Here is a 115,343-nt window from a genome sequence, read left to right on the forward strand (position 1 = left end):
TTAAAACAAATAATCAACCTATTGATTTAGAAGTTTCAAACTACTTAGTTATTCCTTCTGATTTAGAAGTTGATAATAACTATTTAGAAAAGATAAAAAGCACAGAAGTTGGGACACTATATTTAGCGAAAAAATCTGGAATATCTTCCATTTATTCAACAAGTGGTGAAACCAGTTGCTTTGTGAGAATCCAACCACAGAACTATATTGGTTTTGCGGAATATAGACATTTAGAAAACTAATAAAATGAATATACCAGTACTAATAGAAGAGAATAATTTATCGAAAGCATGGTGTAAAGTGTTACAACATATAATCGATAACTCGGGTAATGAAATTACACCATTAGTTTTGACTTTATCTGATTTTGACGAGGATAACACTATAAAAAACGAATTGAACAAAGATTTGGCAGAACACCAACTAGATTCAATTGATATTGTTTCTGAAACAATATTTCCACAATCTTTATATCTGTTTAACAAAAGTAACCGGCAAGAGTTGTTTAGATTGTATTTAGAAAACGTTTTACCAAGACTAAAGAAAATTGATAAGCGAAACAGTGCAGGAACTTATTTTGAACGCCTTATAGCATTTGGAGACAGTAAAAAGAATCAATTAGAAATAATAATTGATTCTTTAAGTGAAGACTCTAAAATAAAACGTCGCTCGAAATCACAAGCTGCTATTTTTGACCCATTAAAAGACCATAAAAATGGCGTATTCCAGAGTTTTCCTTGTTTACAACATGTTTCATTCTATAAATCAGAAAATGGAGGATTAATAATAAATAGCTTTTATGCTATGCAGTATTTGTATCAGAGAGCTTATGGAAACTGGTTAGGGTTAATCAATCTTGGAAAGTTTGTAGCACAGCAAGCTGGATTAGAATTGGAACGATTTAATTGTTTTGTTGGAGTTGAAAAATTAGACCATTTAACAAAAGCTCAAGCAAAAGGATTAATAATTAAAATGAAGGTAGAAAACTAATGAGTACAATAGCTAAAAAGCAGAACACTTTTACAATATATAAGCCATTATTACCTGCTAAAACAACAGAGGTATTTGATAGCTATTGGAGGTTTGCGGTATTACGACAAGATGTTTTTTTTAGTCGAATACAAGGGGATAAATATCCTTGGACAAACGACCCCATTTTATCTAAACATAAATTTACAAATGCTTACAGGGCTTCGGATAGAGTAAGTCAGTATTTAATTAAGGAAGTTATTTACAATGATGATTATTCTAACTCACCCGATGAAGTTCTTTTTAGAATACTGTTGTTCAAATTGTTTAACAAAATTGACACATGGGAATTGCTAAAAAAAAATATTGGAGACTTAAATTATGAAGAATTTGATTTTAAAAGGTATGATAAAGTTCTAAGTAAGGCTTTCGCAGAAAAGAAGACAATCTATTCAGCAGCATATATAATGCCTTCTGTAAGGCAATTTGGCTACGAGCGAAAACACTCAAATCATTTAAAATTGATAGATTATATCTTGAAAAAAGACACTTCTATACAACTTATGGATTGTAACAAAATGCAACAAGCATTTGACATTGTTAAAAGTTTTCCGGGATTAGGCGATTTTTTAGCGTATCAAATTTTAATTGACATTAATTACTCTAATATAATTGATTTTTCAGAATCAGAATTTGTAGTACCTGGCCCTGGAGCTTTAGGTGGAATAAGTAAATGCTTTGCTAATACAGGAGGGTTAAGCAATGTTGAAATCATTAAACTAATGACCGATAGGCAGGAAATGGAATTTGAAAGATTACAGTTAGATTTCAAAACACTTTGGGGAAGGCGATTACAACTGATAGATTGTCAAAATTTATTTTGTGAAGTAGATAAGTATGCAAGAGTAAAACATCCTGATATAAAAGGCAATAGTGATAGAGTAAGGATTAAGCAAGTGTACAAACTTAACTCTAAACCTATTGACTATTGGTTTCCTCCAAAATGGGGAATTAACGAAAACATTATTTCTGATTTAAAGAATAAAATACTATGATAAAACAAATTAAGAAAAAGTTTTTTGACGACAACTATATATCTGGGGAGCAAATCCCTAGATATTTTAACGTGTCATTTAAAGAAGTAGGAAATGACCAAAAGAACGAAGTAAGAGTAATTTTTAATGGAACTGAACAACTTGGAGATGTTATTAATGACAACTCTTATAAAAATGATTACTATCGTTATCATGATATATTTCATTATTCGTTTGCCGCTCTATTGGGATGGTCTCCATGTACAAGAGCCATGATGAAAAGAAAACGAAAAAGTAACACTTTGGTTGATGAAATAGAAGACGGTGCAAGAGCCACAATTACGGAGGAAGCAATTTCTATGATTATATTTAATGAAGCAAAAAGAAAGAATTTTTTTAAAGGAAAATCAAAAGTATCAAAAACTACTTTGAGAATAATTAAAGAAATGACAGAGAATTTTGAAGTAAGCGTTCGTACCTCTGAAGAATGGGAATATGCCATATTACAATCTTATGCTGCTTTTAGATTTCTGATATCAAATCAGGGCGGTCTTATAGAATTTGATACAGCAAATAGAAAATTAAAACATATTTCATTTTAGTAATGATTATTTCAATTGGCTGTGATATAGTAGAACATACTGTTTCACGAAAGTTAGATTGGGAAAATAATAGAGCTATACAATCTAGAATCTTTTCTAATAGGGAGTTAGACCTCTGTCCAGCAAAAGGAACACTACAATTTCTTTCGGGTAGATTTGCGGCAAAGGAGGCTATTCTAAAATGCTTGTTTACAGGTATGGAAGACGGAATTGCTTTAACCGATATTGAAATATTAAAAGAAGATGCAGGAAGACCAAATATAATCTTATCAGGTACTCCACTACACCTATCTATATCTTTAGGGATTAAGAACTGGCATGTTAGTATAAGCCATTCTTCTTCTTTCTCTCAGGCTTTTGTTATTGCTGAAGGATAAAAATCCTTACACAAACTCCCCAATGTCAAAATCATTCAAATCACTTTTCCGCAAAGTGGAAGAACTGGCATCCGTTTCAGAAATGATTGTGCTATCCAAAAGCTCGGCAATTTTTCTGGATGCACCGTCTATGGAATTTTCCAGTAGACTGAATAATTCGGTTCCCTGTATTTTCTGAACTATAGCTATCGCTGTTTCCTTTTGGGCTGTTTCCAACTTTTCTTTTTGGAGCAATACCCCCACGGAGCTTAGTTCTTCAAAAGTAACCCCTTGGGCTAAACCATTATTGCCACCGGATATTCCATACCTTTTCCATTCTTCTTCCTCTTCCTCAAAATCAGGCGTATTACTAAAAACCTTATCCAGCTCTTCCTGCGGAATTTGAATACCTAAGTTTTCATTCTCGTCGTATTCTATGTCTAAATTATCAGGATTAAAATTTGGTTCCTCCACTTGGCGATCAGTGGCGGTGTTTGGCACTAATTGGCTTCTTATAGATTTCGGTTGTCCCATTATATCTGGATGATTAGGATTGACTTTTTCCTGTTTCGGCTTTTGCTCCGACCTCTTTTTGATAACAATCTTATCATGCAACAATAGCCCAATGACTATCAGCAGGCATATTACAATTAATGTTTCCATAACTATTAAATCGGTTTATACTTTTCGTTATAGCTCTTGGTAATCTGTTCGGCAAATTCCTGAAAATGATAATCCAGTAAGTTGTCCAAATAAGCATAAATAGTAATCTTATCTTCGCCAATCACCTGTATGATGCGTGTCAATTTTTCATGAAATTCTGGTCTGATATAAACTGTTTTTCCGTCACGGGCATTGGTGTCTGATTTCTTAAAAAATGTACTTTCGTAATCTACTTCAGAATTTCTCTTACTACGGATCTTATCCCTGACAGCCTGTTTCTCCTGTGATAGTTCCTTTGGCTTAACGACCTCCGTTTCGGTTATTTTTGGTTCAGGTTCCGGTGGAAGCTGTAACCCTTCTTTCTTTACACCGTCAACCATCAGATTCATCATTAACTCCTCGTCAATATCAGGAGTAATTTTTTTCTTATTATCTTTTTCCATAGGGATTATAATTGAATGATTTTTAAAAATTCGTTCATAAAAAGGTCTAGTTGGCAGGCGTTCATCAACCTTTCGTCCGGAGGCATCAGCGTTGAGCGAAAAATAGCTTTGCTGCTCACTTCGCTTTCTTTGCGAAAGCGTGTGCTGTTTTTGACTTGGCTTTGCATCAGACTAAATCCCAAATCATTGATAAGGTTGTTATACACATCGTATAAAGGTGTGCTCTCCCTGCCATCAACCTGGTTCCAGAACAGGTTGATCGTTTTTATGGAAGTTTCACCTTTTTTCATAATCACATCTTGCAAGAGCTGTGTGAAAACGAGCGTGCTTTCCATTACTACACGATCTGCCGTGATTGGCGTAAAAATGTGGTGCATTCCCGCCAATGCTTTCAGAATACCCGGCGTGTTTACCGTTCCCGGAAGGTCAAAAAATACAGCATCAATTGAAACCGGAGAAGCCTCAACAAATTCGTTGGCTGCTTCCAGTACGCTATCCGCTCTGTGTTGAATAATCTCGTACGCCTTTTTGTTTATAGTGGTAAACTGTTTGTACGCCAACTTTTTCAAAGCCTCGTTTTCCATTACCATTTTCAAATCACGCTCTTTCATTTTCAACAGGCTATGCTGTGGAAAATCTGCATCAAATACAGCTACATTGTAACCCAAACGATAATGCAGGATGCTTGCCGCAAGTGTTGTGAACGTACTCTTACCTACACCGCCTTTTTGAGAAGAAAAGGCGATAAAAACTGTTTTGTGTTTTGCATTCATCTTTTTAACTTTTTTTAAATTATTTATATACTCATTTACGTAGGTGCCTATGTTTGCAGTCTGCTACATATTTATCTCTGCATATAGGTATGTTTCTCAATACAGATATATTTAGACAGGCATTTATGCACCTAAACACATACCTCTGTAGGTGTGCAGGTAAGTAAGTTTGTATCGAAAAACCTACTTACTGATATGCCTGCATCTCTACAGATAGAATTACACAGATAGGTATCTGAAGATGTACTTTCCTATGTACTTGTTTTTTTATCTATCTACCTCGATAGTTATATACTTAGCTTGTTACGTGCATAACTATTTATGCAGGTCGGTACAAATAAAAAGAGATAAATAAGCAGTTCCTTCAATGTGGCAGTTTTTGGCGTTCAAAGGCAGTTTTTGGCACTGTGTCACAGTACAATGCTTTCAAAAACAAGCCTTTACTTTGTGTAATGATTTTTATTAACGGATTTATGCAAAAGTCTTTTGACATATCAGGTGGCAACGGGAACGGCAACAAGCCGTTTTTCCCTGTTACATTCAATCCGACCCGTAGGGCGGATTATTGTGTTCATCAGAACACGGCAAGTTGTGTTTTAAGGCACTCGAAACCGAGTTAGTGCCTAAAACAACTTGCCCTGCCGGGAGCTAAAAAACACTCTCCGAAGTCGAGGTTTTGTGTAGATTAAAAATGGATTAGTGATGAACGACAACAGTAACAAAAAACAGAATAAGGGCGGACGGATACCTAAGACCGACCCAAGCATCCACCGCCACGTTTTCCGTCTTACAGACGAAGAAAATGCCAAACTTTTATCGCTTTTTGAAGCATCGGGAATGTCCAATAAAGCAAAGTTTATCATTTCCCTGCTGTTCAGTAAGGAAATGAAATCGGTCAAAATTGACAAAGGAACGGTTGATTTTTATATGCGACTTACTTCTTTTCACAGCCAATTCCGTTCTGTGGGTGTGAACTATAATCAGATTGTGAAGCTGTTGTACCGTCATTTTTCCGAGAAAAAGGCGGCGGCATTTCTCTATAAATTGGAAAAACAGACGGCTGAAATGGCGGTGTTATGCCAAAAAATCATTCAGATAAGTGAGGAATTTGAAGCAAAATATCTGAAAAAACAGCCTTAGAAATGATAGCAAAGATTGGTAGAAGTAGAAATTTATACGGTGCATTGGCTTACAATCAGCTCAAAGTGGAGAATGAAAACGGACTGATTTTGTTCGCCAATAAGATAATTGAAACCGCTAACGGTCATTATTCCGTTGCACAATTAGCCCAATCTTTTGCTCCTTACCTTATAGCCAACCGCAATACAGAAAAGCATACGGTGCATATTTCGCTCAATCCGAACCCGAAAGACAAGGTTAGTGATGACAAGTTTAGGGAAATGGCAGAGGAATATATGAGGGAAATGGGTTACGGCGAACAGCCTTTTGTTGTGTTTAAACATACCGATATTGACCGCAGCCATATCCATATCGTATCGGTTTGCGTGGACGAAGAGGGCAAAAAGATTTCGGATAAGTTCGAGAAAATGCGGTCTATGAATGTATGCCGTGAACTTGAAAGGAAATACAGATTGATACCAGCAACAGACAAAGAACATAAACAAAATGATAAGGTATTCCGTCCAGTGGATTATCGGGCTGGCGATGTGAAAAGTCAGATAGCTTCGGTAGTACGACACCTGCCTAACTATTATCAATATCAAACTTTGGGAGAATACAATGCTTTGCTTTCCCTGTTCAATGTTACGACCGAAAAAGTGGAAGGCGAATTGCAGGGAAAACCACAGCAAGGTTTATTATACATTCCGTTAAATAAAAAAGGCGAAAGAACTGGACACCCGTTTAAGGCTTCGTTGTTTGGAAAAAATGCAGGATTTCCAGCTTTGGAATTACATTTTGCGAAATGCAAAACGGCTTTGAAAGGCAATCCAATCCAAAAGACTTTACAATCCGCAGTTACCATTGCCCTGAAATCAACAAGCGATGAGCAGGCTTTTAAAAAGCAATTAGCTGAACAGGGCATTAACGTAGTGGTGCGTAGAAATGATGCTGGGCGTATTTACGGAATGACTTTCATAGACCATAATTCTAAAACGGTTTGGAACGGTTCACGTTTGGGCAAGGAACTTTCTGCCAATGTCTTTAATAATTATTGGAACAATAACATCAAACCAGAAATTAAAGAACCTGTTTTACAGCAACCCAAGCTACCCACATCAAATGATACGGATATTCCTGCGGAAGAACCACACCATTTGTTTGACTTTTTAACTACGGAAAAACACGAAGACGGTTTGATTGAAGCATTAGGCGGTTTATTGCCCGAAGCCCAGAGCGAAGATTACGAAGAACAGGACTTTGCTAACAAGATGAGAAAGAAAAGGAGAAAATAAAAAAAATAGCATACTTTTTATTTCTTGACAATTAATAGCTCTTTACCCCAATCATTCAGTTTCCAAAGTACATCTACTAATTTTTCCCCAAGTGGTGTAAGTGAATACTCAACACGAGGTGGAAGTTCATTAAATATTTTCTTGGTTAAAATTCCGTCTTGTTCCAGTTCCTTTAAATGCTGATTTAAAACACGCCTGTCCACTTTTGCAATACCTCTTAACATTTCACTTGGACGTTTTTCGCCTTCATTTATTCGCCATACGATAGGGATTTTCCATTTTCCGCTGATAGCATTTACAGCAAATTCCAATGGACAAATTTTTTCTTCTATCGCTCGTTCCTTTGTTTTCATAAAATTGACTTTTTTATCCCATAGGGACAATTATATGCGGTATTGTAGTTATGAATTTACTTTCAAAACTTTGCAAAAATATAAAATAAGATATGAAAAATTTAGAACAACAGATTAACGAACTAAATGAAAATTTAGCAAAACAACTTCCGACAGAAGTTTTAGAGGTATTCGGTAAATCTATTCAGGATTTGAAAGCTAAAAATATGGAAGATAGCAGTATCAGCGTAGGCGATAAGTTTCCAGATTTTAGTCTGCCAAATACGAGCGATAAGACCGTAGCGTTAAAAGAGCTTTTACAAAACGGAAAAGTGATAATAGCTTTTTTTCGTGGCAGTTGGTGTCCTTATTGCAATCTTGAACTGAAAGCATTGCAGGATAATTTGAAACAGATTACAGGTAAAAATGTAACGCTCATTGCTGTTTCCCCTCAAACGTCCGATTATAGCGAAGAACTCAAAATCAATCACCATTTAGAATTTGAATTATTGACAGATAAAAACAATGCTTTGGCTAAACAGCTTGGTATTACGTTTGAACTTCAAAACTATGTAATTCCGACTTATAGCAGTTTGGGTATAGAGCTGTCAGAATACAACGAGAATAATAATAACGAATTGCCTGTTCCTGCCGTTTTTGTGATAGATACAAATAGTAGCATTGTCTATAAATTTGTTGATACCAACTATATGAACAGGATAAATATACAAGAACTGATAGAGCAATTATGAACGAAGTAAAACGAAAAGGAGCAAGAAGCACAAAGGATATTCCGGCAGAAATATTGGCACAGCTTAATTCTGGAGAAATCGAAACAGCTAACCTCGTAGAGTGGTTAGCTGTTGATCAGCGTCTGTTACTAAAAAATTTGCTTACAGAAAATCAACGAACAGATTATCTGAAACCAATTCTGAACAAAATCGACCAACTGAAAAAGCAAACTGTAAATACAATAAACGAAGCTATCGGAACAGGAATTTTTGAGCAAACAATACAGCATAATGATAGTGATTTCTTAACCGTATTATCTCACCACAAAGCCGATTTAGTTCGCTGTTGGGCAACTTACACCATTGGCAAAAATGAAAAGTTGAACATTGCAGAAACACTCAAACAAATTCAACCTTTTTCAGCAGATAAACATTTTGGAGTAAGGGAAATAGCTTGGTTAGCTGTACGAGCTAAAATTTCTCAAAACCTTACCCAAAGCATTCAAATTCTTTCGGAGTGGACATCAAACGAAGATGAAAAGATCAGAAGATTTACTACCGAAGCAACAAGACCATGTGGAGTATGGTGCGAACACATCGAAGAATTAAAGCAAAATCCCGATTTGGGACTGCCAATATTAGAAGCCTTAAAATCCGACAAATCAAAATACGTGCAAGATAGTGTAGGTAATTGGCTCAATGACGCAAGTAAAACCCACCCCGATTTTGTAAAGGCACTTTGCAAGCGGTGGGAAAAAGAAAGTGAAACAAAGGAAACGATTTACATTCTAAAAAAAGCATTGCGGACTATCAATAAGCCGTAAATATTATTAATTTGGTTCAGCCAAACACCGCCACGCACCGCCATAGAATGCCAGATTCTAATAACCACTCGGCACAGCCCTTAAATTCACGCCCGAACATTAAAACTCAAAATAATGCAAGGAGAAGACGATTTAAGAGGGCTTGCCAAGATAATGGCTTTTATGCGAGCAGTAAGCATCATTATAGTATTGATGCATTTGTATTGGTTTTGCTACGGTTTCTTTATAGAACGTGGCTGTACGTTAGAAGTCATCAACGAAATATTAAGCAATTTTCAGCGAACGGTAGGGCTGTTTTCGAATACCTTATATACCAAAGTATTTGCTTTGGTTTTGTTGTCTTTAAGCTGTTTGGGTACTAAGGGCGTTAAAAACGAAAAGATAACCTGGACTAAAATCTATGTGGCTTTAGCTATCGGTTTTATCCTTTTCTTCCTGAACTTTCCATTATTAAAGCTACCACTGAACACTGCTACATTTCTGTATATCCTTACCACAAGTTTAGGTTATATCGGCTTAATGGTAGCCGGAGTATGGATGAGCCGTTTGCTTCGCACCAATTTAATGGAAGATGTTTTCAATAATGAAAATGAGAGTTTTCAGCAGGAAACAAAGTTGATGGAAAATGAGTATTCTGTCAATCTACCCACCAAGTTTTATTACAAAAATAAATGGAATAACGGTTGGATAAATATCGTAAACCCGTTTAGGGCAACGATTGTGTTGGGGACACCGGGTTCGGGTAAATCGTATGCTATTGTAAACAATTACATTAAACAGCAGATTGAGAAAGGCTTCTCCATGTACATTTACGATTTCAAGTTTGACGATCTTTCTACCATTGCCTATAATCATTTGCTGAAGCATCGAGACAAGTATAAAATTCAGCCGAAATTCTACGTGATAAATTTCGACGACCCACGTAAGAGTCACCGTTGCAATCCACTCAATCCCGACTTTATGACGGACATTTCAGATGCTTATGAAGCAGCTTACACGATAATGCTGAATCTTAACAGATCGTGGATCCAGAAGCAAGGGGATTTCTTCGTGGAAAGTCCGATTATCTTACTAGCTGCCATTATCTGGTATCTAAAAATATATGAGGATGGCAAGTATTGCACTTTTCCCCACGCCATAGAATTGCTGAATAAAAAGTATTCGGATGTATTCACAATTCTTACCTCATATCCTGATTTAGAAAATTACTTATCACCCTTTATGGATGCGTGGCAAGGTGGAGCACAAGACCAATTACAAGGGCAGATCGCATCGGCAAAAATCCCTTTGTCAAGAATGATCAGTCCACAACTATATTGGGTAATGACTGGCGATGATTTTTCACTGGATATCAACAATCCGAAAGAACCAAAGATTTTATGTGTTGGGAACAATCCTGACCGTCAAAATATTTACTCCGCAGCATTGGGTTTATATAATTCAAGAATTGTAAAACTCATCAATAAAAAAGGACAATTGAAAAGTTCAGTTATCATAGACGAGCTGCCTACCATTTATTTCAGAGGGTTGGATAATTTGATTGCAACAGCTCGTAGTAATAAGGTAGCAGTTTGCCTAGGATTTCAGGATTTCTCACAATTAATACGTGATTATGGAGATAAGGAAGCTAAAGTGATTCAAAACACAGTCGGCAATATTTTTAGCGGACAAGTTGTAGGAGAAACGGCAAAAAGTCTTTCGGAACGTTTCGGGAAGGTTCTACAAAAAAGGCAGAGTTTAACCATCAACAGAAATGATAAATCTACTTCTATTTCAACTCAGTTAGATAGTTTAATACCGGCATCTAAAATATCGACGCTAACACAAGGGATGTTTGTAGGAGCAATTTCAGACAATTTTGATGAACGTATTGAACAGAAAATATTTCACTGTGAAATCGTAGTAGATAATGACAAAGTAGCTTCCGAAACTAAAGCCTATCAAAAAATACCGCAGATTTTATCTTTCACAGATAAGAACGGTACAAATAATATGAAACAAGAGATTGAAAAAAACTATCGGCAGATAAAATCAGACGTAGTTCATATAATTGAAAGTGAATTGGAGCGAATTAAAAACGATCCAGATTTGCAGTATTTGGTGCAAGAGTGATAAAATAAAAGGAAGATGTTAGATCTCCCTTTTATTTTGCCCGTATACTATGTTACTAAAATATACTACGAGGTATATGAATACCTTTTGTCCGTATAATGCCTTCCTGAAATTTTGGAGTTTCTTTCTGCTTTTCCACTTGCTCCAGAGCATCTGCTTTTTTATCTGGCGAAAGGGATAATTGTATCTTCCGGTCAATACCTGCTAATTCGGTTTTGAGTTCGCTTAGTCGTTTTTCCTTTGCCCAGGTTCCGTTTACTACTTGCTGAAGTATAGGTATATCTTTTTGGAACTCTATGATATTCTCTTGCTCTTTTTTTATGTAAGTTGGCAGTTTTTCCAATGCCCTCAGAAAGTTCAGCGAAGCTGTTTCAGGTTCTTTAGCCATTACACCACTGTTGAAGGTATATTTGATATTTCCCTCGCCCTGAATAAAGAAACGGTTATGTTTTTCTACAAGACTGCTACTATCTTTTTGTGTGGCTTCGGTTTTAACCAAAAGCTGAAAACCGTAAAGATTTCCGATTTCTTCATAATCTCCACCTGTACGAGCTTTGTCCGCAAGCTCATTGAGTTTAGTTCCAATCTGTTTTGGGTTTGCATTAGCTGGTAGGTCGGCTAACTGAACAGCATTAATAATCGTACCGTCCTGCTTTTTCTGAATACGTCCTTGAAGGTTAGTCCAATCAAGGCTCATCCTGTCAAAGCGGGATTGAGCTTTACCCAGTTCTGCCGTAAAATCTTCCAGCTTGTATTTCGCACTTGATTTGGAACGGTTAAACGCCTGTTTTTCGCTTTCCAATCCAGCAATCTGTTTTTCTACTTTGGCTTTATCCAACAGGTCAGTATTTCCCGAAAGAATTGCTACATATTCTGAGAAATTCATTCCCGATTTTTCGTCCATACTGCCCTCATCAATAGTACGTTTACCGAGATTATTGGATTTTAATTGGTCGATAAATAACTGTTTATTGAACAACAGATTAAACTTATAACTATCTAGTGATTTTTCAACGGCATAGATAACTACATCTACTTTATTATCGGCAAAGAACTTGGCAATCTCATTGCCTTTGCGGATTGCTCGACCATCACGTTGGGCAAGGTCACTTGGTCGCCAAGGTGTGTCCAGATGATGAATGGCAACAGCTCTTTTCTGTGCATTGACACCTGTACCGAGCATACTTGTTGAGCCGAATAACACACGGATTTTGCCCTCATTCATTCCTTTAATCAGTTCCTTACGTTGGTTGTCCGTTTTTGCTTCCTGTATAAAGCGTACTTCGTTTGCAGGTATACCGTGGTCTTCCACGAGTTTGCGTCTAATTTCGGAATACACATTCCATTCATTAGGCTTATACGTTCCCAAATCCGAGAACACGAACTGCGTTCCTTTCTGTGCGTTGAATTTGTTGTAATATTTGGCAATATTACCTGCACAATGTGAAGCCTTGCTATCGGGATGGTCTTTGTAAGCTCCGCTTACCATTTGCATATCTAATGACATCTTACGGGCATAGTCCGTAGCAATCAGCATCTTTGCTTTTTCTTCTGTTGGAGATAAGGGCGGTCTTCCCAACAAGACTGCATTTCCTGTTTTGGCAAATTCCATCAGTTTTTTAATAAATACATCCTGGTCGGGAGTTGGTGGAATGTTATACAGGATTTCATTTTTTACAGGTCGGTCGATACCAATATCCTTTGCAGTACGATAATCTGTAATTTCCGAATAGAACTGTGCAAGCTCTGGTACTTTGATAAAGTAGCGGAAACGTTCTTTTGCCACGATATTATTGGCAACCGAAAACTCATAGTCAGTCGTTTTTCGGGCATAGATTGCAGCCCAAGCATCAAAACAGTTAATGCCTTGTTTTTCCAATGCTCGTGGTCGCAGGTATTTGAACAGGAGGTACAATTCCGTTAATGAATTGCTGATAGTCGTTCCCGAAAGAAAGGTTGCCCCCATATCCGCATCGGTACGATCCTGTATGGTTCGGATAGCAAACAATAGGTTCAGAGCTTTTTGGCTACCGTCCGCGTTACCCAATCCCGCTACACGACTGTGACGGGTGTTGAACATCAGGTTTTTAAACTGATGGCTCTCGTCGATAAATAAATGGTCTATGCCCATCATTTTAAAATCGACAATATCATCTTTGCGATTTTCAATATCGTGCTGTAAAGTCTTTAGCTTTACTTCGAGGTTTTCTTTCCGTTTAATGGACCCGGCAAGCATACCTCTTGTTACTTCAGCTCCCTGCGACTGCATCGCATCGAGGTTTCGCTCCACATTATCCAATTCTATTTCGAGGATTTCCTTTTGAATTTCTGGCGATTGCGGTATCATACCGAATTGGTCGTGTGTTAAAATCACACAGTCCCAATCGTTGTTTTTAATATCTCCGAAAATTCGCAGGCGTTTTTGCGGTGTAAAATCTTCTTTGCCCGGAAAGAGGATTTTAGCGTGCGGATAGGCAGTGCGATAGGCTTCGGCGATTTCGTGCACATTACTTTTCAGCCCGATTATCATTGGTTTATGAGCAAGTCCCAAACGCTTCATTTCCTGTGCTGCCGTACACATTATCAATGTTTTTCCTGTACCTACTTCGTGATCGCAGATAGCACCGTTATTGAGTTTAATCATCAATACGGCATCTTTTTGACTTCCGTACAGGTCTTCAATGCCCAATGCTTTACGGTCTAATCCCGGAAACTCCTGATGGCTTCCATCATAGTTTGGGCGAACAAAACAATTAAACTTATCATTGTATTGGTCGGTTAGCCTTTTTTTAAACTCATTGCTCTGTGCGTGTAACCAATCGGTAAAAGCGGTACGTATTTCGTCAATCTTAGTGTTTGCCATCTGTATGGCTTCCATATCCTTTACTTTGACTTCCTTGCCGTCTATTTCGACTTTTTTGGTGATATCGGGCGTCGTATTGACAAGAGCGTGTTTGAGCAGAGCAACGCCATCAAACGTCCTGCTTTCAGCCTTTACCGCATATTTTACCCATATATTTTGATTGCCCCGATTACAGATTACGGAAAAATCATCGGAACTGTCGGAATAATGGATATTCACTTCCGCATCGAACAGGTGTGAAGCAAATTTGGCATAAATACCTGTGGGTATCCAGCGTTCACCAAGGTTAAAGTCCAGTTCCTCAAATTCGATACGTCTTGGTCGGGCTTCTTCCAATACCATAAGGCTGTGCTTTGCTTCGGTATCTTCGGGATTGCTTTCTACATATTCTATTATTTCCTGTGCTTTTTCTACCACGTTACCGGCTATCCAGCGTTCGGAAATTTCGTATTCACTTTGCAGGGGATTATAAAAAATACGACCGTGCAGAGCATCTTTCAAGGCATCTGCAGACATACTGCTGATTTCGGACATATAGTCCAAATCAACACTTCCGTATTTATTCAATGAGGATGCTAATGCTTCTTCGGGATTATCGGTTGCTAATGTTGTCGTGGAAAAACTTACAGGATGGCTGAAAATATCCGCTTTATGGATAACACTCCCTTTTACACGCTCCAAATAAGGGATTTCTTTTCCGGCACTATCCGTCTTAATCAGCTTGATATTATCGGCACTGTTCAGACTACCGTACCTTTTTACAAAAGCATCGTACAGTTGGTTTAAATTTTCTCTTTCTGCCTTATGTTCGGTTTGTAGTTCCGCTTCTTTATTGTAAAGCTGTTGGTAAATATCACGTACTCCGATATACGCTTCGGCTCTTGCTTTCTGTAAAGAAGGTAATTGCAATGGGTAGAACATTGCAGTTTTATCCACTTTATCTACTTCCTGTAAATGACCTACCCAACCATTATCAACCACAAGGCAATCGTTACGATGGAACGATTGCAATTCGCCACTATACGGAGCAGGCTTAGGAATGGCTGCAAGAACAGGTACGGAAATAGCTGGTTTATCAGCCTGGTCATTTCCGTTAGACTGCGAAAATAAATCGCGAATAATTTCCTGTTTTGTTCCGTTGGGTGGAACGATTCTATTGACCGAGCCATTGGAAACTGAAGGCGTATAAGGTTGCTGCATTGCTGAACTGAACAGGTCGATTTGGCGACCAATGTTAGCCCGTTGTTTTTTGGTAGTTTGCTTTTTAGATTTCGTTGCTTTCTTTGGTGGAGTTAAAACCGCTATGTTTTCATCATCATTTTCAAACAGGTCGAAAATGCTTAACTGTTTTAATTCCTGCGGACTTTCCAGTATGATGGCTGATTGTGTTAAACGATGTTGTTCCGGCTGAATGATTTCACGCTCTTGAATTTCACGTTCAATAACTGGAGGTGTAACAATGGGCTGTGTCGGAATTTGAACAATAGGTTCATCATTCCGTTTTTCTTTGTACAAAGACAAGTTTAAATGCTTTCCAAAATCATCGGAAAGCATCTGTTCAAGGCTATTTGCAATGCCCTCAACACCCTTGTTGTGTGTATAGATTAAAGCAGGTTGCCCGTAAGGGTCGGTAGCTACTTTCCAATGTGTATGTACAATTTGTCCACTTTTATCTAACAAAGCATTGCTTGGCGTACCGTAGCCTGTTTTCGTACTTTGGCAAAATAAATCTTCTCTTTCGGTCAGACCTTGTTTTGCTGTGTTCCTTTGCAGGATAATCAAATCGCTTCCTACTTCTGTACCTGCATATTCTGTAAACAGATTGTTGGGCAGACGGATAGCTGCAACCAGGTTATTATCCTGCATCAACGCCCTGCGTATGGGTTCGTTCTTTGGGCTGTTAAGTATGCCTTGCGAAGTGATATAAGCCAATATACCGCCATCACGGAGCATATCAGCACCTTTCAGAAAAAAGTAATTGTGTATGCTTCGGGCAGCCTGAACCTTTGCACTGTCCTTACTTCGGGAATAGGAAAGGTCGAATACAGAAGTATCGCCGAACGGGATGTTACTGGCAATTACATCATAGCTGTTTTGCTCCCTTTCAGGTATTTCCTCGAACCCGCTTATACGGATATTGCTTTCGGGGTAAAACTGTTTTAAAATCTTACCTGTAAGCAAATCCTTTTCATAAGCGGTAACACTCGCTTTTTGGTTTTCATAAAAGGACTGTATAAATGAGCCAATACCTGCGGAGGGTTCGAGAAATTTCTGAATGTTCAGACCGCTATCACGCAAGGTTGTGGAAATAGCATCTATAACCTGTGGCGGTGTATAAAAAGCCGTTAGTACAGAACTTTTCATACTATCCACATACCTGCGATATTGCTTATCGTCTTGGGAATTTTCTTTGAGTAGTTGGTGGAGTTCCTGCGTAGGCAGGAAAAGGTCGTGTTCCGTTTTTCTCCAATTATTGATGTCTATTTCGTTCTCTACGGGGTTCAGAACGAATTTAAGACCGCCAAATCCGCTGTATTGCATCATTAGCAGTCTTTCGCCTACGGTGGCTTGACGGTTCTCCTTTTCCAGTTTAAAAGCAATTCGCAGGGCATCAATGTTCTGTTGGAGATGTTGGCGTTTACTGAAGCCCATTTTCCTCTATCCATATTGCGATGGTTCCGGTCAGTTCGGTATAGAGCAGGTCAAACTCTGTGTCATATGTGAAATCATCGGTTAGCTCATATCTTTCGAAAACAGGCTCACACACAGGAAACATTTTCAGGGCGAACGGTCGCAGTTCCTCGTCTGCCATTATGGTATCAAACTCATTGCACACGACTTGAAACACGGTATCAAACTTGGAAAAATGCAGGTTTTCAAACAGGATATAATTCGCTATTTCGCTGCACTGCTCAATAGTATTTCCCGAACTGAAAGCACCCTCATAGGCATTTGCTGCCCACGATGCACGTTGCTCGATAAATTTTTTATCATTCGCCTTTTCGGGGAAGCTATTGTTTAATAATTCTTGCAGTCGTAATCTGAAATACGAGAGGTCTTTTTGCTGTATATTCATACTATAATTTTTATTTAGAATTTTGCTCAATGCCTAAAATTATAGTAGCAGATAAGTTCCTTTGCAGAAGTGGTAGGCTTTGGCTTTGAGAGGCGGGATTTGGCGTGACCTCGTAAAATACCAGAGGAATTAATTTGTATTTTTGAACTGAGAATCTGAATATATATCAGAGGAAATGCTTATAACCGAACAACATAACGATCATGTTTGAAATTAGTCATAGAACAGAAGTGGTAAAATGTCCAAATCCTTCCTGTCCAAGAAATATCCAATTGTCAATTGGTAAAGTACCGGGCGGTGTTAACGATAGTGGAGGGTGGATATTGCAGTGTGATAACTGTGGTACAAAGTTTCCTTATAAGGTAAAGAATCCGGACGATTATTCTTCAGTCAAATCTGGAGCAAAGATTTTAGATTCTTGGGATAATGATGTTCCAGAGTCAAAAATAATGACGTTAAAAAAACATGACTTAGATAGTTTCCCTGAAGATTTTAGTTTCGACAACTTACTATTTGTTCAAACGGGAGAATATGAAAAACCTACTTTTAGCGATATTGAAGAAAATATCTTTTTCTGTCCGGGATGCAAAACACACCTTGAACCAATCCTATATGCTCAACTTTCTGATAAGTTACCCTCGATAAACAAGTCAATAAATTCATACTTAAACTATTACCTCAAAGGAAGAGCTGGAAACCCGGACAGTATCATTGTTGTAGTAGATTATCAATGCTCTTGCGGATTTAACACGAAAGGAGTTTTATATAAGGACTTTATAGAAAGGGAATTGCCTATAGAGGAAGAGCATCAACTGATACTGATAGATGTGATAGGTGCAGATTTGGAGTTCACAATAGATGGCGTTTACGATAGGGATGATTGCTTGTCAATTCTTCAGAAGCTATTAATAAGATGGCAGGTTTACTACAATAAAGTTTTTTTAGCAGTTCCCTTTATTGGTTTTGACTTTAAGAATAGCGAAGCACAACGTGTTGAGCTTTGGAATTGGATACTAAAAAACACAATTCCGCATAAAACAACCTTGCTAACGAGAAAAGCGACCCTTACATCTTTCCTTGAAGGTTCGGCTAATACAGGTATGGACATTAATGTTCTTAAAGATTACGGACTTTTAAATCCAACTGTAGATGAACTAACTGATAAGAAGGCTTTGTTCAAACGTGATTTTCATGCAAAATTCTATGCGGGTTTTGATAGAAAAAACGCTGAGGTCTTAGTAGGTTCCTTTAATATCCACGAGGGAACTTATGTGGAAAACATTCACTTTAAGTCGTATGATTTTGGTGACTTTTTCAAAAAGTATATTCTCAAAATGAATATTATTTTCGATCCTAGAATTATAGACGAGGAAGGTGAATTTCTATTGATTAGCGAACATGAGGACCGGAAAGAATTTATTGCGAAAGTCGAAAACTATACAACTTCGAGGCGTGAAAAGATTTACGAATTGATTAATCCAAAGTGAATTATACTGATAGAAAATAGTAAGAAAAACTAACCAAATAAATCGAGAAACTATGTATGGAATTACCCATAAGATAAATGATCCAGGTTTATATCTACTTAGTGATATAGTCGAGGAACAGTTGAACACACATGAAAAAACATTAGCCGCTACACCAGCGGAGAATAAAGAAATAATCGCTCAATTGGAATATGCGATTTCAATATACCGGGGTGAGCTGGAAAAATTCAAACAGGAAATTGAGGATCAGAAAAAGGAAAGATTTCAATTCTCTGTTGAAGAGATTTATGCCATGTATGGTCAATACGAACGAAAATTCATCAGTATTGAGTTCCACAAATACAGCGAATCAGCGCAAAAATATGGACGTAACATTTCGGGTATTATATTGTATGGAAAGGCAGAACGTGAAGCACTGGAGCAAGTCATTAAATCCGGGAATGTGCCCCGAACAAATGGCCTTGTAAAATTTGACTCCACAGATGAGCATTTATCAAAGGAACAGCAAGAACAACTAAAGAATGAAGGATTCATTAGCGGTGATATTTATGAAGTTTTAGCTACGAATCTTCCTGCCCCAAAAGCCTTCGGACAAGTCGGCAAGAAAGAAATACCAAACACAATTGAAATAAAAATGGACCCCACAGGATTTGATGTGAACCGATCAAATCATTGGCTGTTAGGACAAAAGATTAAAAGTGGATATCCGCTAACTGATGATGAATGGGCTAAGTTTTGCGGTCTATCATTTTACTTAGAACCTGAATCAGCGAACTTGGATATTATAAAGAATAAAGGATTTTCAGAAGATGGAAATAAAACCTATTTATCTCGTTTTTTTGAGTTGGAAGCTAAATTATACGCCAAAGATATTTCTGCGGAAGAAATACTGGAGTTTAATGAGTTTTTGAAGGAGCGTAAAGCTGTGCGTATTGAAGCTGTCGTCAAAGAAATTAAGCGTTCTACCAATAAGACTTTAGAAAAGTTCAAAGAAGAATACCCGGAAATTTACAAGGCTCTTGAAATTTCCAGGATTGAGTTTGACAATGAAACTTTGGCTTATCATAACGTTGTTAAGCCTATCTATTGGGATTACGAAGGGTTTCTTCACATCTATCTGCGTCATTGTGATGAATTAGCCATCGAAGGCCACTTTGAGAATAAAACGAAATTTCAGTATTCTTATAAGGACATAAGGCGTATTCTAAAAATCGCCATTGAGAACCTCTTACCACAAATAAACGACAGGCTATCGCAAGGCAAGGATTTCAGAATTTTCGGGGACAAATCGCTATACTTTAACGGCAATCACTATTCCTTGCATGTTTTGGGAAGTGGCAGGATTGCAGCTTTTCATCCTTTGGAGAATCCCCAAGAGGAGGCTAAGTAAACTAATTTATAAACCGTTCAGAAATTGTAACATATTAGCGACCTCAATATCCATTCTTGAAAAGGCAAACCATTTTTTGCCCAGATCTTTAAGTGATGCTCCGATATGGTAAAGCTCCGTATTGTCAATAATCAAAAATCGGTCGTGTGCATCAGAGAAAATCTCAACTTCAATTGGAGGATATTGGTTGTTATACCGTTGTAAATCCAATTGGAGCTGATTGTTGATGCTTTTGGTATAGATTTTTACCGTTACAGTATCCTTGCGTTTGCTCAACAAGGTCAGTACCGTATCGTCCACATAATTATCAAGCAGGATAATGGAGCTTTCAGCACTTCGGATAATATCAGAAACAAAGGTATAGGCATCGAAAATTTGTCCGTTGTAAAAGATACCTTTTTCGCTGTGGAGCTTGTCGTTTTCCAAAGCCTTAAAGATTTCCTCAAATTTTTGATCGGCTTGTAATTGCTTCAATTCAATCTTATCCAAACGATGAAATAAAGAGGCGTTACTGATTAGCATTCTTCTCATTTCTACGAAAGCTTCCATAATTTCAACGCTCACTTTAATAGCAATATGTGAACGGAGTATAGCAGATGCCATGCAATACCTTGTTCGGTAAAAGCATAAGGTAGATAACGTCTTCCACCATAGTTTAAACTTGAGGTTCCAATTTGGAACCTCAAGTTTTCAAATTCCTCATCTGTCAATTGAAAGCAAAATGAAATAGGAAACCTTTCCATATTTCTTTTTACCGCTTTGTTGAGGTTCTTTGTTTCCACTTGGTATAAGGAAGCGAGGTCTCTATCCAGCATCACTTGCTTTCCACGTATGGAATAAATCAGGCTCTTGATTTCCGTTGTGCTAATGGTAGGTTTGTTTTCCATTACTTTTTGTAACTTTTGTTTTTTTCAAATTCAAAAGAGGTTTTGTATTCTTCATCCAATATGATAAAGGCATCGAATTTCTTTCCTGACTTGCTTTTCATTCCTTTGATGAGAGAAGTTTTGCCTTTACTGATAAGGCTTTCAATATCAGTTATGCCGATTTGTACGCCACACACATTACGGAACTGTATCCAATTACAAACTTCATCAGGACACTTTACAATTTTATCCCGTATGATGAGTTGCTGGCTTTTACATTTCGGGCAATTCAGTTTAGGCAGGTTGTTTTGAGCAATGGAAGTTTGCAGGAGTTCGTCTGTTATGGACTTCGCATAGATTTCCATTTCTCTCAAAAACACTCTTGCATCAACTTCGTTGTTTTCAATTTTCTGTAAAGCCAATTCCCATTCGGCAGTCATTATTACATCTGCAATTTTACGTTCTTTAACCAATTCGTAAACCTGTAATCCTTTCTCCGTTGGGATCAAGGATTTCTTTTCTCTTTCAATATAATTACGGGTAAACAGGGTTTCAATTATTGCCGCCCTTGTAGCAGGCGTACCGATACCGATATTTTGCAGGGCTTTCCTTTCTTCTTCATTTTCGATTTCCTTTCCTGCATTTTCCATTGCCGACAATAGCCCGGCTTCTGTATAAAGTACGGGCGGTTTGGTTTTCTTTTCCAAGCAAACAACTTCTTTAATTTTCAGCTCATTGCCTTTTTTCAGTTCGGGCAAGTTTTGTATTGGTTCGGCATCATCGTCCGAGAAATTACCTTTTATGGAACGCCATCCTGCCTCTAATATCTTACAGCCTTTCAGTATAAAATCGTAATGTGATGCTTCCAGTACTATATCCGTAACTTCTTTTATACAGGCTTGTGAAATGGCTTCGAGCAATCGAAAGGCAATCATATTGTACACCTTTGTTTCATAGGCACTAAGGGCAGATGGAATTTTGTCAGTTATCAGTAACCCGTGATGGTCTGTTACACGCAAATCGTTTACGATACGTTTATTAAACCGACCCCATTTTAATTTTGATACCGCTTGCTTAAATTGTTCATTATCCTGTAATGCTCTTACAAGGTTGGGAATTTCAGTCCACATATCTTCAGGAATGTATTTACTTCCGGTACGGGGATAGGTAATAAATTTTTGCTCGTAAAGGCTTTGGGCAATATTGAGCGTTTGCTCGGCAGACAGGTTAAGTTTTTTATTAGCTTCTTTCTGCAAACCTGTAAGGTCAAATAATAAGGGTGATTGCTCCGTTACGTTCTTGCTTTCCGCCGACACAACAATTGCAGTTCTCTGTCTTTGGATCAACTTCAAAGCATCTTCGGCAAACTTTTGTTCGTCCCATTTCTTTTTAGAGATACTTTTGAAATCAATACTGTCTTTGTTGTGTGATAGCTGAATTTGCCAATATTTCTTAACAGAGAAATTTTTGTTTTCCAGATAGCGTTTGCAAATCAAGGCCAATGTAGGTGTTTGCACTCTGCCCAGCGAATAAATACCATTGCCTGCCGAGATACTTAGTGCCTGTGTAGCATTGATGCCCACCAGCCAGTCAGCACGGCTTCTGCCTTGTGCTGCCTGAAACAATCCGTCAAATGCTACACCATCTTTTAGGTTGTCAAAACCCTGTTTAATGGCTTTTTCAGTTAATGAACTAATCCAAAGCCGTTCAAATGGTTTCTTGCATTTCAGGTGTTCATAAATATAGCGAAAGATGAGTTCGCCCTCACGTCCTGCATCGGTAGCAACGATAATACTATCGCTTTTTTTGAACAGTTCTTTAATTATATTCAGTTGCTTTAATGCTCCTGTATCGACCTCGTAGCCTTTGTCTTTTTTGACCCTGCGAACGGTTAAAACAAACGGGTTCGGGAGAATGGGCAATGAAGCCTTGTCAAATCCTGAAATCCCGTAATCTTCGGGCATTCCTAAGCCAATTAAATGACCGAATGCCCAGGTAACAAAATAGCCATTACCTGTTAGGTAACCGTCTTTTTTATCAGATGCTCCCAATAAGCTGGCTATTTCTCTTGCTACGCTTGGTTTTTCTGCGATAACTGTTTTCATAACTAACTTACTTTTTTACCTTTTGATTTTGCTGGAGCTTGGGGTTTTTCCTGTTGCTTTTCATTTTTTGGTCTTTGCTGTCCTTTTTGCAAAGGTTCTTTCACATTTTTGGTTGCTTCGTTGGTTTTTCCTTCAGAATTAACCGCAGTTTGTGTTTTGTGAGCTTCGGTAGGTTTTACACGTTCCTTATATTGATTTGGGAACTCAAAATTGGTTTTTCCATCTTGCTTATTGAAAGTGATGTAACCCTGGTAGGGCTGGTCCTTTTTGTCTTTCAACTCAATATATACGGTTTGTCCGTCTTTGAATTTGTTGTACTGCTCATCAGTCAGTTCCTTACCTCTGAAAGTTCTCGGAGCTTCGTGCGATTGCTTTTGTTGACTGGTTTGCTTATTACTTTGTTGCTTATTTTGGGATTGCTGGTTATTGTTGTTTCTGTCAAACAAAAACTCAACAAATCTTTTGTCAGCATTATACTGAACATTTGCATCAAAGGTGGTTCCCTTTGTAGAAATCATTCCCTCGATAAACAGAGGTTTCCCCTCCATTAAGGTTTGTTTTTGCACATCGTTCAGTTTTATCCCCTTTAATTCATCAGGGATTTTGATAAATTCTGTTTTTAAAGCAATCAGCTCATTGGTAAGCCTGTCCACACTGATAATGGACGGCATCATTTCTTCTGTTTTGGGATTTTTCAAATTTACCACACGCCCCATATTACCCGTATCGAGCAAGTTCTTTTTGTCTTCTTCGTTAAACTTGTGTCCAAAGAACTCAAAGTTTAAGTTGGGTTCACGTCTGATACCGTGTACTGCCGCCACGATACTTCCATCCGGTGTAGGCTGTAACGATAAACGGGCATCTGTGCGAACTACCGCACCGCCAAGATTAACGCTAATGGGTACAAGCTCATTGGTCTTGTAACCTTTCAATAATGGTTCAAGGAGGTTCTTTTTTTCAAGGTATTCCTTACTTAATCCGAGATTGTTCATTGTTTCCCAATCAATCTGTTCTGGCTTGAAACGGTATTCGTTTGTTTCCGGTGTTGTCTGTGTTGTTGCCATATCATTTTTATTTTCTTGTTTTTGTTCTTTTTCGGGTTCATTTTTCACCTCGTGTTTTTCCATTTCTTTTTTACCCTCCGGTGTAGGGTTATCTACCTGTTTTTGAAATTTTTTTGCCTTTTCTACAGCTTCTCCTGCCGGCACTTTAAAGAATGTGAAATTGGTAGGATCTTTTAGCTGTCTCCAAAAATTGGATAGGAAATTGGAAACGAAATCGCCGTGTTTGTCCACACGCATAAAATCAGATTGGTTCTTTTTAGTAGGGTCAACGGTTTCCATTTTGCCGTTTTCGTCAATGCTCTTTACGGCTTGGATTTTCATTTTTTCCTTATCCAATATTAACAGTATGTCCGACAGTTGTTCTGGTGCGTTCTGAACAGATTGCTCGGAGGTTTCCTGTTTCTTTGTTTCTTCGCTCATAATCTGAAAATTTTAAAGTTTTTATGCCGAAAGTAAAGGAAGTGCTTCCTGCTTAGCCTAAAGTGGCAGTCAATGGAAATGTTTGGCTTTCATTGGCGTTCTGTTCTATTTATTAAAGCTCTCTCTGATAAACTGATGTACATCTGATAATTTATAATACAATTTCCCGCTAATCGTGTAATATGGGAGCTTCCCAATAGAGCGATAACGTTGCAGAGAACGATTACTGACTTTCAGCATTTGCAAAATATCCTGATTGTCGAGTAGTTCCTCTCCATCAATGGTATTTCGTTTCTTTTTTAAATCGTCAATATTGTCGCCCAACATATCAAATCTGTCCATGATGCGTTCCATCCACGATATAAATTCCATTCTATCAATATTCATAGCACATGTTTTTAAGGATTTATTTTTTTGTCTGTTTTCAGCTTTCTGCCTTTTGCCATAAGTCATCTTAGCTTGTATCATTCAGCCTTTGTAGATAATCAGTAATAGTATTTATCCAGTTATTAAGCTGTATCCCTGCTGCTGCTTCAATAGTTATAATTTTCATCGCATTGCTCTTTAATGTTTACAATGCAAAATTGAGAAAGGTGGCAGTGTTTGTCTGCCAAGCCTTGCCAATTGGTTTAGCGGTTTTTTGAAAATTTTACAATTTGACGGAAAGCCTTATTTAATAAGGCTTTCGTTAGATTTTCCGATTTGAGCCATGGTAAAACAAGCCTATATATGCCAATTGGCATATATGGGCAAGTGTAAACACAAAAAAGCAATACGGGATGCGTATCGCTTTTAAACTCTTTATTGATGGGGTGTTTATAAGTCCTTATCCATATATTCTTCCAATGCCTGTTTCAACTGGTCTAAAAACAAGGTGCGAGAGCCTGCACGGGTTTTCATACGGTGGAATGCGTGATGCACATCGGTCAGTGGTATTCGAAACAACACTTGTGAAATAGCAGTGAGCTTCCGGATGCCTAACTTACCGTCCGAAATAGCACCAGATGCGTATAGGGCATACGTTAGCTCAATCAAAGCATTCTTGCTGTCCGTCCAAGATAGCTCTTTAATTTCGCTGGTGCTGCTGAAAAATGTATCAGAGTTTTCTTCGGGACTGATTTTGGTTAAGAGGTAGGCATATAACAGGTCGTTGGAGAGAATACGAGCTAATTTGTAATCGTAATAGGTTGAGAAAAGCGGGTCGATTTCAAACACATAACTATTAAGCCCTTCGAGGTAATTTATCTGCCCCCGTTTAAAATATTCTTGGTCTTTATCTATTCTGCCTGAACGGTAGTATCGGTAAAAGTGGGAATTGCAGATATGTTCCCTGAACTCAATCTTCAGCTCTGTTAAATGTTTCGAGAAATAGTTGCGGTAGATTTTTCCATTATTGACCGGGCACGAGGTTTCTATCCGGTACAGTTTATTATAGTAAATTAGCTTTCCGAGGATTTGGGGCTTAGTCATTTTAAAGAATTCAATCTCTTTTGCCTCGTTCTCAAATCCCGAACTTAACACATATTCTTTTGCCGAAACCAATAGCTCCTGAAGAAAGACCGTCATTTGAAAAGCTTCTTCAATTAGTCCCGAGCACGTGACTGAGAGTTTCCGTTCTTGCTCCTGAATTTCGCTAACAATATTGTTTATTGACTTTCTCATAAAGGAAGATTTTATTATCAATATCGGTATCACACAAATTTTACCAATAAATAGTAATTTAATAACCAATGTGTCCCTACAATGGGAAAGATTTTAATCGTTTTTCATCGGCGGTTTATCACTTAACCACCCATAAACGATAAATACTAAATTATTAATCATAAATTTGTATTTGTGTATTTATGTAAATTAAAAACTGACTTTGTGATATATGGGGACATTGTTTATAAAAAATATGGTCTGCAACCGTTGTATTCTCGTTGTTCAGAACGAACTCGATAAGCTCGGTTTAGAGGCTAGTAATATAAAATTGGGAGAAGTTTCTCTCGTGAAAGATCTGACTACAAAAGAACGAGAAGCAATAGAAAGTGCGTTAGATCCCTTAGGTTTTCAGGTCATTGATGACAAGAAAAGTCGCATGATTGAGAAGATAAAAAACGTTATCATTGAATTGGTACATCATCAGGACAATGACGTAAAAACAAATCTTTCCGATGTTTTAAGTGATGCATTACATAATGATTATAATTATCTTTCTAATTTGTTTTCTGATATTGAGGGTACAACTATTGAAAAATATTTTATAGCTCAAAAAGTAGAAAAAGTGAAAGAACTTTTAGTTTATGATGAGTTATCATTAAGTGAAATTGCCGATCGCATGAACTATTCAAGTGTGGCTTATCTAAGTAATCAGTTCAAGAAGGTAACAGGTCTTACACCTAGCCATTTTAAACAAATTCGAGAAGACAAACGTAAGCCTTTAGACGAGGTTTAAGTAAATCTTACAAATCAAACCCATAATTTCACAATAAATATCTATCTATTTATTGTCAATTTTGTATTGTAAAATAAAGCAATCGAAATATGGCAACAAATAAAGAAATAATTTACATACCTCTAGAGGATGTAGAAAGCGAACACTGTGCATTGATAGTCGAAAAAGGACTAGCGCAAGTAAAAGGCGTTGAAAGTCAAAAAGTTGAAATCAATAATCGCAGAGCTGCTATTACGGTTAAGGAAGAAGAAGTAGTCGCTGATGCTGTAAATGCCATAAGAGATTTAGGTTATGGTGTACCAACAGTAAAAGCTAGTTTTCCGGTTTTGGGAATGACTTGTGCTTCATGTGCAGGTAGTGCAGAAAGTGTGGTGCGTTATGTACCTGGTGTTGTTAATTCTTCTGTAAACTTTGCTACTGGAAATCTGTCTGTTGAATATTTTCCAAATATGACAGATGCCAATGCTATTCGAAAAGCTGTTCAAGCTGGAGGCTATGACTTGTTGATTGAAGATGAATCTAAACAACAAGAAACATTAGAAGCCATCCACGAAAAGAAATTCAAACAGTTAAAAAATAAAACCACTTGGGCGATCATTCTATCATTACCTGTAGTTGTTATAGGAATGTTCTTTATGGATATGCCTTATGCCAATGAAATTATGTTGGTATTTTCTACTCCGGTAGTGTTATGGATTGGTCGTGATTTTTTTATCAATGCCTGGAAGCAAACCAAAAACAAATCTGCTAATATGGATACTTTAGTAGCGTTGAGCACTGGTATCGCCTATCTGTTCAGTGTTTTCAATATGGTATTTATGGATTTCTGGATGGCAAGAGGCATTCACCCCCACGTGTATTTTGAAGCTGCAGCGGTTATTATAGCCTTCATTCTTTTAGGTAAGTTATTAGAAGAAAAAGCAAAAGGAAATACTTCGACTGCTATCAAAAAATTGATGGGATTACAGCCTAAAACCGTTATCGTCATTCAAAAAGATGGTACAGAAAAACAAACGGCTATTGAAGATGTAAATGCTGGCGATATTATTTTAGTAAAGCCAGGTGAGAAAATTGCTGTGGACGGAATGGTGATATCTGGTAACTCTTATGTAGATGAAAGTATGTTGAGTGGCGAACCCGTTCCTGTATTGAAAAAAGAGAAAGAAAAAGTATTTGCCGGAACCATCAATCAAAAAGGAAGCTTCCAATTTGAAGCCGTGAAAGTGGGTAAAGAAACTATGCTTGCACAAATCATCAGAATGGTGCAAGATGCGCAAGGTAGTAAAGCTCCAGTGCAAAAATTAGTTGATAAAATTGCAGGTATTTTCGTTCCTGTAGTAATTGGTATCGCCATTTTGACTTTCGTTTTATGGTTGATTTTAGGCGGGGACAATGGAGTTGTACAAGGTCTGTTAGCCGCCGTTACGGTATTGGTTATTGCCTGTCCTTGTGCTTTAGGATTAGCTACTCCAACTGCGATAATGGTAGGCGTTGGTAAAGGTGCAGAGAAAGGTATCTTGATTAAAGATGCTGAAAGTTTGGAATTGGCTAAAAAAGTGCAAGCTATCATTTTAGATAAAACAGGAACCATTACCGAAGGTAAGCCAGAAGTAACCGGTATTACGTGGTTGAATAATGATGATACTACTAAGAATATTTTGTTGAGTATTGAAAAACAATCAGAGCATCCATTAGCGGAAGCGGTAGTAAAAAACTTAGAAGGTACATCAACCGTAAGTTTGAGTGGATTTGACAGTATTACAGGTAAAGGTGCAAAAGCCGACTACAATAACGAAACTTACTATGTTGGAAACAAAAAGTTATTGTTTGAAAATAACATTAGTATTCCTACTCAGTTACAATCTCAAGCTGATGAATGGGGTAAAGAATCTAAAACGGTAATTTGGTTTGCCAATAGTAAAGAAGCACTTTCTGTAGTGGCTATTTCTGATAAAATTAAAGAAACTTCAGTAGCCGCAATTAAAGAATTGCAAGGTATGGGTATTGATTTATACATGCTTACAGGCGATAATGAAGCAACAGCAAAAGCTATTGCTGAGCAGACTGGAATTGGTCATTATAAAGCAGAAGTATTACCACATCAGAAAGCAGAATTTGTAAAAGAACTACAGGCCCAAGGCAAAGTAGTTGCAATGGTCGGTGACGGTATCAACGATAGTACAGCTTTGGCAACAGCCGATGTAAGTATCGCAATGGGTAAAGGTTCCGATATTGCGATGGACGTAGCAAAAATGACCATCATCTCTTCCGATTTGACTAAGATTCCACAAGCGATCAGATTGTCAAAACAAACAGTAGCTACCATCAAACAAAACTTGTTCTGGGCTTTTATTTACAACCTTATAGGTATTCCAATTGCAGCAGGTATATTGTATCCAATTAATGGTTTCTTATTGAATCCGATGATTGCAGGAGCTGCAATGGCTTTAAGTAGTGTAAGTGTGGTGAGTAACAGCTTGCGCTTGAAGTGGAAGAAGTAAATCTTACAAATCAAACAAAAAATATCGAAATAGTTTAAAACGTTTTGCTGCTGATATTTGCAGTAGCAAAACAATAATTATAAAAATATGGGACAAGAGCATAACCACTCGCATACCGCGAATAAACGGACATTAACCATCAGCTTGGTGATCATTACAGTCTATATGATTGTAGAGGTTGTTGGTGGATTGATTACGAATAGTCTTGCACTATTGGCAGATGCCGGACATATGTTGAGCGATGCTATATCTTTGTTCATTGCATTAATGGCTTTTAAATTCAGTAGCAAAATAGCCGATTATGCTAAAACCTATGGATATAAACGCTTTGAAATATTGGCAGCCGTTATCAACGGTGCAACACTAATATTGATTTCTGGATATATTATCTATGAGGCTATTGAACGTTTTCAGAGTCCGCCAGAAATCCAGTCTAGTGGGATGTTGATTGTAGCATTTATAGGATTACTGGTTAATATCTTGGTGGCCTGGATCATGATGCGTGGAGCGGATGTAAAAGAAAACCTCAATATGCGTGGTGCCTATCTGCATGTTATCAGTGATATGCTAGGATCTGTAGGTGCAATTATCGCAGCCTTACTTATTATGTTTTTCGGATGGGGTTGGGCAGATCCTTTAGCAAGTATTATCGTCTCTATCTTGGTTTTAAGAAGTGGATATCTGGTTACCAAATCATCTGTCCATGTATTAATGGAAGGAACACCTGATAATATCGAAATTGAGAAGGTAGCAGACGAAATTTTAAAAACCGATGGTGTCCAAGCTATCCACGATTTGCATATTTGGACAATTACAAGTGGGTTAAATGCGCTTACTTGTCACGCTGTGGTAGATGAACAAATGACAATTGGTCAAAGTGAGCTACTTCTTCGAAAAATAGAACATGAATTGGAACATTTAGGTATTAATCACGTAACTATTCAATTAGAGACACCCCAACATCAACATGATAATTCAATATTATGTAGTGTAAAAGCTGTTCCTTCAGCACATGACCATCAGCATTAAACTTAAAAATCATTCAATAGTACTTAAATAAGATTTAATCTTTAAAAAATAAATAAAATGAAAATGAACAAATTAATGATATCGGCTTTAGCCTCTTTAGCCATTCTCTTTACTGCTTGTGGAGGTGATACAAAAGCAGGAAAAGACGGACACGCACATACAGAAGGCGATGGACATAACCACGCTACAGAACAACAAGTTGAGAAGTCTGCCGATAAAATTGCGGCTAAAGACAGAAATGAAAAAGGTGAATTGATCGATGCCCACGGACACTTGATAACCGGTTGTCCTGGACATAAGGAAATGGTAGGATCTGAAGGCGATATGTGTCCAAAATGTGAGTATATGACGATGATTCCTATCACTTGGGATATTGCTGGGGTAGATACGGTAAGGGTAACTTCTTTACCTGATTATAATCCACCTGCAGACAAGTTGAAAAAGTAATCATTATAAGCTTTATTGTTATTACGTTTGCTAAAACGGTGGTTTCTGAAAGAGGAATTGCCGTTTTGTTTTTATTTTAATGATAATTATAAATGTAATAAACTGAAGTAATTATTTAAATGCAATTGTTTTTACATTTAATAGTGAGGTTGTGTTTTAAATTTTAATAACATTTTCTAATTCAAAAAAACAGTTAAGCAAACTGATTTTTGAGATATAACCATAAGCATTTGGTCTGTATAAAAGTTTGATTTATTGTTAATTATTTTTTTTAATTTTAACTTAAATCCGTAAATCTTACAAAAATTATAAAAAATGTTACAACTGTATTTTCATAAAGTAACAGTAATTTAGAATTTCATCTAAAAAGTTTATTATGATACAGACAAAATTCCAATCGTGTATAGAAGCCTGCCTTGACTGTGTGGCGATCTGTAACCAGTGTGCTATTGCTTGCTTAAATGAGAAAGAAGTAGCTCATCTAAAAAAATGAGAATGTGTTGCAATTTGTCAGGCAGCAGCCAATATTCTAAGTCTTGACGGTAAATTTAGTAAAGACATTTGCAAACTTTGTATGGAAATTTGCAACGCTTGTGCTGAAGAATGTGAAAAACATGTTGCTATGGGAATGGAGCATTGTAGAGAATGTGCCGAAGCTTGTAGAAAATGTGCTCAAGCTTGTGAAGAAATGATGGCAGCATAATCTAATAAGTATTTTTCGAAAAAAAAAGAGGGTATTACATCCTCTTTTTTTTATGTCTTGTACAATCAGTAAATATCATAAAACTAATAAAGAAAAGTATAATGGAAAGCTTGGTTGCAATACCGAAATTTGCAGTATAGAAGTTATAATTAAAGTAAAAACAAAATGTTGAACATTATTAATAGAATTATTTTTGGATTAACTCACTACCACAGTGAGAAATCTGATTGTTGTTGTCACTGTTGAGGACTATATTCAAACCCGATAATACACTTTACTTTTTCTGGGTTTGGCAAATACCAATCCAACTCAAATTGATAAACAATTTTTTAATTCTTACAAATATTAATAATGAAACAAAATATTCAAGAGAGTGCCCTTGAGACAGGTTTGTCCAATCACTCTAAAACTAAAATAAAAAAATCCCCAGCCATTGTTATTGCATTAGCATTTATCGTCTTAGTATTTGATGGCTATGATTTAGTAGTATACGGAACAATAGTAAAATCTATTCTAGCTTATGAAGCATGGGGGTTAACTACCGCTGAAACAGGCTCTATAAATAGTCTGGCTCTTGTGGGAATGGCAATAGGGTCACTTACTGTTGGCTACCTTACAGATTTAATTGGACGTAGAAAAGTTTTAATTGGAGCAGTCACATTTTTTTCTCTCTTTATGATTGCGACGGCGTTGGCTCCTACACCGTTTCTGTTCGGGCTTTTTCGCTTTATTTCTGGTTTAGGTCTCGGTGGTGTAATCCCTACAGCAGTAGCTACAACAGTAGAGTTTTCAAGAGCAGGGCGTAAAAATTTCAATAACGCTTTAATGTTTTCCGGTTATTCTATGGGAGGTATTTTCGCCGCATTGTTGGCTATCGGTTTAGTAGAAACAATTGGTTTCCGTGGAATGTTAGGGATCGGTGCATTGCCATTAATTACCGTTGTACCACTATTACTCTATTATCTCCCTGAAAGTCCGGTATATTTAAGATCAAAAGGTCGCATTAGAGAAGCAGATACAATTATAGCAGAATACGGCTTAACACCCATAGAACCAACTTCGCCAATTAAAAAAGAAGTTCGGCAAGTCGAAAAAAAACGCAATCCTTTATTGGCAATCTTTACAGGTCGCTGGGCATTGATTACAATTGTGTTTTTGCTCGCAGCTATTTCTGGTCAGATTTTAATCTATGGACTTAATACGTGGTTGCCTACGTTATTAACTATTGCAGGTTATTCGGCTACTTCAGCATTAACGTTCTTGTTGGTCACGAATGCTGGAGCAGTAGCAGGTTCGCTAATTGCTTCCCCATTGGCAGACAAGTTCGGAGCAAAAAGAGTTGTTTCAGCGGCATTTGCGATGGCAGGCATTGCATTATTCCTAATGGCTCTTGGCTTTAGTACAGGAGACGGTAATGGATGGTCTATGAGCCTTACTTACCTGCTTGTAGCCGTAGTTGGTTTCGGCTCCATAGGTGCACAAATTTTGTTGAATGGCTTTATCGCTACCTATTATCCCGATGCCACTCGTGGTACAGCTTTAGGTACTATCCTTGCAGTAGGTCGTATAGGTGCAGCAGTTGCAATCATTCTTGGCGGTATTCTTATCGCATCAGAACTGTCCAACTTTGCTAATTTTGCCGTGTGGGCAATACCTGCAATTCTTGGTACTATTATCGTATTGAGCATTCCAAATAGTCAAAAGTAACCTTATAAAATTAGAGGAACAGACACCCGTTGTAATAATTACAACGGGTGTTTTGCATTGCATCAACAATACAATTTTGCAATTCAGTAAATATCATAAATCTAAAAAGGAATTGCATAATATTTAGGATAACAATTGTGCTGAAATTTGCAGTATCAGATAACAATTTTAAAATTACATAGAAAATGAAAAAGTTAGTTTTAGGCTTGTCAGTAATCATATTTACTGCCTGTAACAACAATAAGAAAACAGAACAAAGTGTACAGGAAAACAATCAGCCTGTATTAGAACAAACAACTGTCCCGACAGAACAAGCAAACGAAGTTGAGTTGACCATCAGTGGCGGTGATGATATGAAATTTGATAAAACCGAACTTAAAGTAAAAGAAGGACAAACTGTAAAGCTGATTCTTAAGCATACCGGAAAAGCTCCGATTGATGGATATACTGGAGCAAGCTGACCCCTCAAAATTGAATTAGTTTTAGAAGGTCATATTTCGTTTAACGCTGATATTCCAATGCCATACTGGCGGATGTTGACCCCCTAATTTCTTTTTTCAGTTCATTGCGCTGGAGCATGCTGACCCCTTGCGAGTAGTTTTTGTTACTTAGTGATCAAACAATTTGGATCACTGATGGCTGGAAAACCAAAACGAATGAGTCAGATAAAACAATTAATCAGATTGTACCAGAGCGGCAGCGGAATAAAAACAATCGCCCGCATTCTGGGAATGAGTAAGAATACGGTGAGGTCCTATCTCAAAAAGATGGCCGAAGGCGGTTTCAATACCGAAGAGCTTCTTAAACAGGAAGATCCTTTATTGGAAAAATCGTTTCATGCCGGTAATCCTGCGTATAAAGCAGATAAGTTTGAATACCTAAAAAGCCGTCTGGATTATTACGAAAAAGAACTTAAGCGCACCGGAGTCACCAAACAATTGCTCTGGCAAGAGTATATCGAGAGTGATCCCACGGGTTACAGCTATCCCCAGTTTACCTATCATTTAAGACAGCAGCTTGTCTCCCGAAAAGGCAGCATGGTGATGGAGCACATTGCCGGAGACAAATTATATATTGACTTTTCCGGCAAAAAGCTCCATTATATCGACCGCTCAACAGGAGAACTGGTCGCCTGTGAGGTATTTGTAGCCTGTCTGCCTTTTTCAGACTATGCATTTGCCATAGCTGTATCCTCTCAGCAGACTCCAGACTTTTTGTACGCCCTGAGTTGTTGCCTGGAGGCTATGGGCGGTGTACCCAAAGCTATTGTTCCCGACAATCTGAAAGCAGCAGTGATCAAAGCAGATAAATACGAGCCGATCTTAAACCAGTCTATGGAAGACTTCGCCAACCATTACGGTACAGTTGTAGTTCCGGCCCGTGCAGGACGGCCTAAAGACAAATCACTGGTAGAGAATCAGGTAAAAATGATATACACCCGTGTTTTTGCGCCATTAAGAGACCGACAGTTCTTCGATATCCATTCGCTCAATGAAGCTATAAAGACCTGTATGCTAAAGCACAACCAGACGCGGATGCAGCAAAAGGCATACTGTCGTGAGGAGCGGTTCTTAAGTGCCGAAAAATCTACATTGGGTGAACTTCCCAGAGAACGGTTTGAGTTAAAATACTACGCTGAGCTCAAAGTTGGGGAAAATGGACACATCTACCTACAGCGCAACAAACATTATTACAGCGTACCGTTCGCCTATATCGGTACAAGGGTAAAGATCATTTACACACGTAGTATGGTATGGATCTACTGTCAGGGCAAACAGGTTGCTGCACATATACGTAGCTATCAGGACAATGCGTATACAACTGTTGCAGAACACTTGAAATCCGAGCATCAGGCCTATAAAAGCCGATCCCATGAGACATACTTAACAAGAGCAAAAGCGCATTCCGCGGAGTTCGCTGAACTACTGGAGGCTCTCTTTGAGCGCGCACGCTATCCCGAACAGTTATTCCGTACCTGTGACGGGCTGTTCAGGTTAAAGCGGGACTTCCCAAGAGAAGAGTTCGATAGGGCATGTAAGTACGTTCTTAAAAACAAGCTATATACCTACTACTACTTTAGGAATGTGCTTGAAAACGGCACGGCTAACAATCAGGAAGAGAGTTCTGTAAAAAGCTCTTTACCGGAGCATGCGAATATCAGAGGCAGAGCATATTACGCAAGTAGCCAGCCCACACTCTTTAATCAGCCAAAGAACGTGCTGTGAATATAATAACCAGGTAAAATCTGAACAGAATAACAAAAACTAGAATAAAATGAATATTGAAACACAAATGAGAGCGTTACGCTTACATGGTATGGAGCGCAATTGGAAAGCACTGAATGAAACACGACGTAGTACTGAACTCACCCTTTCAGAAGGGCTATCGCTATTGCTACAGGCAGAAGCAGATGAACGGGATGAAAAGCGGTTTGACCGTCTTAAGCAGAATGCGGGGTTCCGCTATCAGGCTTCAATAGAAGAGATAAACATGGTAGCTTCCAGAGGTCTGGACAAGGGAATGATCACTACGCTGGCTACGGGCGAGTACATCAAAAAAGGAGACCCGATACTCATCAGCGGTGCTACAGGTTGTGGAAAGAGCTTTCTCTCTTCGGCTTTAGGCCATCATGCTTGTGCCCAAGGGTATAAAGTTCTGTACTTCAACCTGCAAAAACTACTTCTGAAGACGAAAATGGCCCGACTTGAAGGCACATTACATAAGTTAATGGATAGAATATCCAAAGCAGATCTGCTGATTGTAGATGACTTCGGACTGGTAAATCTAGATCAGCAGCAGCGACTGGATCTGATGGAAATAATAGAAGATAGGCACGCTAAGGTATCGACCATAATTGCCAGTCAGTTGCCTGTGGCCAGCTGGTATGATGTCATTGGTGAGGATACTATTGCAGATGCAATACTCGATAGACTGATTCACAGCTCATATAGAATCGAGCTTAAAGGCGAAAGTCTAAGAAAAAAGAAGTAATATTGTCAGGTCATCAGTTGGACTGAATTACTAACTCGCTAGAGGGGTCAGTATGTCCAGCAGAGGGGTCAATATCACCATTATATCCAATTGAAGCAATGGGACATAATGTTGTTATTCTTGCACAAGGTACAGACTTCAATGCTTTCGCTAATGCAGCAATCAACGCTAAAGATAATGGCTATATTCCAAAAGAAATGGAAAAAGCCGTTATTACCAAAACAGATATGATTGGTGGTGGACAAACTGCCGAAATTACTTTTACTGCTCCTGCAAAAGGTTCTTATGATTTTTTATGCTCTTTCCCAGGCCACTACATCTATATGAAGGGTAAGTTCATTGTAGAATAAAATCATAATTTTAAAATCAGTAAAAGTCACAAATCTTACAAGGAATACCATAATAATAAGTATCAAATTAAGACGGAAATTTGTTAAACATTAAAAATAAGATAAAATGAAAAATTTGGAATTAAGCATACCAGACATGCAAAGTGCTCACTGCCAATCAAGAGTAAATGGAGCAATCAAAGATATTAATGGCGTTACTATTGAAAAATTAGAAGCAGGGAAACTTGCTGTTTCAATAGAGAATGATAGTGTGAAACAAGAGTTGGTCCAGGCTATTGAGAAAGCTGGCTACAAAGTAGATGGCGGAGATAGCGAAAAAACGTCAAGCTGCTCTTGCTGCGTGTAAGTTCAATATTGCTCGGGGATTTGCTGAATATATCCCTGGGCTTTTCTCCATTTACTCTTAGGGTACCAAAACAGTGTTTCCCAATCTCTAACATAAAAAGTTATGTTACATCAATTAAAATTAGGTGACTGTTCGGATGTAATAACGAAAGTACACCGGGTAGCAGATCAGATTATTCAGACCCAATTGGATACAGGTTCATCTGCTCCGTTTGCGATTCAGATAACAAGCGAACTCAATACGGATTATCAAGAACTGAACAATCTGTTTCTTTTAAAATGTGATGTCAGCCTTGAAATTATATTTACAAAGCGAATAATTGAAAAGGTAAAAGAATTGCTGGTATATACCGAGCAAACTATCACGCAAATTGCAAAATCGTTAGGTTATAAAAAAGCTTCGGAGCTTACCGAGCAATTAAAGACCTATACAGGATTAACGTCTGCCCATTTCAAACAGATAAGAAAAAACAAGCTGGCAATTATCAGAAGACAGCAAGAAAAGTAAAACGAAATTTAATTATCAAATATCATGTTTTGATGAACCTCTCTTTGTGAACAACAAGTAGAGGTTTCCTTTTAAAGATAACAAAGCAGATAGAAATTATTTAAAATGAAGAAATTTACGTGGCGAACCCATAAAACTGTGAAGGAAACACAGGATACTCTGACCATATACTTTGAAACAGATCAACAACAATTTTCCTACTTGCCTGGTCAGTATCTAAACATCAGATGCAACATAGATGGAGAGATGGTAATTCGCTCGTATTCATTTAGTTCCAAACCCTCAGATCCTAATCCAGCTATTACTGTAAAAAGAGTAACTGGAGGAAAAATGAGTAACTATATTTTTGAAAATGCAGACCAAATAGAAATATGGGAAATTGAAGCACCGTTTGGGAATTTTGTTTTGGAAGATACAATAGCTGGACAATCCAAAATAGTTCTTTTGGCCGGTGGTAGCGGTATCGCACCTTTATTCTCTATGCTCAATAGTATTGATAGTAGTCGTCAAATTCCCTTACTGATATACAGTAATAAAACGCCAAGTGAAACTATTTTTTATAATGAACTGGAAACTTTAGAGATAAATGAAAGTCTCGAAATATGCTATTCCTTTACTTCCCCCGAATTTATCTCTACTAAAATCAATCATATTGCAGGACGATTCTCTCTATTGGTACTTCGTTCCATAATCAAACGACTTGTTCCTGAAATAAACGATGCCCATTACTACATTTGTGGACCTACCGGCTTAATGGATTTATATAAAAATGCCTTAACAGGACTGAATATTCCAGAAGAAAATATTCATTTGGAATATTTCGACCCAGTTCCAGTTGATGTGGGAGATTTGGAAACTGACGGTGTTGTAAAAGATGTGATTGTAAATTACTATGAGGACTACTACGAGAATGATGAAAAGCAGACCTATGAATGCACATCACTCATTGAGGTGCAGCCGAAGCAATCTCTTTTGGATGCAATGAAAGAGCATCATATCAAAGTAGCGAGTTCCTGCAAAAACGGAACCTGTGGGGCTTGTTGGGCAGTAAAAACAGATGGCGAAGTACGGATGCTCCATAATGGGGCTCTGACAGAACAGGATATTGCCGAGGGAATAATTTTATTGTGCCAAAGCTATCCGACAAATGCGGATGTATGTGTAACTGTATCGTGAATAAGAAAAACGATATTGATTAAATAATATGCTGTTAAGCCTTTAATTTGATATTAAAATACTGACGACATATCGAAATAGCTAGAGATGTGCAACTTACTCTTTTGTAACTACTTTAATTCCGTTCATAAGCAATTCTAATGTTCGCTCAATGGCAGATTGACCAGACATCTGAACATATGCAACTGCGCCACCTACCATTGATATTAATATCAGTAAATCTTTTTCACAACAAAAGTCATCTCGTAATAAGTTGCTATTTTTTGCGAGTTGAATTGGTTTTTCGAAAATCTCAAACAATCTGGAAGAAGTCAAGGTTTGTTCCTGTCCGTTGATATAAGGTAAAAAGTTATGATATTCCACCCGTTGTATCAATACCTTTTTTAACAACAGATAGAATCCATTTTTGTTTTCTTGCAATGCTTTAGCGTATAAATCAAGTTGATCTAGATTGTAATGAAATACTGCCGACACAAGAGCTTCCCGATCCGGAAAATGACGATAAAAAGTCATTCTGGAAACATCAGATTCTTTGGCAATTTCAGTCAATGGAATATCTATTCCTTTCTCCATGAATAGATTCAAAGCAGTTTTTACAATTTTTACTTTATTTTGAACAGAATCGGATCTAGCTTTCAAATTCATATAATGATTTTAATTGGTGCAAAATTAATAATTTTTTAAATGTTACACTATGTAACATTTATTTGTTATTTGTTTATCTTTGATAAGAAACAATAACTTCAATATCCTATGAATGCAATTAATCCTGATAAAGTATTTTCACCCACAAAACTAGGACCTATTATTCTTCCGAATCGGGTTATAAAAGCGGCAACTAGTGAAGGTAGAAGCCCTGACGGAAAAGTTACACAAGCATTAATAGACTTCCATGTGGGCTTTATACAAGGAGGGGTTGGTATGACAACTATTGCCTACTGCGCTATTTCCGCAGAAGGTTTTGCAGCACCGGGAGAAATTTTGATGATTCGTGAAAATATTTCAGGCCTCAAACAATTTACGCAGGCGATGCATAAGGCTGGCGGAAAAGCCTCCGCACAGTTAGGGCATGCCGGTCCCGTGGCCACCAAACAAATCACAGGTGTACAACCAATCGCTCCGTCAAGGTTTAGAAGTCCTTCTAGTTTTCAGGTTTGTCGTGAAATCGGCCGAGAGGAAATGAAAACCATTATCAGGCAATTTGCGGATGCCGCAGAAGTTGCTGCCGATGCCAATTTTGATGCGATCGAACTTCATTTTGGGCATTTGTATCTGGTATCTTCTTTTTTCAGTCCTTGGATCAACAAAAGAAAAGATGAATATGGCGGTTCTATTGAAAATCGTACACGTTTTGCAAAAGAAATCCTTCTTGCCGTAAAAGAAAGGGTGAAAGACCGTTTGGCAATTATTGTTAAAATGTCTATGGATGATGGTATTAAAAACTCAATCTGGTTAGATGAGTCCACACAAACAGCAAGAATTCTGGACGAAACAGGCGCTGTTGATGCGTTTGAGTTAACGATGGGATCTTCGGTAAAAAATCAAATGTATCTGTTCAGAGGTGAAACTGATTTAGAGGGCATGTCAAAAACACAGAAAGGAATTTTCAGATTGGGGGTAAAATGGTTTGGAAAATTAGTGTTAGGTGAATACCCGTACGAACATCTTTATATGCTTAAATCGGCTCGGCAATTCCAGACAGTAGTGAAAAAAGCTCAACTGATTTTGTTGGGAGGAATTAATGATTATGTGCATTTGCAAACGGCTATGCAGGAAGGTTTTGACTTTGTTGCGATGGGAAGGGCATTACTTCGCGAGCCCGATATCATCAATAAATTAAAAGATAATCCGTTGGGAAGAGGAAGATGTATTCAATGCAATAAATGTATGTCTACTGTTTTTCAGACAACCAACTGTGTTTTTATACCCAAATACGCCACTTCTTCTAAACTACCTGTATAAATTATAATTAAAAAAGACTGAATATGAGCAAGAAAGAAATAATCCCGGGGCCAACAGCCACAGATATTACCGTAGATTTGGTAGTTGTAGGTTCGGGAACCGGTATGGCAGCTGCACTAGCAGCCCATGAATTAGGATTAAAAGTATTAGTTATCGAAAAAACAGCTTTGGTTGGTGGCTCTACTGCACGCTCCGGTGGTGCATTTTGGATACCGGCAAATCCTGTTTTGAAACAAGATGGTTCCGATGATACATTGAAAGATGGAGAAACATATTTAACGAATTTAGTTGGAGATAATGCTCCTAAATCCCGTTGGGAAAACTTCTTGCAAAATGGTTCAGCAGCAGTAGAAATGTTGGAGAGAACCACGCCTATGAAATTCTTTTGGGCAAAAGGATATTCAGATTATTTTCCAGAAGTTGTAGGTGGTAAAGTCTTAGGAAGAACCTGCGAATGTCGTCCTTTCAATATGAACTTATTAGGAAAAGACACAGCAAGGTTTCGCCCCGGTCAACTTGAGGCACCTGTACCAGTTCCAGTGACAGGTTACGATTACAAATGGCTCAACTTAATGACAAAAACACCATTTAAGTCTATACCGATTATGCTGAAAAGAGGAATTCAGGGAATTGGCGGATTGTTGATTGGAAAACGATTAGTTGGTGGTGGTCAGGCACTGGCTTCAGGGATGTTTGCTGGTTTGCTTCGGTCAGGTGTACCGGTTTGGACCAATACTTCAATTACAGAATTATTGTTTGATGGTGATAAAGTAACTGGAATAAAAGCGGTTCAAAACGGAAAATTGGTTCAGATAAATGCGACGAAAGGTGTGGTTTTGGCAGGAGGCGGATTTGATCATAATATGCTAATGCGCCACCAATACCAATCTCCCTCTTTAAAAAATGTAAGTTTAGGTAGCGAAGGCAATACAGGTGATACCATTCTGTTAGGAGAAAAGATTGGAGCAGAAATTACCAATATGACTTCAACATGGTGGTTTCCTGCTATAGCTCCATTAACAGAAGAAGGCGAACCACAAGTATTATTGGCAGAGCGTTCGCTTCCGGGATCATTTTTGGTAAACTATACGGGAAAAAGGTTTATAAACGAAGCGGTGGATTATATGAGTTTTGGACAAATCGTTTTAGAACAGGAAAAGTATGGAACGCCTATAAAAGATATGTGGTTGATTTTTGATCAGAACTACAGAAATAGTTATCTGCTTGCCGGCACACTTTTTCCGGGAATGAAAATTCCACAAGAGTGGTTTGATGCAAAAATTGCTTTTACGGCTGAAAATGCATCTGAACTGGCTCAAAAAGTGGGATTACCTGTCGAAGCGTTTACGGAAACATTTGGCAGGTTCAACACCATTGCAGCTACAGGAAAAGATACCGATTTTGGAAAAGGCAACAGCGCTTACGACCGTTATTATGGAGATCCAACACAAATGCCTAATAATTGTCTTCGACCGCTTTCTGGAAAATTATATGCGGTAAAAATCGTTTTATCAGACTTGGGAACATGCGGTGGAATGATGACAAACGAACATGGACAAGTATTGAAAACCAATCAGGCCGCTTTCCAGGGCTTGTACGCTTTGGGAAATAATGCCTCAAATATTTTTGGAAATAAATATCCCGGAGCTGGCGGAACCATCGGGCAGGGATTGGTATTTGGTTATATTATAGCACATCACGCAGCAAAAAAATAATAAGATATATGAGACTAAATAATAAGGTAGCAATAATAACTGGGGCAGCTTCCGGAATGGGGGAAGCTATGGCTTATTCTTTTGCCAAAGAAGGAGCAAAAGTAGTAGCGACCGATATTCAAAAAGATAAATTAGAAACTATTGTACAAAAAATCAAATCAGATGGTGGTGATGCCATTGCTCTAGTACATAACGTATCAAAACGGGAAGACTGGTTTGAAAAAGTACTTCCAGAAACAATCAGCGTTTTTGGAAAACTGGATATTTTAATCAATAATGCTGGGATTTCAGTGGCAGTTCCTTTTGAAGATCAAACCGAAGACACCTGGAAAAAAGCATATGACATCAACATAAACAGCGTGATGCTGGGAATGCAGGCCGCACTACCACACCTGAAAGAAAGAGGCGGGAGTATCGTGAACATTTCGTCTATTGCCGCTTTAACCGGAATGTCAGGTCCCGGAGTTTATACGGCTTCCAAAGGTGGGGTTTCAGCAATTACCAGAGCAGCCGCCGTGGATTTCGGACCTTTTGGAATTAGAGTAAATGCCATTAATCCGGGCTATATCTTAACACCTATGAGCGAGGCATTTTTGAATAGTCCAGACTATCAAGCCTATTTTTTAGGAATTATTCCGATGAAAAAATTGGGAATGGCTGAAGATATTTCGAATGCTGCATTATTCTTGGCATCAGAGGAAGCAAAATACATTACAGGAGTAAATTTACCAGTAGATGGTGGAACAACAATCAAATAATGTATCCCTATATTAATATTCAAAAGCCAGGTTACAACAATTTAACCTGGCTTTTTTATCTTCTCATTTATCAAAAAGTTATGTTAATAGTATTGTTTATTAAACAAGAACATAATTTTTTCTAATAACTTTCTATTAGGTCCTTAAATCAAATTGAAAATACAATTTCTACTCATTTTTAAGGGATAATTTCCTAAGCATCGCAGCACTCATTCCATCTGTATAAGCACCGTAAGCAGTGACCAAAATTCCCTTTAAGCCATCTTTTGAGGCTATTCCATAAACAGTAGATTCATCACTGGGGTTGCTATCTCCCTCATATCGGTAGACTTGCTCAATTTCAAAGTCATCAATAGTATATTTATTGTTGCCACAAATTAAGCAGTTGTCTTCAAGATTAAAATCTACATCGTAACCTTCCTTGCGAAGATTTTCAATCGCTACCAACACTGTGGCATATTTGTACATTACATTTGTCATATCATAATATTATTAAGTTACTATTATCCTATCGCTGTACTTTTAGAAATCCTCCTGCAACAAATCTTTTAATTTTCGGTGTTGTACGGACAAGTCAGCATACATTATTTTTAATCGGCTATTTTCTTCGTTTAAATTTACCAATTCTAAAAGGATATCGGATCTTAAATCCTTATATTTTGATTTCAATTCAAAAATATTTGTACCATATATACCATATTTCTCAAAAAGTTCCAGACCGGTTTTACCTGCGTTATAATCTTTCAATATATCTAAAACTGGATGTTCGTTTATTTCTTTACTATTCATTTTAATGGATATTGTCTATTACAAAATTCGTTATGATTAATGGTACTGGATATATACTTTTCCTTGATTAGTTTATGATATTTAATGTTGTTGAATATACTTTCTTAAAATATCACAAAAGAAAACCGAAATATCATAAAGTCTTATTTTTAGTAAATGCTGAATTTTGTTTTTTAAATATAATATAGAGCTTATGACACTGTTAATAAAAGGAATGGTGTGCAATAGATGTATGTATGTTCTTGAAAAAGAGTTAACTATTTTGGGTTTTGAAGTAGTGGATGTAAAACTAGGAGAAGCGATAATAAAAGATACAGTAGCTTTTTCGCAAAAACTGGGAGCAATCGAAGCGATGCTGAAAAGTAATGGCTTTGAATTAATGTATAATAAAAACCAAAAAGCAATAAACAATATTAAAGAGTTGGTTGATAATGGTATTAATATGCAATTGGAAAGTGGAATACCTACAAAATTTACAGCTCTTATAAGTAATAAGTTAAACAAGAATTACGATACACTGAGTGCATTGTTTTCTTCAGAAGAAGGAATAACACTTGAAAAGTACATTATTCACTGTAAGATTGAAAAAGTAAAAGAACTTTTGATGAATACAGAAATGTCTTTGACCGAGATTGCTAATGTATTAGGTTATAGTAGTCAGGCATACCTTTCCAATCAATTGAAAAAGCATACAGGCTTTACATCAAGCTATTTTAAACAGCTAAAGGATAGGGATAATCAAACTTTGATTCTTTAAATCAAAAGACTGAATTATTCACGTCCTGTTATTTAAGTTAAATGTAACTGTGAAGAGCTACTGATCATTCAGTAGCTCTTCGTTTTATGTCAATTATTACACCTTATGAAAAGTAAATTTCACAACTTTTAGCGGTCATTTCGTATAGCTGTTTGTATGTTGTAAACCGACCTTTGTCCCTGAAATCTAAAGTTAAAATAAACGTAACAAAATAAATGTAAAGATGAAAACAGGTAAAATAGGTTTACTATTCCTTTTCCTAATAGGGATAGGTTTGATACAGAGTTGTAAACAAAAAGAAGAAAAACAATTAAAAGATGAGCCTCCGGTTGTAACAGTAGGTACGATCCAAAGTTCAGAAACAGAAGAATCTGTTGTTTATTCAGGTTCCATCGTTCCAGATAATATGACCACCGTGAGCTTCGCTGTTCCCGGAACAATCAATAATGTGAGTGTCAATGAAGGTCAAAAAGTTAGTAAAGGACAGTTTTTAGCAAGTATAGATGCTACAGAATATGAAGCGGCCTTGCAAATAGCCAATGCTACATTAGAACAGAGCGAGGATGCATTCAGAAGGTTTGATGAATTGTATAAAAAAGGAAGTTTTCCTGAAAAAGATTACATCGATATCAAAACTAAAGTTGCACAGGCACAGGCAAATAAAAAAATTAATAAAAAGCGTATTGCCGACAGCCGTTTAATGTCGCCTACTAATGGAATAATTACAGTTAAATCAGCTGAAATCGGAGGTATGGCAGCACCAGGAGTACCGGCTTTTACAATTGTTAAAACAGATCTTGTATACGCTCAATTCTCAGTACCTGAAAGCGAAATAGGAAACTTCAAACAAGGTATGCAGGTAGAAGTAAACATACCTACACTGCAACAAAATTTCACCGGTAAAATTACAATTATCAATCCTGTGGCTGATGAAATTTCCAAAGCATATACTTTAAAAGTACGTCTTGACAATTCAAAAGGTGTTTTAATGCCTGGGATGATTAGCGAAATATTTGCAGGTATTCCGGCTAAAGTTAAACAAGTGCGTGTACCACTTACAGCTATCATAAACAATGTTGATAAAATCCCTCACGTGTATGTGATAGACAAAAATAGCAATGCAAAACTGACAAGGGTTACTGTTGGTAAAATTGCAGGCGATGAGGTTATAATAACCAACGGACTTGATGAAAATCAAACTATTATCCTTGCCGGGCAAAATAATGTAAAGGACGGACAAAAAGTAAAAACCGAAACAGCTTCAGTAAATACAACTGCTTCAAAAACAGAATAATTTATGAAAAAAAAGATAAACCTCGTTGAGGCGGCAATGAAATATCCACAGGTACCGATAGCGATTACCGTTATCATGGTGCTTGCAGGTTTGATTTCATTATTGACAATGCCAAGGAGTGAAGACCCGCGTATAACAGTTAGACAAGGGCTTGTCGTTGCTTTTTATCCAGGAAGTGACGAAGAACAGATGGAGAAAGAAGTAACGGATAAACTGGAACAATATCTGTTCGGTTTTGAAGAAATAAAGAAGGAAAAAACACATTCAGAAAGTAAACCTGGACAGGTTGTAATCACAGTTGAATTACAGGACTATGTCAAGGATACTAAAAAATTCTGGAATACTTTACAGCACGGTTTAGATGCCAATATGCCTTTGATACTTCCGCGAGGCGTACAAGGGCCGTATGTGAACAGTGATTTTGGTGACGTGGTGGTTCAGATGATTGCTGTGTCTGCACCAGGACGTACATATGCCGAATTGGAAAATTATCTGGATGAATTGGAAGACGGTATTAAAACGATTCCTCAAGTTTCAAAAATAAAACGTTACGGAGGTCAGAAGCAACAGATATATGTCACACTTCGTGAAGATGTATTAAAACAATATGGTTTTGGCATCAATGAAATTGCTTCCACATTGAGCCAGCAGAATGTTACGATCCCAAGTGGAGATATTGAAATTGACAAAAATCGCTTATTGATTTTTACAGATGCTCAGTACCAAAATGAAAATGAAATCGGCAATCTGATTGTATATAGTTCTCCTCAAGGTGGTAATATCCGTTTGCAAGATATTGCCAAAATAGAACGAAGATATGAAGACCTAAAAAGTAAAATTACTGTAGCTGGTAATGATGTAATGATGCTTACTGTAGAGATGCAACCTGGTCAGAATATTGTTGACTTAGGTAAAGCATTGACCCAAAAAGTAACAGAAGTAAAAGAAGTTTTACCTGCAGATGTACAGGTCAATACCATTGTAGATCAGCCTGCTGTAGTAGATATGAACTTAGGGCATTTCTTTATTGAGTTTGCAATTGCCATTGGAGCCGTTATTCTGGTGGTAATGATTTTGCTTCCGTTTAGAGTAGCTACTATTTCTGCTATTGCGGCACCTGTAACCATTTTGGCAACATTTGCCATTCTGAATATGATAGGTGTAGAAATGCACCAGGTTAGTTTAGCTGCATTGATTATTGTACTTGGAATGGTCGTCGATGATGCCATAATTGTCGTAGACAACTATATAGAGAAAGTAGATGAAAAAGTACCATCATGGACTGCTGCCTGGCAAAGTGCAACACAGCTTATGGTTCCGATATTCACTGCGACACTTACTATTGTTCTATCATTCTTACCATTAGCATTTACACTAACAGGAATGACACGAGAGTTCGTACAATGGATACCAATTACGGTTAGTATAGCCTTGGCAGTTTCATTCTTAGTCGCGTTGTTTCTTACACCATATATGTGTTATCATTTCCTTAAAAAAGGATTGAAAAACCATGATGCACAAAAACCTAAAAAACGGAATTTCTTAGATAGAATGCAGGATGGTTTTGACAGAGCTATAGAGTTCTGTATGAAATATCAGAAAACGACTTTGTTTGCAGGTCTGGCGATTTTCTTCCTTTCATTTGTGGTAGGAAGCCAAGTGAAAACCGAGTTTTTCCCAATTGTGGAAAGAAATCAATTTAATCTTGAATTGTGGATGGACAACGGTACAAATATTCACGAAACAGAAGCAGCGGTTAAAAAGATTGAAAAGGAAATCGCAGGAGACAAGCGTATTGTTACCACAGCAAGTTTTATTGGTACAAGTTCACCACGATTTTATTCAACATATTCACCGGAAAACCCGCGAGAAAATTTTGCGCAAATATTTATCAATACAGAAAGTAATGATGCTACAAATGAAATGATAGATGAATATGTTCAAAAATTCAATAATTTCCTGCCAAATGGATATGTCCGCGTTAGACAGTTAAGTAAAAAACAACAGCCTGCTCCGATTGAGATCCGTGTGATTGGTAAAGATATTACGCAACAGAAAAAAGTAGCCAAAGAAGTAGCGACAATACTAGAAAACACAAAAGGAGCAAATTGGGTACGTACAGATTATCAGGATGATTATGTAGGCCTTAAGGCTGTGGTAAAAGAAGATATCGCGTTGCGATTAGGTGTTACCAAAGCACAGATTGCACAGGCTTTAGGTGCTAAAATAAAAGGTTTTCCTATATCACAAATGTGGGAAGGTAACAAAGCCATAGATATACTATTGCGTACGGACGAAGCTGACAGGCAAGATCTGGATGCTTTGGGAAATATGTACATCACCTCATCATTTGGAGCTAAAGTACCTTTAAAACAAGTAGTGGATTTACAACCTTCATGGCATACGGGAGCTATTGTACACCGTAACGGATTGCGAACATTAACTGTTTCTTCTGAAGCACAATTGGGTAGAAAACCTGCTGAAGTGTTCGCCGAGGCACAACCGAAAATCGATAGCTTAGAACTACCAAAAGGAGTTAAAATTGCCTATGGAGGAGAGTATGAAGATGGTCTGGAAAGCGGTCCTAAAATGGGAAAAGCTTTTATGATAAGTTTCGTGTTGATATTCTTAGTTCTGCTATTCCAATTCAAACGAGTGGGCAAAGTGTTCATCGTACTGGCATCATTCCCATTGAGTTTACTTGGAGCGATGCTGGGATTATTTCTTACAGGTTATGAATTTGGTTTTATGGCAATTATCGGTATTACAGCCTTATTGGGTATTGTAGTTCGAAACGGAATTATCCTTGTAGACTACGCTGATGAATTGGTGCGTGATCATGGACATACGATTAAAGAGGCAGCTCTATTAGCGGCTAAGCGAAGAATGAGACCCATTTTTCTTACTTCTATGGCAGCAGCTATTGGATTGATCCCGCTAATGTCGAGTGGTTCTCCCGAATGGGGGCCGATCTCGAGTACAATATCAATAGGTATTTTAGTCTCTATGGTTACTACCTTATTTATAGTTCCGGTATTGTATAGCAGATTCGTAAAACCGTCAAAGAAATCCTTGAATAAAGGTATACACGAGAAATATGATTTTCATCACGAAAGTTAATTGACAAAAAAATAAATCATGTTACAAAGAAAATATAAAATATTCGTAAAAGCTTTTGTATTTGCTCTTGCTGTTTTACAGGGAACAGATAACCTGTTTGCCCAACAGCAATTGAGCCTTGCAGAAAGTAAAGAGCTTGCATTGAAAAACAATCACAGGATTGGTAAAGCCAGAGAAGACGTAACTGCTTCCAGATCAGAGAAACAAATAGCAGACGTAACGGCAAAACCCAAAATAGATGCTTCTGCAACTGCATTTTACTTTGGTGAGCCTTTAAATACAATGCTTCCTGAGTACGGTTTCGCCCCAATGGTAAGTGTTACTCAGCCTATTTATACAGGAGGAAAGATTAAGTACGGTAAACAAATGGCGGAAACCAATATAGAGATGAGCAATGCTCAGCAGAGATTGGTCGAAGACGATGTGTTGTTAGCTACCGAAACTGCCTATTGGATTGTAGTACAGGCTAAAGAAGAAATAAAAATGGAGAAACAAGTTAAAAGACAGTTAGCTTCCCATTATACTTTTTTAAATAATCAATTCCAGGCAGGTATTATTTATAAAAATGATGTGCTTCGGGCAAAAGTACTTCAAAATGAAAATGAAGCTCGATTACAGGCGGCTGAGAACAAACTAATATTAGCCAAAAAAAGATTAATCCAGTTAACTGGAATAGAAGAACAAACGGATATTGATGTAGTTGGTTCATTGAGTGATGATGAATTTAGAAACTATGAGATGTTACAAAGCGTACAAGTAAATCGTCCTGAAGTAGACTTAGCCACAAGTGCCATAAAAATGAGTGAACTTACAAAGAATATGCTCAGAGCCGATCTAAAACCGACAGTTGGCTTATCACTTAACGGAATGGCTGCCTTTGGAAAAGAAGGTATTAATTTTGGAGATCCAACCAAAAACAGTATGCTTACTTATTTCGGAATGTTAAGCGTAAAGATTCCCGTATTCGATTGGGGAAGTAAGCGAGAGAAAGTAAAGCAACAGGAAGCTAACATACGTTCGGCAGAATATGGATTGAGAGAACTTCAAAGCCAGATTAATGTGGAGATAGAACAAGCAACACTTAACCTTCAACTGCAGGCAAACAATATAGATTTAATGCAGGCTTCACTAATTGAAGCTGATGAAAATCTAAAATTAAGTAATGATCGTTTTCAAGCAGGAACTATCACTGGAGAAGATGTATTAATAGCAGAAACACTTTGGCAGCGTGCGTATAGCAGTATGCTTGATGCAAAAGTAAGATACAAAATTGCTGAAGCTGTTTATCACAAAGCCATCGGACAAATAAAACAGTAGTCATTAACAATATAATGTAGAGGCTCAATATGCCTCTACATTTTTAAAATTGAAATTATGATAAAATGATACAAGAACAGCATACTGATAACCCAAAAGGTGTATTGATGATACCGGATATTTCAGGCTTTACAGATTTTGTTGTCAAGTCGAATATGTTTGTTGGAAAATATATAACAGAAAATCTCCTGAAAGTAATAATGGATAGTAATATTCTGTGTTTTGAAATTTCTGAAATTGAAGGCGATGCAATACTTTTCTATAAGTACCAAAACTTACCGACGTTTGAAGAGAGTTTAATGCAGATAGAGCTTATCTACGGTAATTTTCAAAAGGAATTACAGCGCTTATCTCAACAGTTAGCAATAGAAATACCTCTTTCTTTAAAGACAATAGTCCATTACGGTGAATTTACCCAGTACAAAATCGGAAAATTTGAAAAGCTTTATGGTGCACCTGTAGTAGAAGCACATAAAATGCTTAAAAACCATATTGCAGAATATCCGCCCTATGCTTTGTTTTCAAATGCTTTTTTACAGGCCAATTTTGAGCAACCTGAAAAAACAACTTTGGAATACGATAATTGTGATGACTGTAAATATTTGCCCGAAATAGGCTACATTCACTATTTATAAGACAGTAACCAGTAAATCTCGTAAATCTATCAAAGAATATTACAAGATGGAATAAAATCGACTTCTATACTTTTACATTTGATTTATTTGGTGATTTAAACCGTACAAGCAAGATGAAAAGTTTAGAAGAGAGATTGCAAAAAAGAAGCATAAAACCAACAGCGGTTAGATTATTAATTTTTCAGATAATGTCTGAATTTAAAAGAGCATTTAGCCTGACTGATCTGGAAACGGAATTAGAAACGGTAAATAAATCTACTATTTTTAGGACATTGACCCTTTTTCATGACAACTTACTCATTCATACGATTGATGACGGTTCCGGCTCCATGAAATATTCAATTTGTAGTGATACATGTATGTGTAATGTAGGTGACCTACATGTACATTTCAACTGTAACCGCTGTAAGAATACTTTTTGTCTTGAAAGTATTGCTATTCCTCCTATTCAGCTGCCAGATAGTTTCTTATTGCAAAGTATCAATTTTGTAATGAAGGGAATGTGTAACGAATGTTCGAGGTTTTTCAAAAAGTAAGTAACTCAGAATAAAACCTCATTTTAAAAAAACAGCCATATGTAAATATGGCTGTTTTTTATTTGCAACCAGGTTCCCGAATGCTACAGTTAATTTGGTGCTCATTAATTTTTTGTATAATGATGAGTTTTTCTAGATTTATTTATGTTGTATTATTGTTTGTTTTTCCGCTATTTGTGTGTGCTCAGGAAAAAGAAAATTCCACTGTTTTAAAAATGCTTATGAAAAAAAATATTTTGACCAAAGCTGAAGTCGATTCATTAATGGAAGTCCAAAGGATGAATGACAGCATTATTGAAAATGAAATAAAATATATTCCAATATCTAAAAGAGGAATCTTAAATAAGTACAATATGCAAGTTGGAGTATCTGCTTTTTCAACATTAAGTTTTGATAACCTGAATAGTAGTAAATCAGATGCAACTGTTCGAGGGTTATTTATACATGTAAAAGGACAATTGCATAAAAATTTCCATTATTTTGCAATGGCTGATATAAAATCTGCAAAATTGATCGATTATTATTTTGGTTGGTCACCCAACAAAAAAGTGAGTATTCAATTTGGACAACAAAAAATACCGATTTCGATCGAAAACCAGCGCTCCCCCTCCAATCTTGAATTTATTTACAACACGCGTTCTGTTGTATCCCTTATAGGAATGGGGGCAGATGTAATCTCTCTTCAAAATGGACAAAATAACTTCGGAAGAGATATGGGGCTGAAAATTTCAGGAAAATTATTTAGCAAAAAAGAGTATGATTTGGTTGAATACGGAGTAGGATTATTTCAAGGATCCGGAATAAATACCAGTATCGATAGAAGTAACAAAGACTTCACGGGAAATATTTTTATTCTACCAATAAAAAATTTGCGCCTGGGAGGCGGGTTATATTTTGGTGAAGCCGTTTATAAAGATGGAGGCGAACAAGACCAAACATTACATATAAGAAACCGCTGGGTTTTGAATGGGGAATATACGTCAAAAAAAATCTATGCAAGAGCAGAATATATTAGAGGGAAAGATGGGAATATTAATAAAAAAGGTATTTACGGTATGATGCAATGGAGTCTCAACGAAAAATGGCATATCGTAAACGGTGTTGACCATTATAGTAATAATATTTCTAAAAATAGTGAAGCAACAGATTACAAAACAGGGCTCAATTATATTTTTTATGAAAATTGCAGAGCACAGATTAATTATTTGTATTCCGATTATTCGAAAGCATGGAAAACAGCAGATAATCATAGCATCGCAATACAACTACAAGTCGTTTTTTAAATTGATTCTTTGCCCATTTTGCTTCTTCGCTACCTCGATATTTTACAAACTTCAAGTGGTATAGAATCTATTGTAAAAATATGGATCTGTATGTTAAGTTTCTCTGATACTATCTTTCGCACCTACTCTACTTTTCCAAACAATAGTTTTCTTCAGTCATTATATTGCCTTCAGCTTATCATATTATCAAATCCGATTGCAATCGGATTTGATAATAATTTTACATGCAATTTTGAAAACAAATGGTTTTCAATGTAAATACAGAAACACTCGGAAGTAAGGCTGAATGATAGTACTTCTACACGGGAGAACTTTGGCGCAATTCCATATCTTGTATAATTGACTTTCTCACTTATCTGATAACTAACAATATCTTTTATGATCTTAAATAACTTGTTAAAATTTGTTTGATGTTGTGCGTGTTGGGTGAGTTTGTTTGATCAATCACTTTGATCACTTCATAATATCTTTTTGTTCTCTATTTACAAAAATCAACTCCACCAACAGGTTAAGTTACAACCTCTGAATGCCTGTTTGTCGAGTTGAATGGAACTCTAATTTGCAACCAGGTTCCCCAAAATGACAATTAACTTTGTTATATAATTAAAAAATATTATTATGGCAATCAAAAAACATATATCAGAAATTGCGGATAGTGCATATAAAAGCGATCTCTCGTTTGATGTAATAACCTTTGAATGTGCTGTTCCCGACAAAAAAAACGTAACAGCTTTTACGGCAGCATTGCAATCCCATTCAACGCATCCAATAGCAAGCAGCGTGCTCAAGTTTCTTTCGCCAATTATTTTATCCGATTACAAGGTGGAAAAATTTGAAGAGATACCGGGCCATGGCATCAAAGGGTTTGTGAACGGACACGAGGTCATCATAGGGAATTTATCACTAATTAACCTCTACGATTTTTACTACGATGAAAGTTTGGATGAATTGCAGGAGCCTGTAATCATCGTAATGATAGATGATAGATATACAGGCTGCTTTATAATGAAAGAGGTGTTAAATGACTAAATTTATTTTAAATAAATTGCTAATTACATAATCTTTTATAGATTTCATTCATGAGAAAAATAACTTATTTGTTAAGTTGAGTGCTATTATATTTTTTGTAAGTTTGTACCGACTTATTGGATGGATTATCAATCAATTAAAGTTTAAAATTAGAGAGGTGAAAATATTTGTATTTATATTCAGTGTTTATATGTTAGGGATGTCAATACTTCCCTGCACAGACGCTTTGTATGAATGTACAGCAAATAACAACCAGTTAGTAGAAATTGGACTATCACATGAAGATAATCATAAAACGGAACACAAAGATTTTTGTAGTCCTTTTTGTTCTTGCCAATGTTGTGGAACCATTACTGTAGCTATTTCGGATTTCAACATAACCGAAGTAGTATCCCCAAAACTTAAATTGAACGCTAAACAAAAGGTTTCTCTTAGAAATGTAAATCTCTATTCCCAATACTCCGGGAGCATATGGAAACCGCCAAAGATTAATGTTTAAAAAGTAATTACTAGTCTTTTCTCTTGCGCTTGTGAAGAATATTTCTTCGTGTGCGTCAGTAAAAATTATTGTACTATCATTTTAAATGATAGAAATCGTATATACTTTAAATATTAATACTAATCAAAAATGTTAGATAACATAATTAAATTCAGTATCAAGAATAAGCTCATTATTGGAGTAATGACTTTGCTGCTGATAATATGGGGCGTATGGAGTGCTACAAAACTTCCTATAGATGCCCAGCCTGATATTACAAATAATCAGGTACAAGTTATAACTCTATGTCCTACTCTAGCGGGGCAGGAAGTTGAACAATTAGTTACATTTCCAGTAGAGCAAAGTATTGTCAATCTTCCTGATGTGGAAGAGATACGAAGTATTTCCCGTTTTGGACTTTCAGTCGTTACCGTTGTTTTTAAGGATGAAGTAGACATCTACTTTGCTAGACAACTAGTTAATGAGAAATTGAAAGAAGCTGAGGAGCAAATTCCTGAGGGTGTAGGCACACCGGAACTATCCCCTGTTAGCTCTGGCTTAGGTGAAGTGTATCAGTATATACTACATCCTAAAAAAGGTAGCGAAGACAAATATACCGCTATGGATCTGAGAACAATGCAAGATTGGATTGTTGCTCGTCAACTATATGGAACACCAGGAATTGCTGAAATCAATAGCTTTGGAGGGCTGCTGAAGCAATATGAAGTTTCTGTCAATCCAGATCGTTTAAGAGCTATGGATGTGAGTATTTCCGAAATATTTTCTGCATTGGAAACTAATAACCAAAATACAGGAGGTGCATATATTGACAAGAAACCCAATGCATATTTTATTAGAGGTGTAGGTTTGGTAAACACACTTGAAGATGTAGGGAATATTGTTGTAAAGAATATTTCAGGAGTTCCTATACTGGTAAAAGATGTAGCAGAAGTACGTTTTGGTAATGCCATTCGTTACGGTGCGCTCACCTACAACGGAGAGGTAGATGCTGTGGGAGGAATCGTCATGATGCTCAAAGGAGAAAACAGTGCCAAAGTGGTAGAACGTATTAAGGAGAAAATTCCGACAATACAACAATCTCTACCAGACGATATCGTTATCGAACCTTATCTCGACAGAACAGACCTTGTTGGACGTGCCATAGATACGGTTGAGAAAAATCTTATAGAGGGAGCTTTAATTGTAATTTTTGTCTTAATTCTGTTTCTAGGTAATTTAAGAGCTGGTTTAATTGTCGCTTCTGCTATTCCTTTGTCAATGCTATTTGCATTAGGTATGATGAGATTGTTTGGAGTGAGTGCCAATCTGATGAGTTTAGGAGCTATAGACTTTGGTTTGATTGTGGATGGTTCTTTGATTGTAGTGGAAGCAACAATGCATCATCTAGGGCTTAGAAAATCAAATAAGAGACTTACACAGGGAGAAATGGATGAAGAAGTGTTCGATTCTGCAAGAAAAATACGTACAAGTGCGGCTTTCGGAGAAATCATCATTCTTATTGTATACATCCCAATATTAACATTAGTAGGGATCGAAGGAAAAATGTTTACACCAATGGCTCAAACAGTCAGTTTTGCAATTATTGGAGCTTTAATTCTTTCATTCACCTATATCCCTATGATGAGTGCACTGTTCTTGTCAAAGAAACCTATCACAAAAAAGAACCTGTCAGATAAAATGATGGATTTCTTAAACAAAGTGTATCAGCCCCTTTTAGAAAAAGCTATTAGATTAAAATATGTAGTGATAGGATCAGCGGTAGGTTTATTTGCAATCAGCTTATTCTTATTTTCCCGAATGGGTGGTGAATTCTTACCGAAACTAGGTGAAGGAGATTTTGCAATGCATTGTATTCTACCTCAAGGGACTTCTTTAAGTCAAAGTTTGGAGACATCTATGCAAGCGTCTCGAATTCTGAAAGAATTTGACGAAGTTAAAATGGTGGTAGGAAAAACAGGTGCCGGTGAGATACCTACTGATCCGATGCCTCCGGAGGCTACAGATTTAATGGTCATTCTTAAGCCACAAAAAGAATGGAAAGAAAAAAAATCTTATGATGAGCTTTCAAACGAAATGATGGAAAAACTAGAAAGTATCCCAGGGGTTTTCTTTGAAGCTAATCAGCCTATTCAGATGAGATTCAATGAATTAATGACGGGGATTCGTCAGGATGTGGCAGTGAAAATTTTTGGAGAAAATCTGGATTCTCTATTGGTGTATGCTAATAAAGTTAATACTATAGTACAGACAATTCCGGGAGCGACTGCGCCACAAGTAGAAAGAGTGGATGGACTCCCTCAAATCAACATTGATTATGATCGGGCGAGAATTGCCAACTATGGTTTAAAAATTCAAGATATTAATGACATTGTGAGTACTGCCTTTGCAGGAAAAGCAGCAGGTGTAGTATATGAAAATGAGCGAAAATTTGATCTGGTAGTTCGTCTGGACAATGAGCACAGAACCTCTATAGAAGATGTAAGTAATCTATTCATACCAACGCCTAGTGGAGAACAAATTCCGCTTTCTCAAGTAGCTGATGTCAACTATAAATTAGGTCCAGCACAAATAAGCCGTGAAGACGGAAAACGTCGTATATATGTTGGCTTTAACGTTCAGGGAAGAGATGTTGCAAGTGTGGTGAAAGATATTCAAGACAAACTCGCTCAAGAAGTGAAACTTCCGAGCGGCTACTATGTAACGTATGGTGGTCAATTTGAAAATTTACAAAAAGCAAGCGATCGTTTACTCATCGCAGTGCCGATCTCACTTCTTCTAATATTTGTACTTCTTTACTTTACATTCCGTTCACTTAAAGAAGCGGCACTTGTATATGCTGCAATACCTATGAGTGCCATAGGTGGAGTATTTGCATTGTTGTTGAGAGATATGCCATTTAGTATTTCAGCCGGAGTTGGTTTTATTGCTTTGTTCGGTGTGGCGGTACTAAACGGAATCGTACTTATAGCAACATTCAATAGGTTAGAAAAAGAAGGTTGGGATGACATAGTTGCACGGGTAATTGAAGGAACCAAAACAAGGTTACGTCCTGTTCTAATGACGGCATCTGTTGCCAGTTTAGGTTTTCTTCCTATGGCTTTAAGTACCAGTGCGGGAGCTGAAGTACAAAAACCTCTTGCTACCGTAGTAATTGGCGGGCTGATTTCAGCTACAGCATTAACACTCTTTGTTCTTCCGCTACTGTATTTGGTATTTATGAAAACAAATAAAGCAATGAATAATAATAAAATTAAATCGATAACTCCAATAATATTATTGGGCATATTTTTAGGTCTCTCACAAAATATTCAAGCACAAGATATTTCCGCAGATAAAGCTGTCCGAATTGCATTAGAAAATAATTCAGGAATTAAATCTAAAGATTTAGACGTAAGGGCAGCTGAAAGTCTGAAACGAACAGCTTATGAATTACCGAAAACCGAACTAAATATTCAATACGGAAATAACGATGGATTTGAATATAATGATGGAGTTATGATTTCTCAAAACATTCCTTTTCCCACACTATTTGGAGCAAAAAAGGATCTTATTAAAGAAGAAATTAAAAGCAAAGAATGGGCAAAGGCTCTTTCAGAAAATGAATTAAAGAAGCAAGTACGTACCTATTATTATCAGTTGGAGTATCTTGAAAATAATGCTAAAAAACTTCAATACCTTGATAGCATTTATCTTGATTTTATAAGAGTAGCTAACTTGCGATATAAGACTGGTGATATTGGTAAAATTGATGTAAGTACAGCAAACACTAAACGAGGTGAAATCAACCTTCTTGCTCAACAAAATGAGGTATTAAGAAAAAATGCATACCTGAATTTAAAAAATCTAATGCAGATTGAGGAGGATTTCACCATCGAAAAAGCACTAGAATATAAGCCTGTATTTATAAGTGACATAATAGATAATGATGCTGTTAGGAATCATCCAAGTATTCAATCTCTGTATCAAGAAGCACTTGTTGCTGAAAAAAGTAAAAAGGTAGAAAGAGCGAATGGATTGCCAGACTTTACTTTAGGTTACAGCAATATCTCATTGATTGGTGAACATAGCAAAAATGGTGTAGAAAAGTTTTATGGAAGAGGTCAAAGATTTGGATTTGTCGATGTAGGAATTTCTATTCCAATTTTTACAACCACAAGATCAAGGGTTCGTTCGTTGGAAATTCAAAAAGAATCTGCAGAAATGAATGCGCAATGGCAGGAAAATGTTTTGAAAACAGAAATGAAAAATGCCATGACTCAATATGAGCAAAATGTGAGTCAGTTTAATTATTTTATTGAACAGGCAATTCCGAATGCAGAAGAAATTATAAATGCTTCACGTTTGGGATATAGCACAGGAGACCTTTCTTATGTAGAATATCTGTATGCCGTTCAAACAGCTACTGATACCTATTTAAACTATCTTAAAAGTATACAGCAAATAAATGAATCTGTGATTGTTATCTATTCATTAACAAATAAATAAACAAAATGAAAGTCAATATAATAAAAGTAACATCGGTGTTAAGTATTATTCTAGCATCCTTATTTTTGATATCATGTGGAGGTAAAGAGCATAAAGAAGGAGATGGACATGACCACTCTACTTCCCAAGAATCATCAAAAGAAAGTCACTCAGAAGAGGCTGAAAATATAGCAACGTTAACTGAAGACCAGATAAAGACGGCAGGAATTGAATTAGGAAGTATTGAGCAAAAGTCTCTAACGGCATCTTTAAAAGCCATCGGTAAACTTCGGGTTCCGAATAAGAGCAAAGCTAATGCAACTTCCTTGTTTGGTGGAGTTATTAAAACCTTAACTGTTGAACTTGGTGATTATGTAAGAAAAGGTCAGGTGATTGCAACTATCTCTAACCCTCAGTTTGTTCAGTTACAAGAAGAATACTCTTCCATCCAAAGCAGAATAACGTTTGCAGAACAAGAGTTAGAGCGTCAGAGAGAGTTGAACGAAGGAAATGCAGGAGCTAAAAAGAACTTACAAAATGCTACTGCAGAATTAAGTACTCTAAAAGCTAGAAAAGCTTCATTACAGCAACAAATTCAGATGATGGGAATTAACCCCAACAATATTGCTAATAATAATTTTCGTTCAAGTCTAACGGTAACAAGTCCAATTGATGGTACCATCAGTGATGTATTTGCAAAAATTGGAAGTTATGTGGACGTTTCCTCGCCTATTGTTGAAATTATTAATAATAGCTCTATTCATTTAGATTTACAGGTTTTTGAAAAAGATCTTCCATTAATCAAGGTAGGACAGAAAATTAACTTCACTATTACTAATAATCCGCAAAAAAGCTATGCCGCTAAAGTAACTACTATAGGATCATCTTTTAGTGGAGAAAGTAAATCAATTGCTGTTCATAGTGAAATTATTGGAGACAAATCAGGTTTAATAGATGGAATGAATATCACTGGGCTCGTAAGTCTTGATGATGTGTTGACTTCTGCTGTTCCAAATGAGGCAATTGTGGAAGCGGATGGTAAATACTACATATTTATTAAGACAGATAAGGAACCGGAAGAACATAATGAGGGAGGTCATGACGATCATGGTCATGGTCATGATGAAGGAGAAGCAACACATGGGCATAAAAATGAAAAAGAAGCTTCTGAGCATGCTACCCAAGCAGCACAGAAATTGAATTTTGAAAAAATTGAAGTAGCAAAGGGTACTTCAAACATGGGATATACAGCTATTACTCCGGTTAAAGAGATTCCACAAAATGCTCAGATTGTAACTAAAGGTGCTTTTTTTATTAATGCTAAGCTTAGTAATACAGGTGGTCATAGCCATTAACATAATTTAAAAAAAATCATGAAAAATAATTTTGATGTAATCATTATCGGATCTGGACCAGGTGGCTATGTAACCGCAATCCGTTGTGCTCAATTAGGCTTAAAAACAGCTATTATCGAAAAATATGCAGTACTTGGAGGAACTTGTCTAAATGTAGGATGTATTCCTTCAAAAGCAATGTTAGACAGTTCTGAGCGGTACCATGAAATCAAGGATAACGTAAATGTTCATGGGATCTCTGTTGATAATTTGCAAGTTGATTTGGAAAAAATGATTGCCAGAAAAGCAGATGTTGTTTCTAAAATAAACGGCGGTGTAAGTTATCTGATGAAGAAGAATAAGGTTGAAGTATTTCAGGCAACGGGATCTTTTGTGGATAAAAACACCATTCTTCTGAAATCCGAAAACGAAGAAAAAACAATTACCGGTAAAAATATCATTATAGCGACGGGCTCTAAGCCCGCTTCGCTTCCGGGAATTGACATTGATAAAAAAAGAATCATCAGTTCTACCGAAGCGTTGGTTTTAAAAGAAATTCCGAAACATCTTATTGTAGTTGGTGGTGGTGTAATCGGAATGGAATTAGGTTCGGTTTACGCAAGATTAGGAAGCAAAGTAACCGTACTTGAATATACAGGAGGAATACTTCCGAGTATGGACAAAAAAATGGGAGTCGAACTTCAAAAATCTTTAAAAAAGAATTTAGGTTTTGAATTTTTGCTAAATCATAAAGTTACCGGAGCAACCAATAATGGTGATAATGTAACCGTTACTGCCGAAGATAAAAACGGTAATACCGTAGCAATTGAAGGGGATTATTGTCTAATGGCAATAGGTAGAAAACCTTATACAACAGGTTTAGGTTTGGAAAATGTTGGAGTTGAATTGACTCCACGCGGACAGGTTGCCACCGATAGCAATCTTGAAACCAATGTAAAAGGAATCTATGCCATCGGTGATGTTGTTGTAGGACCTATGCTTGCTCACAAAGCGTCTGAAGAAGGTGTTTATGTGGCAGAAATCATCGCTGGGCAAAAACCTCACATTGATTATAATTTAATTCCTGGAATTGTTTATACCAGTCCTGAAGTTTCAAGTGTAGGGAAAACCGAAGAAGAGCTGAAAACTGAAGGGAAAAATTACAAAGTAGGACAATTTCCTTTTTCTGCATCAGGAAGAGCTATCACAAGTGGTAAAACAGAGGGTATTGCAAAAGTCTTGACAGATGCGGAAACGGATGAAATTTTAGGTTTTCACATTATTGGTGAAAGAGCCTCTGATTTAATAGGTGAACCGACTGTAGCAATGGCATTCAGAGCTTCAGCAGAAGATATTGCACGCATTTCGCACGGGCATCCAACGTATTATGAAAACTTGCGTGAAGCTTGCCTTGATGTTGATAAGATAGCTATTCATATTTAAATGAAAATTCTACAAGCCTTAATGTTTTTTTAGTAGCAAATTAAGGCTTGTATCAGTTTTTCGGGGAGTCTGAAAAGCAGTTTTGTATTTGCAACCAGGTTCCCAAATTTAGATTATAATTTTGCTGTACAAATAGGAATTAGTTAAAAACGACTACTAATACAGTTTACTAAAAAAATAATAATTATGTCAAAAATATGTTGCAGCACCGATGATGGTGGCCTGGATCTTACGGGTAAAAAACCGCACAAACATAAATATGATACTCAAGGTAATCAGTTGTGTTGTGTGAAAACAGAAAAAATTTATAAAAATGCCGGTGCGGCAGATTTGTTGAAAGATGTCAATCACGACGATCACGACCATAGTGGACACGATCATGGCGATGGTGATGGACACGATCACGGTAGCCACGACGATCATGACCACAGCGGACACAATCACGACCACCACGGGCACAGCCACGGTGATGACCACGACCACAGTCACGACATAGAGGGTAAAACCACCTTTCAGTTATTTATGCCTGCGGGTATATCTTTAGCTTTATTACTTGTTGCTATTGGTTTTGATAATTACTTTCCCCAAACCTGGTTCACGGGTTGGGTTAGAATTGCCTGGTACGTTATCGCTTATTTGCCTGTTGGGTTGCCAGTAATCAAAGAAGCTGTTGAAAGTATCAGATACAAAGATTTCTTTTCAGAATTTTTCTTAATGGCTATTGCAACAATCGGTGCATTTGCACTTGGCGAATATCCTGAAGCAGTAGCTGTAATGCTGTTCTACTCCGTAGGCGAAGTCTTTCAGACTATTGCAGTATCAAGAGCAAAAGGTAATATTAAAGCCCTGTTAGACCAACGCCCTGATGAGGTAACGGTTATCAGAGCAGGTAAGCCTATTGTTGTAAAAGCTGAAGATGCCTACATAGGTGATGTTATTCAATTAAAGCCGGGCGAAAAATTAGGATTGGACGGGGAGTTAATTTCAGAAACCGCCTCTTTCAATACAGCAGCCCTTACAGGAGAAAGCAAACCTGATACAAAAAGTAAAGGTGAAACTGTATTGGCAGGTATGATTAACCTCAACACCGTAAGCCAAATAAAGGTAACAACCGATTATTCGGATAGTAAGTTGAGCAGAATTTTGGAACTGGTTCAGGATGCTACATCACAAAAAGCACCAACGGAGTTGTTTATCCGTAAATTTTCCAAAATTTATACGCCGATAGTCGTATATCTGTCTATTGCTATTACCTTACTTCCCGCACTTTTCGTAGATAATTATGTATTCAGTGAATGGTTGTATAGAGCATTGGTATTCCTTGTTATCTCTTGTCCTTGCGCTTTGGTAATCTCCATCCCTCTGGGTTATTTTGGTGGTATTGGGGCCGCAAGTCGAAATGGTATTCTGCTTAAAGGGTCTAATTTCCTTGATATTCTTGCCAAAGTAGAAAATGTAGTGATGGATAAAACGGGAACCCTCACCGAAGGTGTTTTCAAAGTACAGGAAGTCTTTATCAAACCAGAATTCAATAAAGACGAAATTCTCAACCTCGTCAACGTATTGGAAAGTCAAAGTACACACCCTGTTGCAACGGCAATCCACAATTATTGGGGAGAGGTAGATGCCGACGTAAATTTAGCAAATGTTGAAGAAATAGCAGGACACGGATTAAAAGCCACCGTTAACGGTAAAGAGCTTTTAGTAGGTAATTTCAAATTGCTCGATAAATTCAACATCAGCCATGATGCAGATACCGCAAACATCGTTTACACGGTAATAGCTGTTGCTTATGATAGAAAGTTTGTAGGATATTTAACCATTTCGGACAGCATTAAGGTAGATGCAAAAGCAGCAATTGAAAAGCTGCGTAAAATGGGTGTAAAAACCACAATGTTGAGTGGTGATAAAAATACCGTTGTTCAGTTTGTTTCGGGACAGTTGGGCATTGACAGTGCCTACGGAGATTTATTACCTGAAGACAAGGTTAATAGAGTAAAGGAAATCAAATCCCGTAATGGCAGCGTGGCGTTTGTTGGAGACGGTGTAAATGATGCGCCTGTTATTGCGTTGAGTGATGCTGGGATTGCAATGGGAGGATTAGGTAGTGATGCCGCTATTGAAACTGCTGATGTTGTCATTCAGGATGATATGCCGTCTAGAATTCCAATGGCTATTAACATCGGTAAGCAGACCAAGAAAATTGTTTGGCAGAATATTATTTTAGCCTTCGGGGTTAAAGCAGTTGTTCTTATTCTTGGTGCAGGCGGGCTGGCTACCATGTGGGAAGCCGTATTTGCAGATGTAGGTGTAGCTTTATTAGCTATTCTAAATGCGGTTCGAATTCAAAAGATGAAGTTCTAACTAAGAAGCTAGACTGCCGCAAGAAATCTTGCGGCAGTTTTTTTATCCTAAAAATATTTGTGAAATGGCTAAAAAACAATCACAATCTTCATTAAGCGAAGTACATAATTCTGTAGACACGACTGTTCCTGGTCAATCTCGCTGGCGAAGAGTTTTGGCTTTTTTTGGACCGGCTTATCTTGTCAGTGTTGGATATATGGATCCGGGCAACTGGGCAACAGGCTTGGCCGGTGGTAGCCAATTTGGCTACTCATTACTCTGGGTTTTAGTAATGAGTAGTATTATGGGCTTGTTGCTACAAAGCTTGTCTGCAAGGTTAGGGATCGTTCGAAATAGAGATTTGGCTCAAGCAAACCGGGAAACTTATCCTAAGAAGGTCAATTTTGTATTATATATACTTGCTGAAGTCGCTATTGTTGCGACAGACCTTGCAGAAATATTGGGGATGGCAATTGGTTTACAGTTGCTCACGGGAATGCCTTTGATTTGGGGTGTTGCTATTACAGCCTTGGATACATTACTGTTGATGACTTTGCAAAAATGGGGAATGCGCAAGCTCGAAGCCTTTATCATCGGTTTGATATTCGTTATAGGAATGTCGTTTCTTGTACAAATATGGGTAGCTGACCCTAATGTAGATGAAATTGCAACAGGACTGATACCACATATACAGAATGATACTGCATTGTACATTGCTATCGGTATTATCGGTGCAACGGTAATGCCACATAATTTATACCTACACTCTGCACTGGTGCAGACACGTAAATTTAATCGTGATGATGCCAGTATCAAAAAAGCAATTAAGCTCAATTTTTGGGATAGTGCCATTGCTCTAAATATGGCATTGCTTGTAAATGCAGCTATATTAATTCTTGCCGCTACAGTTTTTTATAAAACCGGACGTTCCGACGTGGCAGAGCTAAAGCAGGCTTATGAATTACTGCCACAGCACCTCGGAAGCGATTTTACAGCAAAACTATTTGCTGTAGCTTTGATTGCTGCCGGACAAAGCAGTACCATTACGGGTACGCTTGCCGGACAAATAGTAATGGAAGGTTATCTACGCTTTCGAATGAACCCTTTGTTGCGAAGACTTATCACAAGGTTACTTGCCATAGTTCCAGCGGCTTTGGTAATTCTCATTAATGGTGAAGGTAATGTCGATAGCCTGCTTATCTTCAGCCAGGTAGTGTTAAGTATGCAATTAGGTTTTGCGGTCATTCCTCTTATCCATTTTGTGAGCGATAAAAAGACAATGGGCAAATTTGCCATCAAGCCCGTAATAAAAATAGCGGCTTGGATTATAACCATCGTACTGGTATATCTCAACTCCAAACTATTGGTAGAAGAGGCTATCACTTTCTTTGCTACTTCAGGTAATATAGTCTGGAAAGGATTAATCATTTTGGGTGGGATTGGTTTTATGATCTTGTTGGTATATACCACATTATATCCTTTGTTTAGCAGAAAAGCGTTTTGTGAAATAACACCGCATGATAAACCTGAACCTTTGCAATTAAAATTTTATGCTTCATTTAATAAAATTGCCATTACTGTCGATTTCAAACAACTTGACCAAAAGGTTATCAACTATGCTATTACACAAGGTGGAAAAGATTGTACCTATACACTTATACACGTTGTAGAAAGTGTTGCCTCTGCCTCCCATCTTCAAGATAGTACAGATGAAGAAACGGTAAAAGATCGCGAATTTTTGGACGAATATGTAAAACAACTACAACAACAAGGCTATCATGCAGAAGCAAAGCTTGGTTTTGGAAAAACAGCCGACAGCATTGGAGAGATTGTAAATAAATCCGGGGCAGAGCTTATTGTAATGGGTGCACATGGGCATAAAGGATTAAAAGATCTATTGTATGGTGCAACGATAAATCAAGTACGCCATTTAGTAAAAATCCCAGTACTGGTTATTCCAGCAATAAAAGACAATTAGAAAGATCAGAAATCAGTAAAAATCATAAATTAAACAAAAAATCGTACAATAATCGTAAATGTTATTTTAAATAGCTTTAAAGAAAGATTTAATAAGGTTTAACCGTAAAAAGTAATGCTATGACATATGATGTAATTATTTTAGGAAGTGGTCCAGGAGGCTATGTAGCAGCTATTAGAGCTTCACAATTGGGGCTTAAAACAGCCATTGTAGAAAGGGAAAGCCTAGGAGGAATTTGCTTAAACTGGGGGTGTATTCCTGCAAAGGCTTTAATGAAATCCGCAGAAGTATTTGAATATCTTGCTCATGCAGAAAACTATGGAGCAAAGGTAGATGGGTATTCTGCAGATTTTGCTGCCATTATAAAACGAAGCCGCGGTGTTGCTGACAAAATGAGTAAAGGCGTTCAGTTTCTGATGAGAAAGAATAAAATTGATGTCATTAGCGGTGTTGGTAAAGTTATCTCCAAAAATGAAATAACTGTTAAAGTATCAGACGGAAAAACAGCAACTTATCAGGCAAAATACATCGTTCTTGCTACAGGTGCACGAGCTAGAGAATTGCCAAATCTTCCAATAGATGGCAAAAAAATCATTGGCTATCGTGAGGCAATGGTATTACCTGAACAACCCAAATCCATTATCATTGTGGGAAGTGGAGCGATAGGTGTAGAATTTGCCTATTTCTATAACAGTATAGGTACTAAAGTGACTGTAGTGGAATACTTGCCTCGTATTGTTCCTGTGGAAGATGAAGATATTTCGAAAGAATTGGAAAAATCATTTAAGAAAAAAGGAATTGAAATAATTACCAATGCTTCTGTAGAAAAAGCAGATGTTTCAGCTACGGGAGTAAAAGCTACAATTAAAAAGACGGATGGTAGTGGCGAACAGGTATTGGAAGCGGATATACTGTTAAGTGCTGTAGGCATTGTAACAAATCTTGAAAATATTGGTATTGAAGAGTTAGGGATTAAAACAGAGCGTGGAAAAGTGCTGGTAGATGAAGGGTGTAAAACCAATATAGATAATATATATGCAATCGGCGATATTATTCCTGGCCCTGCATTGGCTCACAAAGCGATGAAAGAAGCTGTAATTTGTGCCGAAGCTATAGCTTTTAAAGAAAGTAAATACGACCATCAACCAACGCCTTTAGATTACGGAAATATGCCAGCATGTACCTACACCGGACCTGAAATTGCTTCAGTTGGTCTTACCGAAAAGCAGGCACGTGAGGCGGGAATGGATATTAAAGTAGGCAAATTTCCATTGATGGCAAGTGGTAAAGCGAGTGCAGTAGGTGCTACTGATGGTTTTGTAAAAGTGATTTTTGATGCCAAGTATGGAGAATGGATTGGTACGCATATGATTGGCTATAATGTAACGGAGTTGATAGCTCAAACCACAACTGCGCGTAAATTGGAAACAACATGGCACGAGCAATTGGATACTATCTTTCCACATCCAACTATGAGTGAAGCCATAAAAGATGCTATTGAAGATGCCTTAGGTGAGGCAATACATCTATAAATACAAAATACTATTTTACATTTATCTTTAAATTGATTGATTATGAAAAACAGACTAAACTGTTGGAAGTGCGTACTGTTACTGTCTTCACTTCTCGGATTGTTGATAAAGATCTAAAATTCAGATTTGGTAATTTTTAAGAAGGCAGATATTTTCATCTGCCTTTCTTCTATCTATTAATTCAATTATTAAAAAAGTCACGGAATATAAAACGTGACTTTTTTAATAAGAATAAACGAAATTAGTCTTAATTTAGTGTAGCTACTAGTGAAACTTCTAATTTATAAGCTTTTCCTACCGGACACATAGCTTTTGCTTGTTCTGCATAGTTTAAAAATTCTTCTTCATTTAAACCTGATATTTTTGCATTTAGCACCAAATCAGAGTTCGTAATATCGAAGCTGGTTGCTGTTATTGTACAAGATGTTTCTAAAGATTCTGCCTCAATCCCTTTGCTTGTAAGTATATAGTTTAACGTCATTGTATAACATGCAGCGTGTGCTGCGGCCATCAATTCTTCTGGATTTGTAGCGGTATTTTCTCCTTCAGATTTATTGTGTTTAAAAACACTGCTTCCAATGGCTGAATGTGCTGCATCGAAATTACCGCTTCCATTTTTAAAATTACCTTGCCACTTAGCTGTTACTTTTGCTTTCATTTTTAAATTTGTTTTAAATTACTTGACAAAAGTACTATCTAAAAAACGTGTCATCAATGCATATACTTCATTCTTAATAGGACTTTTTTCCTTTAACGAACACTTTAAATAGCGTTTCGGAAAGAAAGAGGTGGCAGACCCGTTTGAGATTTGAAAAATCGCACAAAATAGGAGTAGTCTTCATACCCGAGATAATCAGCAATTTCTTTAATGCTTAAGGTTGTATTGGCAAGTAACCTTTTAGCCTGAAGAATAATTCTTTGCTTAATAATGATGCTTGGTGCTACCTGTTTTTCAGATACAATTTTTTTATTGAGGTTTTTAGGTGTGATGTTCAGCATATTTGCATAGTCAGAGACATTATGGTTCTTTCGATAATGAAGCTCTACCAATTGGCTGAATTTTCTGGCTAACTCCTTATCATATGAAATGATTTGACTGTCATTATTTGATTTTATTAAAGTTCTGGTTGCTGAAATGATTATTTGTTTGATGTATGTTTTTATCATTTCTTCAGCCCAAAAATCTTTTTGATTAATTTCTCTTTTTATAGACGAGATTAGTTTTAAGAAAAGTATGTCCAGATTCGTCGACAAATTTAGATAAGGCATCTCGAATACATTATCAAAAAGGAGCCCGTCACAGGCAAGCTCTTTATCATGGAAAGCTATGCAATAAAAATCAGGATTGAAATAAATTAGATTTCCTCTAGATTCCTTGGATATTTGAAAATGCTGACCAATACTGAAGAAAAGCAAGGCGTTTTCTGTAAAGCTGTACTCTACGAAATCTACGGTAATGCTACCGTTTTTCTCCATATAAATGATTTTATAGTGGTCTTCCAGCAGCGTATTGCTATTTATCTTATTTTCAGATTTATTATCAAAATCCAGATATCCTATCGATTGTCTTTTATTTAATCCGGCATCCATTTTTTCTCTATCTATGAATATTTGTTCCAACCTTTGTCCCAATAACAAAGCCCTATTTTTTTTAGGGCTTTGTATATATTAAACTAAAATTACACATTATACATTACAAGGTACCTCTGCGTTCCTGTTCTCTTTCAATTGATTCAAAAAGAGCTTTGAAGTTTCCAGCACCAAAACCTCTAGCTCCCATTCTTTGAATAATTTCGAAAAAGAATGTAGGTCTATCCTGAATAGGTTTTGTAAATATTTGTAACAAATAACCTTCTTCGTCAGCATCTATCAGAATTCCCAGTTTTTGCAATTCATTTAAATCTTCTTTGAAATTTTCGGCATGAGCTTTGATGCGATCAGGGATGGCATCATAATATGCCTGTGGCGGAACGGACAGGAACTCGACACCTCTTTTTTTCATTTCTTCTACCGTTTTAATAATATCATCGGTAGCCAAAGCTAAATGCTGTACTCCGGCGTCTTCATAAAAATCCAAGTACTCTTCTATTTGAGAACGCTTTTTACCTTCAGCTGGCTCGTTGATAGGGAACTTAATTCTTCCATTACCATTTGCCATAACCTTTGACATCAGGGCAGAATATTCAGTAGAAACCTGTTTATCGTCAAAAGATAAGAAATTAACAAATCCCATTACATCTTCAAACCATTTTACCCATGTATCCATTTCGTTCCATCCTACATTTCCAACCATATGATCAATAAATTTCAGACCAACAGGTTCCGGATTATAGTCTGATTCCCATTTCGTAAATCCAGGTAAAAAGATTCCTTTGTAATTTTTACGTTCTGTAAACATAAAAACCGTTTCACCATATACAAAAACACCCGCTTGTATTGCTTCTCCATTTTCATCTTTAGTAACGGTAGGCTCCATAAATGGCTTAGCTCCACGTTTGGTAGTTTCTTCAAATGCACTTTTGGCATCCTCCACCCATAAAGCAACTACTTTTATTCCGTCTCCATGTTTTTTCACGTGTTCCCCGATTGGAGAAGAAGAGTTAAGTGCAGTGGTCAATACAATACGGATCTTGTCTTGTTTTACCACATAGGATACCTTGTCTTTTACTCCGGTCTCTAATCCTGCATAAGCTTCAGATTGGAATCCATAAGCCGTTTTGTAATAATGCGCTGCCTGAAGAGCATTACCTACATAAAATTCTACATAATCAGTTCCTAATAGTGGAAGAAAGTCTTGTGCTCCTTCAAATATTTTTTCTAAACCGTATTCAACGCTTTTTAATTTATTTGTCATTGTTTTTTATTTTTATAATATGATTTTGATACATGATTTGTGTACACTGGATGAAGTGTAGTTGTATTTAGAACTTGTATCCCAGCTATAACATAGCACGATGCAAAACCGAAAGAAAGGTTTTGATAGACATTTTATAATTAGTTAGTGTTATTCTTTGGTAAATGTATTTCACTTATTTATAACAAACATTATAATCAGTAAAAGTCATAAAACAAACCAGAAATATTACAAGTGGAACTATTTTTGGTAAATAATCAGTAAATGTCATAAATCAAACAAAGAATATCACAACCAATATTACCTGTTATCTTATGAACTTTGTACTCAAGAAATACAATTAAAAAGTTCAAAACAATGGAAAGCAAAAACCTTCAATTCAAGACAAACCTTAACTGTGGTAACTGTGTTGCTAAAGTACAGGGTGATTTAGATAGCGCTAATGGTATCAGCGAATGGAATGTAGATACTGCAAATAGTGATAAAATCCTTACGGTAAAATCAGAAGGAATTAGCGAAGACGAAATCGTTACAATTATTAAGAAAAAAGGGTTTAAAGCCGAACCTATTTCACAATAATATAATAAGCAATTCATTAATCATAAAAAAGAGATAAAAAATGAAAAAGTTAATAATAGCAATAACCGTAATGTTGTTTGGATTTTCTGCTTTTGCACAAAACACAAGCAATCTGTTAAACAGTTACATCAGTGTAAAAAACGCTTTAGTAAGTAGTGATAGCAAAGCAGCGAGCACCGCAATTTCGGTTTTCAACGATGCAGTAAAAGGTGAAGATAATTTTTCACAGAAAACCGATCTGTTAAAAGCTACAGAAAAATTAAACAAGGCTGGAAACAATATTGAAAAGCAAAGAGCAGCTTTTAACGATGTTTCTACTATAATGTGGAAACTGGTAAAGTCGTCCGATAAAGTAAGTCAACCTGTTTATTATCAGTATTGTCCTATGAAAAAAGCATATTGGTTGAGCAAAGAGAAAGATATTAAAAATCCTTATTATGGTTCATCAATGCTTACTTGTGGTAAAGTTGCAGAAACTAAATAATAAAAACCTTTAAGGCATTGCTCAGTGAACAATGCCTTTTAATCTTTGTATAACCAATGCGATTTTTAAAATGAATAATAAAAAATTTCTTCACAAAAAGTTGTTGCTGCTAACTCTGTTAGCGCTCTTCATATCACAGGTCGGTATAGCCCAAAAAGTAGTACGTTACGATTTGTATGTAAAAGATACCATCGTAAACTATGCAGGCAAAGAAAAAAGAGCAATCGCTGTAAATGGGCAAATACCAATGCCAACACTTGAATTTACTGAAGGCGATACGGCAGAAATAGTGTTACATAATCAACTTAAAGAAAGTACCTCATTGCATTGGCACGGATTATTTCTGCCCAATAAAGAAGATGGCGTTCCTTTTTTAACGCAAATGCCCATTGAACCTGGTGAAACCTTTACGTATCGTTTCCCTATTATTCAAACGGGAACGCATTGGTATCATTCTCATTCAGGATTGCAAGAGCAGATTGGTATGTATGGGAGCTTTATCATGCATAAGAAAGCTGATGATAAAACATTTAGAAAAGGGATTGACGATTTGCCAGAAGTACCAATAATGTTAAGCGAATGGACAAATCTAAAGCCAGAAAACGTTCATCGCATGTTACATAATGCAAGCGACTGGTTTGCTATACAAAAAGGAGCTACTCAAAGTTATGCAGAAGCCATTAGAAGCGGCAATTTCAAAACGAAATTGAAAAATGAATGGAAACGTATGATGGCAATGGATGTAAGTGATGTGTATTATGATAAAGTATTGATGAATGGAAACCATTTGACAGATTTGAAGTCGATAGATGGCAAACCTCTGAAAGCAGGTGATAAAGTACGTTTGCGTATTTCTAATGGTGGTGCATCGTCTTACTTTTGGTTGCGATATGCAGGTGGAAAAATGACTGTAGTAGCAAGTGATGGTAACGATGTAGAACCTGTAGATGTAGACCGATTAATTATTGCTGTATCAGAAACATATGATGTAGTCGTTACAATTCCTGAAGATGGCAAAGCCTTTGAATTTATGGCTACTACTGAAGATAGAACGCAATCTACCAGTTATTTCATTGGTAATGGAGAAAGAGAAAAGGTGGGAGAAATGCCACGTCTCAAGTATTTTGAAGGAATGAAGATGATGAATGATATGATGAAGATGAATGGCGACCTTGATGATATGGGTATGAATATGAGTTGGAATCAAATGGATATGAATGTAGTAATGTATCCAGAGATTACAGGTGCAGAAAAGAAGAAAGGAAAGAAAATGGACGAAGCTATGGATCATAGCAAAATGGATCATGGAACTATGAACATGAAGCAAAGTGCTGAAAAAACCGATCATAGTAAAATGAACCATGGTGAGATGGGTATGGATGAAGATCCAAATCGCTATAATGCGAATGCATTAAGCGAGATTGTTACGCTTAATTACGCCATGCTGAAATCCCCAAATAATACTGAATTGCCCAAAAATGCACCAGTAAAAGAATTGAAGTTTACATTGACTGGAAATATGAACCGTTATGTATGGAGCATGGATGATAAAGTACTATCTGAGAGCGATAAAATACCTGTAAAGAAAGGAGAAGTATTGCGCATTACACTCTATAATAATTCAATGATGCGACATCCCATTCACTTACACGGATTCGATTTTAGATTACTAAACGATAAAGGAGAAAACGCTCCGATGAAAAACATCATTGACATTATGCCGATGGAAACCGATACCATTGAATTCCTCGCAAATGAAGAAGGTGATTGGTTTTTTCATTGTCATATATTGTATCACATGATGGCAGGTATGAACAAAGTTTTTGCTGTGGGTGATTATGAAAACCCTTATCTACCCAATAAGGATAAAGCCTATAAAATGTTACAGCGTGAAAGTAATATGATCCATTTTATGGCTCAGAATGATTTTGCGACCAATGGTAATGACGGTGAAATGATGTTTATGAATGCTCGATATAGTTTGGGTACAGAATGGAGATTAGGTTACAATGATATGCACGGTTACGAAGTGGAAACTCATTTTGGTCGTTATATAGGAAAAATGCAATGGTTGATGCCTTTTATTGGTTTCGACTGGCGTTATCGTAAAATGGGGATGGATGAGCATGAAAAAAATCTTTTTGGACAAGTAAATAAAAAAGATAAACGAGGAGCATTTAGTCTTGGTGTTATGTATACCTTACCTATGTTGGTTAATGTACAAGCGGAGGTATATCACGATGGTATTTTTCGTGTTTCGCTAATGCGAGAGGATATACCTCTTTCCAAAAGATTGCGAGCAGGGTTTATGGTAAATACGGATATGGAATATATGGCAGATTTGCGATATATCCTTACAAGACATATCGGTGTGAGAACACATTATGATAGCGATATGGGCTTTGGAGTAGGTTTGTCAGTTAATTATTAATATTAACAACAAATGGAAATAAAAACGGTTATTACATTACGTCATAACCGTTTTTTATTTTACACAAGTACGGAATAATCAGTAAACCTCATAAATCAAACAAGAAATATCACAACAAGAAGATTAAACTAATTTGACAATTTTGTATTGTAAATTTTTAAGATTATGACAGCTAAAATAAAATGGAATAATGTATATCTCTTGTTTTTATCACAAGCATTATTTCAGACCGCATCGATATTAGTCATTACACTTTCAGGAATTGTAGGAATGGTTATGGCTTCTGATAAAAACATGTCAACCATTCCAGTTGCGATGATTACAGTTGGCGCAGCAGCTATGATGATTCCAGCGTCAATAATTATTAAAAATTTAGGTCAAAGGAAAGCCTTTATGATTGGAACATTGATAGGCGTTCTTGCTGGCTTAGTTTCTTGGTATGGAATTGTTCAGAATTCGTTCTGGATTTTTGCTATTGGAAATATGTTGATTGGCGCTTATCAAGGGTTTTCACAGTATTATCGTTTTGCGGCTGCAGATTCTGTGCCGGATAATGCAAAGAGTAAAGCCATTTCTTTTGTGATTGCCGGAGGTGTCGTTGCAGCATTTGCGGGACCTAATTTGGCAAGATTTACACAGCATTTGGGAAGCGTGCCTTATGCATATTCTTTTTTTTCTATTGTACTTTTAAGTGTCTTGGCATTTGGAGTAGTTTCGTTACTTAAATTTCAAGCAAAGCCGGTAGCTCGAAATAATGAATCTTTAAAAAAAGGTCGTTCATTAAAAGAAATTTTCAAAAGTAAAGATGCCGTTTTAGCTGTGCTTTCATCAGCTACAGCTTTTGCGGTGATGGGAATGTCTATGACGGTTACGCCTATTGCAATGCATGGTTTCGGTCATAGTTCTGATGATTCGGCAACTGTAATTCAATGGCATGTGTTAGGTATGTTTTTGCCCTCATTTTTTACAGGCATCCTCATTCAGAAATTTGGAGTTTATAGAATCATTACAACTGGATTGTCGATTTTGTTTCTCTATATTTTCATTGCTCTTTCTGGTACCGATTTTACACATTTCGTATCGGCATTATTTATTGTTGGTTTAGGTTGGAACTTCTTGTTTATTGGTGGATCCGCATTATTAACACAAGTATATAGACCTGAAGAGAAAGAAAAAACACAAGCATTTCATGACTTCACGGTTTTTGCAGTAATCAGTATTGCCAGTTTTTTTGCAGGAAGTTTATTTAATAATTGGGGCTGGAATGGCATTAATATTGTTTTAATTCCAATGCTTCTTATTACATTAATTGCGGTAATTAAAATTACAATGACAAATAAGAGCGCGCACGAGAATCAGTAAAAATCACAATTATCTTCCAAAAAATCGTAACTAATAAAAACGAAATAATAAGGAACTTTGTAATTAGAAAAGAATCAAGTTATAATATCAAAATAATTAACGTTTTAAAAAAAAATATTATGAATACACAACATCAATCCAGCAGCGAAAATATATTTATTTGCCCTATGCACCCAGAAGTCAAAGGGAATAAAGGTGATAAATGTTCAAAATGTGGAATGAATTTAGTTCCAGAAAATAAAGGAACAGCAAAACATTTTGATGTGATTATATCTTCTGAACCTGAAGTTATTGAAGCAGGGAAATCGACGCAGTTTAAAATCATTGTAAAGAACGAAGATAAAGTTGTGTCATTAGAAGAAGTACATGAAATGAAAATGCATCTTCTAGTTGTGAATGAAGAACTAACTTGGTTTGACCATATCCATCCCATTGAACAAGAAGACGGTTCTTATCTTATTGATGAAATATTTCCAACTGCTGGGGACTACTTATTTTTTGTAGATTATAAGCCTGAGAACGAGGAAGGGAATGTTTACAAACATTCGTTAAATGTAGTAGGAAATACTACAGAAATAGCACAGTTAGATACAAATGCAAAATTTGAATCGGAATCAGATGGTTATACTGCCAAATTATTGAATGGTGCAGATTTGAAAACAAATACAAGCCAGCCATTGCAATTTGAGATTCTAAAAAATGGTAACAAGATTAATGACGCTGAATTGCAAAACTATTTAGGAGCAAAAGCTCATATTGTAATGATAAGCAAAGCTGAAAAAGAATTTTTGCATATTCACCCAATGTCTAATGAAAGTTATCAGATTTATGCAGAAACACTGATCAAGAAACCAGGTTTATATAGAATGTGGATGCAATTTAAGATTAGTAATAAAGTGCACACTGTAGATTTTACGGTACATGTTGCTGAGGGTAACAAAACGAGCGAAGGTCATAATCATCATCACAAACACTAAAAAAAATCAGTAAAAATCGTAAATCAAACAAGGAATATCATAATAAAAAAAATAAGAAAATACAGAATTTTGTAGTATAAATATACATTATAAATAAATTAAAAAATGGAAAATAAAGAATTTCAATTCAAGACAAACCTTAATTGTGGAGGATGTGTATCAAAAGTAAAAGCAGATTTTGACAGTGCGGAAGGTATCTGTGAATGGAATGTAGATACAGCTAATAATGATAAAATCTTAACTGTAAAATCAGAAGGAATTACAGAAGATGAGATCATCGCTATCGTTAAGAGAAAAGGATTTAAAGCAGAACCTTTAGCAGAGTAATTTATCACTCTATATTTTATCCTGAGAGTGATAATGGATAGTATTCTTTTAAATAATTGTACTATCGCAATTTAAAATGAGGTAATTTATTGTAGGATGCCTGCAATTATTACCTCATTTTATTTTTTATGCCAGTTTTTAAATTTAAAATCCTTGTTTTAATGATAGATTATTGCCATTCTTTGATGAATGAATTGGATGATAGAATAACTGAACTGACTTACGAGCATAGCAATAACTCGTTAGAGTTGTATGAAAATGCTATTGTATTAGTTTTACAAAGGCTTGATTCGGCAAAGGAATATGTCAAGAAAAAAGGATTCAAAGATGAAGATGAAGAAATATTCTTTTTCAAACAACTTAAACCTCAGTTAGTTTCAAAATTGATATATTTAAATTCTATATATAAAATTGAAACAAAACGGCCCAGAGGAGGTGATAAAATTATTAAACAATATCTCAATCTTGAGCTTAGTAAGATCAAGCGTTTTTTTGATGCTAATTTGGAATTTTATAAATACTACAGAACTAATAGCACCCATTTAGATAAAAAATACTTTATCAGAGGAAATCATGATATAAAATTAAGCTTAGATACTTATTATTTTGAAGCAGATCATAAATTTGCAACCTCACACGATTATAAAGTAGCTAAAATTATTGCCAACGATTTAATACAGGTATATCTTGAAGACCAATTGAATAACAATAATAAAAAACATATATCAAAAAATTTAAGTTTAAATTGGACTGGTAGTAAAACAGCTTTGGTTGAGTTAATCTATTCTCTACATTCCAATGGTTCAATTGAAAATGGTAATATTGATATTAAGGTTATAGCAAAAACATTTGAGAATATGTTTAATATTGATTTAGGAGACTTCTATCATTCTTATTTAGAATTAAAAGGAAGGAAGATAAATCGAACCAAATTTCTCGATAGTCTTCGCGATGCACTTATCAAAAGAATGGATGAGCAGGACGAAAAATGAAAACAGAGTTTAAATGTGTGACATTTCATACACTAAATGAAGTTATGTATGTATAGTTATATAAAAATTAAATGCTGTAAATACAATTTACTAAATTATTACCAATAACATTTTTAGCGTTTATAGAACTCATATTATTTGCAAATACTGATTAAATTAATCTTTTATGCTTTAAAATTGTCTTATAATTTTAATTAAAGTATTGGCATAGAGTTTTTTATAAATTATTTCGAAATTTTCGCAACGAAATTGTTGCTTTGTATTACTATAAATGCATATTTTTGCACCGTTAATAAAAAAAGATAAAGTTCATTTACTTGAATTTTCTATGATATTAAAAGTCAATATCGGACAACAACAGTTTTAAATCATTAACAAAATGGTTCGAAAATTGTCCCGACAGGACGACAAAATTTTCATCCGAAAAGATTTTTTATCGTAAAAAGAAGACCGAATCGGGGTGTAGCGTAGCCCGGTCATCGCGCCTGCTTTGGGAGCAGGAGGTCGCAGGTTCGAATCCTGCCACCCCGACAAAATTCATTGAATTTTTGGATCGGTCCAGTAGCTCAGCTGGATAGAGCAACTGCCTTCTAAGCAGTAGGTCTCAGGTTCGAATCCTGACTGGATCACACGTTTTATTAAAACTAGGAGAGGTGCCAGAGCGGTAATGGAGCAGATTGCTAATCTGTCATCGGGAAACCGATGCCAGGGTTCGAGTCCCTGTCTCTCCGCACTTTTTTAATGACCGAATCGGGGTGTAGCGTAGCCCGGTCATCGCGCCTGCTTTGGGAGCAGGAGGTCGCAGGTTCGAATCCTGCCACCCCGACAAAAAAACCTTTGTAATTTTTACAAAGGTTTTTTTATACTTATATTTTGTGGAATCTAAATTATTCAGATCTTAAACAAGAAGTTATTTTTAGCAATATTTTTCTCCGTTTTTTTGCAATTTCAAATCACTAACATAAGTTTTGATAAAGCGCACATTGCTTCGAGGACAAATTAATAATCCTTTTTCCGAATTGATGACAACATAGTCTTCTAATCCATCAATAATAATAGCTTTGTCTTGTGTAGAATAGATAAAATTATTTGATGCATTATAACCTGAAAAATGTTTACATAATAATGTATTATGGTTTTCGTCTTGGTCTTCTCCTGTGTATTTATATTTTTCGTTGACAGCTGACCAAGTTCCAATATCACTCCAACCGAAAGTTGTTGGGATAACATAGACGTTATCTGCTTGTTCTAAAATCCCTTTGTTGATAGAAGTAACATTTAGCGTTGTATAAATAGGTTTTAAAGTCTCAGCATTTTGCAAGGATTTATCCAATAAAAAATATTTTTCTAAAGTTTCTTTCATGGAAGGTAAATGTTGTTGAAACGCTTTGATAATACTTTCTACAGACCAAATTAGTATTCCTGTATTCCAAATAAATTCCCCATTCATAATAAAAGATTGAGCAAATTCTAAATCAGGTTTATCGATATATGATTTTACTTTTTTTATAGGTGTTGAGTTTTCAATGAATTGGATGTAACTATAATTAACATCTGGTCGAGTTGGGGCAACTCCTAAAGTAATTAATCGATCATTGTCAGCATCTTCAAAAGCAAGATTTACTTTTTCTACGAATTCGTTTTCATCAAAAATAAAATGATCTGAAGGAGAAATAATCAATTTTGCATTTGGATTAATTTGTTGAATAAACATTGCTGCAAGCAAATTGCAAGCTGCTGTATTCATCATTCGAGGTTCTGTAATGAAATTTTCATCATTAAATTCAGGTAATTGTTCTTTTATAATTTCTTTATAATCCTGAATGGTTACAATAAAAATATTTTCCTCTCTAACGACTTTTTTTAATCGATTATAAGTTAATTGAATAAATGTTTTCCCAATACCAAGTAAATCATGGAATTGTTTAGGTTTTTTAATCGTACTCAAAGGCCATAATCTCACTCCAGTACCACTAGTAAGTATGACAGCGTAATTATTTTTATTATGCATGATTGTTTCTTATAGTTTGTTTACAGTTGCAGTTGCGCTAATCAAATATTTTTTCTTGGTTTTCAACTCTAAACAAAGATACCTTAATTTTCGTTTAGATTCTTTTTTAAAGATTCTTTTTCCAATCGAAAATATCGTACCATCCTCCAAATCTTCTAAATAAATTTGCGCAGGATTTTTATCATCAATAATAAATTTTGAGATATTAATATCGGCTCCTAAACTAGCTTTGGGATGCTTGGCATGATGTAAAATGTAAGGTTGAAGCTCTTTTGGATAAATATGGATTGATTCTAATAACAGATGTCCAAAAATAGTTTTCCATTCTTTTCCATGCGGATTTATTTTTCGAGCATCAAATTGAACAAAAGTTTTGAGATGTGCGACTTCGTGTGTAAAAACGAAAAAAAAAGCATAGGGATTTAAGTCGCCATTAATTGTAATTTGATGACGATTATTTTCGACTAATTTGCGATAATCTCCTAACTTAGTTTCTCTTCTTTTTGTAATTTTAAGTGTAATATAATGATTTTCCAACCACTTTTTCACATACAACTCTGCATGAGTAGGGAGATAAGAAATTAAATGTTCTAAATTCACATTGTGCAAGATAAATAAAATGCCTTTCCAATAAAAATATTAATTTTGTCGTAATGAAATTAATTGAAAATATAGGGTCATACTTTATGCTTATGGGTAAAGTATTTAGTAAACCTCAAAAAATTGGAGTTTTCTGGAAACTGACTGTTAGAGAAATATATGATTTAGGTGTAAATTCCTTAGGGATTGTTACCTTTATTTCAACCTTTATGGGAGCTGTAGTTGCTATACAAATGGCACAAAACTTTCAAGGTGCTGCTATTCCTGTGCCAGATACTTATATCGGTTATGCCACAAAAGTGGTTTTAGTCTTAGAATTTGCACCAACTATTATGTCATTAATTTTAGTAGGAAAAGTAGGTTCTTATATCGCTTCGAGTATTGGAACAATGCGTGTTACAGAACAAATAGATGCCCTCGATGTAATGGGAATTAATTCTGCTAACTTTTTAATTTTACCAAAAATTATAGCATGTGTATTCTTTAATCCATTATTAGTCATGATTTCCATTGGATTTGGATTATTAGGAGGATATTACATTGGTGTGTTTACAAAAATGTGGTCTGCTGCCGACTTTATTACAGGTTTGCAAATGAATATGGCAACAAAATTATTTGTGTATACATTTGTTAAAACCATGGTTTTCGCCTTTGTTATTGCTACAATTCCAGCTTATTATGGTTATAAAGTAAAAGGAGGATCGTTAGAAGTTGGTCGTTCTGCAACAACAGCAGTTGTTTGGACATCTGTAGCGATTATTGTAATCAATTTAATTTTAACACAAACAATTTTAAGCTAATGATTGAAGTAAAAGAAATCAGAAAATCATTTGACGCAGTTGAAGTACTGAAAGGTTTTTCTGTGACTTTCGAGAAAGGAAAAGTTAGTTTGATTATTGGTCAAAGTGGTTCTGGTAAAACAGTTTTTCTTAAAAACTTGATTGGATTATTAACGCCAACTTCAGGTGAAATTTTGTATGAAGGAGCAAATATGATTGATTTTGACTACAAAGAAAAGCAACGTTTACGTTCAGAGATTGGAGTAGTTTTTCAAGGATCAGCATTATATGATACGATGAATATCGTGGAAAACGTGAAATTTCCTTTGGAAATGTTTTCAGACATGTCAAACGCAGATGCCGATAAACGAGCGAGAGAAGTATTAGATCGTGTAGAAATAGCACGTACAGCTCTTAAAAAATATCCGTCAGAAATATCAGGAGGAATGCAAAAGCGTGTTGCGATTGCGCGTGCAATTGTAAACAATCCAAAATATTTATTTGCAGATGAGCCAAACTCAGGATTAGATCCAAAAACAGCTTTGGTTATCGACCAATTAATTTATGATATCACAAAAGAATATAATACAACAACGGTTGTTAATACGCATGACATGAATTCCGTTATGGAAATTGGAGATCATATTGTTTTTCTAAAAAATGGTTACTTGGAATGGGAAGGAACAAAAGAAGAGATTTTGGTAGCAGATAACCCAAATGTTATTGATTTCGTATATTCGTCAAATCTTTTCAAAAAATTGAGAGAAGCATTATTAAAAGAAAAAAAATAAATCAATAAAAATTCTATGAAAAAATTAATTTTAACTGCAATTATAGGTTTAGCTGCAAATTTTGCAATGGCACAAAATATCAATTTTGGACTTAAAGGAGGAGCAGTTTTCAATACAGATAAAGGAAAAGTTTGGCGTGATGCTGGAAATATTTTCAAAAGAGATGGAAAAGCTTCAGCAGGATTTCAAGCTGGTGCTTTAGCTCGTGTTTCTTTAGCAGGAATTTACATTCAACCAGAATTATTGTACACACAATTCAAAAATGAATATAATGTTGATGGACAAAATCTTGATGTAACTAAAAAACGTTTGGATATTCCTGTAAATGTTGGGAAAAGATTCTTAGGAATTGGGCATGTTCAAGCAGGTCCTGTTTTCTCTTATTATTTTGATGATAAACTTTCTGTAAAAGATTTTTCAACTGCAAAACAAGACGAATTCAATGTAGGAATGCAAATAGGTGCAGGTGTAGAAGTTTCTAAATTATTATTCGATTTACGTTACGAATTCGGTTTAGGAAAAGTTGGATCTGACATTTTAAATGGAAATAACGGACAATACAAAACAGAAAATCGTCCACAAATGTTGAACTTAACAGTAGCATATTTATTCTAAAAGGTTGTTTGTAAATAAATTTATTGGATATATTTGTTCCAAATTGTATTTTTGCAACCTTGTAAATTATTAAAATGGCAAAAAATAATAAAAAAGAAGAATTCGCTACAGAGCAATTCGTAGAAAAATTAGATAGAACAGCTTTCAACGTAGAGTTTTTTGTTGAAAAATATGCTAAAGCAATTGGTATTGGTTTAGGAGTAATTATTGTAGCTGTTTTAGGTTATTTTGCTTACTTAAAATTAGTCGTAGAACCGAAGTCGGAAGATGCTTTCAAAGAAATGGTTCAAGCCGAACGTCTTTTCGATCAAGATTCTATTAACGTTGCTCTTAATGGTAGCGCAGGAAGTTTCCAAGGTTTACAACAAATTGTTGATGAATATGGAAATACAGATGCAGGTAATTTAGCACGTTTCAAAGCGGCTAGCGCTTATTACAAATTAGGAGATTACGCATCTGCAGTAAAGTTATTAGAAGATTTTAAAACAGATGATAATGTAATGTTAGCGCAAAAATATGGTATGTTAGGAAATGCATTAGTAGCTTCTAACAAATTAGAAGAAGGTTTACCTTACTATGTAAAAGCAGCTGAAGCAACGGAAGTTGAAACGTTACAATCTACATATTATACAAAAGCAGGTGAAATTGCAATGGAATTAGGTAAAAATGCAGATGCATTAAAATATTTCCAAGCTTTAGAAGATAAATATCCAAATGCAAACAGTGGTGAAACATCGAAATTTATTGAACGTTTAAAATACGCTTCTGAATCATCGAAATAATTTACTTCAAAAAAATATTTTCAAGCCGAACAAATTGTTCGGCTTTTTTTATTGATTCAAATCAAAGTTTATCCTAAATCATTTTTGTATTTTTACCAATCAAATTTTAAACAAAATGGCAACAGAAAATAAAAATTTATCACAATATAATAAAGCAGAATTACCAAATGTAGCGGGGTCTAAATTTGCAATCATCACATCTGAATGGAATAATCATATTACATTTAATTTGCGAGATGGAGCAAAAGATACATTAATCGATTTGGGAGCAAGCCCAGAAGACGTTACATTGTACGAAGTACCTGGTAGTTTCGAATTAATTTATGGAGCAGACAAAGTAGCACAAACTCATCCAGAATTAGACGGAATTATCGTTGTAGGATGTGTGATTCGTGGGGCAACTGCGCATTTCGATTATGTTTGTGAAGGTGTAACACAAGGAATTAAAGATTTAAATATTAAACATAATATTCCAGTTATCTTTTGTGTTTTAACAGATGAAAATGAACAACAATCAATAGATCGTTCTGGAGGAAAACATGGAAACAAAGGAGTTGAAGCAGGAGTTGCAGCTGTAATGATGGCTGATATGAAAAAGAAATTAGGAATATAATTTAACCTGATTATAATTCAAAATTTAACCAATGCCTATAGCCGAAGATTTTAAATCCATTTATACCAAACAATGGGAGATATTTTTCTCTCAATGCGATCCAACTGGAAAAATGAAATTGTCAGAAATGGCAAATCTTTTTCAATTAACAGCTTCGGAGCATGCAATAAAAGCAGGATTAGGATTTTTTGATTTACAAGAATTCAATCAATCTTGGGTAATGAATCGACTTCGAATAGAAATTGAAGAATTACCTTCTTGGACAGATTTTGTAGATGTAAAAACGTGGATAGAAGTATTGAAAGTTGCAAAATCTATTCGTGATTTTACAATCGAAAAAAATGGAAAGAAATTAATTGGAGCATCTAGTTTATGGGCTGTTTTTAATACAGAAAAACGTCGTCCAGATATTCTTCAAATCGATTCATCCCACATTGAACGTTTTCCTGATTTGAAACCAACGAAAGTCGAAAATTCTGTTCTAAACATAGATTTTGAACCAACAGAAATTATTCCATATAAAGTACAATTTTCTGATTTGGATATTGTAAAACATGCAAATAATACCAAATATTTAGATTGGTGTTTGAATACAATTAATCCAGAAATAATGTTAGAACATCGTGTAAAAACAATTGATATGAATTTCTTGAAGGAATTGAGTTTACATGACGAAATTGAAATTCAGAAATTAGAAACGGAGAATTTAATTCAGTTTAAAATTGTGAATCAAGATAAAGTAAACTTTGTTTGTCGATTAGAATTGAAATAGAATAAAACAAGAAAAAAGGTTTCAGAGATGAAACCTTTTTTTATTCTTCTTTCTTTAATTCAAACTTTGTCGAATCAGCCGTTTCTATTTTCTTTTGATTTTTATCTAATTGAATAATCTTTCCTTCTTCAACTAAAAATGCATTTGGCACATTTGCTATTTCTGGAAAAACAATCGTATTTCCATCTTCTTTAAACTGAAAAGTTCCAGTTGTCATGATTGCATTTTTGTCTAATCCTAAACGTTTTGTAGAATAAACATATCCTTTATTTGATAATAATTTAATTTCCATTTCAACATCTTTACAATCATCTTTGTAACAAGGCAAAACACCTTTGTAAACTCCCTCATATTGAATTGAATTTTCAGCTGTTTTTGCTTCAACTTTTACTGAATCATTTACATTTTCAACTTCGTTTTTTACAGGTTCTGTTTCGCTTTTACAACTTGACACAACAAAAGCTGCGATTGTAAATGTGGCTAAAATTATTTTTTTCATTTTTTAGAATTTGATTTAAAGGTAAGTAAATTTTGAGCCAAAAAAAATCCTTCTGAATATTTTCAGAAGGATTTGTATGATGTTTTATAATCTTATTTGATTAGAAAATTTCTTTCGCAGCAAAGTGGAAAGCAGCTTCAATAGCAGCATTTTCATCAGAATCAGAACCATGAACAGCATTTGCATCAATAGATTCAGCATATTTTGCACGGATAGTCCCTTCTGCAGCTTCAGCTGGGTTAGTAGAACCGATTAAAGTACGGAAATCTGCAACTGCGTTATCTTTCTCTAAAACTGCAGCAACGATTGGTCCAGAAGTCATAAATTCTACTAAATCTTTGAAGAAAGGACGTTCTGCGTGGATAGCGTAAAATGCTTCAGCATCTTGTTTTGCTAATTGAGTCATTTTAGCCGCTTTAATTTTGAAACCAGCGTCTGTAATATCTTTTAAAATATCTCCTATATGTCCTTTTGCAACTGCATCAGGCTTAATCATTGTGAATGTAATGTTTGCCATTTTATTGAATTCTATTTATTACTTATTTTTCGAGGTGTAAAACTACAAAAATGATTCGAATCTTTAAATTTTATAATTAAAATTTCTTGTTATAAAAATGTGAAGAATAAGATTGTTTTTCTTAACTGATTCAATTCAATAATTTTCTTTATTTTAATTGAAATGATAAAGATGATTCGATTTGGGTAAACTCTTTTAATCAACGTTATTTCGGAATTTTCAGAAGATATAATTTGAAACAATGGATAAAATTAATCCAATTAAAAAGCGAGAATTAATCTCGCTTTTAGTTTTTAATATCTATCGATAGGATTGTTTCCTATTTCATTGATTGAATCATCAGCTTCCTTAGGATTTGGTCCCCATTGATTAGATCCTACTTGACTATCTGTTAAAAGCGCAATAAGTAATAGAATCCCTCCTACAAGAGGAATTAACCCAATCAAATAGTACCAACCGCTTTTTCCTGTATCGTGTAATCGTCTTACAACAACAGCTAATGAAGGAATAAACATAGCTAATGAATAAATCATTATAATTATATAAATTAAGTAGATGAATAGCCCACTACCCTCTGAATTATCGCTTAGCCCTGCAGCTAAAATAATAAGAACATATAATACTAATGTAATAAGAAAATTACATAACATAAAATACCAATATTCACTTCTACGAGCTCTTCCCGAGAAATTAGCGTAGTTTTCGAAAACGACTTTTTTGTACCAGTCAATCATAAATTATATAGTTTAGTTTCGCTAAAACTAATAAGATTAATTGTATTGCACAACTCTTAGTTCTCTTTTAATTGTTTAGTTTTAAACATTTCGGGTTTATAATTAGTTATAAAAACACCGAGAATAATAAGAATTGTTGCTGCAATAAATTTTGATGTAATTTGCTCATCAAGAATCAACCAGCCTAAGAAAATGGCAATTATTGTATTGAAATAAGATAAAATAGAAACTTGTATGGGCGAAATCTTAGTTAATGCATAATGAAAAGAGAAAAATGCAATAACAGAACCAAAAATAGCTAAATAAATCATCGCAGAAATACTTTTTGTGCTCCAATTCTCAAAATTATAATTGTTTGTAAATGTGAATGCAAAAATAATTTGAACAATTCCAGCAAACATAAATTGATAGAAAAGATTGAGGGAGATATTTTTAGATTGAATATTCATTTTCTTTGTAAAAATAGTTCCGCCCGCCCAACCTGTAATGGCACAGAAAAGGAGAATAATTCCAGTACGATATTCCGGATTTACTAATTCTTGTAAACCGTCCCAAAAAATGAATAGAATCCCACTAAAACACATTATAATTCCTATTAATCCTCTGATGCTAAATTTTTGTAAACCTATTGCAACACTACCAATAAAAACTAAAATTGGTGAAGTCGCATTAATTAATGAGGCTAAACCACTTGATACATTTTCTTCCGCAACAGTTGTTAAACCATTTGCAATGATTAGCATCAAACTTGAAAAAATAAGTTGATAAGATAGATTTTGCCATCCAATCCATTTTAATTTTTGTTTAGAGAGCAAAATAATTAGCATAATTATTCCAGCTAAAAATTGACGAATTCCAGCAACAAACCAACCAGGAATTGTTTCTACAGCAACCCGAATTCCGAGAAAAGTAGTTCCCCAAACAATTGCAACTAGTATTATAGAAATCAATAATTTGATGTCTTTCATGATTGAACATTTAAAAGTGTTAATTCTAAAAAGTAGAGTTATAAAAATAAAAAAGCATCTTGAATTCAAGATGCTTTTTTAAAAGTTTATTTTTTATTAATTATTTCACAAAATCTTCAGCTTGTTTTAGTGCAGCATCCAATCCAGAAACTTCTTTACCTCCAGCAGTAGCTAAGAAAGGTTGACCTCCACCGCCACCATTAATGTGTTTAGCGATTTCTTTTACAATTTGTCCAGCATTATAACCTTTTTCATCAACAAGGTTTTTAGCAATAGAAATTGTAATCGATGGTTTTACAGCATCATTTGTTCCTACAACAATAAAAGCATTTTCGATTTCTTTTGTTAAATCAATTGCATTTTGTTTAGCAGCATTAGTATCTAAATTTGTTTTTACAGCTAAGAAATTAACACCGCTAATATCTTTAATTGCAGCTTTCCAAGTTGCTTTTTCTGAAGAAGCTTGTTGTGCAACAAAAGATTCTAATTGCTTTTTCAGTTCAGCATTTTCATCTAACAAATTCTGAACAGCTTTTACAGCATCATTCTTCGTTTTAAGTGCAGCTAAAACATCATTGTAGTTTTTCTCAGCATCTTTGTATGCTTCGATTGCTTTGTTTGATGTAATTGCTTCGATACGACGAATACCTGCAGCAGTTGATGATTCAGATAAAATTCTGAACAAACGAATATCAGCTGTATTTTTCACATGCGTACCTCCACATAATTCGATAGAAGATCCAAAACGAATTACACGAACTTTATCACCATATTTTTCTCCAAATAATGCCATTGCTCCATCAGCGATTGCTTCGTTGATATCACAATCTCTTTTTTCGATTAATGGTAAAGCTTCTGCAATTTTATCGTTTACTTTTTGTTCTACAATTGCAAGTTCTTCATCTGTCATTTTAGCAAAATGAGAAAAGTCAAAACGTAAATAATCATCTCCAACATAAGAACCTTTTTGTTCTACGTGTGTTCCTAAAACTTCGCGCAATGCTTCGTGCATTAAGTGAGTTGCAGAGTGATTTTTTGTTGTTTCGTTACGTTTTTCAACATTTACTTTTGCATTAAATGTAGCGTTTACGTTTTCTGGTAAAGTTTCAACAAAATGAATAACTAAGTTGTTTTCTTTTTTTGTGTCAACAATATCTATAGTTTCATTCAAAGTAGAAATAGATCCTGTATCTCCAATTTGTCCTCCAGATTCTGCATAGAATGGAGTTTGGTCGAATACTAACTGGAAAAATTCTCCTTTTTTATTTTTTACTTTTCTGTAACGTGTAATTTTTACTTCGGCTTCTGTATTATCATAAGCGATCGAAGATTCGTTTCCTTTATCATCTAAGATAACCCAATCATCAGTTACCAAAGCTGTTGCTTTTTTCGAACGTTCTTTTTGTTTCGCCATTTCAGCTTCAAAACCAGCTTCATCAATCGTGAAACCTTGATCTTCAGCTACAATACGAGATAAATCTGCAGGGAAGCCGAATGTATCATATAACTCGAAAACAACATCTCCAGGAATAATTTTAGATTCTCCTAATTGCTCGATAATTTGATTTAATCGATTTAATCCTTGTTCAATTGTACGCAAGAAAGAAGCTTCTTCTTCACGAATAACACCTGTAACAATTGTTTCTTGTTTTACTAATTCTGGGAAGAAATCGCCCATTTCCGCTTTCAAGATTGGATATAATTTATAGATAAAAGGTTCTTTAAGCCCTAAGAAACGATATCCATAAGAAATTGCACGACGTAAAATACGACGAATAACATATCCAGCTCCTGTGTTAGAAGGTAATTGTCCATCTGCTATTGCAAAAGAAACTGCTCGTAAATGATCTACAATAACACGAATTGCGATATCTGTTTTTTCTGCTGCTCCGTATTTTACACCAGAAATCTCTTCTAATTTTTGAATTGTTGGTTGAAAAACATCTGTATCATAATTAGATGTTTTTCCTTGTAAAACCATTGCCAAACGCTCAAATCCCATTCCTGTATCAATGTGTCGAGCTGGCAAAGATTCTAAAGAACCATCTGCTTTACGTTGATATTGCATGAATACCAAGTTCCAAATTTCAATAACTTGTGGATGGTCCATATTTACCAATGTTTTTCCATCAACAGCTAAACGTTCTGCTTCTGGACGAATATCTACATGGATTTCAGAACATGGTCCACATGGTCCAATATCACCCATTTCCCAGAAATTATCTTTTTTGTTTCCGTAAAGGATACGATCTTCTGCAATATGTTGTTTCCAAAGTTCTAATGCTTCTTCATCTAATGATGTTCCATCTTCTTTATCACCTTCAAAAACAGTTACATAAATTTGATCTTTAGAGATTCCGTATTTTTCTGTTAGTAATTCCCAAGCCCAAGCAATTGCTTCTTTTTTGAAGTAATCACCAAAAGACCAGTTTCCTAACATTTCGAACATCGTGTGGTGGTAAGTATCTTTTCCTACATCATCCAAATCATTATGTTTACCAGAAACACGAAGACATTTTTGTGTATCCGCGATACGATTACTTTTTGGAGTTCCATTTCCTAAAAAGAATTCTTTGAATTGTGCCATCCCCGAATTATTAAACATTAATGTCGGATCGTCTTTCAAAACAATTGGTGCAGATTTTACAATTAAGTGCCCTTTTGTCTCAAAAAAATGCAGAAATTCTTTTCTTATATCTTTGGATTTCATTTAATTAAAATATTTTTATCATTTGATTAACAAGTTTACTCGTACAATATTCGTTACTTTGCAAACGTTTTACAAAGATAATAAAAGCTTGGTTAAGTAATGGAAAATAAAAACTATAAGTATAATTCTGCAAAATTTTTGATGAGTTGGACAAAGAAAAGAATCCAAAAAACTCCTAAAACAGCTTTATACATATTACTATTTTTATGTCTATCGACAATATCTGCTGGGATGATTGGTTATCATTTTAATGATTCTGAATATGCATCGAAAGCAGGAAAATTCAAAAACAACGAAAGCAAATTATTAGCTGAGTTAGAGAGAATGGAAAATGAAAATCAACAATTACATAAAAAATTCAAAGAAGTTGAAGAAGCTTTAACAGAAATCGAAGAAAAAGATCGCAATATTTATCGTACTATTTATGATATGCGTGTCAATGAAAATATAGATTCTGTCAATAAAGAAATTGATAATTACACTGCAGAAGATATCGAAAAATTAATCGATAAAATTGAAGTTGAATCAAAATCTTTGGACGAAGTTTTTCGTTCTGCTGGAGTTAAAGATGCAAATTTATCTTCAATGCCAGTTTTAAAACCAGTGGCAGATAAATATGTCAATCGTTTAGCTTCAGGATTTGGAACTCGTTTTCATCCTATTTTGAAAGTAAATAAAATGCACAAAGGTTTAGATTTTGCTGCTTCTAGTGGAACTCCTATTTATGCAACTGGAGATGGTTCTGTAAAAGTTTCAGAATTTAATTCTGGTTACGGAAATATGGTGGTGTTGAAACATGGAAATGGATATGAAAGTTTATATGCACATATGTCTCGTGCAAAAGTTCGTAATGGACAAAAAGTGAAAAGAGGTGATGTGATAGGTTATGTTGGAACAACTGGATTATCGACAGGAGCGCATCTACATTACGAAATTCATAAGAACGGTGAGCCAGTAGATCCTATTATGTATTTTTACAATGATGTTGATCCAGACGATTTCATTAAAATTTATCAAAACTCTAAAAAATTGTCATTATCTTTGGATTAAACGCTGATAATGAACGTAGACCTACCTGATAAACTATATTACTCGATTGGCGAAGTCGCCAAAGCCTTTGATGTAAACGCATCGCTGATTCGATTTTGGGAGAAAGAATTTGAAATTATTCAACCCAAAAAAAACAAAAAAGGAAATCGACTATTTACGAAGAATGATATTGATTGTTTTAAGAATATCTATTATTTGGTCAAAATAAAAGGTTATACGTTAGAAGGCGCAAAACAAGCGATTGGTAAAAAAGGAATTGCGGTAACAGCAGAAGAAATAGATGTTGTGAAGCGATTAGAAAATATAAAAGACGAACTCATCAAACTTAAAATGAGTTTTGAATCGGAAGAAATATTAGAAAAAGATGAACTGAATTAAGTTCATCTTTTTGTTTTTATAAAACTTTTGTTTCAATAAGTTTAAAGCCAATTGCAAGTATAAAACTTATAATAATTAAAATCCAGTTTGGTTTTAATTTCGTTTTGAATTCAAATAGTTTTGAGAATATTTCAATCACTCTTTTTCGGTCAATAATTAAGATAACAAAGATTAACGCTTGATAAAAAATTGAAGAGGATAAAGCTTTTATATCATAGAAATAATCTTGTAGAATAATATTGACTAAAATTGTGGTTAATAGAAGACATCCGAAAATTCTGGTTCTACGAAAAAGTAATGTGATTGCACCAATCACTTCAAAAATTCCGATGATGATTGGATATCCTTTGGTAAAACTATAAAAATTCCACATCAATTGATGCCCTTCAGAAAGATGATTATGAATGTTATTATCCATATTTGTGAATTGAGCAGGTTTTATAATTCCATACACAAACATTGAAATTGAAACCGTAAATATAGCTGTCCAATAAAGTATATAAATTAGTTTTTGTTTCATTTTAATTGATTAAAACTTGAAATGCTTTTGCGAACTCTTCCAATTGTTGTAAAGCTCCTTCATCAATAATTTTTCCTTCTGAATTTACTTTTCCTTTTACTCCTTGAATGAGTAAAGTTGTTTCATTATTGAAGTTCGTCATCAACGTTTTCATTATCAATTGCAATTCTTCATGCCCTTTTTCTCCATTTGCAGAAGCAGTGATAATTCCTAAAGGTTTTCCTTCAAAAATAGTTGTAGAAACGCACCATTCTAATGCATTTTTCAATCCACTCGGAATACTAAAAATATATTCGGGCGTACAAATAATTATTCCATCAGCTTTTTCTATTTCAGTTCTAAAATCAAGTATTTCTTGTGGGGTATTTTCGATAGAACGTTCTGGATCAAAATGAGGAAGAGTTTTTAATTGATCAAAAACAGTACATTTGAAATATTGAGATGTAAAAGAAATAAAATTTTCTATGATTTTTTGATTAGATGAATTTTCGCTTGCGCTTCCATTAATGATGAAAATATTTTTCATTTTACTTGATTTGATAATCTAAAATAGATAATTATTCTTAACGTATCTTAAGAAAATTTTCTATTAAGATTTCGTAAATTTACAGATTCAAACGAAAACTCAATGTACTTAATATACGATACAGAGACAACTGGTCTTCCGAAAGATTGGAACGCTCCTATTTCTGACTCCGACAACTGGCCACGTTGTATACAAATTGCTTGGCAGTTGCACGATGAAATGGGACAAATTATTGAACATCAAGATTATTTGGTTCGTCCAGATGGTTTTGATATTCCGTACGATTCTGAGCGTATTCACGGAATTTCGACTGATTTGGCAACCGAAAAAGGTATTCCATTAAAAGAAGTTTTAGACAAATTCAACGAAGTTTTAGGCAAAGCTAAATTCATAGTAGGACAAAATTTAGGTTTCGATATTAACATTATGGGAGCTGAATTTTATCGTATGAATTATGAAAATAATTTAGCCGAAAAACCTGTTTTAGATACGTGTACAGAAGTTACTGCTGAGTTATTAAAACTTCCTGGTGGTCGTGGAGGACGTTATAAATTACCAACTTTAACAGAGTTGCACCAATATCTTTTTGGTGTTCCTTTTGGTGAAGCGCATAATGCAACGGCCGATGTGGAAGCAACAACACGTTGTTTTTTCGAATTGATTCGTAAAGGTGTTTTTACAAAGAATGAATTAGAAGTTGAGGACGAATATTTTGTTCGATTTAATGAAATTAATCAAACAAATATTCAACCAGTTGGATTGAATCACATCAATCTTAAAAAAGCTTCTCAAGAAATTGCCAAAGCAAAAGCCAAAGAAGGAGGTCATGATGAGGTAATAGAAATTTCGGAAGAAGTTTTAAAACAGTTTGAGAAAGCAAAATTTGCGCATTTACATAATCACACACAATTCTCTATTTTACAATCAACAATTTCTGTAAACGATTTGGTAAGTGCTGCGGCTAAAAATAAAATGCCTGCAGTTGCTATTACCGATCATGGAAATATGATGTGTGCTTTTCACTTCAATGCCGCTGTTCAGAATCATAACAAAGCAGCAAAAGAAAAGAATGCAGAATTAATTGAAGAAGGAAAAGAACCAACAGAAGTCATAATCAAGCCAATTATTGGTTCGGAGTTTTTTGTTTGTGAAAATCATTTAGATAAAACCAAAAAAGATAATGGTTATCAAATTGTTGTTTTTGCTAAGAATAAAAATGGTTATCATCATTTGGCAAAAATGGCATCGAAAGCATATACAGATGGTTTTTATTATGTTCCTCGAATTGATAAATCAATTATCGAAGAATATAAAGAAGATTTAATTGTTTTATCTGGAAATTTACAAGGTGAAATTCCAAATAAAATTTTAAATCTTGGTGAAAAGCAAGCAGAAGAAGCATTGCTTTGGTGGAAAGACCAATTTGGTGACGATTTTTACATCGAGTTGATGCGTCACGGACAAGAAGACGAAGATCGTGTCAACCAAACTTTACTTGCATTTGCACGTAAGCACAATGTAAAAGTTGTCGCGACAAATAATACATATTACATCAATCAAGACGATTCTAATGCGCATGATATTTTATTGTGTGTACGCGATGCCGAAAAACAATCGACGCCGATTGGTCGTGGTCGTGGATTCCGTTTTGGTTTACCAAATCAAGAATATTATTTCAAATCGGAAGCAGAAATGAAACAATTGTTTCAAGATATTCCCGAAGCAATTATTAATATTCAAGATGTTATTGATAAAATAGAAGAATACACACTTTATCGTGATGTATTACTTCCAAAATTTGATATTCCCGAAGAGTTTCATCATGCAGAAGATGATGAAGATGGAGGGAAAAGAGGAGAGAATGCTTATTTAAGAGATTTAACTTACAAAGGAGCCGAAAGACGTTATTCCGAGATTACAGACGAAATTAGGGAACGTATCGACTTTGAGTTAACAACGATTGAAAAAACAGGTTATCCAGGTTATTTCTTGATTGTTCAAGACTTTATTGCGGCAGCTCGCGAAATGGGAGTTTCTGTTGGTCCTGGTCGTGGTTCTGCTGCGGGTTCTGCTGTAGCATATTGTTTAGGAATCACCAATTTAGATCCTATTCAATACGATTTACTTTTTGAGCGTTTCTTAAATCCCGATCGTGTTTCCATGCCAGATATTGATATCGACTTTGATGACGAAGGTCGATCTTTGGTAATGGATTATGTGATTGATAAATATGGAGCAAATCAAGTAGCACAGATTATTACGTATGGAACAATGGCCGCAAAATCTTCGATTAAAGATACTGCGCGTGTATTAGATTTACCATTATTTGATGCGAATCGTGTTGCAGGATTAATTCCAAACATGAAATTATCTAAAATCTTTAATTTAGATGATAATGCATTAAAAGGAGCATTAAAACCAGAAGAATTTGATGCTGTAAGCGAATTAAAACGTTTATCAAACGGAAATGATTTAGCTGCCGAAACTATTCAACAAGCCAAGATATTAGAAGGTTCTGTTCGTAACACAGGGATTCATGCATGTGGAGTAATTATTACGCCAGATGATATCACGAATTTCGTTCCTGTAACCACGGCGAAGGATTCCGATTTATACGTAACTCAGTTTGATAACTCAGTTGCCGAAAGTGCAGGATTATTAAAGATGGACTTTTTGGGGTTGAAAACTTTAACCTTGATTAAGGATACAATCAAATTGGTAAAAGCAAGAACTGGAATAGATATTAATCCCGATGAAATTCCTATTGATGACGAAAAGACATATGAACTTTTCCAGCGTGGAGAAACGGTAGGGGTTTTCCAATACGAATCGCCAGGAATGCAAAAATATATGAAGGATTTGCGTCCAACAGTTTTTGCGGATCTAATTGCCATGAATGCCCTTTATCGTCCAGGTCCTATCGAATATATTCCATCATTCGTACGTCGTAAAAATGGGGAAGAACCTATTCAGTACGATTTAGATGCAATGGAAGAATACTTGTCAGAAACGTACGGAATTACAGTTTATCAGGAGCAAGTAATGTTGCTTTCGCAAAAATTAGCAGGTTTCTCGAAAGGTGATGCCGATGTTTTGCGTAAAGCAATGGGGAAAAAGCAGAAAGCGGTTCTAGATAAAATGAAACCAAAATTTATTGCTCAAGCATCAGAAAAAGGACACGATCCTAAGATTTTGGAAAAAGTTTGGACAGACTGGGAAGCCTTTGCATCTTATGCCTTCAATAAATCGCACTCAACATGTTATGCGTGGGTTGCCTATCAAACAGCTTATCTCAAAGCACATTATCCTGCCGAATATATGGCAGCCGTGCTTTCGAATAATATGAATGATATCAAACAGGTTACATTTTTCATGGAAGAATGTAAACGAATGGGATTAACAGTTCTTGGACCAGATATCAATGAGTCGATTACGAAATTTAACGTAAACGAAAATTATGAAATCCGTTTCGGAATGGGAGCTGTAAAAGGTGTTGGGCAAGCTGCTGTAAACTCTATTATCTCCGAACGAGAGAAAAATGGTCCATTCAAAGATATTTACGATTTTGTAAAACGTGTAGAATTAAGAACGGTTAACAAAAAAACAATCGAAAATCTTGTTTTAGCAGGTGGTTTCGATTCGTTTGAGTTTCATCGTGGTCGTTATTTCTTTATCGAGAATACAACAACAAATCTTGAGAAGTTAATCAAATACGGAGCAAATTATCAAGAACAGAAAAACTCTTCTCAAACTTCTTTATTCGGAGATTTCGGAGGAGATTCTACCATAGAAGATGTTGTTCCAATGTTGCCAGATTGCGAAAAATGGAACATGTTGCAGCGCTTGTCAAAAGAAAAAGAAGTTGTTGGGATTTATATTTCCTCACATCCTTTGGACGATTTCAAGCACGAATTGCGAATGGCTTCAAATTGTAGTATTTCTGATATTAATACCAATGAAGATAACTTCATTAACAAAGAAGTTTCCATTTGTGGAATGATGTCGAATATTCAACACAGAATCGCGAAAAACGGAAATGAATTTGGAATTTTTACCTTTAGCGATTACACCGATTCAATGGACATTATGGTTTTTGGAAGCGATTACATGAAATACAGACATTTTATGCAAGAAAACATGTTCTTGAATTTGAAATTGAATATCACCAAAAAAGAATTCAAAGACAAAGAAGGAAATGTAACGCAAGGACGTGTGTATAAGAACATCACGAATATTTTATTGTTGAATGAAATTGTTGAAAAACAAGCCGAAAAAATGACGGTTAAAATTGAAGTACCAGAATTTTCGCAAGAAACATTCAACAAATTATCCGATATCATGTTCAAATATCAAGGCGATAAATTACTAAAAATACAGTTGATAGATCCTAAAGATTATTTGAATAATTTAGATTTACCAGCAAGTAAAATCAAAATTAATATATGTAGAGATTTATTGCAAGAATTAGATGAATTGCAGGAAATTACATTCAAACTGAATTAATTATTCGTTTAATCTATTGAATAATTGATAGATATTATGGATGAAATTTTTCCACAATAAAATTTTATGTAGATTTGTAAACTTAAGATTAGATAAAAAATATAAGATTATGGCATTAGAAGTAACAGACGCATCATTTGCATCAGATATTATAGAGTCAGGTAAACCTGCAATGGTTGATTTTTGGGCTGTTTGGTGTGGTCCTTGTAGAATGGTTGGTCCAGTTGTGGAAGAAATTGCTACAGAATATCAAGGAAAAGCAGTTATTGGTAAAGTTGACGTAGATACAAACCAAGAAATTGCAGCAAAATATGGAATCCGTAATATTCCTACAATTTTATTCTTCAAAAACGGAGAAGTTGTGGATAAAGTTGTCGGAGTTGTTCCAAAAGAGCAATTAGTAGAAAAATTAAACGCGATTTTATAATAAATTAAATCGTTGATTTTGAAATAAAAGAATCTTGGAACGAAATTTTCCGAGATTTTTTTTGCAAAAAGTTTAGGATTTATCAGAAATCCACCTATATTTGCAATCCGAAATCGATACAGATTTTGATCCGGTAGTTCAGTTGGTTAGAATACTTGCCTGTCACGCAAGTGGTCGCGGGTTCGAGTCCCGTCCGGATCGCCAAAAGTTTCGTTCTTTTACAATAATATATTTTTTATAATTTCTGATCCGGTAGTTCAGTTGGTTAGAATACTTGCCTGTCACGCAAGTGGTCGCGGGTTCGAGTCCCGTCCGGATCGCAATTTTTTATAAAAATTCATAAAAAATATATTTAATTTATAATTTTCTGATCCGGTAGTTCAGTTGGTTAGAATACTTGCCTGTCACGCAAGTGGTCGCGGGTTCGAGTCCCGTCCGGATCGCATCTATTTCTTTTTCTATTTTAGAGTGATTGAAAATTATAAATAAAAAAAACAAACTGATCCGGTAGTTCAGTTGGTTAGAATACTTGCCTGTCACGCAAGTGGTCGCGGGTTCGAGTCCCGTCCGGATCGCCAACATATAGCTTCACATATTTATTGTGGAGCTTTTTTTTTGCACTAAACTTTCCACACGCTACATTTGTATCCCAATAAATAATAAGAATGAATCATATTTATTTGGTAAACGCTTTAGTAACAGACCAAGCAGGAAGAATGTTAGCAGTTAGAAAAAAGAATTCAAAATTTTTTCAGATGGTTGGCGGAAAAAGCGAAAAAGACGAAGAACCACTCCACACGCTTCGACGAGAATTTTTAGAAGAAATTAATATAGATATTCTATTGCATGATGTGTCATTTTTAGGCAAACATTCTACTAGCGCAGTAAATGAAGAAAATACTCAAGTACATGCAAATGTATTTCATGTCAAATTAAATGCATTAGAAACGCTTAGAATTGCTTCTGAGATAGAAGAAATGGCATGGATAACCAAAGAAGATTATCATACCTATCAACTTGCGCATTTATTAGAAGAATTTAGCTTGCCGATTTGGTTAGAAAAAAAAGATTTGTAATGTTTGCAGAACTTCCAACGCTAGAAATAATCCAATTGTAATGTTCGCCAATAGGATTTTATTCCAAACAGGTCTATTTGTAATGTTTGCCAATAGGATTTTATTATAAACAGGTCTATTTGTAATGTTCGCCAATAGGATTTTATTCCAAACGAGTCTATTTGTACTATTCGCCAACAAGATTTTACAAAAAACATTGATTTCGAAATAGCTAAAAAAATAAATAAAAAAAACTGTCACCAAAATAGTTCATGTTTTAGGACAGTTTTTTATATATAAAGTATTCTTTATTTAGCGAGGAGTTCCCCAACCCCAAGGAGCAGGAGGAGCAGGAATTTCTTTTGATAAATCGAAATAGATATTGAAAGGATTTTTCGAGCCTGGCTTTTGCAAATTATAACTAAACGTCTTATCGTCTAGCGTAATCCACCAAATATTAGTCGAGGCATAATCTATCATACTTGCCGTTTCCTGATCGGCAGGAAACATTTGGAAATCTTTGAAACCATAATTGCTGTTTGTACCACCGTAATAGGTTACTTTTTCTGAAGTTCCGTTTTCGTGTCTGTGGTCGTGTTTTAGCGTTATTACATCGTTTTTTTTGGTCAGAACCCATGTTCTCGAATAATTATCGCCAACATTGAAAGGGATTTTTATTTCGTTTTCAGTACAGCTTTTTACGTGCATAGTCAATTTTTTGCCTGCAAAATCATCGCGTGTAATATGTTCGGCTAGTTTGCCTTCGTAGGCTTTGCTACAATGTTTTTTTAGGTTTTCCCAGAATATTTCGGATGGTTTTTGGGTTTGCGCAAATAGGGAAGAACAGCCAATGAAAAGAAAGCTAAGTTGTAAAAATTTTTTAATCATAATTTGTGATAAATATTAATTAATAAGGTTTTAAAGATAAACTTTTTAAAATGGATAGATTTCTGTTCTGAATTTTTAATGTACTTTAGAGATTTAAAATCAGACATAAACCATGAAAAAAATCTATTTTTTTACTTTTATTTTACTTGCTAATTTTTCTTTGGGGCAAGAGAAAGCTTATCGCTTTTTATACGATTTTCATCAGGATACAAAATTAGATAAGGCCGAGAATCCGAATATATCTTCTGATGATTATGTGGTTATTGTAGCGGAGCTAAATAAGTCGTATGAGGTAGAGGTGATGGCAAATACATCTTTCTCGTTTGTGAAATTGGTAGAGAAAATAAACAATGAACAAAACAAATCGTTTATAAAAATAGAGCCAGAACCGAAATGGTTGTTAAATGATTTTGTTTCTGATGCCTCTTTCAAATATTCAGATTTTGGAACTACTTACTTTAAAGATTCTATCCAGACACTTTCTGTATTACCAACACGAAATTCTAAAAAAGTTTTAGGGCTAGATGCAAAGGAATTTATTGCAGAGGATGCTTCTTTTAATTATCGTTTTTGGTTGGTGAAGTATAAAAATCTTACGGTGAGTCCTCTAAATTTTCAGTTCAAAGATTATATTCTTGTCGAAGCTGAGGTTGTAAATAAGAAACCTAAGGATTCTAAAACTAGTTCTGAGCGAAAGGTAACTTATCTTTTGAAGAACATGGACGAGCAATCTTCTTTTGATTTTAATACGTTGATTCCTAAAAAGGTGATGACGAAATTAGAATTGGATAATATGTTGAAAAAAGCGAATGATCATCTAAATAATGAGGTGGATAAAGATTAATAAAAAAGCCCTCGCTTGTTCAGGGCGAGGGCATATAGTTAAGTGTTTTTTTTTTCAAATAAAAGTTCTGAATTAAAATTAATTAATATCTATAATATTCTGGTTTAAAAGGTCCTTCAACCGTTACACCAATGTATTCTGCTTGTTCTTGAGATAAAACTTCTAATTCTACTCCTAATTTAGCTAAATGTAATTCTGCTACTTTTTCATCTAAACGCTTAGGTAAAGTATATACTTCGTTTTTGTAAGCTGATGAGTTTGTCCACAATTCGATTTGAGCTAAAGTTTGGTTAGAGAAAGAGTTTGACATCACGAAAGAAGGGTGTCCTGTAGCACAACCTAAGTTAACTAAACGACCTTCTGCTAAAACGATGATATCATTTCCGTTGATATTGTACATATCAACTTGAGGTTTGATTTCTGTTTTAGTTGCTCCGTAAGTTGAGTTTAACCAAGCCATATCGATTTCGTTATCGAAGTGACCAATGTTACAAACAACAGTTTTGTCTTTCATTTTCTCGAAATGCTCTGCACGTACAATACCAAAGTTACCAGTAGTTGTAATAATGATATCAGCGTTTCCTACAACTGTATCTAAACGTTTTACTTCGTAACCATCCATAGATGCTTGTAAAGCACAAATAGGGTCGATTTCTGTTACCGTTACAATAGCGCCAGCACCACGGAAAGAAGCCGCTGTACCTTTACCAACATCACCGTATCCACAAACTACAACACGTTTACCAGCGATCATTAAGTCAGTAGCACGTTTGATAGCATCTACTGCAGATTCGCGACATCCGTATTTGTTGTCGAATTTAGATTTTGTTACAGAATCATTTACATTAATTGCAGGCATAGGCAATGTACCTTTTTCCATTCTTTCGTAAAGACGGTGTACACCTGTAGTTGTTTCTTCTGATAATCCTTTGATCTCAGCAACCAATTCTGGGTAACGATCAATCACCATATTCGTTAAATCTCCACCATCATCTAAAATCAAGTTTAATGGTTTGCGATCTTCTCCGAAGAATAATGTTTGCTCGATACACCAATCGAATTCCTCTTCGTTCATCCCTTTCCAAGCATACACAGGAATACCAGCAGCAGCAATTGCAGCAGCAGCATGATCTTGTGTAGAGAAAATATTACATGAAGACCATGTAACATCAGCTCCTAAAGCTACTAACGTTTCGATTAATACTGCAGTTTGGATTGTCATGTGTAGACAACCTGCAATGCGAGCACCTTTCAATGGTTGAGTTGCTTTATACTCTTCACGGATAGCCATTAACCCAGGCATTTCTGCCTCAGCCAACGTAATTTCCTTTCTTCCCCACTCAGCTAAAGAAATATCTTTAACTTTGTATGGAATGTATTGCGTTTTTGTATCCATCAATTGATATATTTAACTAACTTTTTATAAGGGACAAATTTACAAACTAATTTCGATTAATAAAATGCCTATCATCGATTATATTAACGATTTTAAACATACGCGTATTATAACGTGGAATGTGACAGAATCTAATGAGGAATTGCTAGAATATCTTGATTTAGAAGATTATAGAATGGAAAAATATAGAAATCTTCGACCTAAACAGGCTAGGGAATATCTTGGGTTGCGTGCTTGTCTAAAGGAATTGGATTTGGATTATGATGTAAATTACGATGAACGTGGAAAGCCTTTTTTACCTACGAATAAAGAAATTTCTATCACGCATTCCTATGGTTTGGTTGCTGTTGGTGTAAGCGAATATAATATTGGGATTGATATAGAATTGTCGCGACCAAAAAAGATTCTAAATATCAAACATAAATTTGCGCGTCCAGATGAATTGGTTTGGATTCCGAAAGAACATGAGATTGAATATCTGCATATTATTTGGGGAATGAAAGAAGGTTTGTACAAATTGAATGGTGGAAATCTTTGGAATTTCTTGAATCATTATCGTGCTGAAGAGTTTGAATTGATAGAGAATAAACAATTTATTTGTTGGATTTCGGATGATGTAAAATCTCGAAAATATCATGCTTTTTATAAGAAAATAGAAGATTATTATTTGGTTTGGGTGTTGGATTATGAATAGATTAAAGTTATAAATAATATCTTTTTTTGAAACTGAAAGCATAATCGGTTTCTTTATTTTTTTGTAAATAATCTAATCTTTCTACCGCTTCTTGGATAGTTGGAAAGTCATTATTTTTTATCCACCATAATGCATAATGAGCTTCACCATATTTTGAGAACCATTCTTTTCGTCTTTTTAAAAAATCGGTATGAAATGTTCGATAAGTGAAATTCTGAAGTGATTCTATATCTTCCCAAACAGAAATGTTAATGATAATTTGTTCATCATGGTAAGGGTTAAATTCTGTTGCATTATTGGTTTCGTCTTTTAGTCTCCATATAAAACCATCACTATTTTCTGCAAGTTGATTTACATGTTCAAGGTTATCTACAAATTCTTTCATAATCGGATCGTTAATATTAATTCCGATCATTTTTGCAATATTTATTTGGGCTAATTGGTACATCGTTTAATTTTTAAATTATATACTTGTAAATGTATTGAGTAAATTATACAGAGTCAATAACTATTATTTATGGTAGTTTAAAAATTAAACAAATGGAAGATTCTTGCAATATAAATTATATTAAATATAAATCGAAAGAATATCCATGTGCAACAAGTTTTGTAATGGATTTGATTGGAGGAAAGTGGAAAACCGTTATTTTATGTCAATTAAAAAATAAGGAAAAAAGATTCAATGTATTAAGAAAAGAATTATCATTTATAACCGAATCTACTTTGAGTTTGCAGTTGAAACAATTAGAAGAAGATGGTTTAATCATAAAAACGATTTATGGAGAAAAACCTCCTTTAAAAGTGATTTATAAATTATCAGAATTAGGAGCTTCTTTTATGCCAATTTTAGAGGAAATAAATACTTACGGAAAGAAAATTTTAAAGGATAATAAATTTTGAACTCAGAACCCATCATTTTAGTATATGAACGATTTTATTGATTATATCATTCTACCTTACAAAACGTATTCAACGCTGAATATTATTCTTGAAACGATTGCAACGCTATTCGGAATTATTTCGGTTTATTATACTTATAAACGTAATATTTTAGTTTATCCAACAACGATTATTTCGACCTTTATTTTCATTTATTTATTTTTTAATTGGGGATTATATGGCGAAACAATTATTAATGTCTATTATACTTCGATGGCTATTTATGGTTGGGTTTTATGGCAAAAAAACTTAGAAGAAGATCATCGACATGTCGATGTTTCGTGGGCTTCGAGAAAAGAATATATTTATACAATTTTACTATTTGTGTTGAGTTTTCTATTTGTTTTGATGATTTATTATTTCCGTCCTGTTATTCAAAATGGTTTTGATGTTGGTTTTATCGATCAATGCAGATTTCATTACACAAAAATAGATTTTATAGATGCTTCGACAACTGCCATTTTTTTGATTGGAATGTGGATGATGGCAAGAAGAAAGATTGACAATTGGTTTTTTTGGATTATAGGAGATTTAATTATGATTCCGTTAATGATTTACAAAGGAGCAGTTATCACTTCTGTACAATATATTGTTTTATTGATTTTATCATTTATAGGTTTAATTGATTGGATCAAATCAGCGAGAAATTCCCAAAAAATAGTGAGTTAAGAAATAATTTTAATTTAGTATTTTAGCAACAATTATAAATTGAAAATAACAATCTAAATAGAATAACGATATGGAGAATCAACAAGTGTATCAACAGAATCAATTGGTTGCAGAAGCAACAAGCTTAGAAAGAGCAAATTTTTATAAACATACTTACGGACATGTTGCTGGAGGAGTTTTGGTATTTGTATTAATCGAATCTTTGATGCTAAAATCAGAAGCTTTGGTTAATTTCATGTTAAGTTTAACTTCTGGATATCTTTGGCTTGTTTTATTAGCTGGTTTCATGGGAATTACATGGGTTGCTCAAAAAATGGCTTATGGATCTGTTTCGAAATCGAAACAATATTTAGGTTACTTTTTATACATCGTAGCAGAAGCATTAATCTTTGTTCCGATGCTTTATATTGCATTATATTATGGAGGAACATATGTTATAAAACAAGCTGCAGTTGTAACAGGTGGATTATTTATAGGATTATCTGCAATTGTATTTTTAACAAAAGCAGATTTCTCAATTTTGAGAGGAGCTTTAACAATAGGATTTTTCTTAGCAATAGGATTGGTTATCGCTGGAATGCTATTTGGTTTTGATTTAGGCTTATGGTTTTCAGTAGCAATGTGTGCTTTAGCTGGAGGAGCGATTTTATACAATACACACCAATTAAAATATGAATTTGGAACACAACAATATGTAGCAGCGGCATTGTCGTTATTTGCTTCATTAATGTTATTATTCTGGTATATTTTAAGAATTTTTATGAGTAGAGATTAATTATTAGCAATAATAAATTTGTATATTGAACCGTAACATTTTTGTTACGGTTTTTTTATTTAAAATACTATGACAGATAAAGAAAAGGAAGACGATAGAATACAATCTCCATTTCGGCCAAAAGATTGGAATGAGATTAGAATAAATGATTCTTGGGCATTGTTCAAGATTATGGCAGAGTTTGTAAATGGTTACGAAGTAATGTCAAAAATAGGACCTTGTGTTTCTATTTTTGGTTCGGCAAGAACTTCACCAGATCATCCATATTATATTTTAGCAGAAGACATTGCTTATCGATTAACGCAAATAGGTTTTGGCGTGATTACTGGTGGCGGTCCTGCTATTATGGAAGCTGCAAATAAAGGAGCTCAGAAAGGAGGCGGAACTTCTGTTGGATTGGGAATAACATTACCTTTCGAAACAGAATTGAATAAATATATCGATCGCGAATATGAAATTAATTTCGATTATTTCTTTGCACGAAAAGTAATGTTTGTGAAATATTCGCAAGGGTTTATAGGAATGCCAGGAGGTTTTGGAACGTTAGATGAATTGTTTGAATCGATGACTTTGGTACAAACAAAGAAAACTGGTCGTTTTCCAATTGTATTAGTCGGAATTGAATATTGGTCAGGTTTAATTGATTGGATCAAAGAAACCGTTTTGAGAGAAGGTTATATTTCAGAAAAAGATTTGGATCTTTTCCGTTTGGTTGATACAGCAGAAGAAGCTGTTGCTCATATCAAGAATTTCTATGAGAAGAATAATATTAGACTTAATTTTTAAGCAACAAAAAACCTCATCCATTGATGAGGTTTTTTTATTTCATAAAGAATGATAATTATTGTTTAATTAATTTAGACGTTCCAATTTTTCCATTTTTAGCTTCAATATCAAGAATGTAGATACCTTTTGGTAATTCCTTGATATTAAATTGATGTATTGCTGAAAAATTTCCTGAAAATTCTTTGACCAACTTTCCTGATAAATCATAAATTTTTACTTTTTCTGAATTAATATTTAATGAAAAAGAGGAAGAAACTGGATTGGGAGTAACAGAAATTTTTTCTGAATTAACCTCAATATTATCTGTTGATAAATTTGCTTTTGCATTTCCGAAAATTCTGAATTCACCTGGATTTAGATTAATTGTAAACGATGAATTTGTATTGGTTACATTCAGCGTTGTTTCGTCCATTAAATTGTACCAATTTCCTACAAATGGAAAAAGTGGCGCAATTGCTTGAGTGCTTGTAGTAAAGTTTGCAATCACAATAACTTCGTATAAATCAGAAGTTGATAATAATTTATTTGTAATCTGAATACGAGGTTTTAAATCGCCAGATGTAATCGTATAATTATCAGTATCGAAAACTTTGTTGTTTAATTTAAGTCCAATAATTTTTGCCCAAACATCATAAACAGATTTTCTATCTGTATTTGTTAAATAACCAATTTCGCTTGGAATTGGTTTTGGATTGGTGCGACATCCGTCACTATTTGTCCCATCTTGACAATGATTAATCGAGTAATCGTATCCTAATTCTCCGAATTGCCACAACATTTTAGGACCAGGAATTGTAAATAAAACTGCACCAAGAGCTTTTTGTCTTTCTAAAGAAGTTTTTAAATCTTTTACATTATATGTTCCTGAAGATGCACCATATTGTAAATTCTTGTACATCATTCTTTCTTCATCATGACTTTCTGCGTAGGCAACCAAATGTTTTTTCGTAAAACCTTTTACAATATGTTTCAACCAATCAAAGTTACTATCTGAAGTATATCCCATTGTATTCTGATTGAAATTATTCGTCGCTTTACCCCAAAGCATAATTCCTTTCCCTTCGTTAATCCGATAATTCGCCCATTCTGTTTCTTCTTGCGCTGATCCATTATTTCCTAAGTGCTCAAAAATGATGTAAGAATTTGGATCAATAGCCCATTGCATATCAGCATATTTTTTTAAAATTGCTACACGATCAGCTTGATATCCGTTTGTACAAGTTTCATCAGAAGGTGAACAATTTTGTGTAAATCCTTTTGTTAAATCCCATCTAAATCCATCAATTTTGAACTCTTCAATCCAATGTTTTAATGTACGTTGCACATAATTTTGAGTTGGTGTTAATTGATGATTTAAATCGTAACCAACGTTGTAACTATGTTTTGCGGTTTGATTAACATAAGGATTTGTAGCGGTTGGTTCTCCAAAACCATCTCCATCAGGATCGTTCATCCACATTCTAATCAACGGAGATCGTCCATAAACGTGATTTAAAGCAACATCTAAAATGATTGAAATTCCATTTTGATGACATAAATCGATGAATTCTTTCATTTTATCTGCTGGTCCATAAGCTTTATCCAAAGCAAGATGATAAGCGGTATTATAACCCCAAGAAATATTTCCTTCAAACTCCATGACAGGCATCACTTCGATTGCGTTGATGTTTAATTTTTTGAAATAATCAAAATCATCAATTAAAGATTGCCATGTTTTTGTCGAATTGAAATCACGAATTAATAATTCGTAAATCATCAAATTCTCTTTATTTGGTCGAACAAAATTGGAAACTTTCCAATTGTATTTTGCTTGATTTGTTTGTAAAACCGAAACTTCAAATTGTTGCTCAGTAGGATATATAGGCATATTTGGATAAGTTGCAGCAGTAATATACGGATCATCATAAGGCGATAAAACTAAAGTCGAATAAGGATCGGCAGTTTTGATTCCATCACTTGTACGGTATTGAAAAGTATAGATTTCATTAGCTTTAAGATTAGATAATTCAATCCAATATAAATCTTTGTTTGTTGTATCACGATTCATCACATATTGATCTGAAAGTTGCCAATTATTGAAACTTCCAATCACATGAATAAACTCTTTTTGTGGTGCGTATAAAACCAAATATGCTTTTGAAGAATCATTATCCAAGTAATTAATTCCCTCATGTAAATTGGATGGAATTGCCACATCTTTCACTGTTGGTTTGATATTAACTGTAAATGATTTACTTATCGTTTGACCATTAAAAGTTGCATTTAATGTATAATTCTGATTTTGTGAAATGGTATAATTTTTATCAAAAGATGTTGAATTATTTAATACATCAATTTGAGTTCCGTAGGCAGTTAATGTCCAATTAGCAGATTTTGTAGCTGTCGCTTTGATGTTAAAACTTGTTCCTGAAGAAACATTTGTAATTGAATTTCCGAGCGGATTAGCTAAAGTAACTTTGAAAGAACCTACCGAAATAGAAAGATCCGTAGTTTGTTGTTTTCCATCTGCACTTCTAAAAACAATATTTATTGCAGTAATATTTTTAAAAGTATCAACTCCATAGAATTGATAAATAGAATTCGGAATTTCTAACTTATAGGTTGATCCAGAAACGAAAGTTAATTTGGGTTGAGTAGTATTATTTCCCCAACTTCCTATTACATTTTCCCATTGTTTTCCATCGATAGTTACGCCTGTATGCGCATAAATATCTCCCGAATAATTGGCAAGACCTGTTCCTGTTTTATCAAAGTTTATCACAACAGCTTGGTTTGCTTCGGGCGGTGAAGGTGTTGTTGTAATTTGTGCTTTGGTAAAAGATATTACCATTAAAAGCATCAAAATAGATAGAATGTTTTTCATGTTTTGTGTGGTTTAAAAAAAAAGCCATTAAAAAAAGTAATTGAATTTTAATGGCTTTTAAAAAATTAATTGTTGATGAGAAAAAATTTTATTGAGCTTCTACTGTATAAGTTTTCTTTGTGAAATTAGCTGTGATTTTATATTTTCCAGCTTTTATTTTGATGTTAGCTCCGTCTTTATCTGTTAACTCTCCTGTGTTGCTTGTACCACCATAGTTTGTTCCCCAATCATTATTTAAACGGAATTTAAATTCTCCATCTTTTAATGTTGTGGTAATAGTCCAAGCATCTAAAGTTCCATCATAAGATAATTTTTGGTCTGGACCATCCCATCCGTTTGCTGTAGCGTCACCTACTAATCCCCAAGAATAGTTATCTAATTTATAAGTTAGATTTGTTAAGTCCATAGTTATCTTGTAAGTACTAGCATCTACTGCGATGTTTTTACCTCCTTTTTCAAGTTTTCCATTCGATCCACCATAATCTAACTCCCATTTGTTGTCTTGACGGAATTTGATTTCACCACCTTTTAAATCTGTGTACGCTACAAATACATTTGTAACATCAGTTTTCCAAAATGGAACGTCTGGTCCGTCCCAACCGTTAGGAGCGGCAGAACCAACAACACCCCAATTTGTAGATAAATCTGTTGGGTATGGCGTTACTTTTAATGTATTTACATTAGAAATTAATTGTTGAGAACCAGGAGTACCAACTGTAGAAACAATACGATATTCTATCTCTCCTTCTTTAAAAGGTTCTAATCCTAAAGCAATAACTGCTAAATTCAATTCTTTTACGGTAACATCAGCAGTTAATGTTGAAGTTGAAGTAAGAACTTGATGATTTTTAAAATTATCTCCTTTGATATCAATTTGTAATTCATATTTAGGAGGAGTATTTGTTCCATAATTTGCAGCACTCCAATTAAACGTCATTGCTGTGTTTGCAGCATTTTCTTCTAACAATTCAATTGTTGATGAAGCAGGCGTTTCTACTTTCGGTGCAACAAAAGTTGAAGGATCTAATTTGATGATATCTTCATCATCGTTACATGCGCTTAAGGCAAAAATACTCGCACAAGCTAACGAAATATATTTTATAAAATTTTTCATCTTAATAACCTGGATTTTGAGTTAAGTTAGAGTTTACAGCTAAAGCATTAAATGGAATTGGATAGATGTTTCTGTGAGCATCAACATTCATTCCGTTTGCAATTCCACCTTTGAAAGGCCAGTTGTAATTATTTGTGAATCGGTTGAAACGAATTAAATCAGTTCTACGAGTTCCTTCCCAATACATTTCGCGAGAACGTTCTGCTAAAATGAAGTCTAAATTAATAGAGCTTACATTTCCAGATGTATTTCCGTAAGCACGCTCGCGCAATTTATTTACATAAGTTAAAGCAACACCAGTGTCTCCACCGCCTCTCAAAGCAGCTTCTGCATAGTTAAGATACATTTCTGCAACACGGAAAATTGGAATATCTACATCTGCATGTTCTCCAGTGTCGTTGTTACCATTTTTACCATCAGATTTTTTGTTTGAGAATTTTGTAATAGCATATCCTTGTTTAAACTCAGAAACAGTTTCAATTTCGAAAGTTTGTCCATCAGAATGAAACATTGCACGTTTATCTTTCCATGCAGTTGGATTGCCGGCAGAATTACTCTGAGAAACTGCACTTGAAAATTGGTTTACTAATGCTTTTGTAGTACGAGGACCTCCCCAACCACCATTTACACCAAAATCTGCAGGAGCCATAGTGCCACCAATTTTTGATTTTACAATAAATGTTGCTCCACCATAAGTTGTAGAATAGCGACCATCAAAATTGATTGCAAAAATATTTTCGTTTTGCGCTCCATTTGTATCATTATCGGCTAAGAATAATTCGTCGTATGCAGAACCGTTATTGTTTTTGTCAACAGTGTTTAAAACATATCCTGATTCGATTGCTTTTTTAGAATATTCTGCAGCTTCTTTGTATTTGTTTTGACTAACATATACTTCAGAATTTAAATACAAGCGAGATAATAATGCATAAGCTGCAACTTTATCTACTCGTCCATATTCGTTTGTTCTTGCATCTGCTAATTGAGTTTCTAGATCTTTTAATTCAGATTCTACAAAAGTATAAATCTCTTGGCGATTGCTTTGTTTTGGTAATTCTAATGATATTTTTGTAACCAAAGGAACATTTGCATATAAATCCATTAAATTGTAATATGCATAAGCACGAATAAAGCGAGCTTCAGCAACAAATTTTTTCACTTCTGCATCAGTTTCTGCTAATTTTTCTGCTTTTTCGATAAAAGAGTTAGAGAAAGAAACAGTTTGTGCTAAACGAAAGTACATTGCTTCTACGAAAGGATTACTTGCTCCCCAATCCATTGCGTGTAAGTTTGGTAATCCAGCATCTCCCCAACCCACAATTGCTTCGTCAGTTGTTAATTCATTTAAATAAAACATCAAACGTGTATATTGAGAAGTACCTTCGTCAACTCCAACAATATCAGGTTGACCTGCAGGACCTTCTTGTCCTGTAAGAGAAAGAGAAGCGTAAATTTTACCTAACGCAGCTTTTGCTTCTTGAGGATTAGAAAAAACTTGATTTTCTGTTACCATATCAGGATCAATTGGATCTAAATTCAAATCATCATGGCAAGATGTTAAGGTGAATAATGAAAAAATTCCAATTAATGCTATTTTGTTAATATTGAATATGTTTAATTTCATTTTTATACTTTTTTAGAAGTTAACATTTAAACCAAAGACGAATGTTCTTGGTCTTGGATAAAAGTTTCTATCGATTCCGTCAAAAACTTCAGGATCGATTCCGTCATAGTTTGTAAATAAAGCAACATTCTGAACTGCTCCATAAAGACGAACATCCATTCCTTTTATTGCTTGTTTTAGATTGTAACCTAATGTAATGTTATCAATTCTAAGAAAAGATCCATCTTCGATGTAATGGTCACTTGTTAAGTTTGTTGCAGTAATAGCAGAAAAACCTGTATTGTAGTAATCTCTGTGTACATTAGATAAATACCCTTGTCCATTACCAGTTGCTTTAGCTAAATAACCTTTTGCAGACGCCACGTTGTTGTAAACATAGTTTCCGATACTTGCACGAGCTGTTGCAGATAAATCCCAATTTTTGTATCTAAATCTTGTATTGAATCCCATTGTTACATCAGCAAATGGACTTTTGTGTAAGTAACGATCGTCTTCGTTGATAACACCATCATTATTCAAATCTGCATAAGCACCTTCGATAGGTTTTCCATTTGCATCATAAATTTGTTTGTAAACTAAGTATGAAAATGGTGTATGACCTTCTTTGTGAACTTGAATATTGATACCTGTTCCTCCGTCGATACCTCCAACATAGTTGTCATTTTTTAGGTTGACAATTTTGTTATCATTATATGCAATATTATAACCGAAAGACCAATCAAAATCTTTTGATTTGATGATATCAGCATTGATGCTAAATTCAACACCTTTATTCTCCATATCTCCAATATTTTGTTTGATTTTATTAGAGAAATTGGTAAATTGATCTACATAAACTTCGGCAATTAAGTCTTTTGTTTTCTTTTGATAAATATCTAAACTACCGTAAATTCTATTTTTGAATAAGGCATAATCAATACCAATATTTAAGGTGTTGGAAATTTCCCATTTCAAGTTTGGATTAACTTTTTCTGGACGATAAACTTGGTAGAATTTATCTCCAAATTGATATTGCGCTGATGACAAACTTTGTGTATATCGTGTTAAGAATAAATAATCTTCTAAACCATTTACGTTACCAACTTGTCCGTAACCAACACGTAATTTTAAATCACTAAGTGTAGAATTTCCTTTCAAGAATTCTTCGTTTGCTACATTCCAAGCAAAAGCTGCAGAAGGGAAATATCCCCAACGATCATTTGGATTTAATTTTGAAGAAGCATCTGCACGTAATGTTGCTGTTAAGATATAGCGATTATCGTAGTTATAATTAATACGTCCGTAGTAAGACAATAATACACTTTCATATTTGTCTACAACTGCTGCAATTTGACCAATTTCAGCTTTCTCTGAATCGAAAGAGAATTTATCAAAACCAAATTTTTGATATCCGTAACCAGCAATAGCATTTAATGTTGATAAACCAAAAGATTTATTATACGTTAAATAAGCATCTAATAATTTGTTCGAGAATTCGTTGCTGAAGTTAGAATAAGAACCATCCCATTTTGTATTTTTACTTGGTAACGCATAATTTGTTACTTTTCTACCATTCGCGTTTGTGATATCATAACCAACATTTACAGTAGCAGTTAAATCTGGTAAGAAATGCAATTTATAATCCATTTTTGCATTTCCAGCAAAACGTCTTGTTTCTGAAGTATCGCTAACTTCGTTCAACAAAGCGATTGGATTATTTGGAGTTAAATCTCTTAAGAAATATTGTCCGTCAATTAATTGCGTATAAACATTGTATCCTTGCCAAGAATTGATTCCGTTTGAGTAAACAGATTGAGTAGGATCAAACTCTAAAGCTGCTCCAATAGCATCTCTATTTCCAAAAATATTTTCGATATATGAACCACGTGCATTCACTTCAAATTTTAAATGATCATCCAAGAAAGAAGGATTAAGATTAACACTCAAAGTTGTGCGGTTAATATTATCTCCTTTTAAGATACCATCTTGATTTGTATTAGAAATAGAAAAACGAGAAGGCATAAAATCACCTATTTTACCAACTGCACTAAAATTGTGATCGAAACCAACAGCTGTTTTGTAGATTAATTTTTGCCAATCAGTATTTGTATTTCCTAATTTTGCAATATCATCAGCAGTACCGTGTTGATTTACAAGAGCTCTAAATTCGTCTCCATTCATCAAATCAACCATTTTGATAGGGTCATATACAGAAGTTGTAGAGTTGTAGCTGTATTTGAATTGCTTCCCTTTTCCTTTCTTAGTTGTAATTAAAACAACACCATTCGCTGCACGAGAACCATAAATAGCAGTTGCAGAAGCATCTTTCAAAATAGTCATCGTCTCGATGTCGTTAGGATTTAAGAAATCTAATGGATTACGAGATCCTCCAATTTTTTCATCCGAAATAGGTAAGCCGTCAATAACATATAAAGGCTCTCGGTTTAAGGAAATAGAACTATTTCCTCGAATTAAGATTTTTTGATCATCACCAGGAGCTCCACCGCTAGATGTTACCACAACACCAGCAATTTTACCTGTCATTAATTCTTGCGCAGAAGTGATTGATCCTTTGTTGAAATCTTCTGAATTTAATTGATTTACAGAACCTGTAACATCTTCTTTTTTTGCTGTACCATATCCAATTACAACAACTTCTTTCAAGTTTTCTGTCGTTTTAGACATACGAAGTTGTAATTGCGTTTGTCCCGCAAAAGTTATTTCTTGATCGTCATAACCAAAAAAACTGATAACAATTATATCACCATCGTTCGCTTCTAATGTAAAATTTCCTTTTTCATCAGAAACTGTTGCTTCTCCAGTAGTAATGTTCGAAACATCGGCACCAGCTAGAACCGTGTTATTAGTGCTATCTTGCACTGTTCCTTTTATCGCAGTTTGAGCAGATAAAATAGCAGGGCTTGATAAAACTAATGCTAGAAGAGATTGTTTTAAAATCCTCATATATTTTTCGTTTTGTTTCGTTAATTATTAATTTATATTTTTACTTCTCATTACCAAATGTAAGTCGTTTAATTGATTGATTGTGTATGTAGTACACTGAGTAATTAAACGAAAACGTTTTCGTGTTAATAAATAATTAAATTAATTGTTACAGAGTGTTAATTTTTGATAAAAAAGGCTGAAATTAGTAAAATAAGAAAGGGGTTTAAGGAAGAAAGAAGATTATGAAAAAGAATTTGACATTAAAACAGATTGCAAAAGAGTTAGATGTATCGATATCAACGGTGTCTAAGGCATTAAAAAATAGTGAAGAAATTAGTGCTGCAACCAAACAAAAGATTCAAGCATTTGCAAAATTATATAACTATAAGCCCAATAATATAGCATTGAGTTTAAAGAACCGTAAGACGAAAACTATTGCGGTTATTATTCCCGAAATTGTACACGATTTTTTCGCTATGGTAATTAGTGGTATCGAAAATTTAGCAAATCAATATGGTTACAATGTGCTAATCTGTTTGTCAAATGAATCGTACGAACGAGAAGTCATTAACATGGAAATGCTTGCTGCGGGTAGTATAGATGGCTTTGTAATATCACTTTCAAAAGAAACTCAAGCTAAAAAAGATTATCATCACATCAAAGAAATCATAAATCAAGGAATGCCTGTTGTAATGTTTGACCGTGTTACGCGTGAAGTTTATACCGATAAAGTTATTATTGATGATGTTCTAGCTACACAAGAAGCGATACAATATTTCATAAGTAAAGAACGCAAGAAAATAGGCTTTATTACCACACCAGATTATATCAGTGTAGGGCGTTTAAGAACAGAAGGTTATAAAAGAACGTTAGAAGCAAATGGAATTGAAGTAGACGAAAATTTAATTTTGCGTGTAGAAGACGAGAGTCATTTGGACACTATGATTGATGACTTTTTCGAAAACAATAAATTCGACGCAGTAATGGCTGTGAACGAATTATATGCAGCAAAAGTGTTGAGAGCTGCATTGAAGAAAGGAATTAAGGTTCCAGAAGAGTTAAATATTATTGCCTTTACAGATGGTGTAATCTCCAAAAACTCAATCCCAAGCATTTCTACAGTGAAACAAAATGCATTCAAAATGGGTGAAATTGCAGCACGTTTATTGATTCAAAAATTAGAATCAGAAAATGAACATGAACATTATATTACCGAAGTTGTAGGAACAGAATTATTGCACCGAGAAACTACAACGATTTAGTAAGTTTTTTCGGGTTAAATAACTGTTATAGTTGTAATAATCTCAAAAAAAAGTTTTAACATTGTAATCAAATCAAAACATATTTTTACTTCTCAAATCACAAAAATATAGTTTTGATAAGCATAAAACGCTTATCGTAAAATACATAAATAAATTACGATAATGGGAAAGCGTAGATTAGGATTTCTAGAAATCTGGAATT

101 protein-coding genes, 8 tRNA genes and 1 pseudogene (2 of these 110 running past the window's edge) are annotated in these 115,343 nt (G+C 35.2%); 77 read left to right on the forward strand and 33 right to left on the reverse strand.

Annotated features, from left to right (window positions below; genetic code table 11):
• The 5 genes in view from ACMHJW_RS00825 to acpS are tightly spaced (at most 4 nt apart) and all read left to right on the forward strand, a layout consistent with a single transcriptional unit that may run on beyond the window.
• Window positions 1-242 carry the end of an ImmA/IrrE family metallo-endopeptidase gene (locus ACMHJW_RS00825; protein ID WP_143884040.1) on the forward strand. 619 nt of this gene lie to the left of the window's left edge, so only the last 242 of its 861 coding nucleotides appear in the window; its start codon lies off the left edge, out of view; its stop codon occupies window positions 240-242.
• 4 nt (window positions 243-246) lie between these two features.
• Window positions 247-990, forward strand: coding sequence for a thymidylate synthase (locus ACMHJW_RS00830; RefSeq protein WP_143884041.1), 744 nt, complete (start codon window positions 247-249; stop codon window positions 988-990).
• A complete protein-coding gene (locus ACMHJW_RS00835; RefSeq protein WP_143884042.1) occupies window positions 990-2,024 on the forward strand; it encodes a nucleotide kinase domain-containing protein in 1,035 nt (344 codons plus the stop codon). The genes ACMHJW_RS00830 and ACMHJW_RS00835 overlap by 1 nt, the downstream gene beginning before the upstream one ends.
• The gene (locus tag ACMHJW_RS00840; protein ID WP_143884043.1) at window positions 2,021-2,605 is read left to right on the forward strand and encodes a nucleotide pyrophosphohydrolase; all 585 of its coding nucleotides are present in this window, start codon (window positions 2,021-2,023) and stop codon (window positions 2,603-2,605) included. Before ACMHJW_RS00835 ends, ACMHJW_RS00840 begins: the two co-directional genes overlap by 4 nt.
• 2 nt (window positions 2,606-2,607) lie before the next feature.
• Window positions 2,608-2,982: a holo-ACP synthase gene (gene acpS, locus ACMHJW_RS00845; protein ID WP_143884044.1), complete on the forward strand. Its 375-nt coding sequence runs from the start codon at window positions 2,608-2,610 to the stop codon at window positions 2,980-2,982.
• 6 nt (window positions 2,983-2,988) lie between these two features.
• On the opposite strand, the gene ACMHJW_RS00850 is transcribed toward acpS, so the two are convergent.
• From ACMHJW_RS00850 to ACMHJW_RS00860, 3 genes are read right to left on the reverse strand one after another with little or no spacing between them, the layout of a single operon-like run.
• Complete coding sequence (locus tag ACMHJW_RS00850; RefSeq protein WP_143884045.1) at window positions 2,989-3,624, reverse strand: conjugal transfer protein TraD; 636 nt, start codon at window positions 3,622-3,624, stop codon at window positions 2,989-2,991.
• Window positions 3,625-3,629: 5 nt separating this feature from the next.
• On the reverse strand, window positions 3,630-4,067 hold the full coding sequence (locus tag ACMHJW_RS00855) for a DUF3408 domain-containing protein (RefSeq protein WP_143884046.1): 438 nt from the start codon (window positions 4,065-4,067) through the stop codon (window positions 3,630-3,632).
• Between the two features lie 5 nt (window positions 4,068-4,072).
• Window positions 4,073-4,840 carry a ParA family protein gene (locus ACMHJW_RS00860; RefSeq protein WP_143884047.1) on the reverse strand — a complete coding sequence of 256 codons (768 nt, stop codon included), beginning with the start codon at window positions 4,838-4,840 and terminating at the stop codon, window positions 4,073-4,075.
• A gap of 702 nt (window positions 4,841-5,542) precedes the next feature.
• Here ACMHJW_RS00860 and mobA point away from each other — a divergent pair.
• The gene (mobA, locus tag ACMHJW_RS00865) at window positions 5,543-5,980 is read left to right on the forward strand and encodes a conjugal transfer protein MobA (protein ID WP_065720161.1); all 438 of its coding nucleotides are present in this window, start codon (window positions 5,543-5,545) and stop codon (window positions 5,978-5,980) included.
• A gap of 2 nt (window positions 5,981-5,982) precedes the next feature.
• Window positions 5,983-7,254 (forward strand): conjugal transfer protein MobB, encoded by a 1,272-nt coding sequence (mobB, locus tag ACMHJW_RS00870; protein WP_143884048.1) that lies wholly within the window; start codon window positions 5,983-5,985, stop codon window positions 7,252-7,254.
• Window positions 7,255-7,271: 17 nt separating this feature from the next.
• On the opposite strand, the gene ACMHJW_RS00875 is transcribed toward mobB, so the two are convergent.
• A complete protein-coding gene (locus ACMHJW_RS00875; RefSeq protein WP_143884049.1) occupies window positions 7,272-7,607 on the reverse strand; it encodes a winged helix-turn-helix transcriptional regulator in 336 nt (111 codons plus the stop codon).
• A 92-nt stretch (window positions 7,608-7,699) separates the two neighbouring features.
• On the opposite strand from ACMHJW_RS00875, the gene ACMHJW_RS00880 reads away from it, so the two are divergent.
• The 3 genes from ACMHJW_RS00880 (at window position 7,700) to mobC (ending at window position 11,253) form a co-directional block, all read left to right on the forward strand.
• On the forward strand, window positions 7,700-8,338 hold the full coding sequence (locus tag ACMHJW_RS00880; protein WP_143884050.1) for a peroxiredoxin-like family protein: 639 nt from the start codon (window positions 7,700-7,702) through the stop codon (window positions 8,336-8,338).
• Window positions 8,335-9,141, forward strand: a complete 807-nt coding sequence (locus tag ACMHJW_RS00885; RefSeq protein WP_143884051.1) for a DNA alkylation repair protein — start codon at window positions 8,335-8,337, stop codon at window positions 9,139-9,141. The genes ACMHJW_RS00880 and ACMHJW_RS00885 overlap by 4 nt, the downstream gene beginning before the upstream one ends.
• A 114-nt stretch (window positions 9,142-9,255) precedes the next feature.
• Window positions 9,256-11,253, forward strand: coding sequence for a conjugal transfer protein MobC (gene mobC, locus ACMHJW_RS00890; RefSeq protein WP_143884052.1), 1,998 nt, complete (start codon window positions 9,256-9,258; stop codon window positions 11,251-11,253).
• 55 nt (window positions 11,254-11,308) lie between these two features.
• On the opposite strand, the gene ACMHJW_RS00895 is transcribed toward mobC, so the two are convergent.
• Together ACMHJW_RS00895 and ACMHJW_RS00900 are read right to left on the reverse strand one after the other, a co-directional pair.
• On the reverse strand, window positions 11,309-16,768 hold the full coding sequence (locus tag ACMHJW_RS00895; RefSeq protein ID WP_413531597.1) for an N-6 DNA methylase: 5,460 nt from the start codon (window positions 16,766-16,768) through the stop codon (window positions 11,309-11,311).
• Window positions 16,755-17,192: a DUF1896 domain-containing protein gene (locus ACMHJW_RS00900; RefSeq protein ID WP_143884054.1), complete on the reverse strand. Its 438-nt coding sequence runs from the start codon at window positions 17,190-17,192 to the stop codon at window positions 16,755-16,757. The genes ACMHJW_RS00895 and ACMHJW_RS00900 overlap by 14 nt, the downstream gene beginning before the upstream one ends.
• 203 nt (window positions 17,193-17,395) lie before the next feature.
• Between ACMHJW_RS00900 and ACMHJW_RS00905 the strand changes: the two genes are divergently transcribed.
• Window positions 17,396-18,679 (forward strand): hypothetical protein, encoded by a 1,284-nt coding sequence (locus ACMHJW_RS00905; RefSeq protein ID WP_143884055.1) that lies wholly within the window; start codon window positions 17,396-17,398, stop codon window positions 18,677-18,679.
• Window positions 18,680-18,731: 52 nt separating this feature from the next.
• Window positions 18,732-20,069, forward strand: a complete 1,338-nt coding sequence (locus tag ACMHJW_RS00910; protein ID WP_143884056.1) for a hypothetical protein — start codon at window positions 18,732-18,734, stop codon at window positions 20,067-20,069.
• 6 nt (window positions 20,070-20,075) lie between these two features.
• On the opposite strand, the pseudogene ACMHJW_RS00915 reads toward ACMHJW_RS00910, so the two are convergent.
• The 5 genes and pseudogenes from ACMHJW_RS00915 to ACMHJW_RS00935 form a co-directional block, all read right to left on the reverse strand.
• A pseudogene (locus ACMHJW_RS00915) lies at window positions 20,076-20,956 on the reverse strand (ORF6N domain-containing protein).
• The gene (locus ACMHJW_RS00920) at window positions 20,956-23,040 is read right to left on the reverse strand and encodes a type IA DNA topoisomerase (RefSeq protein ID WP_143884057.1); all 2,085 of its coding nucleotides are present in this window, start codon (window positions 23,038-23,040) and stop codon (window positions 20,956-20,958) included. Before ACMHJW_RS00920 ends, ACMHJW_RS00915 begins: the two are co-directional and overlap by 1 nt.
• Window positions 23,041-23,042: 2 nt before the next feature.
• Entirely contained in the window at window positions 23,043-24,524 is a 1,482-nt protein-coding gene (locus tag ACMHJW_RS00925) for a DUF3945 domain-containing protein (protein WP_143884058.1), read from the reverse strand.
• 105 nt (window positions 24,525-24,629) lie between these two features.
• Entirely contained in the window at window positions 24,630-24,911 is a 282-nt protein-coding gene (locus ACMHJW_RS00930; protein WP_143884236.1) for a helix-turn-helix domain-containing protein, read from the reverse strand.
• Window positions 24,912-25,340: 429 nt separating this feature from the next.
• The gene (locus ACMHJW_RS00935) at window positions 25,341-26,186 is read right to left on the reverse strand and encodes an RteC domain-containing protein (RefSeq protein ID WP_038330900.1); all 846 of its coding nucleotides are present in this window, start codon (window positions 26,184-26,186) and stop codon (window positions 25,341-25,343) included.
• Window positions 26,187-26,397: 211 nt separating this feature from the next.
• Here ACMHJW_RS00935 and ACMHJW_RS00940 point away from each other — a divergent pair, with 211 nt between their 5' ends.
• The 13 genes from ACMHJW_RS00940 to ACMHJW_RS01000 all read left to right on the forward strand — a co-directional run bounded on the left by ACMHJW_RS00940 (window position 26,398) and on the right by ACMHJW_RS01000 (window position 38,718).
• Window positions 26,398-26,961: a helix-turn-helix domain-containing protein gene (locus ACMHJW_RS00940; RefSeq protein ID WP_038330902.1), complete on the forward strand. Its 564-nt coding sequence runs from the start codon at window positions 26,398-26,400 to the stop codon at window positions 26,959-26,961.
• 89 nt (window positions 26,962-27,050) lie between these two features.
• Complete coding sequence (locus tag ACMHJW_RS00945; protein WP_143884059.1) at window positions 27,051-29,462, forward strand: heavy metal translocating P-type ATPase; 2,412 nt, start codon at window positions 27,051-27,053, stop codon at window positions 29,460-29,462.
• An 87-nt stretch (window positions 29,463-29,549) separates the two neighbouring features.
• Window positions 29,550-30,491 (forward strand): cation diffusion facilitator family transporter, encoded by a 942-nt coding sequence (locus ACMHJW_RS00950; RefSeq protein WP_143884060.1) that lies wholly within the window; start codon window positions 29,550-29,552, stop codon window positions 30,489-30,491.
• Window positions 30,492-30,548: 57 nt separating this feature from the next.
• Entirely contained in the window at window positions 30,549-30,938 is a 390-nt protein-coding gene (locus ACMHJW_RS00955) for a hypothetical protein (RefSeq protein WP_294930834.1), read from the forward strand.
• 574 nt (window positions 30,939-31,512) lie between these two features.
• Window positions 31,513-31,641, forward strand: coding sequence for a four-helix bundle copper-binding protein (locus ACMHJW_RS00960; protein WP_255497938.1), 129 nt, complete (start codon window positions 31,513-31,515; stop codon window positions 31,639-31,641).
• Between the two features lie 351 nt (window positions 31,642-31,992).
• Window positions 31,993-33,348 (forward strand): MFS transporter, encoded by a 1,356-nt coding sequence (locus ACMHJW_RS00965; protein WP_143884062.1) that lies wholly within the window; start codon window positions 31,993-31,995, stop codon window positions 33,346-33,348.
• A 206-nt stretch (window positions 33,349-33,554) separates the two neighbouring features.
• Window positions 33,555-33,809, forward strand: a complete 255-nt coding sequence (locus ACMHJW_RS00970) for a hypothetical protein (RefSeq protein ID WP_413531598.1) — start codon at window positions 33,555-33,557, stop codon at window positions 33,807-33,809.
• Between the two features lie 174 nt (window positions 33,810-33,983).
• Window positions 33,984-35,573: an IS21 family transposase gene (istA, locus tag ACMHJW_RS00975; protein WP_413531599.1), complete on the forward strand. Its 1,590-nt coding sequence runs from the start codon at window positions 33,984-33,986 to the stop codon at window positions 35,571-35,573.
• Between the two features lie 49 nt (window positions 35,574-35,622).
• A complete protein-coding gene (istB, locus tag ACMHJW_RS00980; RefSeq protein ID WP_413531600.1) occupies window positions 35,623-36,339 on the forward strand; it encodes an IS21-like element helper ATPase IstB in 717 nt (238 codons plus the stop codon).
• Window positions 36,340-36,437: 98 nt separating this feature from the next.
• Window positions 36,438-36,689 (forward strand): plastocyanin/azurin family copper-binding protein, encoded by a 252-nt coding sequence (locus tag ACMHJW_RS00985; RefSeq protein WP_413531601.1) that lies wholly within the window; start codon window positions 36,438-36,440, stop codon window positions 36,687-36,689.
• A 106-nt stretch (window positions 36,690-36,795) separates the two neighbouring features.
• The gene (locus ACMHJW_RS00990) at window positions 36,796-37,035 is read left to right on the forward strand and encodes a heavy-metal-associated domain-containing protein (protein ID WP_038330917.1); all 240 of its coding nucleotides are present in this window, start codon (window positions 36,796-36,798) and stop codon (window positions 37,033-37,035) included.
• A 102-nt stretch (window positions 37,036-37,137) separates the two neighbouring features.
• Entirely contained in the window at window positions 37,138-37,542 is a 405-nt protein-coding gene (locus ACMHJW_RS00995) for a helix-turn-helix domain-containing protein (protein ID WP_052217452.1), read from the forward strand.
• Window positions 37,543-37,647: 105 nt separating this feature from the next.
• The gene (locus tag ACMHJW_RS01000; protein ID WP_038330919.1) at window positions 37,648-38,718 is read left to right on the forward strand and encodes an iron-sulfur cluster-binding domain-containing protein; all 1,071 of its coding nucleotides are present in this window, start codon (window positions 37,648-37,650) and stop codon (window positions 38,716-38,718) included.
• A 96-nt stretch (window positions 38,719-38,814) separates the two neighbouring features.
• On the opposite strand, the gene ACMHJW_RS01005 is transcribed toward ACMHJW_RS01000, so the two are convergent.
• On the reverse strand, window positions 38,815-39,363 hold the full coding sequence (locus tag ACMHJW_RS01005; protein WP_052217454.1) for a TetR/AcrR family transcriptional regulator: 549 nt from the start codon (window positions 39,361-39,363) through the stop codon (window positions 38,815-38,817).
• Between the two features lie 108 nt (window positions 39,364-39,471).
• Between ACMHJW_RS01005 and ACMHJW_RS01010 the strand changes: the two genes are divergently transcribed.
• Genes ACMHJW_RS01010 through ACMHJW_RS01020 form a run of 3 tightly spaced genes read left to right on the forward strand, consistent with a single transcriptional unit; the run spans window position 39,472 to window position 43,153 of the window.
• Entirely contained in the window at window positions 39,472-40,680 is a 1,209-nt protein-coding gene (locus ACMHJW_RS01010) for an NADH:flavin oxidoreductase (protein WP_413531602.1), read from the forward strand.
• A gap of 23 nt (window positions 40,681-40,703) precedes the next feature.
• A complete protein-coding gene (locus ACMHJW_RS01015; RefSeq protein WP_413531603.1) occupies window positions 40,704-42,395 on the forward strand; it encodes a 3-ketosteroid-delta-1-dehydrogenase in 1,692 nt (563 codons plus the stop codon).
• 8 nt (window positions 42,396-42,403) lie between these two features.
• On the forward strand, window positions 42,404-43,153 hold the full coding sequence (locus ACMHJW_RS01020; RefSeq protein WP_143884068.1) for an SDR family NAD(P)-dependent oxidoreductase: 750 nt from the start codon (window positions 42,404-42,406) through the stop codon (window positions 43,151-43,153).
• A 168-nt stretch (window positions 43,154-43,321) separates the two neighbouring features.
• Here the strand turns inward: ACMHJW_RS01020 and ACMHJW_RS01025 are convergent, their stop codons facing one another.
• Together ACMHJW_RS01025 and ACMHJW_RS01030 are read right to left on the reverse strand one after the other, a co-directional pair.
• A complete protein-coding gene (locus ACMHJW_RS01025; protein ID WP_052217456.1) occupies window positions 43,322-43,633 on the reverse strand; it encodes a hypothetical protein in 312 nt (103 codons plus the stop codon).
• A 42-nt stretch (window positions 43,634-43,675) separates the two neighbouring features.
• On the reverse strand, window positions 43,676-43,942 hold the full coding sequence (locus ACMHJW_RS01030) for a hypothetical protein (protein ID WP_038330929.1): 267 nt from the start codon (window positions 43,940-43,942) through the stop codon (window positions 43,676-43,678).
• 193 nt (window positions 43,943-44,135) lie between these two features.
• On the opposite strand from ACMHJW_RS01030, the gene ACMHJW_RS01035 reads away from it, so the two are divergent.
• The 15 genes from ACMHJW_RS01035 (at window position 44,136) to lpdA (ACMHJW_RS01105) (ending at window position 67,506) form a co-directional block, all read left to right on the forward strand.
• Entirely contained in the window at window positions 44,136-44,699 is a 564-nt protein-coding gene (locus ACMHJW_RS01035; protein WP_038330931.1) for a helix-turn-helix domain-containing protein, read from the forward strand.
• A gap of 223 nt (window positions 44,700-44,922) precedes the next feature.
• On the forward strand, window positions 44,923-45,993 hold the full coding sequence (locus tag ACMHJW_RS01040) for an efflux RND transporter periplasmic adaptor subunit (protein WP_177766395.1): 1,071 nt from the start codon (window positions 44,923-44,925) through the stop codon (window positions 45,991-45,993).
• Window positions 45,994-45,996: 3 nt separating this feature from the next.
• Window positions 45,997-49,113, forward strand: a complete 3,117-nt coding sequence (locus tag ACMHJW_RS01045; protein ID WP_413531604.1) for an efflux RND transporter permease subunit — start codon at window positions 45,997-45,999, stop codon at window positions 49,111-49,113.
• 18 nt (window positions 49,114-49,131) lie between these two features.
• The gene (locus ACMHJW_RS01050; protein WP_413531605.1) at window positions 49,132-50,430 is read left to right on the forward strand and encodes a TolC family protein; all 1,299 of its coding nucleotides are present in this window, start codon (window positions 49,132-49,134) and stop codon (window positions 50,428-50,430) included.
• A gap of 65 nt (window positions 50,431-50,495) precedes the next feature.
• Window positions 50,496-51,065 carry a DUF2652 domain-containing protein gene (locus ACMHJW_RS01055; RefSeq protein ID WP_249601187.1) on the forward strand — a complete coding sequence of 190 codons (570 nt, stop codon included), beginning with the start codon at window positions 50,496-50,498 and terminating at the stop codon, window positions 51,063-51,065.
• 113 nt (window positions 51,066-51,178) lie between these two features.
• Window positions 51,179-51,601 (forward strand): Fur family transcriptional regulator, encoded by a 423-nt coding sequence (locus ACMHJW_RS01060; protein ID WP_219242885.1) that lies wholly within the window; start codon window positions 51,179-51,181, stop codon window positions 51,599-51,601.
• Window positions 51,602-51,822: 221 nt separating this feature from the next.
• A complete protein-coding gene (locus ACMHJW_RS01065) occupies window positions 51,823-52,884 on the forward strand; it encodes a porin (RefSeq protein WP_413531606.1) in 1,062 nt (353 codons plus the stop codon).
• Between the two features lie 618 nt (window positions 52,885-53,502).
• Window positions 53,503-53,913, forward strand: a complete 411-nt coding sequence (locus tag ACMHJW_RS01070; protein ID WP_413531607.1) for a hypothetical protein — start codon at window positions 53,503-53,505, stop codon at window positions 53,911-53,913.
• Between the two features lie 157 nt (window positions 53,914-54,070).
• Window positions 54,071-54,412 (forward strand): DUF6660 family protein, encoded by a 342-nt coding sequence (locus ACMHJW_RS01075; protein WP_413531608.1) that lies wholly within the window; start codon window positions 54,071-54,073, stop codon window positions 54,410-54,412.
• A 129-nt stretch (window positions 54,413-54,541) separates the two neighbouring features.
• A complete protein-coding gene (locus tag ACMHJW_RS01080) occupies window positions 54,542-58,897 on the forward strand; it encodes a CusA/CzcA family heavy metal efflux RND transporter (RefSeq protein WP_413531609.1) in 4,356 nt (1,451 codons plus the stop codon).
• A 5-nt stretch (window positions 58,898-58,902) separates the two neighbouring features.
• Window positions 58,903-60,231, forward strand: a complete 1,329-nt coding sequence (locus ACMHJW_RS01085; RefSeq protein WP_083206661.1) for an efflux RND transporter periplasmic adaptor subunit — start codon at window positions 58,903-58,905, stop codon at window positions 60,229-60,231.
• Window positions 60,232-60,249: 18 nt separating this feature from the next.
• The gene (gene lpdA, locus ACMHJW_RS01090; RefSeq protein WP_038330944.1) at window positions 60,250-61,653 is read left to right on the forward strand and encodes a dihydrolipoyl dehydrogenase; all 1,404 of its coding nucleotides are present in this window, start codon (window positions 60,250-60,252) and stop codon (window positions 61,651-61,653) included.
• 186 nt (window positions 61,654-61,839) lie between these two features.
• Window positions 61,840-64,017, forward strand: a complete 2,178-nt coding sequence (locus tag ACMHJW_RS01095) for a heavy metal translocating P-type ATPase (protein ID WP_413531610.1) — start codon at window positions 61,840-61,842, stop codon at window positions 64,015-64,017.
• 64 nt (window positions 64,018-64,081) lie between these two features.
• A complete protein-coding gene (locus ACMHJW_RS01100; protein WP_038330947.1) occupies window positions 64,082-65,974 on the forward strand; it encodes an Nramp family divalent metal transporter in 1,893 nt (630 codons plus the stop codon).
• A gap of 119 nt (window positions 65,975-66,093) precedes the next feature.
• A complete protein-coding gene (lpdA, locus tag ACMHJW_RS01105; RefSeq protein WP_038330950.1) occupies window positions 66,094-67,506 on the forward strand; it encodes a dihydrolipoyl dehydrogenase in 1,413 nt (470 codons plus the stop codon).
• 247 nt (window positions 67,507-67,753) lie between these two features.
• Here lpdA (ACMHJW_RS01105) and ACMHJW_RS01110 read toward each other — a convergent pair whose 3' ends face one another.
• The 3 genes from ACMHJW_RS01110 to hppD form a co-directional block, all read right to left on the reverse strand.
• Window positions 67,754-68,164 carry an OsmC family peroxiredoxin gene (locus ACMHJW_RS01110; RefSeq protein WP_038330952.1) on the reverse strand — a complete coding sequence of 137 codons (411 nt, stop codon included), beginning with the start codon at window positions 68,162-68,164 and terminating at the stop codon, window positions 67,754-67,756.
• A 104-nt stretch (window positions 68,165-68,268) separates the two neighbouring features.
• Window positions 68,269-69,096 carry a helix-turn-helix domain-containing protein gene (locus ACMHJW_RS01115; protein WP_413531611.1) on the reverse strand — a complete coding sequence of 276 codons (828 nt, stop codon included), beginning with the start codon at window positions 69,094-69,096 and terminating at the stop codon, window positions 68,269-68,271.
• 103 nt (window positions 69,097-69,199) lie between these two features.
• Window positions 69,200-70,360, reverse strand: a complete 1,161-nt coding sequence (gene hppD, locus ACMHJW_RS01120; RefSeq protein ID WP_143884077.1) for a 4-hydroxyphenylpyruvate dioxygenase — start codon at window positions 70,358-70,360, stop codon at window positions 69,200-69,202.
• A gap of 357 nt (window positions 70,361-70,717) precedes the next feature.
• Between hppD and ACMHJW_RS01125 the strand changes: the two genes are divergently transcribed.
• The 11 genes from ACMHJW_RS01125 (at window position 70,718) to ACMHJW_RS01175 (ending at window position 78,338) form a co-directional block, all read left to right on the forward strand.
• Window positions 70,718-70,939, forward strand: coding sequence for a heavy-metal-associated domain-containing protein (locus tag ACMHJW_RS01125; RefSeq protein ID WP_038330956.1), 222 nt, complete (start codon window positions 70,718-70,720; stop codon window positions 70,937-70,939).
• Window positions 70,940-70,979: 40 nt separating this feature from the next.
• Window positions 70,980-71,423, forward strand: a complete 444-nt coding sequence (locus ACMHJW_RS01130) for a DUF3347 domain-containing protein (protein WP_143884078.1) — start codon at window positions 70,980-70,982, stop codon at window positions 71,421-71,423.
• Between the two features lie 70 nt (window positions 71,424-71,493).
• A complete protein-coding gene (locus ACMHJW_RS01135; RefSeq protein WP_143884237.1) occupies window positions 71,494-73,854 on the forward strand; it encodes a multicopper oxidase domain-containing protein in 2,361 nt (786 codons plus the stop codon).
• A 165-nt stretch (window positions 73,855-74,019) separates the two neighbouring features.
• Window positions 74,020-75,216: an MFS transporter gene (locus ACMHJW_RS01140; RefSeq protein WP_413531612.1), complete on the forward strand. Its 1,197-nt coding sequence runs from the start codon at window positions 74,020-74,022 to the stop codon at window positions 75,214-75,216.
• Window positions 75,217-75,335: 119 nt separating this feature from the next.
• Window positions 75,336-76,193 (forward strand): heavy metal-binding domain-containing protein, encoded by an 858-nt coding sequence (locus ACMHJW_RS01145; protein WP_228388405.1) that lies wholly within the window; start codon window positions 75,336-75,338, stop codon window positions 76,191-76,193.
• Window positions 76,194-76,298: 105 nt separating this feature from the next.
• Window positions 76,299-76,520 (forward strand): heavy-metal-associated domain-containing protein, encoded by a 222-nt coding sequence (locus ACMHJW_RS01150; protein WP_038330965.1) that lies wholly within the window; start codon window positions 76,299-76,301, stop codon window positions 76,518-76,520.
• A 161-nt stretch (window positions 76,521-76,681) separates the two neighbouring features.
• Window positions 76,682-77,512 (forward strand): RteC domain-containing protein, encoded by an 831-nt coding sequence (locus tag ACMHJW_RS01155; protein ID WP_038330969.1) that lies wholly within the window; start codon window positions 76,682-76,684, stop codon window positions 77,510-77,512.
• A 456-nt stretch (window positions 77,513-77,968) separates the two neighbouring features.
• Window positions 77,969-78,043: transfer RNA gene (locus ACMHJW_RS01160), tRNA-Pro, on the forward strand.
• A gap of 24 nt (window positions 78,044-78,067) precedes the next feature.
• Window positions 78,068-78,141: transfer RNA gene (locus ACMHJW_RS01165), tRNA-Arg, on the forward strand.
• Window positions 78,142-78,159: 18 nt separating this feature from the next.
• Window positions 78,160-78,243: transfer RNA gene (locus tag ACMHJW_RS01170), tRNA-Ser, on the forward strand.
• A 20-nt stretch (window positions 78,244-78,263) separates the two neighbouring features.
• Window positions 78,264-78,338: transfer RNA gene (locus tag ACMHJW_RS01175), tRNA-Pro, on the forward strand.
• A 90-nt stretch (window positions 78,339-78,428) separates the two neighbouring features.
• On the opposite strand, the gene ACMHJW_RS01180 is transcribed toward ACMHJW_RS01175, so the two are convergent.
• Window positions 78,429-79,523, reverse strand: coding sequence for a mannose-1-phosphate guanylyltransferase (locus tag ACMHJW_RS01180; RefSeq protein WP_413531613.1), 1,095 nt, complete (start codon window positions 79,521-79,523; stop codon window positions 78,429-78,431).
• A 9-nt stretch (window positions 79,524-79,532) separates the two neighbouring features.
• Window positions 79,533-80,123, reverse strand: coding sequence for a SprT-like domain-containing protein (locus ACMHJW_RS01185; RefSeq protein ID WP_413531614.1), 591 nt, complete (start codon window positions 80,121-80,123; stop codon window positions 79,533-79,535).
• 53 nt (window positions 80,124-80,176) lie between these two features.
• Between ACMHJW_RS01185 and ACMHJW_RS01190 the strand changes: the two genes are divergently transcribed.
• The 6 genes from ACMHJW_RS01190 (at window position 80,177) to ACMHJW_RS01215 (ending at window position 84,475) form a co-directional block, all read left to right on the forward strand.
• A complete protein-coding gene (locus ACMHJW_RS01190; protein WP_413531615.1) occupies window positions 80,177-80,923 on the forward strand; it encodes an MlaE family ABC transporter permease in 747 nt (248 codons plus the stop codon).
• Entirely contained in the window at window positions 80,923-81,693 is a 771-nt protein-coding gene (locus tag ACMHJW_RS01195) for an ABC transporter ATP-binding protein (protein ID WP_413531616.1), read from the forward strand. Before ACMHJW_RS01190 ends, ACMHJW_RS01195 begins: the two co-directional genes overlap by 1 nt.
• A 15-nt stretch (window positions 81,694-81,708) precedes the next feature.
• Window positions 81,709-82,308: a porin family protein gene (locus ACMHJW_RS01200; protein WP_413531617.1), complete on the forward strand. Its 600-nt coding sequence runs from the start codon at window positions 81,709-81,711 to the stop codon at window positions 82,306-82,308.
• Between the two features lie 74 nt (window positions 82,309-82,382).
• The gene (locus ACMHJW_RS01205; protein WP_413531618.1) at window positions 82,383-83,090 is read left to right on the forward strand and encodes a tetratricopeptide repeat protein; all 708 of its coding nucleotides are present in this window, start codon (window positions 82,383-82,385) and stop codon (window positions 83,088-83,090) included.
• 115 nt (window positions 83,091-83,205) lie between these two features.
• Window positions 83,206-83,703 carry a 6,7-dimethyl-8-ribityllumazine synthase gene (gene ribH / locus ACMHJW_RS01210; protein WP_413531619.1) on the forward strand — a complete coding sequence of 166 codons (498 nt, stop codon included), beginning with the start codon at window positions 83,206-83,208 and terminating at the stop codon, window positions 83,701-83,703.
• A 31-nt stretch (window positions 83,704-83,734) separates the two neighbouring features.
• The gene (locus tag ACMHJW_RS01215; RefSeq protein WP_413531620.1) at window positions 83,735-84,475 is read left to right on the forward strand and encodes an acyl-[acyl-carrier-protein] thioesterase; all 741 of its coding nucleotides are present in this window, start codon (window positions 83,735-83,737) and stop codon (window positions 84,473-84,475) included.
• Window positions 84,476-84,515: 40 nt separating this feature from the next.
• Here the strand turns inward: ACMHJW_RS01215 and ACMHJW_RS01220 are convergent, their stop codons facing one another.
• The 5 genes from ACMHJW_RS01220 to alaS form a co-directional block, all read right to left on the reverse strand.
• On the reverse strand, window positions 84,516-84,974 hold the full coding sequence (locus tag ACMHJW_RS01220) for a copper resistance protein NlpE (protein WP_413531621.1): 459 nt from the start codon (window positions 84,972-84,974) through the stop codon (window positions 84,516-84,518).
• Between the two features lie 100 nt (window positions 84,975-85,074).
• Window positions 85,075-85,491, reverse strand: a complete 417-nt coding sequence (locus ACMHJW_RS01225; RefSeq protein WP_413531622.1) for a nucleoside-diphosphate kinase — start codon at window positions 85,489-85,491, stop codon at window positions 85,075-85,077.
• Window positions 85,492-85,784: 293 nt separating this feature from the next.
• Complete coding sequence (locus ACMHJW_RS01230; protein WP_413531623.1) at window positions 85,785-86,225, reverse strand: DUF805 domain-containing protein; 441 nt, start codon at window positions 86,223-86,225, stop codon at window positions 85,785-85,787.
• A 56-nt stretch (window positions 86,226-86,281) separates the two neighbouring features.
• Complete coding sequence (locus ACMHJW_RS01235; protein WP_413531624.1) at window positions 86,282-87,193, reverse strand: DMT family transporter; 912 nt, start codon at window positions 87,191-87,193, stop codon at window positions 86,282-86,284.
• Between the two features lie 100 nt (window positions 87,194-87,293).
• Entirely contained in the window at window positions 87,294-89,903 is a 2,610-nt protein-coding gene (gene alaS, locus ACMHJW_RS01240) for an alanine--tRNA ligase (RefSeq protein WP_413531625.1), read from the reverse strand.
• Between the two features lie 99 nt (window positions 89,904-90,002).
• Here alaS and ACMHJW_RS01245 point away from each other — a divergent pair, with 99 nt between their 5' ends.
• On the forward strand, window positions 90,003-90,953 hold the full coding sequence (locus ACMHJW_RS01245) for a peptidoglycan DD-metalloendopeptidase family protein (RefSeq protein ID WP_413531626.1): 951 nt from the start codon (window positions 90,003-90,005) through the stop codon (window positions 90,951-90,953).
• A 9-nt stretch (window positions 90,954-90,962) separates the two neighbouring features.
• Complete coding sequence (locus ACMHJW_RS01250; RefSeq protein ID WP_413531627.1) at window positions 90,963-91,331, forward strand: MerR family transcriptional regulator; 369 nt, start codon at window positions 90,963-90,965, stop codon at window positions 91,329-91,331.
• A gap of 16 nt (window positions 91,332-91,347) precedes the next feature.
• Here the strand turns inward: ACMHJW_RS01250 and ACMHJW_RS01255 are convergent, their stop codons facing one another.
• Both ACMHJW_RS01255 and ACMHJW_RS01260 read right to left on the reverse strand, forming a co-directional pair.
• Window positions 91,348-91,851: a hypothetical protein gene (locus ACMHJW_RS01255; protein ID WP_413531628.1), complete on the reverse strand. Its 504-nt coding sequence runs from the start codon at window positions 91,849-91,851 to the stop codon at window positions 91,348-91,350.
• A gap of 1 nt (window position 91,852) precedes the next feature.
• The gene (locus ACMHJW_RS01260) at window positions 91,853-92,377 is read right to left on the reverse strand and encodes an NADPH-dependent FMN reductase (protein WP_413531629.1); all 525 of its coding nucleotides are present in this window, start codon (window positions 92,375-92,377) and stop codon (window positions 91,853-91,855) included.
• A 102-nt stretch (window positions 92,378-92,479) separates the two neighbouring features.
• Here ACMHJW_RS01260 and dnaE point away from each other — a divergent pair, with 102 nt between their 5' ends.
• The 7 genes from dnaE to ACMHJW_RS01295 all read left to right on the forward strand — a co-directional run bounded on the left by dnaE (window position 92,480) and on the right by ACMHJW_RS01295 (window position 98,383).
• A complete protein-coding gene (gene dnaE, locus ACMHJW_RS01265; RefSeq protein WP_413531630.1) occupies window positions 92,480-96,880 on the forward strand; it encodes a DNA polymerase III subunit alpha in 4,401 nt (1,466 codons plus the stop codon).
• A gap of 109 nt (window positions 96,881-96,989) precedes the next feature.
• Window positions 96,990-97,307, forward strand: a complete 318-nt coding sequence (gene trxA, locus ACMHJW_RS01270; RefSeq protein ID WP_413531631.1) for a thioredoxin — start codon at window positions 96,990-96,992, stop codon at window positions 97,305-97,307.
• 127 nt (window positions 97,308-97,434) lie between these two features.
• A tRNA-Asp gene (locus ACMHJW_RS01275) sits at window positions 97,435-97,511 on the forward strand.
• Window positions 97,512-97,553: 42 nt separating this feature from the next.
• A tRNA-Asp gene (locus ACMHJW_RS01280) sits at window positions 97,554-97,627 on the forward strand.
• Between the two features lie 49 nt (window positions 97,628-97,676).
• Window positions 97,677-97,750, forward strand: a tRNA-Asp gene (locus ACMHJW_RS01285).
• 58 nt (window positions 97,751-97,808) lie between these two features.
• Window positions 97,809-97,885, forward strand: a tRNA-Asp gene (locus ACMHJW_RS01290).
• An 87-nt stretch (window positions 97,886-97,972) separates the two neighbouring features.
• Window positions 97,973-98,383 carry an NUDIX hydrolase gene (locus ACMHJW_RS01295; RefSeq protein ID WP_413531632.1) on the forward strand — a complete coding sequence of 137 codons (411 nt, stop codon included), beginning with the start codon at window positions 97,973-97,975 and terminating at the stop codon, window positions 98,381-98,383.
• A gap of 291 nt (window positions 98,384-98,674) precedes the next feature.
• On the opposite strand, the gene ACMHJW_RS01300 is transcribed toward ACMHJW_RS01295, so the two are convergent.
• Window positions 98,675-99,250 carry a hypothetical protein gene (locus ACMHJW_RS01300; protein ID WP_413531633.1) on the reverse strand — a complete coding sequence of 192 codons (576 nt, stop codon included), beginning with the start codon at window positions 99,248-99,250 and terminating at the stop codon, window positions 98,675-98,677.
• A 112-nt stretch (window positions 99,251-99,362) separates the two neighbouring features.
• Between ACMHJW_RS01300 and ACMHJW_RS01305 the strand changes: the two genes are divergently transcribed.
• A complete protein-coding gene (locus ACMHJW_RS01305) occupies window positions 99,363-100,094 on the forward strand; it encodes a hypothetical protein (protein WP_413531634.1) in 732 nt (243 codons plus the stop codon).
• Between the two features lie 82 nt (window positions 100,095-100,176).
• Here the strand turns inward: ACMHJW_RS01305 and ahcY are convergent, their stop codons facing one another.
• Window positions 100,177-101,490: an adenosylhomocysteinase gene (gene ahcY / locus ACMHJW_RS01310; protein ID WP_413531635.1), complete on the reverse strand. Its 1,314-nt coding sequence runs from the start codon at window positions 101,488-101,490 to the stop codon at window positions 100,177-100,179.
• Window positions 101,491-101,554: 64 nt separating this feature from the next.
• Here ahcY and ACMHJW_RS01315 point away from each other — a divergent pair, with 64 nt between their 5' ends.
• On the forward strand, window positions 101,555-102,184 hold the full coding sequence (locus ACMHJW_RS01315; protein ID WP_413531636.1) for a 4'-phosphopantetheinyl transferase family protein: 630 nt from the start codon (window positions 101,555-101,557) through the stop codon (window positions 102,182-102,184).
• Between the two features lie 7 nt (window positions 102,185-102,191).
• On the opposite strand, the gene ACMHJW_RS01320 is transcribed toward ACMHJW_RS01315, so the two are convergent.
• The gene (locus ACMHJW_RS01320; RefSeq protein ID WP_413531637.1) at window positions 102,192-102,632 is read right to left on the reverse strand and encodes a DUF3291 domain-containing protein; all 441 of its coding nucleotides are present in this window, start codon (window positions 102,630-102,632) and stop codon (window positions 102,192-102,194) included.
• A 92-nt stretch (window positions 102,633-102,724) separates the two neighbouring features.
• On the opposite strand from ACMHJW_RS01320, the gene ACMHJW_RS01325 reads away from it, so the two are divergent.
• The 4 genes from ACMHJW_RS01325 (at window position 102,725) to ACMHJW_RS01340 (ending at window position 105,353) form a co-directional block, all read left to right on the forward strand.
• Window positions 102,725-103,084: a winged helix-turn-helix transcriptional regulator gene (locus tag ACMHJW_RS01325; RefSeq protein WP_413531638.1), complete on the forward strand. Its 360-nt coding sequence runs from the start codon at window positions 102,725-102,727 to the stop codon at window positions 103,082-103,084.
• A gap of 24 nt (window positions 103,085-103,108) precedes the next feature.
• Window positions 103,109-103,792: a nicotinamide riboside transporter PnuC gene (gene pnuC / locus ACMHJW_RS01330; RefSeq protein ID WP_413531639.1), complete on the forward strand. Its 684-nt coding sequence runs from the start codon at window positions 103,109-103,111 to the stop codon at window positions 103,790-103,792.
• A 70-nt stretch (window positions 103,793-103,862) separates the two neighbouring features.
• Entirely contained in the window at window positions 103,863-104,567 is a 705-nt protein-coding gene (locus ACMHJW_RS01335; RefSeq protein WP_413531640.1) for a Bax inhibitor-1 family protein, read from the forward strand.
• 69 nt (window positions 104,568-104,636) lie between these two features.
• The gene (locus ACMHJW_RS01340) at window positions 104,637-105,353 is read left to right on the forward strand and encodes a TIGR00730 family Rossman fold protein (protein WP_413531641.1); all 717 of its coding nucleotides are present in this window, start codon (window positions 104,637-104,639) and stop codon (window positions 105,351-105,353) included.
• A 55-nt stretch (window positions 105,354-105,408) separates the two neighbouring features.
• Here the strand turns inward: ACMHJW_RS01340 and ACMHJW_RS01345 are convergent, their stop codons facing one another.
• From ACMHJW_RS01345 to ACMHJW_RS01360, 4 genes are all read right to left on the reverse strand, one after another.
• Entirely contained in the window at window positions 105,409-108,216 is a 2,808-nt protein-coding gene (locus ACMHJW_RS01345) for an alpha-amylase family glycosyl hydrolase (RefSeq protein ID WP_413531642.1), read from the reverse strand.
• Window positions 108,217-108,304: 88 nt separating this feature from the next.
• Window positions 108,305-109,330 (reverse strand): SusE domain-containing protein, encoded by a 1,026-nt coding sequence (locus ACMHJW_RS01350; RefSeq protein ID WP_413531643.1) that lies wholly within the window; start codon window positions 109,328-109,330, stop codon window positions 108,305-108,307.
• Window position 109,331: 1 nt separating this feature from the next.
• A complete protein-coding gene (locus tag ACMHJW_RS01355; RefSeq protein ID WP_413531644.1) occupies window positions 109,332-110,954 on the reverse strand; it encodes a RagB/SusD family nutrient uptake outer membrane protein in 1,623 nt (540 codons plus the stop codon).
• A gap of 12 nt (window positions 110,955-110,966) precedes the next feature.
• Window positions 110,967-113,897 carry a SusC/RagA family TonB-linked outer membrane protein gene (locus ACMHJW_RS01360; protein ID WP_413531645.1) on the reverse strand — a complete coding sequence of 977 codons (2,931 nt, stop codon included), beginning with the start codon at window positions 113,895-113,897 and terminating at the stop codon, window positions 110,967-110,969.
• A gap of 224 nt (window positions 113,898-114,121) precedes the next feature.
• Here ACMHJW_RS01360 and ACMHJW_RS01365 point away from each other — a divergent pair, with 224 nt between their 5' ends.
• Together ACMHJW_RS01365 and ACMHJW_RS01370 are read left to right on the forward strand one after the other, a co-directional pair.
• A complete protein-coding gene (locus ACMHJW_RS01365; RefSeq protein ID WP_413531646.1) occupies window positions 114,122-115,141 on the forward strand; it encodes a LacI family DNA-binding transcriptional regulator in 1,020 nt (339 codons plus the stop codon).
• 162 nt (window positions 115,142-115,303) lie between these two features.
• A protein-coding gene (locus tag ACMHJW_RS01370; protein WP_413531647.1) for an MFS transporter crosses the window boundary here: on the forward strand, window positions 115,304-115,343 show its 5' end (the start). Its footprint extends 1,307 nt past the window's final position; the window shows 40 of its 1,347 coding nt (coding positions 1-40); it begins with the start codon at window positions 115,304-115,306; its stop codon lies beyond the right edge, outside the window.

Source organism: Empedobacter brevis, from assembly GCF_965118635.1.
Lineage (GTDB): Bacteria > Bacteroidota > Bacteroidia > Flavobacteriales > Weeksellaceae > Empedobacter > Empedobacter brevis_A.

Coding starts and splice junctions, on each gene's coding strand:
- ACMHJW_RS00830 (WP_143884041.1), top strand. CDS start 247: ATGAATATACCAGTACTAATAGAAGAGAATAATTTATCGAAAGCATGG.
- ACMHJW_RS00835 (WP_143884042.1), top strand. CDS start 990: ATGAGTACAATAGCTAAAAAGCAGAACACTTTTACAATATATAAGCCA.
- ACMHJW_RS00840 (WP_143884043.1), top strand. CDS start 2,021: ATGATAAAACAAATTAAGAAAAAGTTTTTTGACGACAACTATATATCT.
- acpS (WP_143884044.1), top strand. CDS start 2,608: ATGATTATTTCAATTGGCTGTGATATAGTAGAACATACTGTTTCACGA.
- ACMHJW_RS00850 (WP_143884045.1), bottom strand. CDS start 3,624: ATGGAAACATTAATTGTAATATGCCTGCTGATAGTCATTGGGCTATTG.
- ACMHJW_RS00855 (WP_143884046.1), bottom strand. CDS start 4,067: ATGGAAAAAGATAATAAGAAAAAAATTACTCCTGATATTGACGAGGAG.
- ACMHJW_RS00860 (WP_143884047.1), bottom strand. CDS start 4,840: ATGAATGCAAAACACAAAACAGTTTTTATCGCCTTTTCTTCTCAAAAA.
- mobA (WP_065720161.1), top strand. CDS start 5,543: ATGAACGACAACAGTAACAAAAAACAGAATAAGGGCGGACGGATACCT.
- mobB (WP_143884048.1), top strand. CDS start 5,983: ATGATAGCAAAGATTGGTAGAAGTAGAAATTTATACGGTGCATTGGCT.
- ACMHJW_RS00875 (WP_143884049.1), bottom strand. CDS start 7,607: ATGAAAACAAAGGAACGAGCGATAGAAGAAAAAATTTGTCCATTGGAA.
- ACMHJW_RS00880 (WP_143884050.1), top strand. CDS start 7,700: ATGAAAAATTTAGAACAACAGATTAACGAACTAAATGAAAATTTAGCA.
- ACMHJW_RS00885 (WP_143884051.1), top strand. CDS start 8,335: ATGAACGAAGTAAAACGAAAAGGAGCAAGAAGCACAAAGGATATTCCG.
- mobC (WP_143884052.1), top strand. CDS start 9,256: ATGCAAGGAGAAGACGATTTAAGAGGGCTTGCCAAGATAATGGCTTTT.
- ACMHJW_RS00895 (WP_413531597.1), bottom strand. CDS start 16,768: ATGGGCTTCAGTAAACGCCAACATCTCCAACAGAACATTGATGCCCTG.
- ACMHJW_RS00900 (WP_143884054.1), bottom strand. CDS start 17,192: ATGAATATACAGCAAAAAGACCTCTCGTATTTCAGATTACGACTGCAA.
- ACMHJW_RS00905 (WP_143884055.1), top strand. CDS start 17,396: ATGTTTGAAATTAGTCATAGAACAGAAGTGGTAAAATGTCCAAATCCT.
- ACMHJW_RS00910 (WP_143884056.1), top strand. CDS start 18,732: ATGTATGGAATTACCCATAAGATAAATGATCCAGGTTTATATCTACTT.
- ACMHJW_RS00920 (WP_143884057.1), bottom strand. CDS start 23,040: ATGAAAACAGTTATCGCAGAAAAACCAAGCGTAGCAAGAGAAATAGCC.
- ACMHJW_RS00925 (WP_143884058.1), bottom strand. CDS start 24,524: ATGAGCGAAGAAACAAAGAAACAGGAAACCTCCGAGCAATCTGTTCAG.
- ACMHJW_RS00930 (WP_143884236.1), bottom strand. CDS start 24,911: ATGAATATTGATAGAATGGAATTTATATCGTGGATGGAACGCATCATG.
- ACMHJW_RS00935 (WP_038330900.1), bottom strand. CDS start 26,186: ATGAGAAAGTCAATAAACAATATTGTTAGCGAAATTCAGGAGCAAGAA.
- ACMHJW_RS00940 (WP_038330902.1), top strand. CDS start 26,398: ATGGGGACATTGTTTATAAAAAATATGGTCTGCAACCGTTGTATTCTC.
- ACMHJW_RS00945 (WP_143884059.1), top strand. CDS start 27,051: ATGGCAACAAATAAAGAAATAATTTACATACCTCTAGAGGATGTAGAA.
- ACMHJW_RS00950 (WP_143884060.1), top strand. CDS start 29,550: ATGGGACAAGAGCATAACCACTCGCATACCGCGAATAAACGGACATTA.
- ACMHJW_RS00955 (WP_294930834.1), top strand. CDS start 30,549: ATGAAAATGAACAAATTAATGATATCGGCTTTAGCCTCTTTAGCCATT.
- ACMHJW_RS00960 (WP_255497938.1), top strand. CDS start 31,513: ATGGAAATTTGCAACGCTTGTGCTGAAGAATGTGAAAAACATGTTGCT.
- ACMHJW_RS00965 (WP_143884062.1), top strand. CDS start 31,993: ATGAAACAAAATATTCAAGAGAGTGCCCTTGAGACAGGTTTGTCCAAT.
- istA (WP_413531599.1), top strand. CDS start 33,984: ATGGCTGGAAAACCAAAACGAATGAGTCAGATAAAACAATTAATCAGA.
- istB (WP_413531600.1), top strand. CDS start 35,623: ATGAATATTGAAACACAAATGAGAGCGTTACGCTTACATGGTATGGAG.
- ACMHJW_RS00985 (WP_413531601.1), top strand. CDS start 36,438: ATGGGACATAATGTTGTTATTCTTGCACAAGGTACAGACTTCAATGCT.
- ACMHJW_RS00990 (WP_038330917.1), top strand. CDS start 36,796: ATGAAAAATTTGGAATTAAGCATACCAGACATGCAAAGTGCTCACTGC.
- ACMHJW_RS00995 (WP_052217452.1), top strand. CDS start 37,138: ATGTTACATCAATTAAAATTAGGTGACTGTTCGGATGTAATAACGAAA.
- ACMHJW_RS01000 (WP_038330919.1), top strand. CDS start 37,648: ATGAAGAAATTTACGTGGCGAACCCATAAAACTGTGAAGGAAACACAG.
- ACMHJW_RS01005 (WP_052217454.1), bottom strand. CDS start 39,363: ATGAATTTGAAAGCTAGATCCGATTCTGTTCAAAATAAAGTAAAAATT.
- ACMHJW_RS01010 (WP_413531602.1), top strand. CDS start 39,472: ATGAATGCAATTAATCCTGATAAAGTATTTTCACCCACAAAACTAGGA.
- ACMHJW_RS01015 (WP_413531603.1), top strand. CDS start 40,704: ATGAGCAAGAAAGAAATAATCCCGGGGCCAACAGCCACAGATATTACC.
- ACMHJW_RS01020 (WP_143884068.1), top strand. CDS start 42,404: ATGAGACTAAATAATAAGGTAGCAATAATAACTGGGGCAGCTTCCGGA.
- ACMHJW_RS01025 (WP_052217456.1), bottom strand. CDS start 43,633: ATGACAAATGTAATGTACAAATATGCCACAGTGTTGGTAGCGATTGAA.
- ACMHJW_RS01030 (WP_038330929.1), bottom strand. CDS start 43,942: ATGAATAGTAAAGAAATAAACGAACATCCAGTTTTAGATATATTGAAA.
- ACMHJW_RS01035 (WP_038330931.1), top strand. CDS start 44,136: ATGACACTGTTAATAAAAGGAATGGTGTGCAATAGATGTATGTATGTT.
- ACMHJW_RS01040 (WP_177766395.1), top strand. CDS start 44,923: ATGAAAACAGGTAAAATAGGTTTACTATTCCTTTTCCTAATAGGGATA.
- ACMHJW_RS01045 (WP_413531604.1), top strand. CDS start 45,997: ATGAAAAAAAAGATAAACCTCGTTGAGGCGGCAATGAAATATCCACAG.
- ACMHJW_RS01050 (WP_413531605.1), top strand. CDS start 49,132: ATGTTACAAAGAAAATATAAAATATTCGTAAAAGCTTTTGTATTTGCT.
- ACMHJW_RS01055 (WP_249601187.1), top strand. CDS start 50,496: ATGATACAAGAACAGCATACTGATAACCCAAAAGGTGTATTGATGATA.
- ACMHJW_RS01060 (WP_219242885.1), top strand. CDS start 51,179: ATGAAAAGTTTAGAAGAGAGATTGCAAAAAAGAAGCATAAAACCAACA.
- ACMHJW_RS01065 (WP_413531606.1), top strand. CDS start 51,823: ATGAAAAAAAATATTTTGACCAAAGCTGAAGTCGATTCATTAATGGAA.
- ACMHJW_RS01070 (WP_413531607.1), top strand. CDS start 53,503: ATGGCAATCAAAAAACATATATCAGAAATTGCGGATAGTGCATATAAA.
- ACMHJW_RS01080 (WP_413531609.1), top strand. CDS start 54,542: ATGTTAGATAACATAATTAAATTCAGTATCAAGAATAAGCTCATTATT.
- ACMHJW_RS01085 (WP_083206661.1), top strand. CDS start 58,903: ATGAAAGTCAATATAATAAAAGTAACATCGGTGTTAAGTATTATTCTA.
- lpdA (WP_038330944.1), top strand. CDS start 60,250: ATGAAAAATAATTTTGATGTAATCATTATCGGATCTGGACCAGGTGGC.
- ACMHJW_RS01095 (WP_413531610.1), top strand. CDS start 61,840: ATGTCAAAAATATGTTGCAGCACCGATGATGGTGGCCTGGATCTTACG.
- ACMHJW_RS01100 (WP_038330947.1), top strand. CDS start 64,082: ATGGCTAAAAAACAATCACAATCTTCATTAAGCGAAGTACATAATTCT.
- lpdA (WP_038330950.1), top strand. CDS start 66,094: ATGACATATGATGTAATTATTTTAGGAAGTGGTCCAGGAGGCTATGTA.
- ACMHJW_RS01110 (WP_038330952.1), bottom strand. CDS start 68,164: ATGAAAGCAAAAGTAACAGCTAAGTGGCAAGGTAATTTTAAAAATGGA.
- ACMHJW_RS01115 (WP_413531611.1), bottom strand. CDS start 69,096: ATGGATGCCGGATTAAATAAAAGACAATCGATAGGATATCTGGATTTT.
- hppD (WP_143884077.1), bottom strand. CDS start 70,360: ATGACAAATAAATTAAAAAGCGTTGAATACGGTTTAGAAAAAATATTT.
- ACMHJW_RS01125 (WP_038330956.1), top strand. CDS start 70,718: ATGGAAAGCAAAAACCTTCAATTCAAGACAAACCTTAACTGTGGTAAC.
- ACMHJW_RS01130 (WP_143884078.1), top strand. CDS start 70,980: ATGAAAAAGTTAATAATAGCAATAACCGTAATGTTGTTTGGATTTTCT.
- ACMHJW_RS01135 (WP_143884237.1), top strand. CDS start 71,494: ATGAATAATAAAAAATTTCTTCACAAAAAGTTGTTGCTGCTAACTCTG.
- ACMHJW_RS01140 (WP_413531612.1), top strand. CDS start 74,020: ATGACAGCTAAAATAAAATGGAATAATGTATATCTCTTGTTTTTATCA.
- ACMHJW_RS01145 (WP_228388405.1), top strand. CDS start 75,336: ATGAATACACAACATCAATCCAGCAGCGAAAATATATTTATTTGCCCT.
- ACMHJW_RS01150 (WP_038330965.1), top strand. CDS start 76,299: ATGGAAAATAAAGAATTTCAATTCAAGACAAACCTTAATTGTGGAGGA.
- ACMHJW_RS01155 (WP_038330969.1), top strand. CDS start 76,682: ATGATAGATTATTGCCATTCTTTGATGAATGAATTGGATGATAGAATA.
- ACMHJW_RS01180 (WP_413531613.1), bottom strand. CDS start 79,523: ATGCATAATAAAAATAATTACGCTGTCATACTTACTAGTGGTACTGGA.
- ACMHJW_RS01190 (WP_413531615.1), top strand. CDS start 80,177: ATGAAATTAATTGAAAATATAGGGTCATACTTTATGCTTATGGGTAAA.
- ACMHJW_RS01195 (WP_413531616.1), top strand. CDS start 80,923: ATGATTGAAGTAAAAGAAATCAGAAAATCATTTGACGCAGTTGAAGTA.
- ACMHJW_RS01200 (WP_413531617.1), top strand. CDS start 81,709: ATGAAAAAATTAATTTTAACTGCAATTATAGGTTTAGCTGCAAATTTT.
- ACMHJW_RS01205 (WP_413531618.1), top strand. CDS start 82,383: ATGGCAAAAAATAATAAAAAAGAAGAATTCGCTACAGAGCAATTCGTA.
- ribH (WP_413531619.1), top strand. CDS start 83,206: ATGGCAACAGAAAATAAAAATTTATCACAATATAATAAAGCAGAATTA.
- ACMHJW_RS01215 (WP_413531620.1), top strand. CDS start 83,735: ATGCCTATAGCCGAAGATTTTAAATCCATTTATACCAAACAATGGGAG.
- ACMHJW_RS01220 (WP_413531621.1), bottom strand. CDS start 84,974: ATGAAAAAAATAATTTTAGCCACATTTACAATCGCAGCTTTTGTTGTG.
- ACMHJW_RS01225 (WP_413531622.1), bottom strand. CDS start 85,491: ATGGCAAACATTACATTCACAATGATTAAGCCTGATGCAGTTGCAAAA.
- ACMHJW_RS01230 (WP_413531623.1), bottom strand. CDS start 86,225: ATGATTGACTGGTACAAAAAAGTCGTTTTCGAAAACTACGCTAATTTC.
- ACMHJW_RS01235 (WP_413531624.1), bottom strand. CDS start 87,193: ATGAAAGACATCAAATTATTGATTTCTATAATACTAGTTGCAATTGTT.
- alaS (WP_413531625.1), bottom strand. CDS start 89,903: ATGAAATCCAAAGATATAAGAAAAGAATTTCTGCATTTTTTTGAGACA.
- ACMHJW_RS01245 (WP_413531626.1), top strand. CDS start 90,003: ATGGAAAATAAAAACTATAAGTATAATTCTGCAAAATTTTTGATGAGT.
- ACMHJW_RS01250 (WP_413531627.1), top strand. CDS start 90,963: ATGAACGTAGACCTACCTGATAAACTATATTACTCGATTGGCGAAGTC.
- ACMHJW_RS01255 (WP_413531628.1), bottom strand. CDS start 91,851: ATGAAACAAAAACTAATTTATATACTTTATTGGACAGCTATATTTACG.
- ACMHJW_RS01260 (WP_413531629.1), bottom strand. CDS start 92,377: ATGAAAAATATTTTCATCATTAATGGAAGCGCAAGCGAAAATTCATCT.
- dnaE (WP_413531630.1), top strand. CDS start 92,480: ATGTACTTAATATACGATACAGAGACAACTGGTCTTCCGAAAGATTGG.
- trxA (WP_413531631.1), top strand. CDS start 96,990: ATGGCATTAGAAGTAACAGACGCATCATTTGCATCAGATATTATAGAG.
- ACMHJW_RS01295 (WP_413531632.1), top strand. CDS start 97,973: ATGAATCATATTTATTTGGTAAACGCTTTAGTAACAGACCAAGCAGGA.
- ACMHJW_RS01300 (WP_413531633.1), bottom strand. CDS start 99,250: ATGATTAAAAAATTTTTACAACTTAGCTTTCTTTTCATTGGCTGTTCT.
- ACMHJW_RS01305 (WP_413531634.1), top strand. CDS start 99,363: ATGAAAAAAATCTATTTTTTTACTTTTATTTTACTTGCTAATTTTTCT.
- ahcY (WP_413531635.1), bottom strand. CDS start 101,490: ATGGATACAAAAACGCAATACATTCCATACAAAGTTAAAGATATTTCT.
- ACMHJW_RS01315 (WP_413531636.1), top strand. CDS start 101,555: ATGCCTATCATCGATTATATTAACGATTTTAAACATACGCGTATTATA.
- ACMHJW_RS01320 (WP_413531637.1), bottom strand. CDS start 102,632: ATGTACCAATTAGCCCAAATAAATATTGCAAAAATGATCGGAATTAAT.
- ACMHJW_RS01325 (WP_413531638.1), top strand. CDS start 102,725: ATGGAAGATTCTTGCAATATAAATTATATTAAATATAAATCGAAAGAA.
- pnuC (WP_413531639.1), top strand. CDS start 103,109: ATGAACGATTTTATTGATTATATCATTCTACCTTACAAAACGTATTCA.
- ACMHJW_RS01335 (WP_413531640.1), top strand. CDS start 103,863: ATGGAGAATCAACAAGTGTATCAACAGAATCAATTGGTTGCAGAAGCA.
- ACMHJW_RS01340 (WP_413531641.1), top strand. CDS start 104,637: ATGACAGATAAAGAAAAGGAAGACGATAGAATACAATCTCCATTTCGG.
- ACMHJW_RS01345 (WP_413531642.1), bottom strand. CDS start 108,216: ATGAAAAACATTCTATCTATTTTGATGCTTTTAATGGTAATATCTTTT.
- ACMHJW_RS01350 (WP_413531643.1), bottom strand. CDS start 109,330: ATGAAAAATTTTATAAAATATATTTCGTTAGCTTGTGCGAGTATTTTT.
- ACMHJW_RS01355 (WP_413531644.1), bottom strand. CDS start 110,954: ATGAAATTAAACATATTCAATATTAACAAAATAGCATTAATTGGAATT.
- ACMHJW_RS01360 (WP_413531645.1), bottom strand. CDS start 113,897: ATGAGGATTTTAAAACAATCTCTTCTAGCATTAGTTTTATCAAGCCCT.
- ACMHJW_RS01365 (WP_413531646.1), top strand. CDS start 114,122: ATGAAAAAGAATTTGACATTAAAACAGATTGCAAAAGAGTTAGATGTA.